We start from the raw sequence: 115,343 nt of genomic DNA on the forward strand, positions 1-115,343 counted from the left end.
TCGTCCGGATTCGCGCCAAGCTGCGCTTCCACCGAACCTCCATGCGTGAAGGGTTCCATAAAAGAGATAACGGGATAACACAAGATTAACGCGTCCGGTTTGCAGCTATGCCGTTCTACCGGATCCTCGCTCTCAACGTCGCCTCCGTCAAAATGCGTGCCTACCGTCGATGCGAGATGCCCGCCGGCCGAAAAGCCTAGCAGCGCTATCCGATCCGGATTAACCCCCCACTCCGCCGCATGCTGCCGAGCGAATCGGACAGCCCTCTGGGCATCCACCATGGGAACCGGATATTGATAAGGTTTGACGCGGTAATGCAAGACTGCCGCCGAGATGCCTATCGAATTCAGCCAATCCGTGATGGGATAAGCCTCATGAGCCGCTCTCCCTCCATAGCCGCCGCCGGGACAAACGATGACGAGACCTTCGCGTTCTTGTTCCGGCACGAGGAACAGCTCCAGCCTCGGGACATCTTCGTCCGACGTCCCTTTCGCCAACGGAGCATCTCCTTCCCATAATCGGTAAAGCATGTCGTTCTACCTTCCCTTCTACCCCTGGATAAATTGATGATCGCAATCGTCCTCGATCATCTCATAGTTGAGCCGCAACCGTCAATTGCTTCGCCGGTTCGACAGCATCAAACCACCAGTGGTATCCGTCCCGCGCCAGCAGCTCGTCGGCTTCGGCCGGTCCGTACGTGCCTGCCGCGTAAGTATGCAGCGGAACGCTATTTTCCTCGTATGCTTCCAGGATCGGTTGCACCCAAGCCCATGAAGCTTCCACTTCGTCCCAATGCGCGAAGTACGTTCCGTCGCCCAAAAGGGCGTCATGGATAAGATTCTCGTATGCTTCGGGAAGATCGCCTTGGCCGGGATCGATGTCGATGCAGATCGGCTTGGAGGCTTCCTTGACGCTTGCGCCCATCGTGTTGAGCTGCAACGAGATGCTTTCGCCGGGGCTCATCTCAATGACGAGCAAATTCGGTTCCGCCGCGCCGTCTTCGGATACCGAGGATTGCTTGAGCGGCTCCTTGAATTCGATGACGATGCGCGTCGACTTCTCCTTGAGACGTTTGCCCGTACGGATATAGAACGGAACGCCGCGCCAGAAGGAATCGTCGATGCTCAGTTTGGCCGCAATGAACGTATCGTTCATCGAGCCTTCCGCGATTCCGGGTTCGGAGGTATAGCCGTTAACCGGCTGACCCTGGAGGTAACCAGCGCCGTATTGGCCGCGCACGATGGACTTGGCGACATCGGCCTTCTGCAGAGGCTCGAGCGCCTCCATGATATGTTTTTTCTTAAAACGCACTACTTCCGCATCGCTTCCGGTTGAAGTGCGGATCGCCGTCATCATAAGCAGCTGCAGCATATGGTTCTGGAACATGTCGCGCAGCGCGCCGACATGGTCGTAATAACCGGCCCGCTCCTCTACGCCAACCGTTTCGTTTGCCGTAATCTGAACGTTGGCGATGCTGCGGTTCGTCCATAACGTCTGGATGATAGGATTGCTTTGCTGTAAAACCTTGAAGCGCTGAAGCATCGGCTTGCCAAGATAATGGTCGATGCGGAAAATCTCCTCTTCCGCAAACGCTTTGCCCAGCATCGCGTTCAGTCCTCTTGCCGTCTGCAGATCGTGGCCGAACGGCTTTTCGATGACGAGACGTTTCCAGCCGTTCGCGGAGCCAAGACCGCTCTCCTGAATATTCTCGGCAATCGTCTCAAAGTATTCCGGTCCGACCGACAGGTAGAACAATCGATTCGGCGCAAGACCCAGCTTTTGTTCGCGGGACTCGATGCGGCTTAGCAGCTTGCCATAATCCTCAAGATTGCCGATGTCCAGCACGCTGTAGCTGAATGCTTGCAAAAACGCCGCCAGTTTGGATTCGTTCACCGACTTGCGCCTGGAGAAATCGCGGATGGATTGTTCGATATTCCCTCTAAATTTGTCGTCCGACCAGTCCCTGCGGCCCAAGCCGATCAGGGCAAATGAGGTTGGCAATTTATCATCAATAAATAAATTAAACAGGGCAGGGTAAATTTTGCGTTTGGCCAAATCGCCGGTTGCCCCGAACAATACGAATGTAGTTGGTTCCATGTTCCTACTCCTCCTAATAAAGGATGATCTATGTTTAGCTTAGCTTTACTATAATACGAAGTTAAGCCATACAAGTAATTAATATATTTCAGAGTAGCTATAAACACAGTGTATACCCGGATCCCACTTCGTTTCCCGGCGTTTCGATCGCGACGTTTAACCGGTTCGATTTTAGGAACATTAAACAGCCCCATCTTGTTTTCAAGAAGAGGGCCGTTTCGATGAAGCCTGGCTATAAACACTCGACTCCTTACGTCTTGCGCATGTACGCGCGCACCGTCAGAGGAGCGAACACGATCACGATGACTGCAGCTCCTGCCAATGAAATGAATAAATGCTGGCCGACGGTGCCAGCCTGGGTTAGTTCCCTCACGGCAGAGATGAGATGGGACACGGGATTCGCGTTAACGAACCACTGCAGCCACTTCGGCATGGTCTCGACCGGAACAAAGGCGTTCGATAAAAACGTCAGAGGGAATAACGCCAGCATGGAGATGCCTTGCACGCTGGAAGCCGTTCTTGCGATGACGCCGAAGAAAGCGAAGATCCAACTGATCGCCCATGCGCAAAAGATGACCAGCACGCCGGCGAGCGCAACCGTCCCAAACCCCGCTTCGGGACGATATCCCATGATATAACCCATGGCGAAGGTCAAAGTCGTAGCGATGGTATAACGCACCGTGTCGGCCAAGAGCGCCCCCGCAAGCGGAGCAATACGGGCGATCGGGAGCGACTTGAACCGGTCGAACACCCCTTTGTCCATATCCTCCCGGAGCTGGACGCCCGTCACGAGGGAGGTCGTAATGACCGTCTGCACGAGAATGCCGGGAATAATGACCGGCAAGTAGCTCTGCACGTCGCCGGAGATGGCGCCGCCGAAGATGTAAGTAAACATCAAGGTAAAAATGATGGGCTGGAGCGTGACGTCGAAGAGCTGCTCCGGCGTCCGTTTGATTTTGAGCAGTCCCCTGTAAGCCATCGTAAGCGAGTTTCGTATCGTCTGGCCAAGACTGGTGTAATTACGCAGCTTCCCGTTGACAGAGGTTCCCGTTGACGTATGGTTCATCCTATTGCCACCTCTTTCTTAGTCGCCCCGGCTTCCTCGGATGTATTCACGATTACTTTATCTTGTCCCGTAATCGTCAGGAACACCTCGTCAAGCGTCGGCTTCTGGACGCTGAACTCCGACAGCGGAATGCCGGCCCCCCGAAGGGCAAGAAGTAGATCCGTCGCAGAATCCGCATTCGCCATTGGCGCCGTAATCGTACCTGCCTCCGCCGTGTTGCCCGCCTTCGTCCCCAATACCTCTTCGATGATACGCTTAGCTTGGGCCAGATTTCCCGGATCCTCGATGTTTAAGTGCAGCGATGAAGTGCCTACCGACGCCTTGAGCTCGTTGACCGTACCTTCGGCTACGACGCGTCCGTGATCGATTACGGCTACCCGATCCGCCAGTTGATCGGCTTCGTCCAAGTATTGCGTTGTAAGCAATACCGTGGAACCCGTCTTTACGAGTCGTCTGATCGTATCCCACATCTGGGATCTCGTTCGCGGGTCCAGTCCTGTCGTCGGCTCATCGAGAAAGATGAGCGGAGGCTGCGAGATCAGGCTGGCCGCCAGGTCCAAGCGGCGCCTCATGCCTCCCGAGAACTCCTTGAGCGGCCGCTTCGCCGCCTCCGACAATCCGAATTCCTCCAGCAAGTCCGCTGCCTTGCGCTTCGCTTCGCCTCGTCCCAAACCTAGCAGCCTAGAGAATATAACAAGATTCTCCGTCGCGCTGAGCGATTCGTCGACCGAGGCGTACTGTCCCGTAACGCCGATCAATTGGCGAACGATCTGAGCTTCTTTGGCTACGTCATGGCCGAAGATACGGGCTGAACCCGAGTCGGGACGAAGCAGCGTTGCCAGCATCCGGATCGTCGTCGTTTTGCCTGCTCCGTTCGGCCCCAGCACCCCATAGATGCTTCCCGCCTTAACTTGGAGATCCACTCCGTCCACAGCCCTGTTATTTCCGAAGGTCTTGACGAGTCCCTTCGCTTCGACCGCCCACTCCTTCGCCATGCCTTTCGTTGTTTTCGAATGTATGACCATCGTATTTCCTCCTATCCTGTACTCTGTTGATTGCTTCCATAAGGGCATCATATCGCGGGAATTTAAACGGAATTTAAACGGCTTCCGACTAAAATATGAAACTCTTTCTTCCTATCGACTTATAAAATTCGCCAAATAGCGGAATGGTAATGAGGTGAATTTATATTAGAAAATAACGCCCATGGGGGATTATAGGAATGGAAATGAATCTGGAAAAAATGCGGGAGCACGCGCACAAGCTTGCTCTGGAGCATGATCCCAGCGGCAAAAGGATTTCTTCAGCAGCGCTGTGGAACCGAATGGAGGAGGATATTCGGGAGCTTCGCGCGTATATCGCCGAATTAAATGACGGAAGCGCGGTCTGCGGGCAACCTGCCGATGAGTGGCTGCTCGACCATTCGGAGTTTCTCGAAGCCGAGCTGGGGGAAATTCGCGAAGCGTTGGCGGAGTATCCGGCCAAACGGCTGCCGACGCTGGGAGAAGGCGCCCGGACCCGGGCTGCTTCTCTTTGCGAATCCTACCTGGCATACGGCGACGGGGTGCTGGACGAAAATATATTCGCCGAATTCCTCGATGCTTACCAGGAGGTGGCCGTCCTTACAGCGGCTGAAGCGTGGTCGCTGCCGCTCTTCCTCAAGATGGAGCTCGTCCGCAAGCTGGCCTCAGTCGTGGAGCCTCTGCAGGAGCGGCGCAACGTCTGCGCCCAGGTGGAAAAAATGCTCGCGGGCATACCCGCTTCCGAGCTGACGCCCGAGAAGTTCAAGGCCGCCCTTGATGCGGAACGTGTGGAGCTTCCTCTCTCCGGCGCTATGATCGTTCATTTGATCAAACATTTGCGGGATCATGCCGAGGACACCGCCCATGTCGGGGAATGGCTTGTCTGCAAGCTGGAGAACCCGCCGGAAGATCTGGACTCCATCCTCTCATATGAATACCGATTGCAAGCCGAATACCAAGTCAGCGCCGGCAATGTCATAAGCAGCTTAAGGAAGCTCTCCCGCTGGGACTTTAGCGAGCTTTTCGAGCGCATCAGCATCATAGAACGCACGCTTCGGACGGAACAAGCCGGGGATTATTCCCGACTGGACAGCGGGAGCCGCCATACGCTGCGCCATCGCGTAGAGCTTCTCGCCCGCCGAATGGCCGTGCCGGAAAATCTGGTTGCGACCGAAGCAGTAAGACTGGCCGACGAGGCTTATTCGATGCAAGCAATGGAGTCATCCGACGATACCGGGTCGATGCAGCTGCCATCCAGACCTTGCTTTGCCGCCTTTTATTTGCTGGATGCTCGCGGCATGCGGCTGCTGCAGGCCGCTCTCAAGCTATGCGGCAAAACCGGCGCTCTGCCGCAGGCCGGCTTCAAACGCCGTGCTTCGGGCTTATATATTCAGCTGCTCGCGTTAGGCACATTAACCGTTCTGGCTGTTTCCCTGGCGGTCACCGTCGGCGGCTTGCAGGCGCCTGCTTCTGCAGGCAGTCTGGCGCTTGCATTCGCGCTGCTGCTGATTCCCGCCAGCGAGTGGGCGGTTACAGCCGTACATTGGCTGATCGAACGCGTCACCAGACCCGATCGTCTGCTTCGCTACGACTTCTCCAAGGGCGTGCCGGAAGATGCTGCCACGATAGTCGTCATTCCCGTCATCTGGAGTCGAGGGGACCATGTTGCCGCAACGCTGGACAGACTGGAGCTGCATTATCTCGCCAATCGGGATCCTCATATCCGCTTCGGCATATTAAGCGATTTCCAGGACGCCGCGGAAGAGAAGCTGCCAGAGGATGACGAGCTGCTTCGCATCGCCCGATCGGGCATCGAGCGGCTCAATGGGAAATATCCGGACACCTCCTTCCATCTCTTCCATCGCAAGCGACAATGGAATCCCTCGGAACGGACATGGATGGGCTGGGAGCGCAAGCGGGGCAAGCTGGAGGAATTCGTCAAGCTGTTGCAAGGCGATCGCCATACCAGCTTCGATACCGTAATCGGCGACGAATCCCAGCTCGGCGAAATCCGATACGTCATTACGCTCGACGGGGATACGAGACTTCCGCTGGAGAGCGCTCGCCGCATGATCGGCGCGATCCACTTGCCTTACAACCGCGCGCGCCTCGATGAGAGCGGCCGGAAGGTCGTCGAGGGTTACGGCGTGCTCCAGCCGCGCATCGGCATGACATACGAGAGCGCGCACAAGTCGAGACTGACGGCGCTGTTTGCATCCGAGCCCGGACTAGATCCTTACGCTTTTGCGGTATCGGACCCTTATCAGGACGCCATCGGGCAAGGCATATTCACGGGCAAAGGCATCTTGGACGTGGATGTCTTTCACCGCGTGCTGGGCGGACGAATTCCGGAAAACGCCGTGCTCAGCCACGATTTGCTGGAAGGCGGCTTCCTTCGCGCGGGTCTGCTGTCGGATATCGAGCTGATCGACGATCACCCGCCAACCTTTCTGGCGCAGCAAAAAAGGTTGCATCGATGGACGCGCGGCGACTGGCAGCTGCTGCCTTGGCTAGCCCACTCGGCGCGCAACGCCCGCGGCGAACGTATTCCGACCGCCTTGTCGCTCATGACGCGCTGGCAGATTGCCGACAATATGCGCCGCAGCTTGCTACAGCCCACGCTGATGGCTATGCTGCTGCTGGCGGGACCGCTGCCCGGCTCTGCCATGGCATGGTATGGCATCGTGCTGCTGACACTGCTGCTTCCGGTGTTCCGCGCGCTGCTGTCCGTCTCGCACTGGATTCGCCGTCCATCCGCTTTATTGCGGTCAGCCGCCCATGCCTGCCTCACTCTTTTGACGCTCCCCTTCCAAAGCGTCATGCTGCTCGACGGCATAATACGAACGCTGTATCGGCTGCTGCTGACCAGACGACGGCTGCTGGAATGGACGAGCCAGGCCGAAGTCGAGCGGATGGCGGACAGCAAAGGAACGCCGCCTCTGTCGGCAATGGCTGGCGGTTACCTGCTGACCGCGCTCATGGCCGCAAGCGTGTTGATGGCGCCGGGGATATCGTCCGCGGCAACGACGATCGGTCTCGTCTTGGCGCTATTGTGGTGCTCCGCTCCGCTCGTCGTGAAATGGCTCGACGGCTCTCCCGAACGCGCGGAGTCCGGCTTCTCGGAAAAACAACGCCAAGAGCTATATAAGCTGGCCAGCGATATTTGGTCCTTTTACGAGGATTTCGTGACGGAGAGAGACAACTGGCTCCCGCCGGACAATGTCCAGATCGAACCGGACCGAGGCATCGCTCACCGGACCTCCCCTACCAATATCGGGATGTACGCATTATGCGCGGTTGCGGCCAGAGACTTCGGCTTTATCGATACGGAAGGGCTTATCGAGCGCTTAGAGCGGACGATCGGGACGATGGAACGCATGGAGAAGTGGGAAGGCCATCTCTACAACTGGTATGATACGGAGTCCCTTGCTCCTCTGCAGCCCGTGTATGTCTCGACGGTGGATTCCGGCAATCTGGTCGCCTCGCTTATAGCGGTTAAGGAAGGTCTGCTGGAATGGATGAGGGCGGACTGGGGCGGCAACGCCGAGGGGACTCGTCAGCAAGAGTCCGGCCGTTACGGGGGCGGACGCTTCGAGGTCGCTTTCGCCGGCGAGTTAGGCTCGCGGGGAGGCTCCGAACTGATGAGCCGCGGCAATCGTTTGCTTGCCCGAATCGACGCTCTGGCGCGGGATACGGACTTCCGTGCGCTTTACGATCCGCGAAGCAATCTGTTCTCGCTCGGCTACCACGTCACCAGACGCGAGCGCGACGAGGTTTTATATGACCTGCTGGCTTCGGAAGCGCGCCAGGCAAGCTTCGTCGCAATCGCCATGGGACAGGTGCCCGTCTCGCATTGGAACGCGCTTGGCAGGACGATGACCAAGGTTTCCGGGAAACCTGCATTACTCTCGTGGTCCGGCACGATGTTCGAATATATGATGCCGTGGCTGCTTATGCGCACCTATCGGAATACCGTCTGGGACAGCACCTACAAGGCCGTTGTCAACCGCCAGATCCAATACGCCAAGGAGCGCCGCGTGCCATTTGGCATATCCGAGTCGGGCTACTTCGCCTTCGATCATCAACTGAATTATCAGTACCGTGCATTCGGCGTGCCGGGACTGGGCTTCAAACGCGGTCTGGAGCAGGATCTCGTCCTGGCGCCGTATGCCACGATTATGGCCCTTCCTTACGCTCCCGCCGAAGGGATGCTTGCGCTGGGCCAAATGGAAAAGCTCGGAGGACGGGGCCAGTACGGTTATTATGAAGCGCTGGACTTTACTCCACGCCGGCTCAAGCAGGACGGCAAACACGCCGTCATTTTGAGCTTTATGGCGCATCATCAAGGCATGAGCATGCTCACCTTGTCGAACCTGCTGCTGCCGCAATCCATGATCGACCGCTTCCATCGGAACAAGGAGGTTCGCGCCGCCGAACTGCTGCTACAGGAACGGATACCGGGCCGTACCAAGCTGATCCGCCATCCCTCCCTGCATCGGCTGCAGGAAGAGCGCGAGACGAAAGAAACGGCGAACGAGCCCGTTCGCGAATTCAAATCGCCGCATACGGCCGCTCCGGAAGCATGCGTATTATCAAACGGACGCTTTAGCACCGTCGTTACGGCAAGCGGCAGCGGATACAGCAGCTATGAAGGTTTGCTCGTATCGCGTTGGAGAGAAGATCCCGTGCGTGATTCATGGGGCACCTTCATCTACATTCGGGATGTCTCGTCAGGAAGCGTGTGGTCCCCCTCCTTCCAGCCTTGCCGCACGGAAATGCGGGATCTCCGCGTCCGGTTCGAGCCGGACAAAGCGACGTTCGAGCAAAGCTTCGACGAGGTGTCCGCCCGTATGGAAATATGCGTATCGCCCGAGAGCGACGCCGAGGTCCGGCGCATTACGCTGACGAACAACGGCAGCGAGCCCAAGCTGCTGGAAGTGACCACCTTCGTGGAGCTCGCCTTGGCGAATCCCATCGCGGACGAGGCCCACACCGCATTCAGCAAGCTGTTCATTCGTACCGCCTATGAGGAGAGCAGCGGCTGTCTCGTTGCCAGCCGCCGCAAAAGAGAGGCCAAGGAACAAGCGTTATGGGCCGCCCACTCCCTCAGCGCGGAAGGAACGACGGTTGGCGGATTGGAGTTCGAAACCGACCGCATGGCGTTTATCGGTCGAGGTTATCAGCTCGAGGAGCCCCAAAGCATTCGGACTCGACTTAAGGCGAAGACGGGCTCCGTCGCCGATCCCGCCTTCGTTATGCGCAGGCGCGTCGGGATCGAGCCGGGGCGACAAGTCGTTCTTTACGCGGTGACCTCCGTGGCTGCGACTAGAGAAGCCGCCTTGGACGGGGCCTCGAGCCTGACGAAGTCTCAAGCGGTGGAGCGTGCCTTCCAGCTTGCCTGGACTCGCAGCCGCATCGAGCTGCGCAGTCTCGGCCTGGAGCTTGCGGACGCCTTTGTCTTCCAGCGGCTGGCCGCCCAAGTGCTTTATACGCCGCCCCTCAGCGGAGAGCGGGCCCAGCGGATCGAGGCTAATGTCAAAGGGCAGCCAGGCCTCTGGGCATTCGGCATCTCTGGCGACAGACCTCTCGTCGCCGCGGAGATCGACAGTCGGAGCCGGATGCCCTTTATTATGAAGCTGCTGGCGGGACATGAATATTTGCGCAGACTCGGCATCCGTTTCGATCTCGCTCTCCTAAACGGATCAGAGGAGGGATACGAGCAGGAACTGCAGGACGCGCTTAGCCGGGCGGTCGAGCATGGCGTAGACCGATTTGGAGCAGGTCATGGCAGCATAGTCGTTCTCCCGGCCAAGCAGCTGTCGGCGGACAATCTGACGCTCATTCTTGCCGTCGCACGATTGACGTTGAAGGCGAACGGACCATCCTTGGCCGTGCAGTTAAAGCTGCTTCGCCGCAGCGGCGAGGCTGGCGAGGGCTCGCGAGGCTTAAAGCGAGCCGCGGAACGCGGCCCTGGCAGGAAAGCTCGCGCTGGCGCAATAACTGCCGATGATCCCGAATCCGCGATGCTCCAGACTCGCGAAGACTTTACGCAGAATCCCGAGGAGTCATCCGGCAGCGTCTCCCTCGACCCGAAGGATGTCTTGTTCTACAACGGCTGGGGCGGATTCGCGCCGGACGGCAAGCAATACAAGCTTTTGATCAAAGGCGGCAATCATCTTCCCGCGCCATGGATCAATGTTCTGTCCAATCCCGGTTTCGGAGCCATCGTATCGGAACTTGGCACGGGTTATACATTCTGGCGCAACAGTCGGGAATGCAAGCTGACTCCGTGGTCCAATGACCCTGTTCTCGACCCCCCCGGCGAGCTCGGCTTCCTGCGGGACGAAGAGTCGGGTCTGGTTTGGACGCTGACGCCTTCAGCGGGTGCGAACGCAGCGTCGTACCTCGTCACGCACGGCCTTGGAAGCACGGCCTTCGAGCATAAACGCGGGGGGATTCTCCATGAGTTCTCGTTATTCGTGCCAATGGAGGATCCCGTCAAAATTATGCGGCTCAAGCTGCGCAACGACTCCGAAACGCCCAGGAAGCTGTCGGTTACGTATTATGCGGAATGGGTGATCGGTGTGCAGCGGCAGAGCAACGCCTCCTTCATTTCCAGCGAATGGGACGAGGAGGCCAAAATCTTGACCGCGCAAAACCGTTATCAGGAAATATTCCGGGAAGCGACACCTTTCCTCGGCATCTTCCCGGAACGGGCGGAAGCCGAAGATCAGGAAGTATCCTGGACATCCGATCAGCTCGGCTTCATCGGCCGCAACGGCAGCGTGCTCCAGCCGGCCGCACTGTCGCGCGCCAGACTTGACAAGCAAACCGGCGTTCATTACGCCAGCTGCGGAGCCATTCAGCGAAAGCTGACCCTGCAGCCTGGCGAGGAAACGGAAGTGATCCTGCTGCTTGGATGCGGCACCTCCCGCAAACACGCCGCCGAGCTCGCGGGACGTTACGCCATCGTCAGCCGTTGCGACGAAGCCTGGCAGGAAACTTCGAGTTACTGGGCGGAGACGCTGGGCCAAATCGTCGTCGACACGCCCTCGCAGGAGACGAACATTCTGCTTAACGGCTGGCTGCTGTATCAATCGCTGGCTTGCCGGATGTGGGCCCGAACGGCCTTCTATCAAGCGGGCGGCGCATTCGGCTTCCGCGACCAACTGCAGGATTCTCTCGCAATCCTCCATACCAGACCGGAGCTGACGAGAAAACAAATTTTGCTCAGCGCCTCCCATCAGTACGAGGAAGGAGACGTACAACACTGGTGGCACGAAGAGACAAGCCGCGGCATCCGCACCTTGTTTTCGGACGATCTGCTCTGGCTTCCGTACACCGTCAGCCGGTACATCGAGCATACGGGGGACGCCGCAATTCTGGATGAGCTTGTCCCTTACATTACAAGCGACACGCTGCGGGAAGGCGAACATGAACGGTACGAGGAGACGATCCGTTCGTCTCATAGCGGTACGCTCTACGAGCATTGCGTCAGAGCCGTCGATAAGGCACTATCGCGAATCGGCGAGCATGGCTTGCCGCACATTGGCGTCGGCGACTGGAACGACGGCATGAATCTCGTCGGTGACGAAGGCCGCGGCGAAAGCGTCTGGCTGGGCTGGTTCCTATGCGAAGTGCTTCGCAGGCTTGAGCCGTTATGCGTGTCGCGCGAAGAGCGGGATCGGGGCGAGAAGTACCTCCTCGAGCGGGACAAGTTGGCGGACGCGATACATGAGCATGGATGGGATGGTCAATGGTACCGAAGAGCGTTCACGGACGGGGGCACCTGGCTCGGCTCGCTTTACAATGAGGAATGCCGAATCGACGCCATCGCGCAGTCCTGGTCCGTCATCTCCGGCGCCGCGCCGGAGGATCGGGCGCTGCAAGCGATGCAATCGTTCGATCGCGAGCTGGTCGACCGCGAGATGTCGGTCGTGCGCCTGCTGACGCCGCCTTTCGATCGGACCGAGCCGAGCCCCGGTTATATCCAGGGATATCCGCCGGGCATCCGCGAGAACGGCGCGCAGTACACGCACGGCGTCATCTGGAGCATCGTCGCCTGGAGCAAGCTGGGCCGCGGCGACAAGGCGTTCGAGCTGTTCCGCATGCTCAATCCCATCAACCATACGCGGACCGACCGGGAGGTTCGGACCTACTACGGCGAGCCATACGTGATGGCGGCGGATGTGTATACGGCCGAGCCGCATCAGGGCCATGCGGGCTGGACCTGGTATACCGGCGCCTCCAGCTGGATGTACCAGAGCGGCATCGAATGGATTCTCGGCGTTCGCAAGTTAGGCGACAAGCTTTACTTAAATCCTTGCGTGCCGTCCGATTGGCCGGGCTTTAAGGTCGCCTACCGATTCGGCGAGACCCGTTATCTGCTGGATTTCAAGCGGGAGCATAACGAAGGCGCACCATTCGATCTGGAGGCAGGCCCCGAAGCCTATATAGAACTGGAAGATCGGGGCGGTGAACATGCCGTTTCGATTAAGCTGACATAGCGACTGCAACAGGAAACAAAGGGCGACTGCAACATGAAACAAAGAGAAACGGCTGCACCGTCCTCTGGCAGAGCTGTCCTCCGGCAGCTCAGGTCGTTCCATTCCGGGCATTCCAAGCCCCAATAAGCTGCAAACTTATAAATGGCTAGCGTTTAACAACCGGCGGTATCAGGATTTGGCAATTGCCACCCTGTGCCGCTTTTTTTCGTCAACGCGTTGCTCAAACTTCCCGTCCCAATGAACAATTCATGCTTGCACCGTTCCTTACAAATTGACTCTTTCGGACATCACAAACCTTATTTTGAGAAAAATGCCCGTTTTCCATTTCTAATGGACTCATAGAGGCTATCTATTAATGTGCAAAGATGAAATAGTGGGCAAGTGTCCGGTAAAAAATGAACAGGAGCAACTGTAAAGGAACTGAAAGGCGTTATTTCGGCAAAAAGCAGCACTTCGCAAATCTAATGGAACTGACAGCTCTTATGATGGTCAAAAGTCCACAGTTTGCCTGGATTTCTCACGAATAACGTCGCAGAGTTCCGTAAGATTTGAATATCACGCCAAACGATCCATATAAAGGCCCCCATTTCCGTTAACAGGCGGGCCATGATTGATTGCAGCACACAATGAATCGACGGCCTCTCATAGAACGTCATTTGCAACTTTCTGCACATTTGTGCATTTATCCCCATTTTCTTTGACAAATGGGGCTTTGTACAGCAAATTGTACGAAAATACACAAATTCTCGCTTCCTATCGTCCTTCGGGAACTCTTTGAATCTATATTTGTGTATAAATGTACAAATGTACGGAAAAATGGCTCTAACTTCATCTTAATTGTGTATTTTCGCTCAATTGTTGTACCGTTTGTTAAAATAGCCAAGGGCGTATGCTAGCACTAGCTCTCCAACACCAGCACTCCAGCAACTCTCCAACACCAGCACTCCAGCATCCAGCTCTCCAGCAACTTCTGCAAACCGTGCCCCTTATCCCAAAAGGATCGGCAACCGTCTCGTCGAATAACCATAGTACGATCATTGATCAAAAGGGGATGGTCTCGTGGAACACATACTGGATAACGTGATGCGGGAAAAGAACGTCGAGCGCTGGAGCAACGCTCCGGGCCACCGATTAGCGATTGGCTTAATCGATAAGGCCGGGACTCGCTACTGGCGCAATGGACAATGGCTGCATGAGCCGGATGCCGCACACGCGGAATCGCTATACGAAATCGGCTCCATAACCAAAACGATGACCGGCCTCCTGCTCGCCATTGGCGAACAGGAAGGCATTTGGAGCGGCGACAACAAACTTTCCGAGCTAGTCCCTGAATTGTCGGGCAGTCCTTTCGCCTCCGCAACGACTTTGCGTCAGCTAGCGACCCATTCGTCGGGCCTGCCGAGAATGCCCGGCAACTTCAGGGCCACGATAAAGGATAATCGGAATCCGTATGCGAGTTACTCGGATCAGCATATAACGGAGGCCGTATTAGCGGAACCTCCGAAGTCCGGCAATCGGCATGCCTATTCCAACTATGGCTTCGGCCTTCTGGGTTGGATTCTGGCCAAACGGTTAAACAGGAGCCTGTCTCATGCCTTCAGCGAACGATTGTTTCAACCGCTAGGCATGTCGAATACGCTGCTCCGTTCCGGCTCGCCTGCCCCGGCTGCGGGAGGACTTGTTCCGGTATACAATGCCAAAGGAATCTCCGTTCCGCATTGGGACTTCCAGGACACGATGGCAGGCGCAGGCGCCGTATGCTCCACCGTGCCGGATATGCTTCATTACCTGAAAACCAACCTGCATCCCGAGAACACACCGTTCCCCGAAGCTATCGCCGAATGCCAAAGGGAACATTATTCGATTTTTGCCAGTAGAGGAATTGGAGTCGGATACAGCTGGATGTTCTACAAAGAGCAGGACGGGTCGACGACGCATTGGCATAACGGAGGCACATATGGCTCCAGCAGCTTCACGGCCTTTAACCGCGACAAAGGCAAAGGGCTCGTCGTCTTGTCTAATCGGGGCTCCGGCGTTTGGAGTCAGATTCCTTTCATTGGCAAGCGCAAACTGAGCGTCGACAAGCTCGCGCGCATGCTGCTGGACGGCTTCTACCGAATGTCGGACTGAGTGGGTCCCCTGAACAAAGCGATGCTAGAGGAAACAATCTCCTCCGTTGGTTCAAAACTTTGCTAAAGCAAAGCATCACGCTAGCCTCTCCCCGGCTAACAACAAAACTGCCCCAAGATCATATTTGACCTCGGGGCAGCCTCTAATCCGGTAGTTTGCTACTGTCGGCATAAAACACATCTGGAATTTCGATTTTTTAGGCTGTTAGACTATCTTATCAAGCATGCTTTACCTAAAGTTGCTCAGCCGTCACCTGTTTCTCTCCACCAAATTAATGCCGATGCCCATAAACAGCACGGTGACTAAAAGCAGCTTCGCTATTGGCAAATACAGCTCAGTCCAACCGAAGTCGTGCATGGAGATGCCAAGCATGGCATCCATGGCATGCGACAGCGGGAATAGTTGCGCAAAGGCTTGAAGGATCGCGTTATCGAATACGCCCGGCGGCATGTATGCTCCGCTGATAAGGGGAATAACCGGGATGATCGATGGATAGATCATGTTGAATTTCTCCGGCGTGCGGGTAATTCCCGTGAACAGCATGGCCATAGCCACGACCGATACGACGTAGAGGAGCGATACGGCCAGCAGCTCGCCATAGCGGTCGCCGATGGCGAATCCGAATCCGAAACGAAGGATCGCAAGCACAAGAACGACCTGAATGAAGCCAATAATCGTGCTGTATGTCAGATGGCCCATGTACATGGCGGTTTTGCTCAGAGGCGAAAGCACCATCCGATCCCAGATGCCCGATGTCTTCTCGGCGTTGATCGCGTTGATCTTGAAGCCGATCGTGAACATGACGACGAACAAGGCGAACGCAAAGGTCAACTGGAGACCCATATTATAGGATTCTACGTTCCCCCCATCAGGAGAGGCGAGCTCCATAGTCAGCGGAGGATTCTCCAGGTAGCGCAAGACGTCTTCGCGAAAGCCGCTCGGGCTGCCGGCAGCCTCCATGGCGGAGCGAATCAGCAGTTCCTCCTTGTAGACGCTCGCCACTTGGCTCTCCAGAAGCTGGACGTTGTAATCGTCCACGGAAGCCAGGATGCGAAAGTCTTCGGCCATTAAGCGAACGGCTGCCGCCGACCGCCCTTCCTGCACATTCTTTCTGACTTCTTCTTCTTCCAACATACGGAACACGAACGCTTCGCTTTCGTTCAATCGGGCAACAAGCAGAGAGGCTTGCTCTTCCGGCATTCCGGCATCGGAGAATACGTCGACCTTCAAGCTGCCTCCGTTGCTCGAGCCGAAGAGGAGGACGGCCAAAACGCTAAGCACGATAAATAACATGAGAACGTAGGGCGAGCGTCTTTCCTTCATCCATTGCGATAACATGACGGCCGACATCAAATCCGCCCCTTTCTCGGAAACATGGCGATTCCGACGATGATAGCCGCTACGGAAAAGATCAACAGCAATGCCGTAGACTTATATAGATCAGGCACAATACCTTGTTGGATCCAGTCCGTGTATGCCGCCAGCGCCATCCCGTTCGGCGTCCATTCGCCGATCCCGCGCATCCAGTCCGGAAGCACGTACACCGGCACGAATCCGCCGCCCAGCGTACCGAACACCATGACGACGATCATCATCAAACCGCTGGCCGAATCCTCTTTCAACCGGAACGTAATCGATGTAAAGATGGTAGCTAAACCCGCCATTCCGATGCAATAAACCGTCAAAAGCGCCGAAACGCCAAACCAGAATGACAGCGATTCGCCAGGGAATAAGTTCAATACAAAGTGGCAAACAAGAAAGGCGATAACAGCCTGTAGCATCGTCATACAGAAGGTAGACATCGCCTTCCCCGCAACATACTGAACGGGCCGTGCTCCTGACAGCAAGATACGCTGGAATACTTGTTCCCTCTTCTCCGTCATCGCCTTGGTCGCCGTCGTCATTGCCATAAACATGGAGAACAGGACGCTCATGGACAGCGTAAAATATTGACTGGACGTAATGACGCGGAAACCTTCTACCTGTTCGATTCCGCCTATTGGCGCAAGGGCTGCGTCGACTCCTCCCGTTGGCACGAAACCGGAAGCCTTCGTAACGGTATCGATAGCCATGGAGAAATTGAGCGAGCGGTAATAATCACCGAGCACGTCGCGAAGAACGTCCAGCTCCATGGAGGTTTCCTCGGCTGTTATCCGAAGCGGTACGGTCTCCTCTTGCCCCAGCAGCATGCCGCCAAGACCCAATTGCGTGTATCCAGCCGGAATCGTCACGATGGCTGTCCATTTTCCGTTCTCAAGCTGACCGAGCGCCGCTGCCGCATCTGTCTCCACGACCTCTGCGATGCCCCGGAACTCCTCGCTGTCCAGCAATCCTCTCAAAAGCAAAACTGGATTCAAGTCATCCGCCGCCGCCGCGAGAGCAGCGATCTCCCCTTCCGTCCTGCCTGATCCGCCCAGCGATTCCTTAAACGCCGCAATTCCGCTCGCTGCATCATCCTCTACCACAAAACCGATCTTCATATGAATGGAAGGCGTCTCGTTGCCGAACCAGTTCGGTAACGCAAAGCTCATCACAAAGATGAGAACAAGAGGCATAAGGATGGCGATCAGTAATTCCTTTCGATCTCGCCAGTAGGTCAGAAAATCTTTCCGAAAAAAAATACCCATCTCTCTTCCCCCTCAATCCCGGAGCTTCCGGCCCGTAAGGTGGAGGAAAACATCCTCCAAGCTCGGAGAGTGGACATGCAAGTTAAGAATCTGCACCTTATGTCGATCCGCCGTTCCCACTACCTCGGACAAAAAATTGGTTTGTTTGGCCACGATCAGCTTTACCCCATCTCCGGTCTCTTCCGCTTGTCTCACCGATTCAAGACTTGTAAGCTCATGGACGAAACCCGGGCTCGGAGCGCTCATCTTTACATAAAGAGTATCCTCACCGGACAGGATGCGTCCCAGTTCATTATGCGTGCCGGATGCGATAATCCGTCCATGGTCCATAATGTAGACGCGGCTGCACAGCTGTTCGACCTCTTCCATATAATGGCTCGTATACAGGACGGTCGTTCCTTTCTCGCGGTTCAAGAGGCGTACCGTATCCAAAATATGATTGCGGGACTGCGGGTCGATGCCCACAGTCGGCTCATCCATAATTACGAGCTTGGGATCGTGCAGCAGCGCCGCCGCAATATTAATGCGTCGTTTCATCCCGCCCGAGAACGTTCGGATCAGTTCCTTTTGGCGCTCGCGGAGACCTACCATCTCCAGCACCTCCTGCATCTTCGTCTCCAGCAGCTTTCCCTTGAGCCCGTAGATTCGGCCAAAAAACTTCAAGTTCTCATAGGCGCTTAACTCCGCGTACAATGCGATCTCCTGAGGCACGACGCCAAGCGTCCGGCGGATCATGGCGGGATTTTTCAGCACGCTTTGTCCGTTCAGACGAACATCGCCGAAGGTCGGCTTCAACAAGGAAGCGATCATCGAGATCATCGTCGATTTGCCCGCTCCGTTCGGCCCAAGCAGCCCGACGGCCTCTCCTTCATCCAGATAAATGCTGGCGCCGTCCACCGCCGTTTTTCCTTTAAACGTTTTGCCAAGCTCCACTGTTTCCAGCATGCGGTTGCCCTCCATTTCGATCCACTAAGTCTTTCTGTATCGCCTTGGTCTAATTGTAATAGAAAAAAGACAGTACGATCACTGTCTTCAGTCATTCATCGGGAAGGCAACCATGACTTCCGTCATTTTATTTGCAGCGACGCTTACACAATGCCATGACGAATCGCATAGATGGCAAGCTGCGTCCGGTCGCGGAGATCCAGCTTGTCCATGATGCCGCTGATATGGTTCTTGACCGTCCCGACGGACAGTCCGAGCTCCTCGGCAATTTCCTTATTGCTCCTGCCTTCGCCAACCAGCCTAGTGATGGCAAGCTCTCTGGGCGTAATCGACGAATCGACCGAAGGCTCCTTCGCGTTGCCGAGCAGCCTTGGGATCAGCTTCGCCGCCACATTTTCTTGGAGCGACAAACCGCCGGACAAGCAGCTGCGGATAGAGCGAACCAATGCCTCCGGCTCCGCATCCTTCAGCATGTAGCCGTGCGCCCCGCTTTTCATCGCTTCAAGCGCGTATTCGTCGTCGTTAAAGGTCGTCAGCATCAGCACCTTGCAGCGAGGCCAGCGGGAACGAATGCTTCGGAGCGCCTCGAGTCCCGACATTTCCGGCATCTGGATATCGAGCACAGCCACATCGAAAGCCTGCTTCTCGCACAGGGCTATCGCTTCCTTCCCGTTTCCCGCCTCCCCTGTTACGATCATCTCGGGATCGGTTTCCATCATCATTTTCAGACCTTGACGCACCATGGCTTGATCCTCGGCTATTAAAATACGTATCACTTTATCTCACCCTCCCTGTCAACCAAACTATAAGTGCCTCTTACAATAAACACTTCCGCGAATGAGGAAACCTCGAGCTGCCCGCCCGTCTCCTTGATTCGTTCGCGCATGCCGCGCAGCCCGAAGCCTTCGAAGAAGGCACCGCCCTGCTTCACGGGATTCGTCACCTCGAAGCGGAATACGCTCCCTCCGCCCGGCGCTTCGAAGCTGATCTTCGCTTCTCTGCCTGCCCCATGCCGCATGGCGTTGGTGAGCGCCTCCTGGAGCGCCCGGTAGATCGCGATGGATTGGGCCGGAACAAGCGGAGCCGTCAAAGCGCCGTCCTTGACCGTAAATTCGATGCGCATCAAGCTTTCGGCCTCCAATTTGCGCAGCAATCGGAGAATCGCGGCCAAACCTCCGCCCTCTTCTTCGTTTAATGTTTTGACGGCGCTTCGCGTTTCCTCCAGGCTTTCTTTGGCCAGCACCTTAAGTTCTGCCAGCATCTCCTTCGATTCGGCTTCCGCAGACAACCGGTGCATCTCGATCTGCATCATAAGCGCCGTCAGCTTATGGCCAACGGAGTCATGGATTTCACGCGCCACTTGCGTACGTTCATCCTGCCGCGCTTCCTCTTCGCTCGTCGCCAGCCTGCGCTTCATCATCCTGTATTCGCTTAACAGCGCCTCGCTTCTCGCCGTTGCTTCGTCGCGCTCCCCAATCATCGTACCAGCGAGATAGGCGACTATGCCGAACGCAATGGCGAACAGAAGCAGAAACATCGGCGGATAACCGGGCTTTCCCAGCAAGGCAGGTGCGACAGCTCCAGCCAGAGAGAACGCCCCGACGATTACGGCATAACCCCCGGGTAACCGATAGGCAGCTTTGCCGGCCAGCAAAGCGAATACTAGAAGCGGGTAAGGATTATGGCCTTGCCCGTCGGATGGCCACAACGCAATGGCTGCAAACACGGCGGCACCGCACAGAAGCGCCGTTAACGCCGCTGGTTTCCTCCGCAATAACGGCGCCGCGAAATAGGCAGCAAGCAGCAGCGCAGAGAACAGCATGCGCCTTGCCAACTCACTCCCATCGGCATTTTCCTGGAGCACTGCCAGCAGTAATGCCGCGGACAAAAAAACAAACCATAACCAAAACGAACGCATTCGCCAAGTCTCCCCTTCATCGAAGTAATGCCGTTACCATGTTCCGTTCCACAAGCATCACCAAATTATACCGAATCGGGTTACGAGCGTCCAACGATCTAGGAATCGTTTTCTCGAATTGAACAGTTTACTTCGAAAACGCCGTCTCTCTTATAGGTCTTTGGATCTATTCAGGATTTGTCGAATTATGCCGAATAATCGCCTATACATAATGAAAGAGGTGGCCATCTTGTCAAAACTGCGCAAGCTGTCGCTGGCTGTGAAATTCACGTTAGTCGTCTGGGTTATGCTGGTGCTTGTGCTCGGGTCGAATCTGTATATTAATCTGGGCGAGCTTGAGAAACAAAGCATCGAAAATGGTGAACTGGAAGCCAAAACGGCAGGGGTGCAATACGCCACGGATCTTCAAATTACGATGTCGAGCATGAACGCGACGCTGAAGTCGCTGTCCGACCTGCTCGCCATTTCGCGGGAAGACCAGTCGGTATCGCGGGAAGAAACGATCGAGCTTCTCCATCAAGTTCTGGAGAGCCGGCCGGAGCTCTTCGCCATTTATACGTTATGGGAGCCGAACGCCTTCGACGGCAGCGATGCCCTCAATCGGAACAAAGCGGCATATGACGATGCAACGGGCAGATTCCTTCCTTACCTTGTCAAGAAGAATGATAGCATTCACTTGGAGCCGCTTGTCGATTATGACAAGCCTGGCACTGGCGATTATTTTTTGATCCCGAAAGCCAGCAAAAAACTGTCGTATATAGAACCGTATACCTATCAGATCGCTGGTGAAGAGGAACAAATTATGTCGATCGTCGAACCTATCCTGGACACCGGCGGGAACTTTGTCGGCATAATCGGCATCGATTTATCGCTGGAGCAGCTTCAAGAAGAAGCGTTGAAATATACTCCAATGGAAGGCTACGTGTCCCTGCTCACGGACAAAGGCATCTATGCCGCCAATCCCAACGATCCGGCATCCGTAATGAAAGGCTACGGGGATAATCCCCAGAAGGCGGCGCTATGGCAGCAAGTGAAGGAAGGTTTGAGCTTAAAGGGATATACGCCGAACTCGAAGGGAGTCGACGTGTTACGCCTATTCGAGCCCATCACGCTGCCAGGCTCCGAGCAAACTTGGTATGCCGTCTCCTCCATCTCGAAGTCCGTCATTATGTCCCACTATTACGAGTCCCGCACGACAGCTCTGGCAACCGCACTGGCGGGCATCCTGGTTTTGGCGCTGATCATGACGATTTTGGTCCGAATGATGGTAACCCGGCCGCTCAAGACATTATCCGGCAAGCTGCTTCTAATGGCGCAGGGCGACCTGACCCAGCGGATGGAGATTAAATCCGGCGACGAGATCGGAGTGATGAGCGGATACTTCAACGATATGACGGAGAAGCTGCGCGACATGTTCCGCTTGGTCTCCGACTTGTCCATGGCTGTAGGAGCGACCTCGCAGCAGTTGACGGCGAGCGCGGAACAGACCAGCCATGCCGCCCAGAACGTAGCCGAATCGATCGGACGAATTGCCGACGGGGCCGTCACGCAAAACGAACACGCCATCGAATCCTCTCGAATTATGGATGAGATGACGATCGCCGCCGAACGCATCGCAGGATCCTCCTCATCCGTCTCGACTTCGGCTGACGATGTAACGGCACAGACGCGGACGGGCAGCGTTGCCTTGCAGGACGCCGTCTCGGAGATGGAAATCGTCGTTCGTTCCTCAGAAGAGACAGAGGCTGCTATCCGGAGACTTGAGGACCGTTCCGTCCAGATTGGCGGCATGATCGACGCCATTACGGCTATCAGCACGCAAACCAATCTGCTCGCCTTAAACGCGGCAATCGAAGCGTCCCGCGTTGGCGAGCATGGTCGAGGCTTCGCCGTCGTCGCCGGCGAAATCCGCAAGCTTGCGGATGGAACCCGCAAGGCCGCGGACGAAGTCACGCAGCTCGTTGCGGCAGTCCGTACCGATACCGATAATGCTTCCAGAATAATGGCCGCAGGAAATGCGAACGTACAAAATAGTCTCGCCAGCATCACGAACAGTCAGCGCCTATTCGGTCGTATTCTGACGGAGATGACTTCCGTCAATGTTCAGATTCAGGAAGTATCGGCGGCGGCGGAAGAACTCTCCGCAAGCACCGGGCAGATCGCGGAAAACATGAACGGTCTTTCCGCGCTCGCCTCCGAAGCTGCAGCGGGTTCGCAAGGCGTTGCCGCCGCATCCGAGGAGCAACTTGCTTCCATGGAAGAAATATCGGCTTCCTCCGCTCAGCTAAGCAATATGGTTGAAGAATTGCTGGAAAGGTTGTCAAAGTTCAAAATTTAACGATTCGTCAGACCAACAAGGCGCCCGAAGCGATGTATTCGCTCGGACGCCTTGTTTATTTTGCATGGGAAAAGTTCGGTTTGCTTATTTACATACATACTGTATGTATGTTAAATTAAAAATATTCTATTGCCAAAGGAGACTAAAAACAATGAGAGTTGCAAGCTTATATCCCGTTTTACTTACAGTAAATGTAGAGGAAACAGCGAAGTTTTACTGCGAACACTTCGGATTCGGAATCGTGTTCGAGTCCGAATGGTACGTCAGCTTGCGAATCGAGGGAACGGGTCCCGCCTTCGAGCTTGCCATTCTCGAGCCTGGTCACGGCACCATCCCGGAAGGTTTCCGCAAGTCGACGCAAGGCCTTATTTTGAATATCGAAGTCGATGATGTAGACCTGGAATACGAGCGTCTCATTCGGCAAGCGGGGCTGCCGGTCGAGCTTGATATTCGGGACGAGACTTTCGGCCAGCGCCACTTTATCACGCGCGACCCCAACGGCGTACTGATCGACATCATTACCAACATTCCTCCAGCCGAGGATTATGCGGATCACTATAAAAATTGATGCTTCGATCCGGGAAGCGCAAAATGATAGTTTTGAATATCCCGCAAGGAGGCTTTCTGACCGATGAGAAGAACGAAAGAGCACTCGCAAGAGACGGCGGACAAGCTGCTGGACATCGCCAGAATACGGTTCACGGAACAAGGCTACTCCAATGCTTCGCTGGAAGAGATCGTCGCCGAAGCAGGCATGACGAGAGGCGCGTTATATCATCATTACGGGAACAAGCTCGGCTTGTTCAAGGCAGTCGTGTCGGCCGTGCAAGCGGAGCTTGGCGAGAAAGTAGAGCGTGAAGCTTCGCGTAGCGATGATCCGCTTGAGCAGCTGATTCTCGGCTGCAAGGCATTCGTGGAGGCGGCTGTTTCTCCTTCCGCCCTGCGCATTCTCCTGCTGGACGGACCAGCCGTGTTAGGGTGGGAAACATGGAGGCGCTTGGACGAAGAGAACGCGATGCGGCATCTTCGCGAGCAGCTCGAAATTCTGCAGGAGAACGGGTATTATTCCGGGCTTTCTCCAGCCGCCATGACCCGCTTCCTGTCCGGAGCGCTTAATGAATCCGCGTTATGGATTGCGGAGCGCCCGAACGAGCCGGAAGCGCTGGAAGAAACGATGGCCGTCATTTTGCACATGCTGAAGCGGCGTTAACCTTACGGAATTTCCGATCGACGACCGGATTTGCCCTTTATGTTAATCCCGACTTTCGTGGACACGATCGATAAGCGATTGCAAATGCTCCAACTGACGAATGCGCGAGATCGCGTCGTACAGATTCCATCTGCTCTCCTCGACCACAAACGCGCGTCCGCGGCGCACTGCCGGAATGCTTAGCCACAGGTCGCTCCTGAGCATCTGCTCCGTTGTTTCGCGAGACGATGAATTCTCCGGCATGGGAATAAACAGGATATCGCCGGCATGTTTGGCGATATCCTGCCGGTCGATCATCAGATAAGCATCTCCGGCAGCAATCAGCGCCTGGATCCCATCGGTAAGGGACGCCTCATCCACGTTATGCAGCAATTCGGATAAACCCAACTTTCCCATGACGAACCATTTGCGTCCGCGATGGCAAATAAATACGGATGCCTTTTCGCCGTTGCTCATTCCCTGCTTCCACGCGAGTCGCGCATCCTCGAGAAGCAGCGAATACCGATCGATAAAGCCGTCCGCTTCCTCCCCTTTTCCCAGCCACTCGCCCAGCCTCCGCAGTCTCTGCAAGAGGGAATCGTAGGAATTGTACACAATTGTAGGAGCGATAGCGCTGATCTCCCCATAGATGCGTTCGTCCATGTTGGACAGAATAATCAAGTCGGGTTCCAATGCCCTTGCTTTGCTCAATCGAAACGGAATTCCTATATCCTCGATTCCTTCCAAGCCGCCGTCCTCTTCCGACAGCCAGGAGGTGCCTAGTTCGTATAGATTGCTCCCCACCGGTCTGACGCCAAGCGCCAATAAATCGCCTAATACTTCTCCGAAATACACAATGCGGCGGGGACTCAGCGGTATACGCACCTCGTGACCGGCATCATCGATAATCTTCTTGCTCCCCCTCATGGATTGCGCATATTGCCTTGGGGCAATTCCCGTGCTCTGGCGAAATCGTCTGCTGAAATAATATTCGTCCTCGAAGCCGACCTTTTTCGCAATTTCCCGAAGAGGGTCTCCCGTCGTCACAAGCAGCGTTTTCGCGTGTTTTATGCGAAGCTGATTTAAGAAATCCAGCGGGGCAGATCCCGTCAGCTGCTTTATCATGGATACATATTGACTTTGCGGCATGCCGGCTTGCCCGGCCAAATGTTTGATGCTTAGAGGCAGCATATAATGCTCTTCCATAAAAGCGATCGAACGTTCCGCAGAAGGAAGCGCTCCTCCACTCGTTATATGCTCCGAGTTATGCTCTAGCAGCATTCCGATCAAGGTCTGGAACATGAGACGACGGTTGAGCCAATCCATCCCCGTGTTCGCGGAAAATCCGGATTCCACGCCGCTATCGGGCTCCTGCCCCTCTTCGGTGGTCAATTGCCGGGTCAATTTGAGCCCGCGAGAATAAGGAAACAGTCTCCAATTATAATGAATCGGCCGCAGCGGCTCGCGAAAGACGCTTTCGGAATCCGCGTCTATCATTTTAAAGGTTATCTCATAGAGAAGGACTTCCTCCCCCGAATAGTTGCTAATGTACCATCTTTGTCGAGGCGGCAAAATGAAGCAGCTCTGCTCCAGCGCCGGGATCAGACCGTCATCCGCATACAAGCTACAGTCGCCGGATGCAACAAGAAGCAGTGTATAAAATGAGCGGCTCCGCTCCTCCGTCACTTGATCCTCGCGAAGCATCCACTGTCGTGCTTCAAGCATATGAAAGAGCAAAGAGCGAAGCCTCTCCCCGTGAGATCTTGCTTGATCCATCCTACGTCCTCCAGACATTGACAATGACAACAAAATTGTTTTCATTGTAGACGATCGAAAGCCGCTTATCAACCCAATGATAAGCGGCTTTGAATCACATTAACGGTTTATTCGGACTTAAGCAGCGCTTTCGGCAATTGCTGGATCAACCATTCCCGCGACAGCGCATCGCTATAGGCTTCCAGCAAACCGAACGTATACACATTGCCCTTTTGGACGGCTTCAAGGCCGCTCCACACCTGGCCTTTCTCCAATTCCTTCAACTCGTTTACGGCTGCGCCATCGACAGGCGTAAGCAGAAAGAGATGATCTCCCGCGTACTCCGGAAGCTTTTCGAAGCTGATCTCGACGAAGCCTTGTCCGGCGTCCAACGCTTCTTGCACGAGAGGCGTGGGCTTTAAGCCGCCTTCCGAGTACAAAATTTGCGACAACCCCGTGTTAGCCATGGCAAACAACCGATTGCCCGGATACATGGTAAATACCGTAGCCGTTTCGTCTTCGCCAATTCCGCCGTCCCTGATCGCCTTCCACATCGCCGCTTCTTGCGTATGGTAGGCTTCCAGCCATTGCTTGGCTTCTTCTTGCTTGCCAAGGAGCTGACCCAGCTTCGTCAGACGTTCGTCCAGCGATCCGAAGGTATCGAAAGTCACGGTAGGCGCAACCTTCGCTATCGTCCCGTATTGGGCTTCATCCGAGTTGCCGAAAATGATTAGATCCGGATCCAGCTCCACGGCCTTCTCCACGTTAAACGGGAACCCGACATCCTGGGCATCCTGGAATTGCTTCTCGCTTAAGGTACCCTCGACGGAGCTCAACATAATGCCTACCGGACTAACGCCAAGCGCAGCCAGATCGCCTGTTGTCTCCCCATGGAAGATTACCCGTTGCGGCTGTGTCGGCACTTCGACCGTATGGCCGGTCCAGTCTTCGTACGATTGCGTAGCGTCTTGCGACGATCCGCCGCTCTCCGGCTTAGCGCTCTCTTGCGACGTTTCGTTTCCCCCTTTATTCGCCTCTTCTACTTGACCCGTTGCGTTGTTATTGTTTTGTCCTCCGCACGCGGACAGCGCTCCGGTCGTAAGCGCGGCCGCCATCAGGATCGTCAACCATTTTCCTGCCTTTTTCATTTTGTTGCCCTCCATCTGTCTTTTCGTCTGTTTAACGGATAATGATAATCATTATCTATTAATGTATCATACGAAAATCCAAATGCACTCTCAATGGACAAATAAAATCAAGCTTGTTTTTTTGTCCATTCATCCATTAAGCAAGATTCGTTCTGCTACTGTCGGCGTAATTCAGTGCAGCTGATCTACTTCGTCAAAACCTCCGCCAATACATCTACCTGCTTCATTGCGAAGATGGGATCGTTGAACAGGAATTGATCGAAGTCGATTCGGTAAACCTTGTCGTTCTTGACGGCGTCGAGACTCTTCCACAGTCCGCTGGCCATTAGCTCATCCACAGCTTCCTTGGCGGTGGCGTCCGATGCCAATACGAGATGATCCCCCGCATATTCCGGGATGGCTTCTTCCGTTATATCCAGGTAAGAAGATTCGTCCTCGATGCCGTTAATGACATCCTCCAGCACCTTCTCCTGCGGCTTTAATCCCCAGTACGAGTATAAAATGTTGCCTCCCATATTGCGATCCCGATAGATCATCATCGCTTTCCCGGCCCGCACGTTCAGAATGGTGAACGTTTCGTCCGATCCGAACTTCTGCGCCACGACTTCTTTGGTGGCCGCGATCTTCGCGTCATACTCCGTAATCCACTGCTCGGCCTCATCTTTTTTGTTCAGCAGTTCGCCCACTAGACGAATATCCTTCACCGGATCTTGATTGGCTTCCAGCACGACGGTCGGCGCGATTTTGCTGAAGCCCTCGTAGCCGCCGCTTGGTTCCAGATAAGCTTCGATAAGAATGATTAAATCCGGCTCCAAATCGGCAATTTTCTCGAGACTGAGCGGAGCGCCCAAATCCACGACGCCGCTCGTATCCATCGCGCTTTCGGAATATTGCAGAATGTAAGTAGCAGCGCCAAGCGGACGAACGCCCAGGGCCAACATATGTCCAAGGTGGTACGCTGTAACGACGCGCTGCGGTTGGCTCGGAATTTCCGTCTCGCCGTATTTATGCTTGTATAACCTGGTCGCGGAAGTCGGCTCTCCTTCCGTACCTGCCGAGCTTGCATTGTTGCTCCCTGCCTGGCACGCGCTAATTAGCAGCGACAAACAAATCATGACCATAGCGGTCATGGACGCCTTTGAACGGTTATTCGAAAACAATGGTATCTCTCCCTCTCTCTGATAATCATTTTCAATTACATTATGATTATAGGAGAGCCGCTTGGACGGAACAATGGAGGATAGTGACGGATTTGATGGATTAAGCTGCATGGCGTCGTCATTAGCCATTGCTTTGCGGGATTGGAGCGGCGAAACTCCAAACTGCTTCTTGAACAATCGGCTGAAATAATACACATCCGCATACCCGACCGATAAGGCAATTTCCTGAAGGCTCAGCTCCGTCGTCATTAAGTATTGCTTGGCTTGCTCCAATCGCATGCCGATCAAGTATTCGTTCGGACTTCTGCCGATCTCTGCCTTGAACAGTCGGTACATATAGCTGGGGCTGCAGCCCAGGAGCTCGGCCAATTGATCCATCGTGACGGCTTCGGCGTAATGCTCGTGGATAAAACGCAAAGCATATGCCACAAGATCGGAGGGACTTCCCTTATCGGTGGCGCCATGCATCTGACCCAGCAGCTCGTGTATGAACTCGTAAAACATGGCTTTCATCTTGATCCGGGCTAACACGCCCGTTTTTTGCCATCCTTCGAACATGCGGCGAGCTTGACTGTGAAGAAGTCCGGGTTCGGGAGGAATCACATGATAGAAGATGCCGAATGACTGCTCCTCCGATGGTTTGATCCCGTTATTCGAAGGTATCGCAAGGCAAGGCAGCACCGACTTGTAATAAATGATATAAAAAGAAAATTCGTGATGGGCAGGCCGGATGTCTACGTTCATCCCTTTGCCTGCATGCATGAGATGATGTTTTTTGAGATAGCATTTGCGTTCGTCTATCCGCACATAAGCGCTGCCGCTCGCCACTAGCAAAAAGATGTTCGCGGGAAGCTTGTAACCGAGCATATCCTGCCCCTCCCACAGCACTTTATGGCGAATATCCGATATGCTAACGGCGGCCTGATTCCATAACGCCATCTGCTCTTCCCAGTTCAATGACCGCACCTCGCCTTTGCATAATGCAAAACTGAGGTTATTATATTCGATAATCATTCTCAATTCAATTATGAGTACGGATTAGAGCTCCGTAATTTCTTGCTTGGCGTCAACAAGCAGCCTCAGCTTCTGCTCCTCGTCAAGCAAGCACCCCAAGTCAATCTCCCACTTTGAAGCCTCTTTATCGAACGAGACGGAATCGATGACGGGCAATCCGTTCTCCCACTTGGTTTTGGCATAATCCAGGCTTGCGATAAGCACGCTCCGCTCCCCTTTGGGCTGCTGTTGCTGCTTCGTTTTCTTCGATAAAGATAACCCGGGATAGGAGTCGGCCTGAGCTCCCAGCTGCACTTGCAGCAGGTTGCCAACTTGGTTTCTGTGCAGATTGCCAACCCACACAGCGGCTCTGAAAGTTTTGTCCGATTCAGGGTCTTCGTTCAAAGGTTCGACGACAAGCACTCCCTGCTCGGAATGAGCTACGGCATAACCCACCAACGTTTCGGACACGGAGCCGCCGCAAGCTGCTGTCAACAACAGTACAACGCCAAGCAGTACGATGCTCATCCAGTTTCTACAATGATTTGGTTTAACCAAATCCGGCACCCCCTCATTTTTTTGTTGCGGTCGTTCTACTACAAAGACGCTGTATTCTCGAAAGTAATGGAATCCTTCTATCCCTTGAGTCCAACTGCCTCCATGCTCCACTTCCACAAACGTTCGGCCGATTCATCGTCTGCCGCTTTGCCCGTCAGGGCTTGAGCTTGTTTCTTGTAGAAATATTCTCCGCTCGCATCCTTCGCCTCCGGACTTAACGCCAGATGCAGCGCCGTCTCCGATCCCTGCTCCGGCGTGAGGAAAAACGGTTTGAGCAAAACATGCACGCTCTTTCCGAACCCCGTCTCTCTGCTTACTCCGATGTTGGTGGCGACCGCGCCGGGATGAAGCGAATTAACCGTCGTCGTCGTACCGACCAACCTCTTCGCGAGCGATCTTGCGAACAGGATATTGGCAAGCTTCGATTGTCCGTAGCCCTTGGCGACATTGAATCCTTTCGTCAGATTGAGATCGTTGAAGTTCAGTCGCCCAGCCTTGTACGCGCCAGACGCCACGACGACGATCCTTCCTTGTTTCGCTTCCTTGATTCTATCCAGCAGAAGCATTGTAAATAAAAAATGTCCCAGATGATTGATTCCGATCATGGATTCGAAGCCGTCCTTCGTCAGCGTCCGCTTTAGACTGACGACGCCCGCATTGTTGACAAGCACGTCCAGCGCGTCGCCGCGGCTGTTAAATTCCGCGGCAAACCTGCGAATATCGGCGAAGGAACCCAGATCGCACAACATAAGCTCCGCCGCATCGCCGCCCGCCGCATCTCGCACTTTCGCCAGAGCTTCCTTGCCTCTTGCCTCGCTGCGGCATACCATCACGACGCGCATCCCCGCCTTGGCAAGCCCGATTGAAGTAGCCAGACCCATCCCCGAATTCGCACCCGTCACCATCGCCAGCTTACGACTCATTCAGGCACCTCCGATTCTCTTAATTTCTATCTATTGTAAGCGTATTGACTTGCAATCCGCAATAATCAAGACTTTACTATCGAAAATATACTTGGTATGATATCGATATGATAAATGTGGTAAACTATCGGAGGTGCGAATATGTTCAAACCAGGGGTAACGGTATGGTACAGTGTCAAGAGCTTGGAGCAAACGATTGATTTTTACAAGGAGAAGCTTGGCTTCGAAGTAAACTTTCATGATCCGGATACCGGCATGGCAATGGTCAATACGAACACGAAGGATTGTATCATTGGCTTCTCGGAGGCAGAAGAGGTCGTCCCTTCCACGTCTTCCACCGTATTCGAGGTTTATGACATCGTACATACCAGAGAGACGCTGGAGCAGCGCGGCGTCCGATTTATCGGCGACACCGAGACGGTGCCAGGCATGGCCAAGCTCGCGACGTTCGTCGATCCGGACGGGCATAATCTGATGTTATCCGAAGAGTTGGAGCCCGCCTGATTACGGAGCAACGTATTCTAGGCCTGGCTCAGGAGCTGTCGGGACAATGGACCGTTCCTTTGCTGCTGGAGGTTGAGCCTAGCGGCGGCAGGTTCACTCCGCTGCAAAATCGGCTGCAGATAACGCCAGCACGGCTTAGCGACAATTTAAAGCGGATGGCGGAGCATGGGCTGCTCAGGCATTTGTCGCCGTTGGAACGACGTCATCCCGCCTTGCCGGAATATGTGTTGACCGAGAAGGGATTACTGCTGCGGGATGCAGCCAAAGCCGTTCAATCCGCCGAAGGGATGCTGGGATACGGTCGACTGTCGGCGAAAGCCTGGAATCTTCCGCTTCTGCTCGCTCTTCATTACGAGCATACGAGGTTCCAGGACATTCGATTCGCTTTGGGCCAGGTCACACCTCGCATGCTGTCGGGAAGGCTGGACGAGCTGCAGCAGATCGGCGCGGTGGACAAGTCCATTGCGGAGCTGCCCCGTCCGGCGTATATTTACTTGCTCCATCAGGATTCGAAGCCGCCCGTCCGTCGTTTGGCAGCCGATCTATCCTCCCTCTTGTAGCGAGTCGCGTCGCGAGCAAAAAAAATGGGAAGCTGTTTCTTACCGCCACTCGACGGCGGGCAGCTTTTTGCGAATACGATGTCCAGCTGCCGCCTTACGGACAAGAGAGACGTTATTTAGTGATTTTTTTAGATTACTAAAATCTAACGGACACAGGCAACGCTATTTGCAACATCCGAGCCGCATTTCGCTCCGTCCCTACCGAATAATGTATTTCTTGTCCGTTAGAATTTTTATTGGCTCAAAAACACTTAAATAGTGTCTCTGATGTCGGTTAGGTATTTCAACGATTCATCTGCTGGTCCGCTTTGTAAGTTTTTAACGACCAAAAAAGTTGCATTGTATCTAACGACGACAAAAAACCGCGGAAGCTCCGCGGTTTTTCTTCTGCAATTTTATTAAAATGTCATTAAGCTCTCAGCGGCTTCAAAGCGCCGCTCCATGCCACGACTTGGTCCAGCATCGCGTTGACATTCGTCAGATGAAGGTCAGCCGGTTTGAAGACGGAGTAGTTTTCGAAGTCTGTAAACAGCGACAGTGTCGGATGAACGCGTACGTCAGCGACCGACAGCTCGCCCAGTATTCCGCGAAGGTGTTCTGCAGCACGCGCTCCGCCAGTGGAGCCATAGCTGACGATGCCCGCAGCTTTGTCATTCCATGCCTCGCGAGCAGAATCCACTGCGTTCTTAAGCGAGCCAGTAATGCTATGATTGTATTCCTGTACGATAAATACAAAGCCGTCCAAGCTGCTCAGCTTGGCATTCCAAGCCGCCAAACCCGGCTCTTCGCCCGTACCTTCGCCCAGGAAAGGAAGATTGTATTCTGCGATGTCCACGATTTCGTAAGAAGCGTCGCCGCGTCCATCCGCTATGCCTTTAACCCATTCTCCAACCTGTGGACTTACACGTCCTTGACGCGTGCTGCCCAGAATAATACCGATATTCAAATTCGACATTTCTTTACCTCCTGAATTTAAGTTAGTTAATAACTATATGATACTTAGTTAGTATAACTCTTTTAGTAGCAAAAGGGAAGTGTGTAATTTAAAATTATCAGATTCCTAAACATGCCAACTGTTCAAGGATTAAAAAGATTGCTGTTCCGATGTTGAACATCCCGTTCATTACAATCCCCTGACTATTTCCGAAGTCGCATAGTCCAGGCCCGGCCCAGTCAATGGATGGCCACACAAAAAAGCCAGCCCACTATCTCGACTGACCCTCATTAATCATAATGTCTTGGTGCATCGCTACAACCGTACCTGCCCGAGAATGTTCCGTACAGCGCAGGGCTAAAAAATCGTTGGCACCATGCCGCCATCCATGCGGATCGTCGAACCCCTGAAGGGGGATGAATACGGACTGCAGAGAAATACTGCAAGCCTGCCGATCTCATGTGGACGTATAAATCGTTGCAGCTCGGAATGGGGCAGGCTGGACGCCATAAATTGCCGCTCCTTTACCGCAAATGTCATGCCCGCCTCCGAATAGAGGCCATTAATGATGCCTTCCACGTTCTCCGAGAGCGTCGGTCCAGGCAAGATACTGTTCACCGTCACCTCTGTTCCTGCCGTCAGCTTCGACAAGCTTCTGGACAGGGACAGAAGCATCGTTTTGGTCATGGCATACTGGGGCATATGGCCTGCCGGCATAACGGCTTCCTCGCTTCCGATGAAGATCAGACGTCCGAAATTGTTATTCACCATTTTCGGCAAATAAAATTTGGACAAGCCGTTCGCCGCCAAAACATTTGTGCGGAAGTACCTCTCCCATACCTCGTCTTCCACGTCAGCGTAGTTCATCATTTCATAAATCCCCATGTTATTGATCAAAATATCCACATGAGGAAAAGCTTCGAACAACCGCTCCCTCTGCCCGATATCGACCAGATCGGCCGCGGCATTGCGCGGATTCGTATCCGGATAACGTTCCTTCAACTCTCGGACGACACCTTCCGCTTTATCCGCGTTCCGACCATTCACGTATATATGCACGCCTTCTTTGGCAAGCTCAAACGCGATTGCTTTCCCGATCCCATTGGTAGATCCCGTGACCAACGCCGTTCTATTTGCCAGCCCCATCTCCATATCACATGTCTCCTTTTCTTTCGGTCTATGTAATAGGTTACCTCGTTCGAGGTGAAGGGTAACTAGCATGATGCGTCAATGTTCTTGCGAAACGCGCCAATATGCCGGCGTAACGCCCTCCCAGCCACGGAAAGCGCGATAGAACGAGTTCTGGTCCTCGTATCCGACCAAGTAGGCGACCTCCTTAATTTCCAGCATATCATCCGCCAAGTAGTAAAGCGCCTGTTCATGCCTGGTCTGCGACAACAGCACATTGAAAGTAGTAGCCTCTTGTGCAAGACGCCGCTGGAGTGTCCGTTCGCTCATGCCCAGTTCCTTGGCGACGGCTTTCATCCCGGGTCTTCCGCTTGAGAGCATACCCTTTATTATATATTTCACCGCATTACTGATGGTGCGGACGGTATTACGCTGATCTAATGCGTGCTCCAGCACAGGAGTCAGGATCTCCAACAACTCTTCGTTATAAGAAAGGAACGGTCGATCCAAGTCGCTCTGGCGAAGAGTCAGACGATCATGCGGTGCACCTGTCCGTATTCTGCAGCCAAAATAAGCTTCCAACGCTTCCACGTCGCCCATGTCTTCTGTAAACTCAACGCTCTTCGCAGTTAAGTGCCAGCCTGTTCCCCGGCGTCCAAGCTCCATCAGGCATGCCAGCGTAATCCCTACCAAGACGGGCGGCCCGCTCTTAATGGCTTGCTGCCATCCAAGCTCGATCCTGCATATATCCCCTTCTTGATGGATAGTCAAGTTTTCGGGAGGACATAGCTGCTTATACTTGGTCATTCGATTTAGGGCATCCCGAAAGTCGCGGGCGTGATAAGTAGCTAAAACGGACGGCGGATACTTCGCCGTCTCGAAGGCTGTTGCCAGCCCAATGATTGCCTGGGCAGTATTGCCGGCAAGCTCCGCAAGCGCCTGCCAAATTGCATAATAATGCGAAACGGACACCTCGGCATCGGTAATTTCGTCCTGCGGAAGTCCCGCTTGCCTGACAATATCCCCAGGCTGTATCCCCAATTGGCGAATGCCTTCCCATAATCCATGCGGCACCTTCACGCGGTCAGAGGTAAACGTCATGTTCCTGGAGCGCCTCCTTTTACAACTGCCTGCTGATGTTTGATTTACGCCTCCTCCACTCCTACTGGCAGTCGCACCTGGAATTTTGTGCGGATGACGTTGCTGTCCGCCGTAATCGCCCCCTGATGCTGCTTCACGATATTGCGCGCGATGAACAGACCGAGCCCCGTGCTGCCCTCATGATAGGTTCGAGCCTTGTCGCTCGTATAGAACATGTCGAAAATATGGGGTATATCCTCCGGCGCAATAAAGTCGCCGTAGTTCGTAATCTCGACGACAGCCTCTTCGCCTTCCAGTCGGCCATGGATGTCGATAAAAAGGCCGCCGCCGCCATAATGGACGGCGTTGCTGATCAAATTCTCGAATACCCGGGCCAGAAGCTCTCCATCGCCTTGAATGACAAGCGAAGGAGCCACATCCATTCTCGCGGTCAATCCGCGGTTCTCCAGCTGTGGATAAAATTCTTCGCTCATCTGATGCAGCAACTCGCTCAGATCCATGGGATTGCGAACGATATCGAGCTTTCCGTAGTTCATGCGCGTCACTTCGAACAATTCATCGATCAGATGCTCCAGACGCTGAGACTTCGAATAGGCAATCATCGCATAATGTTGAATCTGCTCCTGCGGCAAGTCCCCGTTCTTTAAAATAAAATCCAAATAACCGATCACCGAAGTGAGCGGCGTGCGAAGATCATGCGCCAAATTCAATACTAGCTGCTCCTTGCTGCTCTCGGCGGCATCCCCCCGCTCCTGCGCTTCCATCAGCTTCTCTCCCGCCAGATTAATATCCCGCGCGATATCGCCGAATTCATCCGTCGAAGCAATATGGACCTTCGCATCGAACTGCCCAGCCGCAAGTGAACGAATGCCTCCGGATATGTCGTGGAAGTAGCGAGCGTACCGCTTCGTCAGCAAGAAAAAAAACCAGACGGCCAGCGGGATAAAGAAGATCAGGAAAAAGTTGACGTCACCGACCTGTCGGATGAAATACCGGATCTTGGTCGACGGGTCTTCTAACTTGGTCGTATAGTAATAAAGCTGGGAGACTCTGTAGATCGCGAAGGTGATCGCGGCCGCGAATCCCATGCTGAGTCCGAATAACAGCAGCATCCTGATCCTGAAGCTTCGGAATACGTTACCCATGGAATGAATACCCGACTCCCCATATCGTTTTGATCAGCTGGTTCTTGCTGGTATCCTCGCCCAGCTTCTTGCGCAGGGTGCGAATATGCACCATAACGGTATTATTGCCTTCGTAATAAACCTCGCCCCATACATGCCGGAAAATATGCTCCGAGCTGAACACCTTCTTGGGATGGCTGGCCAATAGATGAAGAATGTCGAATTCCTTTGGCGTTAAGTTGACGGGACGTCCGTCCACGACAACCCTTCGTTCGTCTGGATGGATGACGACGCCTCCGGCGCCGACAACGGGCCTTTCGGCAGCGTCGGCCTTGCTGAATTGAAGCGACCTTCTCAAATGTGCGTTTACGCGGGCAACAAGCTCCATGGGGTTAAACGGCTTCGTCATATAATCGTCGGCCCCTTGAACGAGGCCTGTTATTTTATCGAGATCGGAGCTCTTTGCGCTCAGAAAGATGATGGGCATATGATGACGATCCCGAATATGTTTTGTTACCTCATAGCCGTCCAGCTTCGGCATCATAATATCCAAAATCGCCAGATCGATCCGATGCTTGACGACTGCCTCCACGGCAGCCTGTCCATCCGCCGCCTTGATGCAGCTGTATCCTTCCTTCGACAGATGCATCTCCACCAGATCCGCGATCTCCGTGTCGTCGTCCGCGATCAATATCGTAATGGCTTTCAATGACTTGCCCTCCTATGGCTGCAGTTATCCATTTATTGTATCAGATAGTCCCAATCCGCGCAGCCCGCGGCTTCTCCTGAGCTTGGTCTTGCCCCTTGAGCCATCCCCGACATCGAAAATACAGCCTATAAACCAGGTATCCGTTAACGCCTCCGAAGGTGTTTAAAAGTATATCATCCACATCGAAAGAGCCGATGGCAAACGTAACCTGCAGCAGCTCCAGAAACAAACTTAGGACAAACGCATTTTTCGCCGTTGCTGCAAGGGCTCCCCCTCTCCGATTCTTCATCATGCCAAGCAGCATGCCGAACGGGACGAAGATGGCGATATTCCCGAATACGTTCAGGTATCCATGGTTCGTCCCCGCTTCCATCGCACGCTTAATCTCGTGCAAGGGAATAAGATTCCCTTGCCCCATCCGATCCGCGATTCGAAAGGGATCCTGCAAGCTGGCTCGAAGCTGCCCACCCAGGTACATGAGATCAATGCTATAGCCCTTGAATAGGACTATTTTGAAAAGTGCATAGATATAGAAGGCAAAAATCACGTACAGCAAGATGATTCTTAGCTTCATGATTGATAAACTCCTTTCCAAATAAAACGCTATAAGGATAAGGGTATCGGAGAAAATTTAAATAATTGAACGGTTAGTTCTAAAAGTTTTATTAAATTGCCGCCCTTTGGCGATGCAGCGCTTTTCATTCCGAGAAATATAGAGGTTGTTTTCTCCTAAAGCGCCTTCAGCAGTTGCTCTAAGATCCGTGTCGCCTGCTTGCGCGCAACTGCCGGATCTCCAGCTTCGGCAATGCCGGTCGCAGCCTCAGTAATGGCACCGAATAGGATATTCGCCGGCATGTGAACGGGCTGCTTCCGAATTAAGTCAGCTTCCATGAGTTCCTTCAGTAATGTCGTTACTAAACCCATGACGCTGTGTTTCTCCTTTTCTCTCCAGCTTTTCCAACCTAGTATAACCGGCGCTTCCTGCAGCACGTTTACCCGATAAGAGGGCTGCAAACAACCTTCCAAGTAGACCTCCAATGCGGTAAGCGCACGTTCCCATGGGCCGGATACTGCTGCAATCTCCGCTCCTATCTTCTCCACCATTCCGTTCAGCAGCCGATCGACGACTTGCTCGAATACGGCTCGTTTATCCTTAAAATAATAATAAAAAGCTCCTTTCGTCAATTGCTCCAGTTTGACTATCTCATCAATAGAGGTTTTGCCGTATCCATGCTCCGTTATTAAGTTCTCCGCTCGCCGCAACAGGGCGTCTCTGGTCGATTCATTCGCATCTTGCTTAGGGATTCGTCTATTCATAAGTTGATTATAACGTGAAACAGACAGGTTAAAAAGATAAAGTCCTAACAACATACTCTCGGTATGTTCAACATACTGGAAGTATGTTACACTTATTCCGAATTGAATGGAGAGGAGCTCATATGGATGAAAGAAGTACGAGTGGACGCCGGAATTGTCCAATACGAGGAACACGGCAGCGGTCAGCCTATCGTTTTTTTGCACGGCACGTTAAGCAATAAGAACACATGGAGGAAGGTCTCGCCCCTTCTGTCAAACCGATATCGCTGCATAATTCCCAGTCTTCCATTGGGAGGCCACGCCGTTGCCATGAACCCTGATGCGGACCTCATGCCGTATGGCATATCCGTCCTATTGAAACAATTTCTTGAGGCTATCGGACTGGATTCAGCGGTACTTGTAGGGAATGACACCGGCGGAGCCTATGCGCAGCTTTTCGCCGCGACGTATCCCGCTTCCGTATCAAGGCTCGTCCTGTCCAATACCGATGCATTCGAGGTATTCCCGCCTCGAGCGTTCGCCATGCTGCAAGCAGGCGTCCATATACCGGGCTTCACCTGGATGATGAGCCGTCTGTTCCGATACAAGCCGATTCTGACAAGCTCGTTCGTGCTGGGATTGCTCTCCCATTCCTTGACCAAGGAGGAAATTGCGGATTTGTATGTTTCCACCTTCGTGAAGCGCGGCGACATTCGAGCAGACTTTGCTAAAGTAGTGAAGAGCTGGTCGCCGGATTACACGATGCGCGCGGCACAGGAGCTTAAACAATTCGAGAAACCTGTCTTGGTGATATGGGGGGCGGACGATCATAAGCTGTTCCCCGTAGAATTGGGGAAACGTCTGCAAACCGTATTTCCTCACGCTTCCCTGCGAATTGTCGAGAATTCGCTCACTTACATACAAGAGGATCAACCGGAGGTTTTTGCGAAGGAGCTGGATGCGTTTCTACAGCATGCGGAACACCGATGAGGCCGTAATAAAACGGCAGTCCGAATAGATCGCTCATTCGGACTGCCGTTTGTTGTTTTCTACACCTTGATCTTAAGCAAAGCATGCTGCAAATGCTGCGCCATCTCGCTCATCGCTTGCGACGAACGGGTCATCCCCTGCACGGCCTCCAGCTGGGAAGCGGCCAATATCGCCACCTCTTCGGAACGATGGGCGGCCATCGCGGCAATGTCGGCGATCGTATGGGCTGCGGATGCAGCCTCCTCCGTGCTCGCGGACATCTCCTCGGAAGCTGCCGAGAGCTCCTGCGATTCTTCCGCGACGAATTGGAACCGGTCCACAAGGGCCCTCATCGTCTCTTCCGCATCCTGAGACAATCGCACCCCTTCCCGGATCTCGTCATTCCCGGCTGTCATACGCTCCGCAATCGTCGTTGATTCCTCTTGGATGCTAGTCAGGAGCGAAGCGATATCCGCTACCGCCGTACCCGACGAATCCGCCAGCTTGCGGACCTCGGCCGCGACGACCGCGAATCCCCTTCCGTGCTCGCCGGCTCTTGCCGCTTCTATGGACGCGTTTAAGGCCAGCAGCTTCGTCTGTTCGGCGATGTCCCTAATAGATATAAGCGCGTTGACTATGGCATCGGAATGGCTCTCCAGCATATGGACGGAATCATTGGTCCCCCGAGACACGTCCTCGATTCTAGCCATCTGTCCTCTGATGCCGGCGATGGTGGCCAAACCTGCCGAAGCTTTTTCCAGCGCGGAACGCGAGGCATCTGCAACAAGCAGCGACGAGCGGGATACACGCTCAACGCCGGATGTAATATCCTCCATCGAGCGGGATGTCTCCACCGTGCTTACTTGCTGGGCACGAGCGCCATCCTTCATCTGCCCCATCGCTTCATCGATCGTACGATTCATGTCCAGCAGACCGGCGGACTGGTCGGCGAACTGCCCGCTCGTCTCCACAAGCTGCCGGGAAGTCCGATTTGCCTGGGATACGATGTCCCGGAAGATAACGTTCAGCTTGCCGGACATGTCCGCCATCGCGCGATAAGCCGCTCCGATCTCATTTCGGGAACGGAAGTTGCTGCCTTGCAGCAGCTTCTCCGCCTCTGCCAGCCTGCCTGAAGCCATATCCTCTGCAGCCGTGACGATCACCTTAAGCGGACGCAACGCCCGCGACAGCAAAAAGAGAATGGCCAGGATCGCGATTAGCGTCAATATTGCAATCGCTATGAAGACAGGCACGCTGTCCCCGATAACGGAGTCCGCGATTTCCTTAACATCCGCTGCTGCCGTATCGATGCCGATTACGCCGATCACCTCTCCCGCCTCGTTCCTGACGGGAGAATAGGTTGAGATATAATCTCCGTATTCCGGATTGCTTATCATAGGAGATGCTGCAATCTTGCCCTGCTGCAAATTCGCTATTGCGGCGGGAGGTATATCCGTCACCTCTCCGATTGGCGAAGCGAGCTCGGAGCCCTTGGGCTGACCGTCGATTAATATGACGGGGTTGTTCTGTTCGTCAATAACGACGAAATATACATATAAAGCGCCGATCTGGGATCTGTACCGATCCAGCTCGGCCCGAAGCGTCCAATATTGTTCATTCTCCTTCGGCTGCTGCAGGAATTGTTCATACGCAGGCGCATTCATTCCGGCAGCATAACTTTCCGCAAGCTTCATTCCGTAGCTCCGTATGGCCGACTCGCTTGCTTGTTTGGCGTTGCCGATCTGGGTTACAGCGGCGGCCGTCAACAACAACAGCATGATGGCCACGATCGCCGATGCCAACCTTACGACCAATCTCCCTTTTTTTCTGTCTGCAGATTCCATGAGCGCGCATTCTCCTCAATTTCACGTTTGTTAAGATTGCATTTGACAAAGTTCGACCTAAAGACCCTGTTTTCCTGCTAGTTCGCTATACCTAGTCCTGCGAATTTCAGCAACATTATCGTCCTCCTCACCTCAGTGAAAGCACAAATGGGTGAAGATTAAATGAAAGTTTGATTTCTTCATTGATATCGGACAGGAATCGTTTTATAAAGAGAGTAGAGCAATGATTAATTTGCTACTTCATGAAGAGATGAGGAGATGAACGCATGGACGGAACAGTTACTACCAGCGGAGGCAAATGTCCGGTAATGCACGGCGGCGCGACCAGTCATCAATCTAGCGGAACAACGAACAGACATTGGTGGCCGGGACAATTGAATTTGAACATCCTGCACCAGCACGATCGCAAGTCCAACCCGCTAGGCGAGGACTTTGATTATGCCGAGCAATTCAAGAGTCTGGATTTCTACGCGCTTAAGCAGGACCTTCGCGATCTGATGACGGACAGCCAGGATTGGTGGCCCGCCGACTACGGACATTATGGCCCCTTCTTTATCCGCATGGCATGGCACTCCGCAGGTACATATCGTACAGGCGATGGCCGAGGCGGAGCTGGCTCCGGCACACAGCGTTTCGCTCCGCTTAACAGTTGGCCCGACAACGGCAACCTTGATAAAGCACGAAGGCTGTTATGGCCAATCAAACAAAAGTATGGCAACAAAATTTCGTGGGCGGACTTGTTCGCGCTGACCGGCAATGTCGCCATTGAATCCATGGGCGGAAAAACGTTCGGCTTCGGCGGCGGACGTCCCGACGTCTGGCATCCGGAAGAAGACATCTATTGGGGAGCCGAAAAAGAGTGGCTTGGCGATACCCGCTACACGGGCGACCGTGAACTCGAGAACCCGCTCGCCGCGGTACAGATGGGCCTCATTTACGTTAATCCGGAGGGCCCCAACGGCAACCCTGACCCGCTTGCGAGCGCGCGCGATATTCGCGAAACATTTGCGCGGATGGGAATGAACGACGAAGAAACCGTCGCGCTGGTTGCGGGCGGCCATACTTTTGGCAAAGCGCATGGCGCCGGCGATGCGGCGCTAGTGGGACCGGCTCCCGAAGCGGCGCCGCTCGAAGATCAAGGACTGGGATGGATCAGCGCGCATGGAAGCGGCAAAGGCCGCGACACCATTACTAGCGGCGTGGAAGGCGCCTGGACCGCTAATCCGACGCAATGGGACAACGGCTTCTTCGAGTTGTTGTTCGGCTACGAATGGGAGTTGACAAAGAGCCCGGCAGGCGCCCACCAATGGGCGCCGATAGATCCCGCCGAGGAGCATCTGGCACCGGATGCCGAAGACGCCTCCATCCGCGTGAAAACGATGATGACGACGGCGGATATGGCGCTCCGCATGGATCCCGCTTACGAGGCGATCTCGCGCCGCTTCTACGAGAATCCCGAGGAATTCGCGGACACCTTCGCGCGCGCCTGGTTCAAGCTCATGCATCGCGACATGGGTCCTCGCGCCAGATATCTGGGGCCCGAAGTGCCCGACGAGGTGCTGATCTGGCAAGATCCCGTGCCGACTGTCGATTATGTATTAACGGAGGCGGATGCCGCGGAATTAAAAACCTTGATTTTGGATTCCGGCTTGACCGTAGGCGAACTGGTCACGACCGCCTGGGCTTCCGCCAGCACCTACCGCGGTTCGGATATGCGCGGCGGCGCCAATGGCGCTCGCATTCGGTTATCCCCTCAGAAGGATTGGGAGGTCAACCAGCCGCTCCAGCTTGACAAGGTGCTCACGATTCTGCAAGGCATTAAGGACGACTGGGAGAAGGAGGTTAGTCTGGCCGATCTTATCGTGCTGGGAGGCAGCGCAGCCGTCGAGAAGGCAGCGCGAGATGCAGGTTACGATGTATCGGTGCCATTTACTCCCGGAAGGGGCGATGCTTCGCAGGAGGAGACCGACGTCGAAGGCTTCGCCGTGCTGGAGCCCGTATCCGACGGATTCCGCAACTACCAGCAGAAACACTATGCCGTTACGGCGGAAGAATTGCTGCTCGATAAAGCGCAGCTACTGGGCCTGACGGCGCCGGAATTGACCGTTCTCGTTGGCGGCATGCGCGTGCTTGGCACCAACTACGGGGGTACGAGGCATGGCGTGTTCACGGATACCGTAGGCACGCTGACGAACGACTTCTTCGTAAACCTGCTAGACATGAACGTCGCTTGGAAGCCCGTCGGAAGCAACACGTACGAAGGCAGAGACCGTCAGTCGGGCGAGGTAATCCGCACGGCGACTCGGGCCGATCTTGTATTCGGCTCCAATTCCATACTGCGAGCCATAGCCGAATTGTACGCGCAAAACGACAATCGCGAGAAATTTGTACGGGACTTTATTGCCGCTTGGGTAAAAGTGATGAACGCGGATCGTTTCGATCTGGCGCAGTAATACTCAAAGCTAAACGGCTGACTCCAAAGTGTGCGTATGACGTGAGAATATCCACATTTACAAGCGAAAGGACCTCGGTTCCACTTCAAGTGGAGACTGAGGTCCTTTTTCTTGAAGAAAGGCGTTTCCAAAGAGGCGGAAAAAACGCAAATTGGCTTTGGATGGACAGCCCCGCTAGAAAAGGCTGCAAAACCATCCCATAGGCGTTTATAACGACTATGGAGCCTGAAAAGGCGACAAAACCATCCCATAGGCGTTTATAACGACTATGGAGCCCGAAGTGGCTGCAAAACCATCCCATAGGCGTTTATAACGACTATGGAGCTTGAAAAGGCTGCAAAACTATTCCATAGGCGTTTATAACGACTATGGGGCTTGAAAAGGCTGCAAATCCATCCCATAGGCGTTTATAACGACTATGAAATTTTTAAGAGCATCCAACGGACTGCCGCTTTTAAGAATCAGGGAGCGGCCAGCCAAAAAAGTAAAGGCTTGTGACGCTATTTGTTCCAGCATGGAACAAATAGCGTCACAGGCCAAGTTCATTTTCATCCATGGGGGTCGCCGAATGGACATAACAGCAGTTTGAGACAGCCCCTTGTCATACGCTTATTTGTTCCCCGTCTCTCCCGCTTTCGCTACCTTAAAGCGGTGAGCGGCATCCTTCAATTCTGTCGCCATGACATGAAGCGCCTGCGAAGATTGAGATATACTTTCCATCGATGCGATCTGCTCCTCCGTCGAGGCGGAGATCATCTCCGAGCTTTCGGCCGACTGGCCTGCCACGCGCTCCAGCTCCTGCAACGATGCGTAGATTTGCTCCGTGCTGGCGGACATCTCTTCGGCAGAAGCCGAGGCTTCCTGAATTTGCGCAACCACTTCCTGGGTCGCCTCCACGATCCGGGAGAAGGAGTCGCCCGTCTCCTCGATCTCAACCATGCCCTGCCGGAACTGATTGCTTCCCGTCTCTGTCGAGCTAAACGCTGCCGATATGTCGGCCTGGACATCGTTTACGAGCGTATTGATTTGCTCCGCCGAGAGACTTGACATCTCCGCCAGCTTTTTCACCTCCGCCGCCACGACCGCGAAACCTCTTCCCTGTTCTCCAGCTCTCGCCGCTTCGATAGAAGCATTTAACGATAACAGGCTTGTCTGCGAAGCAATTTCGGACATCGTCGTCACAATGCCGCTAATTTCCCTCGAACGTTCGCTTAACACGGCCATAATGCCGGAGATATCGTCTATCGCCCGTCCAGCGGTCGCCATCTTGTCAATGGAGAGATGGATGTGCCGGAATCCTTGCTCCGCCGCTTCCTTGGACCGAACCGACGTTTCGTAAGCCAAGGTTGAAGTATCCGCGATTCGCGCGATGCCAAGCGCCATCTCCTCCATGGCCTTCGAGCTTTGTTCCGTGCTGATGGCTTGCGATTCGATCCCCGTGACAATCCCTTGCGTGGACTCCGCGATTTGCCTGGATGCTTGAGTCGTCTCCGCAATAGAAGTCTGCAGCCCATGTGACGACGAAGAGACGTTGTCCGAGCTTTGAATCACTTGTCTGACCAGCTTGCTTATGGATTGTTTCATCGTATTGAAGTCATCCGCCAATTGCCCGATCTCATCCTTGTTCCGAATGGCAAGCGGCTCCGAGGTTAGATCGCCTCCTGCAACCTTGCGCGCCTCTGCCGCTACTTTTTTGACAGGTCCCGCAATATGGTTGGAAAATAAGATGACCAGGATCGTGCCGACAATGATGCATAATACGAGAGTCGTCAACGTAGAATACAAGATTCGAGTCTGGCCTTCATTGTAATCATGGTAGTAGGACCCCGCGACGATATTCCAGTCCCACTCCGGCATGTTTATGGCGTATGTAATCTTAAGCGCTTCATGACCGTCGCCCCCAAGAGGCCAATCGTAATACGTAAATCCGCCGCCGCTTTGACCTTGCCGAATCACATCCTGTATATAATAGAAGCCGTCCGAGGTTTTTTTGTCCCATAGATTTTCGCCCTCTTGCTTGGGATGCGCGATAAGATCGCCCTTGGAGCTGACGACGTAATAATACCCGTTTTCGCCGAGGTCGATATTTTCGTTAATCGGCCTGGTGCCGTCCTCGTTTCTGCTCCCGAGCATGATGCTTTTCACTTCTTCTTGCGCCTCTTCCAGCGACAATTGTCCGTTCTCCACCATATCATTGAAAGCGGCAATGTTCTGCACCATCAGTTTCACGCTATTCGCCAGATTGTTTCGAATTAATAAATCCGTTTCGGACTTCGCATCCCTATAGGTATCGAATGCAATGATTGAACTTGGAATGAACAGCAGCAGTATGCAGAATAACAACATCTTTTTGCGGATCGTCCAATTAAATTTTGTAACGTAAGCACCACCTGTCTTGCCCATTTGTTCCAGCTCCCCCAGAGATAAATGATGTCGATCAACCCGTCTTTTTATGTATGATCGCCAATATAGTACTATATTCCTATTATTATAAGATAGTTTTCTTTTAATGCGGTGTGACATTTGTCACGAATTTTCAAACGATTAGCAATTAAAATTGACCATATGATTGCCAGATGATAGCGTTAATCATGCAGTTATTCATTCAATATTGCAGGAGGGAATGAACATGTCGGAAATCAAGCTTAAAGTTGAATACGACGAATACGAGGACGGCAAACGAATCGAGACGGAACTGGAAAAGCTCGCGGCAAGTCCCGGGGGCGCGGCCCTCGAAAGTTTGATCATCGGAGACTGGGGACAGGCTTACGAGAACAGCTCCGAAGACATTGTAAAGGCGCTGGTAGAGCACAAGGATCGTTTTCCTGCCTTGCGCAAGCTGTTCATCGGCGATATGAGCTTCGAGGAATGCGAGATTTCGTGGATCGTGCAGAGCGATCTCTCCCCTTTGCTCGGCGCGTTCCCTGAACTGCAATCGCTCAAGATTCAAGGCGGCAATGAGCTGGTCCTGAGCAGCCTGAAGCACGACAAGCTGGAAGAGCTGATTATTATAAGCGGAGGGCTGGGCAAAGAAGTGCTCGACTCCATCGCAAGCGCCCAGCTCCCGAACCTGCGCAAGCTGGAGCTCTATCTCGGCGTCGACGATTACGGCTTCGACGGAGGCTTGGAAGACGTGCTTCCGTTGATCGAGCCCGATAAATTTCCTAAACTGACTTACCTGGGTCTCAAAAACAGCGAAATCCAGGATGAGATCGCGCTGGCTGTCGCCAACGCGCCGATTCTGGACCGGCTCGAAACGCTCGACCTGTCGCTGGGAACCTTGACGGACGAAGGCGCGGAGGCTCTACTCGCCAGCGAGCGGATCAAAGGCTTGAAGGGAATCGACCTGCACTATCATTACATGTCCGATGAGATGGTGAAACGCTGGCAGCAGAGCGGACTGCCCGCAGATGTCAGCGACAGGCAGCAGTCCGACGACGACGAGGATTGGCGTTATCCTTCCATTACAGAGTAAATCGGCGGAGAGGCCGCTCATCGTCATAGGCATGCCGGGCGACAAACGAACCGGCGGCATCGCGCTCGCGCGGGAAAGGCTTGGACTGCCCCCGGCGCTGATTATCCCGTTGGCAGGGCTGCTGGGAGAGCAGCCGCTCGACTTGCGTGGGCTTGCGGAGCTATGGCTAAAGACGCAGCGATCCGAGAACGCTCCGCTGCTGCGTCTGGAATCGCCCGGCGGCAGCTTCGAGATAGAGCGTGCGATTATCGCGCTCGGCGCTCCCGATGGGAGCGCCGGCGAGGAGGATGACTCGCTGCACCCGTTCAGCGGGCGCCAGGACCCGCAGCCCATGAGCGCCGTTGCCGCGCTGCGGCTGAAGGAATCGCACGGCCGGCTGTACCACCCGGCGCAATGGTATCGCGGCTACTGCCGCTTGTTGGCGAGGCTTCGACGGCAAGCGACAGAATTGCATGGAGCGGAATGGCAGAACGATCCCGCAGATATTGCGGCGATGACGGATAAGCGACGGACTCAGGAGCTGCTGGCGGCTGCCGGCATCGCGATACCGAGACCGGTCGTCGGTGACGAGCCCATCTCAGGCTATGAGTCGTTGCGCAACGCGATGCTGAAGGCGCGCATGCACCGCGTCTTTGTAAAACTGGCAAGCGGCTCCGCCGCTTCCGGCGTTATCGCTTACCAGCTCCACCCCGTAACGGGAGCCGAGATCGCCATGACGACGATTGGCATTGAACGTTACAACGCCCGTCCGCCTATCTTTTACAACTCTGGCAAGTTGAAACGATATACGGACTCCGCCGACATTGCCGCTATAATGAACTGGCTCTACCGACATGGCGCTTACGCCGAGCAGTGGATTGCCAAGCGAGGACATGACGGCCGCGCGTTCGACATCCGGCAGCTCGTCGTAGGCGGCAAGCCTTGCCACGCCATCGCTCGCGTCAGCCGGACGCCGATTACGAACCTTCACCTGCGCAGCGAACGAATGTCGCTGGAGGAGGCGGGCTTGGCGGAGCAAGCGATTCGGCGTGTCGGAAGCACTGCGGCGGCCGCGGCGGCCGTCTTTCCCCGCAGCGCGGTCGCGGGTATCGACGTCTTAGTTGCGGAAGGCTCGGACCGTTGCTACGTGGCCGACGTCAATCCGTTCGGCGACCTCCTTTATGGAGCCCTGCACGAGGGTTTGGATCCCTACGAATGGGAGATGCGCGGACTGTTCGGACATCAGGTTAAGCTGGCGCAAAGGATGAATGAAACATGATCACAGATATGAATACCATTGTCGGCACTCACGACATTTTGATGATTACGCTGGACACGCTTCGTTACGATACGGCCGTGCTGGAGGAGAAAAACTGCCCGAATCTGTGCGGCGGCGGCTCCTGGGAGAAACGCCATACGCCCGGCAGCTTTACGTATGCCGCGCATCACGCTTTTTTCGGCGGCTTCCTGCCGACTCCCGCTACGACGGACAAGTCGTCGCATGTCCGACTCTTCCATTCCAGCCGCACCGGGATGAAGACGGATCCCCGAACGTGGCTGTTCGATACCCCGGATATCGTATCGGGACTCGCGGCCGAAGGGTATAAGACGGTATGCATCGGCGGGGTTATTTTTTTTAGCAAAAAAGTGCCGTTGGCCCGCGTGCTGCCCGGTTACTTCCAGCACAGCTACTGGCGCATGAACTTCGGCGTCACCAATCCCAGGTCCACGGAGCATCAAGTGAACCATGCCCTGAGGCTGCTGGACGACACTCCGCTGGACCAGCGGCTGTTTTTGTTTATGAACGTGTCCGCGATTCATGGACCGTCCCATCATTATGTCGAGGGTGCGCGCAGGGATTCCGTCGATACCCAGCGCGCCGCTCTTCGTTACGTGGACGGCGAATTAGGCCGGCTTTTCCAAAGGCTCCGGGAGCGCGGCAATCCCGTCTTCTGCCTCGTCTTCTCCGATCACGGAGAAGCGTTCGGCGAAGACGGCTACCATGGGCACCGCCTTGCGCATGAGACCGTATGGGACGTGCCTTACCGGGAATTCATTTTATAAAGAGGTTGTTCAAAAAGTCCGCTTCCCATTACGAAGGTATGCCTAGAAGCTTACTCGACGTCGAATATGGAATGCAGCCGAACCTTCCGTTTCTCACGTAGCTCCGCTACGCTCCGATACTCAGTTTCTAGCTGCCTCCCATCTTCTCGGTACTGAGAACCGAACTTTTTGAACTTGCACTTAAAACAAGTATATTTCACAAGTTCCGAAAGGAGGAATGCAATATGTCTGGGTCGATCCAGCGTGCTTCGGCGGACCGGCAAACTTTGGGCCGTCCTTACTCCGATTCCGAAGTTGATCAGTGGGCAGAGCGGATCAAGGACAATCCTTACCGCTCCTACCTCTATTCCTATCCGCATAAGATGGCGTACCGCGAGCTCTCCCCCGCCCTTTCCCTGGAAGAGCTGTGGCGGAACGAACCCGCGGAATCGTATTTCCTATATATGCACATTCCGTTCTGCGGCGCCCGCTGCGGGTTCTGCAACCTGTTCACGCTGCCGGACAAACGCGATGACGTCCATATCCGGTACGTGGACGCGCTGGAGCGGCAAGCGCGCCAGTGGTCAAGCATCATCACCGGCAAGCCCTATGCCCGCTTCGCCATTGGCGGAGGCACCCCGACGTTGTTGTCCGCAGAGCTGCTTAGCCGATTATTCCACATTGCCTATGACGTGATGGGGGTGGATAAAAACTCCGTCTCCATTTCGGTAGAAGCGTCGCCGGAGACGATTACGCCGGAGAAGCTGGATGTCCTGAAAGCTGCGGGCGTCGACCGAGTCAGCATGGGCATCCAGAGCTTTGTCGACGCGGAAGCGTCGGCTATCTACCGGCCTCAGCCGCCGAAGGTCGTGCATCAAGCGCTTGCGATGCTGACTTCGTACGATTTTCCCATTCTCAATCTGGACTTGATCTACGGGTTGCCCGGTCAGACGGTGGAGAGCTGGCTGTATTCGCTGGAGGAAGCTCTGCAATACGATCCGGAGGAAATTTTCCTGTATCCCTTGTACACTCGCGATCATACGATCGTAAAACCCGAGCGGATCGAACGGGAGCCCGATCTCCGTTTGGCTTGTTATACGGCTGCCCGGGACGTCCTCTCGAAACGAGGTTATGCGCAATCCTCCATGAGGAGATTCGCCAAAACTTCCGCGGCTTCCACGGTCGGCGGCGGCAAGAAGCTATTGGACTATAGCTGCCAAGAGGAAGGTATGGTCGGACTCGGCTGCGGGGCAAGATCCTACACGCGGGGGGTCCACTACGCCTCCCGTTACGGCGTAAGCCGCAAAGCGACGGAGAGCATCATTGCCGACTATGTAGCCGTCGAGCGGTACGATACGGCGGATTACGGCATTGTCCTGAGCAAGGAGGAGCAGCAGCGCCGTTTCGTGCTTAAGGCGATTCTGCATAGCGAAGGCTTGCGTCCGGCCGACTACGGTGCCCGCTTCGGCACGGATCTGTGGAGCGACCTACCGGAGCTGTCGCTGCTGCCTAGGTCCAGACTCGCCTCCCTGGAGGACGGCTTGCTTCGTTTGACTCAGGAAGGCTTCTCCTATTCCGACTCCATCGGCGACTGGCTCATCTCCGGAGAGATCCGCGAACGAATGGAAAGGTTTGTGGTGTTATGAACGCCGTGCTTTATTACCGCGGCAGCCTCTCCTCTTGCAACTACGACTGCCCGTATTGCCCCTTCGGCAAAACGAAGGACAGCGCCGAGACGCTGGCGAAGGATCGCAGGCAGTTGCGCGTCTTCGTAGATTGGGTACGGGAACAAGGACAAGCCGGCCATCGGCTGTCCATCTTCTTCAACCCTTACGGGGAGGCGCTGATCCACCGCTGGTATCGGGAAGCCATGGTGGAGCTGTCCCATATGCCGCATGTGGCCAAAATCGCCATTCAGACCAACTTGTCCGCGCGGCTCGACTTCGCTCGCGAGCTGAACCCCGGCAAAGCCGCATTTTGGGCGACCTATCATCCCGGCCAAGTATCGGAGGAACGTTTTCTGTCCCAATGCATGCAAGCCCGGGAGCATGGCGTTCCTTTCAGCGTAGGCAGCGTCGGACTTCGCAGCGCTATCCCCGCGATCGCCTCGCTCCGCGCCTTGCTGCCGGAGGACGTCTATCTCTGGGTCAACGCCTACAAGGATCAGCCCGATTATTATGGGGATGAGGACATTGCCGCCTTGCAGGCGATCGATCCCTACTTTGGCATTAACGCGATGGATTACGAAAGCCTGGGCAAAGAGTGCCATGCGGGGAGCAGCGTGTTCTACGTGCAAGGCGCGGGCCTCGTCAAACGCTGCTACAAGGACCGTGGGCTGATCGGCAATCTCTACAAAGACGGCTTGGAAGGACTCTCTGCCAAGCGGGCATGCCGGATGAAGGTGTGCGATTGCTACATCGGGTATATTCATATGCCGCATCTGGAGCTTTCCGGCATCTACGGCGATGGTCTGCTGGAGCGCAATCCCCGTCGTGATGGCGGCAGGCAGGGCAGCCTGCCCGCCGGTGCGAAGGTGTCCGTTTCCGGAGGGGGAATTGTAGGATGAGCGATCAAAGTACGTTCGAGATGTCCAGGAAATACGTCGTGAACGAGAAAACAGCAACGGCTATTGTTAGCCCGAATCATGGCTCGTGCTCTGACGGTAACCGTATTGACCACGCCGTTCGCAGCCAGGACTTGGTTGCGGCAAAGCCCGTCGCTGACCTTTCGCGCCAAGATCTCAGCCCCCGAAGCGGCGGGAGCGAGTACACCGGCACCACCCTGTGGCTCACCGGTTTGTCCGGCGCCGGGAAAAGCACGATCGCGTCCGGCGTCGCGGGGCAGCTTCGAGAACGGGGGCTTCGAGCGGAGTGGCTGGACGGCGACGCGCTACGGCGCGTATTCGGCCAGTCGCTGGGCTTCAGCCGCGAGGACAGGTTCCAGAACATTAGCCGTGCGGTCTACATCGCCGGCATGCTGAACCGGCACGGAGTCAACGTCGTCGTTTCCATGATCACTCCCTATGCGGAGATGCGAGATTATGCACGTTCGGAGCTTCCCCGTTTTGCGGAGATCTACGTGGATTGTCCGCTTGCCGTCTGCGAAGCCAGAGATGTGAAGGGACTATACGGGAAGGCGCGGCGCGGCGAGATTCAAGCGTTCACCGGCATCTCCGACCCGTACGAGGCGCCGACGACGCCCGACCTTGTCCTGCGCACGGCAGAGAACGACGTAGACGACTGCGTTCGATTGGTGATGGAGACGTTTTTCCCCTTAGACGCGGGAGTATGCTCGAGCGGTGATGGAGCTTGAACACATCCTCTCTTGGCGATGAGCGGTTTCGTAATTTTGCGCAACAGGAACGGGGAAACGATGCCGCAACGGACGACGCGTCGGCACGGTACAACGGTAAGTGGGAACCGTGAAGAATTGCTGCGAAAAGGTAATCGTAAGAAGGCTGCGACGTGTTGAGGAGTGCAGTGCGTAGAGGTAATGTAGGTTGAGGTAATAGGTTGAGGTAATAGGTTGAGGTAATAGGTAAGTAAGGGTAGCTAACAGGAGGCGCACTGGCTAACGGACACACAAGACACTATTTCGTCGATTTATCGGGTTTTAGGAATCTAACGGACAACACAGCCACTATTTGCCACTATCGGCGATTTCTCGCTTCATTTTGGCCAAATAGGGTTTCTGGTGTCCGTTAAATTTTTAAAGTGTGTTCATTCCGCATTTTAGTGTTGCTGATGTCCGTTAGCCGCTCGTACTCGTGCTCGTGGCAAGTCTCCGTCTCCCCCTGTCCGCTAGGAGCCTGCTTTATTTCCCGTTTTTATCCAGCAGCTCTTCCAACGCGTCAAGCCGATCGGACCAGAATTCCCTATAGTTCGCGATCCAGGAATCGACCTCTCGAAGCGGCTCCGGACGCAAGTAATAGATTCGCTTCTGCGCTTCATGCCTGATCCCCACCAAAGCGGCATTTTTCAGGATGCCCAGATGTTTGGATACAGCCGGTTGACTGATGGCCAAATGGCCGACCAACTCGTTGACCGATCGTTCTCGTACGCACAGCAGTTCGATCATCGTTCGTCGATTCGGCTCGGCAATGACCTCGAATATGCTCAGCTTAGCGGCTCCCATGAAGCAGCTTGTCCTTATAGATTTCCCTCAGCTCTTTCTGTCTGTCCCAAGGGAACGCCCCGCTTTTGCCTTGCAGCACGAGATCGACTACGTCTAAATGTACATGCCAACCCGACAAGAAATTCGGGAGATCGTCCGTCTTGTAGAATACATGTTTGAGCGTCAACAACGTGCCCTCCCCGCTGCTCTGAAGAGCGAAGCTCAGTTCGGAATCGCCGGACGAATTTTCCTTCCACGTATAGGCCAGCAAATTAGGAGGTTGGTATGTCGTCACCCGCCCCGTCACGACCTCGCCATTTTCCCATTGGAGCTTCACCTTACCGCCTTCGGCGAGTTCCATCGTTGCTTCGGCCGTTAACCATTGCTTAATCATGGCAGGTTCCGTTACCGCCTTCCAAACGTCTTCCGTCGAATGCTTCAAATACCGCTCGAATACGATGACTTTCCCTCCGGGTACATCCGCGACCCGTCCTTCCATTATCATGCCTTATGCCTCCATTCCGGTAATTTGTTTTTTTGCTTCATACAATCGTTTGCGTTGTTTATATATTACCATATAGATATATAACCTTCAAGTTATATTTACTTGTAAAACGAATGAGCTTCGAATAAACAAATGAACAGGTAAAAAGCCGTCACGACGTGACGGCTTTACTTCTATCGTGACGGCTCTACCTCTGCCCGCTCTCCAACTCTACAAATAAGATAGCTCCTGCCTGCTTCGGCCTCGAAAGCAATGACGCCTTCCTCTATCGGCTCCCAATTCCAATCCTGATCCTGTGACTGATCCTCGCCCCTGATCGGCACGGAGGTCCGCACCTGGCAGCGGCCTGTTCGGGCTGCACGGATAACCGCATGCGTAAGCTTACCGTCGCTCCATTCGAGGTCGAGCTCGTAGCCGCCGCGGGCACGGATACCGCCGATCCGTCCGGATGGCCATGCCTTCGGCAGCGCCGGCAGCAGATGCAGCTCACCGGCATGGCTCTGCAGGAGGAGCTCGGCAATACCTGCCGAGGCCCCAAAATTAGCCTCGATGGTCAGCGGATAAAACGTGATTTTCGGATGACGGTGCGCATTAAAGAGGTTAGGGAACGGGTTGCCGAGCAGCTTCGTCAAATAACTATGCGCCGTCTCCGCATCCTCCAGACGCGCGTACAGGCTAATATTCCAAGAATAACACCATCCGATCGTATCTTCGCCTTCGTAGACCCGGCGCCGATCGAGGCTTGCGCGGGCAGCCTTGGCTAATTCCGGCGTGCCGCGCACCGTGATCAAGTTCCCGGGATGCAGCGGGTACAAATGGGCCGTATGGCGATGCCCGGGCTCGGCTTCCTCGAAGTCGCGGTACCATTCCTGCAATTGGCCATGCCGCCCGATTTGGAACGGCAGAAGGCGCTCCAGCGCCTCCTGCAGCGTTACGCGGAAGTCCGCATCGACATTTAAAATGCGGGCGGCTTCCGCGCAGTTCCCGAACAGCTCCCTCATCAGCGCGATATCCATCGTGGAGCTCATGCCGACCGCCGAACGTTGCCCGTCCGGCGCGATAAAGGTGTTCTCCGGCGACGTCGACGGCACGGATACGAGATTGCCTTGACCGTCCTCGACGAGATAGTCGAGGCAGAACAACGCCGCTTCCTTCATGATGGGATAGGCCGTGTCGCGAAGAAACTCCTCATCGCAACCGTAGGCATAATGCTCCCACAAATGCTGGCATAGCCACACGCCGCCCATCGGCCAGAACGCCCAGCTCGCGGAGCCTTGCGACGGGCTTGTATTCCGCCACAAGTCGACGTTATGATGAGAGGCCCAGCCCCTGCATCCGTAGTAGGCCTCGGCCATCCGCGCTCCAGCGACCCGCAGATCGCCGAGCAGATCGAACAGCGGCTCGTGAAATTCCGCGAGATTGCATACCTCGGCCGGCCAATAGTTCATCTGCGTATTAATGTTGACGGTATAGTTGCAAGACCAGGGCGGCTTCGTCATGTTGTTCCAGATGCCCTGCAGCGTCGTCGCCTGCGTGCCTGGACGCGACGAGCTGATCATCAGATAGCGGCCGAACTGGAAAAACAGCTCGGCAAGCCGTTCGTCGGTTTGGCCGCCGCTCACCGCCGCAATACGCTCGTCCGTCGGGATGCCGTCCCGATCCGGCGCGTCAAGCTCCAGCGTCACGCGATCGAAATAGGACGAGAAATCCGCGATATGAAGATTCCGCAGCTCGACATAACCCGCGCTTGCAGCTTTTTGCAGCCATTGATCGCAGCGAGGTCGCGGATCCAGACCGTCCAGAACAGGGTCGCGGTCGAAGCCGTTAAAGCTGGTTGCCGCGGTCAGCAGCAACGTTACCGCATCCGCCCGCTTTACCTCCAGCCTTCCGCCATGCGCCTCGACAACTCCGCCCTCGGGTATGGCCTTAAGATGAATCTGGAACCGGATGCCTTTATCCTCTTCGTAAACGACCGTATCCTCCGTACGTTCTTGCTCGTGATCCAGCAGGCTCGGTGCCGCTCCCGACAGGATAAGGCGGTCCACTCCCGATTTCTCGATGCGATATTGGAGTCTGCTCGTGAGCGACGCCTCAAATCCGATGGCTCCCGGACGGTCGGCTTCCAACCGAACGACCATGACCTGATCCACCGCCGATACGAAAACCTCCCTCGTTATCCGCGCGTCGCCCGACATATATTCCGTCCGGCATACCCCGGTACGAAGATCGAGCTCGCGCCGATACTCTTTTGCCAAGGAGGGATGGCTCATGGTCAGCTCGAGATCGCCCATAGCCTGAAACGCATTCCCTGCAGGCCCCAGCATATGCTCCTCGATAACCGCCTGAGCTTCGCTATACCGCTCCTCGAATATTAGCCTGCGGCTCTCCTCCAAATAACGCAGAGGCTCCTCCCGCTCCGCCCCGCGTTTGGTGCCGGACCACAGCGTCTCCTCGTTGAGCGCGATCGTCTCGCGCTTGACGCCGCCATGGACCATGCCGCCCAAACGTCCGTTACCGACCGGCAGCGCCTCGACCCATTCGTCGGCCGGCTGCCGGTACCACAGCTTCATGGAATTGCCGCCTGTATTGTCTCTCACGGGTTCAGCCCCTTGCCATTATGTGTTTGATGAACCAATCCCGCCTTATGCCTCCGCAATCGAAAAAATCCGGACATCCAGAGCGGCCAGCGGGAGCTTTCCGTTGTGCCGCGTACCTGTTAACAAATCGACATAGAGGTCCGTTCCCAGTTCGACTTCCGTTGCCGCATCGTTGTGATTAAGCAGAAACAAGAAGGTTCTCCCGTCTTTAACCCGGACGGACGCTTCTACGCCGGGCGGCGTATCCAGCAAAGGCCTAATGCCGCGAGTTTCGCATAAATGCGAGATTAATCCGTCCAGCATGGACGGCTCCGGCGAAGTCGCGACATACCAGGCTTCGCCCGACCCGAAGCTGTTGCGCGTAAGCGCAGGGCATCCCTGATAAAAGCTTCGTTCGAATACGGCCATCGTCTCGGCTCCTTCGGCATGCACGACATCGCAAAGCACGCCGCAATTATAGGAGCCTTCCAGTTCGCCAAGCCTTGCGGTCATAACGACGCGGCTCTGCTGATGAGCCATCGGCGCATCGATCTCCTCCACCCATACGCCCAAAAGCTTCCGAAGCTCTCCGGGATAACCTCCCGTCGTAACCAGGTCGGTTTCGTTGACAATGCCGCTAAAGGTTGTCATGACCAGCGTGCCGCCCTGCGCCACGAATTGCTCCAAACGTTCGGCATAACCGGGATGAATTAAATAGAGCACCGGCGCCACGACGATATCGTAAGAGGTCAAATCAGCCTCCACGCCTATCATGGCTACCGGTATATTGCGGCCGTAGAAGGCAGCGTAATACTTTTCGATTTCTTGGACGTAACGCAAATCCACGGTAAGCCCGCTGGAGTGCTCCAGCGCCCACCAGTTGTCCCAATCGAACACAATGGCCGCGCGGGCTTCGGAACGCGCCCCAAGCAGCGTATCGCCCAGCTGTCCCAATTCGCTCCCGATGTCGGCGCATTCCCGAAACACGCGGGTATTCTCGTGTCCGGCATGATCGATCAAGGCTCCATGGAATTTCTCGAAAGCCCCGCGCGAACGCCTCAGCTGGAAATACATAATGGCGTCCGCGCCTCGAGCGACGGCATGATAACTCCATAAACGGTTGACGCCGGGCTGCTTAAGCGAATTGCGGGGGCGCCAGTTCAGTTGCGACGGGCACGATTCCATCAACAGGAACGGATCTCCCCCTTTTAAGCCGCGCATCAAATCATAGCGCATCGCCATCTGGCCCGGGGTCATGTCATCGGCGGGATACATGTCAAGCGCTATGATATCCAGTTCCTTCGCCCACTTGAAATAATCAAGAGGCTTGTACGCGCCGTTGCCTTGGAAATTCGTCGTCACGACCGCATCCGGAATTACGGATTTAATAGCATCCCGCTCCAGCTTGTAGCAGGCCAGAATGGCATCCGAATTAAATCGGTCATAATCGAGCGAGATGCCTTGGAACGCCGTCTCGTCCGAATTTGTTGGACTCAGGTGCTCGCTGAGTCCGCTCGGCAGCACAATCTCGTTCCAGTCGTAGAAGGTATGGCCCCAGAATCTCGTATACCAGGCCCGGTTCAACTCCTCGAGCGTGCCGTAGCGGTCCCGCAGCCATACGCGAAAGGCTTTCTCGCAATTGTCGCAGTAACAGCGCAATCCGTATTCGTTATTAACATGCCACAGCAACAAGGCGGGATGATCCTTGTAACGCTCCGCCAACTTACTCGCCATCCGCTCCGAATAAAGCCGATAGGTCGGACTGTTCGGGCAGGAATTATGCCGGCGGCCGAACTTGCGACGGCGGCCGTCATGCTCGACGAGCAGCACATCGGGGTAACGCGTCGCCATCCATGCGGGATGAGCCGCCGTCGATGTGCCCAGGCACACCTTGATCCCGTTCGCATGGAGCTTATCCATCATCTCGTCCAGCCAATCGAAGCGGTATGTGTTCTCATCCGGCTGATTAAGCGCCCAAGAGAACACGTTGAGCGTCGCGATATCAACGCCCGCGAGCCGGAACAGCCGCATGTCCTCGTCCCGGATTTCATTTGGCCACTGCTCGGGATTGTAGTCTCCGCCATACAATATTTTGGACAGCCTCTCCGTAAACATTAACGGACCGTCCTTTCCGCTTCCAATAGCCTCTTGATCGCCAACACGCTGCGGCGCGGACTGGATAACACGGGTTTGCCGACGCGCTCCGCCAGCTGCGCCTCCATACGCGCCATGGAGCCTTGCGCAAGCACCAGCGCATCGGCCTGTTCCGCGACCTTGACGGCTGTCTCCATCAGAATGCGGTCATGCTCATCGGGCCGTCCGCTGACAAGAGCGTCATAGGCGCCGGCTGCAAGACCGTCGATCAATTGCACGGACTTGCCGCGCTGCTCGGCTTGCTGCCGCAAAAGCCGCATTGTCGGCTGAAGCGTAGTGGGAAGCGTCGCCACAACGCCGATCGTACGATAAGACTCAACCGCTTCTACGGCCATGCTTTCATCGATTTTTACAAGCGGTATGTCGAAGAACGGTCGCGCGTCGCTGGCCACTTCGCCTACAGAAGAGCAAGTATTGAGAATAATGGAAGCGCCCAGATCGGCTCCATGCTGATAATATTGCATAAGACGCCGCTTCACGCCTGGCGTGACTTCTCCCTCTCGCACAACCTCGGCAATCAAGCTGTCATCGATAATGTTGACAAGACGCACGCCGGGCAGCAGCTCATCGAATTGTTTTTTGAGCGGCTCCGCCAGCCCTTGGCCCGTATATACCGCGACTACTGTATCCATTTTCCGGTTCCTCCTTATAGAAAGCGCTGTCTTTCTTTCCATTGTAGTCCCGGAGCAGCCGCATTACAGCGTTCAATCTTAAGGACTTTGCTTTAAATCGCGGACTATCGCGGAATTAACGACTCTCCGTCAGTCCCGGTGCGGCGAAACCTTTTTCGGCATCATCAAGCACCAATACCCAGTCGTTGCCCGGAGCTCTTCCGCCCGGAGGAACGAACTCATGGATTCCCTCGTTGGCCACCTCGCCCAGAAATTCGCTTTCGCCTGATCGCGGATTGTACCACCAGGCAGCCGCCCGCAAACCGGAGAACTGCCCCAGCTGCAAAGTAAAGGGCCGCCCCGAGTAGATATAGGCCATCATATGGCTGCTGCCCAGATTAACGAATAACCGGTCATACCGGTAGCCCGGATCGCCGCAGATGGCGGTCTCATTAGGCATCCGCTCTTCGAACGGCCTGGAGAGAATGAGCTTCTTGAGGTGGACCATCTGCGCCGCGCCGTCATCATCAAGCGCATCGTTCCAGCTTCGCGTGCAGTCGTATGCTCCGACGCCCCGCTCCTCCGTATGGAACTGCATGACCGCATTGTGTCCATAGGTATGACCAAATGCGCCGGCAAAAACGGCCCAATACGCATAACGTCTCACATCGTCCGCCATCCATCTCGGAGCGTCCGGGAAATGCAAGCCGTGCGGAATATCCTCGTAGGACGGTTCGCCGTCAATCGTGGGTTTCGCTGGCATTATGGCCCAATCCGCCTGCACGAAACGCCAATTGTCTTCGCCGATCAAAGTGTCGGGGTTGCTCTCCTCCATCTGCGCATAGCTGCGATGTCCCGATTGAAACATATTGAAGTCGAGCCACTCCTCGTCGTGGAACCACCTCGAAGAGTCCGTTCTGCCGAAGGGATGAAACGTCATCAAGTGATCCGGTGCAGCTTCCCGAATCGCGCTCCCCATCCGAAGCCATACTTGCGTATTGTCGCTGCCTCGAATATCTCCCCCGTTTAGCCAAATTACATTCGGACGGTTCTTATAGCGGTTGCCAAGCCATGTCCCGTAACGTTCAGCCGTCTCGGCATCGGTGGAATAATGCTCCACTACGCTGCCCCACACGGGGACAAGCGCAACATACAGCCCTTCGCGCTCCGCCATGCCGATCACTTCGTCGGCAAAGGACCAGTAGCTGACATACGTTTCCGACTCCTCCGCATCGGGCTGGTTCAGGTCCAACTCCCGAAACGGCACTCTCCCGTAAGCATTTTCGGTAACCAGATCATGCACAAGCATAATCTGGATGACGTTAAAGCCTTTTGTTCTCCGATCGCGGAAATAGGCTAGCGCCTGTTCTCTCGTCGTTCGCTTTAACAGCAGCCATGCCGTATCCCCCAGCCAAAAAAACGGGGTGCCGTCGGCATGCCGCAAATATCGTCCGTTGTCCGTGACCGTCAGTTTCCCATTATTCCAAGGCATTTTGTTTAGCAAGGTTAGTCCTCCCGTATTCGGTTTGCGAGTTATTTGCGAGATGATAGAGATTCGTTCATTTTATAGTGCTGCCGGTATTCGCTCGGCGTAACGCCGCAATACTTTTTGAAAACGCTGAAAAAGTGCCGGACGCTCTCGTACCCCACTTGCTCCGATATACGATGCAAGGAATCTTCCGAATCGCCCAGCATCAGCGTCTTGGCCTTCTTAATCCGAAATAGATGCAAATAATGAATCAGCGTCAGTCCCGTCTCCTTGCGAAAGAGCGAGCTGATGTAATTGGGATGCAAATATACATGCTCGGCAATATGATCGAGCGAAATGTTTTCCTTATAATGCGACTCGATATGCCGAATAATTTTTTTGACGTTTCTGGACATCTGATCGTAATCGACGCCGGGAACATTATGATCCTGATCGGCTTGGCTTGGCGAACCGGCCTCGTCTTCGGCAGCCAGCAGTTCAAGCGATATATTGCTCATGACGTCATAAAGCTCCGCTTTGTTAATGGGCTTCAGCAAATAATCGATCACCTTGCAGCGTATCGCCTGGTGCAGATAGGCTGGGTCATCGTATCCCGTCAGAATGATGAAGCGGTTGCATAACCCTCGCTCGCGAGCTTTTCGAATCAGCTCCAGACCGTTCATCTCCGGCATCTGTATATCCGTAATCAGCAAATCAGGACGGTAGTTCTCCAGCTTCTCAAGGGCATCGAACCCATCATTCGCGCTAACGATCTCGGAGCATGGCGTTTGCCCTTTCTCAATGATATTAATCAGCCCCTTCAGCATAAAGGGCTCGTCATCTACGATCATCAGATTAAGCATGTTCTATCCCTCCCGGATCTCCTATCCACCCCATCATATCATTTCACTGAAAATTCTATCAATCACTCCTATTAATTGACGGCATATAAGCGGACGGGACCGTAGAGACCTCCAGCCGCAAACGCCTTCTCCCAATGCTCCGGCATGGAATCAGGCTGCCAGTAGGACACCTTCGGATTAACGGAGCCTCCAACGTTGCTAGAAGGACGGCCGATTTCGTAATGGGTGCCCAACGTGTTCGTTACCCGAATACGTATATGGTATTCTCCGCGTCCGGCATCCAGCTTGAATCGGTAAGGTCCCCATGCGCGCACGCCAAGCGGGTTGCCGTTAAGCCATACTTCGACCGTGCCCCGCACATGCCCCAGCTCAAGGATCGCGCCATTCTCTTGCTGCCAATCAACCGTAGTCTCGTATTCGACGACGCCGCTGTGATGGGGCAAGCCCAGCGCCGTCCGCCAATCGCCGAGCTCTCCCCGAATCGGCGCCACATCGAATCTGATCGGAGCAATCAGCACATCGGCCTCCGTGCTTGTATCGGTAGGAACAATGCGAAGCGCGGCCATCGTTCCGGCAAGCTGCGGCTCGAACAGAGCGATGTCGCCTTGCAGCGGCACCCACCTTCCCGCTATCCAGCATTGACATTCGCCCGCGCAAGCAATGCGGAGCTCCCTGGCTCCGGCCGGGAGCGGAAAACGAAACCAGATCGGCCTCCCGGGCTGAGCCGCGTCGCGGACAAAAGGCAGCGGACGGGACGCCGGCTCCGCATCCGGCATCAGCCAGCCGACATTCGGCAGCGGATGCGCGCGGCCGGGAAGCCACATCGTCTCCGTCTCGGCAAACTGCAGAACCGCTTCATGGAGAATTTCGGAGTGCTGACCTTGTTCATTTAACCACGAAGGGCCTGTGCAGAACATCTGCCGGGTTCCGTCCGCCCGCTCGATGACGCCGTCCACCATGGCCACGCCTTCGCCCTCCGGCATGACAAGCTCAATCACATTGTCGCCGTCACGCCAATAGGGCGTTAGATCGAGCTCTTCTTGCCCTTGCCGGATATATGGATTAAAATCGCCGTGCTCGCTTACAGGTTGGCCGTTGACATAAAGCGCCACTCGTTCCTTGGCGCAAAAGATGACGCGCACCCGGCTGATGCCAGCGTTATCCGACTCGGTTATCGTATACGATAACCGGGTTTTCGAATGCGGACTGGGCGAATAAATCCATTTGGGCAGCGGGTCTTGCTCTTCCAAGCATAGGGTAACTCCCGCCCTGACGTATCCTTCGGCCAACGCCTCCGCGCACAGCGACAACGAATTGGCTCCGGCTTTCAGCTTCACGGTCGACGTTTGCTCTTCAGGCCCGCCTTTCCATTGCATCTCTTCGCCGTTCGCCCAAAGTGCGATTGCCGCGTTGCTCTCCGTACGGACCCAATACGTACCGTCCTCCGGAGCAACCACATGGGTCCGCGCCCATATCTTATCTCCGGCTTTCGCCATTCCCAAATTCAAAAACTTGCGCGGAATCCGTCCCATTCTGCCCGCCCATGTCCGGAACGATAAGTCTCCCGTCGTATTGCTGTAGACGACCGGCCATACGGCGCCTTCCCGAAAGCGTTCGTCCTTTGACGCTTCCCAATAAGCAGCCTCGCTCCACAAACGTTTCATCCAACCCGAATCATCCAGCTCGCTCCCGTGCCAGCCCGCGGCTTCGCCGTCCGCGTCGCTTTCTTCGCGCGCGACGAGCAATTCGCGTCGCTCGATCGGCGCCAAAGCCGACCGGCCGCTATGCAGATCAAAATCGCCGTAACGGTTATCCAGCGTAGGCACGACCGCTACCTGCCAGTCTTCGAGCTCTGCCGCCGGCTTCTGACTCGCGACTAGCGCGGGAACTTCGGCCGGCTTAGACGGATGATCCAACTCACGCGAGGAATTGGCGGGTGCTTCTCCCGCTTCCGTTTGATCCCATCGGCATACGACAAATGCCGCCGGCCAACTGTCGAACGAAACTTCAAGCTCGATCCAATCGCCTTCTCTCTCGTATAAAAGCTCGGAAACTCGCCCGGTCACCGGATCCCATAGCTGCGGATATCCTGCCGTGCGGAGACGATAACGGGCGCTTCCCGGAGGCGTCGCACGTTCACCCGACGGCTCGTGCATCGGCAGCAGCTCTCCCGCTTCCTGCAGCAGCAAGAACAGGTCAGCGTCCTCCACCCTCCGCATCAACGGCATATCCGGTCCTTTGGCACGCCCCGGCAGCCGGGCTTCCAGAAGCTCTATCGCTTCGCTGGCAGAGCCGACGTACACGGCGCCTTCCAATACCGGTTCTTCATCCCCGCATTGTACGGCGATCACCAAGCCTCCTGCTTCCGTCCATTTCTCTATCTTAGCGCGGGCAGCATCGTCCATAATGGCGGTACCGCACAATAGCAGCGCCGAAAACGTCTCTTCTCCGATTCGCAGCTTGCCGCCGGACAACTCCGCCCTCTCCAACGCCGAATCGTCCGTCACGTCAAAGTCGATGCATGCGGTACGAAGCGCGCCCGGTTTGTTGCGTTCCTTGCGATTCCAGCGCCCCGTCAACGTCCGATACACGTTTTCGATATGTCCGAGCCGCTCATGAGGCATTTTGTTGGCAACGACCATGGGATGCTCAAGCGGGCCTCCGTCGGACAGCGACATCCAGCCGCATGCCGCATGCGAAGGATAATGGACCGCGACGTCGGCGATATGCGTGCCTTGCGTCAACAGCCAGCACGCGCGGCTCACCGTATCGGCAAACACGCCGTAATGCTCATAATACGGCTGCCGCCATCCCGTGTCGGGCGGCGCCCACTCCCACCAGCCCCCGCGCGTGCTGTAGTAGACGGAGTGGGGACTATACAGCGTTACGCCGGCTTGCAGCCAAGGCACCAGCCAGTGCATCGTCTCTTCCAGCGTCCCGCCCCAGCCGCTCGTATGGAACGACTCCAGAAACACGCGCTTGCCCCCGTGCAAATGAACCATCGAAGCATGCGGCTTAATCTCTCCGTCCATGTCGCAGCCGGCTGCATTATACCAGCGATGCGTTCGCATATAGTCCAGGTAAAGCCGCTGCGCCCCATGCAAGTCGACTCGGCGCGCAGGCCCGGCCTGATCGCAGCATTGCAGCATATGATGGCGCTTATGCCACTCGTATTGCAGCTTGAACACCGACTCCTCCGCCAGTTCCGCAGCCAGCTCGTACACGCGCCTGCGAACAAGCTCCGCTCCTTCGACATCCTCGAACAAGGCAGGCAAAGCGGCAATCAGATCCCCGTCATAACGGTCGGCATACAGCTCGGGAAGCCCTTTCGTCCAAAGCGGCATCGAAGGCAGCTCATCCTGAAAGCTGCCGCCGATCGTCCGGCCCAAATCATGAGGGAAACGCCGTTCGAACTCGCCGTAAATCCGGTCATACAACAGCTCTGTCGCTCGCTTGTCAAGCCAGTTAAATCCCTGGCGAACCGTTAAGTAGCGATATCCCCCGATTTCCGCCAGAAGCTCGGCTCCCTCCGGCGGCTCCTCGCCGCAAGCCATTCTGCGAAGCTGGTAGCCGGCCAATTCCGGTTGTTCCGCCACAAGATGCGCCGGCAGGTTTGTTCCGGAGAAGCCGATCTGGTCGTAGAAGAAAAGGCGCATCCCCAGCTTCTCGGCTTCGCGCAAAGCCACCTCGAACATGGACCACCAGCGTTCGCTGAAATAGGGCGGATCGTCGGCTACGCTACCGTATTGAGGTCCCGTCGGCGCAATATTGAGGATGCCGATATTGCGCAAGCCGCCGGCTCGAAATTTTTGCAATTGCCAGCGCACGCGTTCCGCCGTTATTTCTTCCCCGCTCCACCACCAGAACGGCAAGGGACCGAAGTCCGGATCCGGAGAAGCAAAACCCTCTTGCAGTTTTTTGACATTCATGTGAGGTTCCTCCCGAAATTCCAGCATGATGACCGAAGTGGCCGAAATGCTGGAGCATTCCGGCCACTATGTCGTTCATCCGCTTTTAGGTCGTGTCTGAAAACCCGCTCAGGGGCATCTTTCACCGCCTTTCCGCCCCCTGCTTCGTCACTTTTGCTTGACGTACCCCCGGTACGACTTAACAAAAGTTCCTTGCATGGAACGAAAATTCGGCAAAATCTGCTCCCCTCGGAGTATTCAGACACGCCCTAGTGTTTGATCAAAAAGTATGATCAAAAGCGGACCTTTTGTTAGAAGTTTTTCTGATATTCTTTATACTTTGCCGTAGCCCATTCTTCCAGCTTCGCCAGTCCAAGGCTTTCGGCCTTCTCGAGCAACGCTTCGTATGCCGCTTTGGCCTCTTCCTCGGAATTGGCCATATAAATTTTCACTTCTTCGGTCGTAACCATGTTCATGATTTGAGCTTCGATCGTCTGCTCTTCCGAATCCGGCTCCGTAGAGACCAGCCCCAGCGCCGGGTTGAACTCAAGCGCTTCCCTTGCGGCCAGACCCCATTGCGTCGCTTGAGTATCCGGGCTGTAGCGCTGCAGCGCTTCGTTAACGCCGCTGCTTCCGATCAGCCCCCACCATACGACGCCATTTTGCTTTTGAATATCCGTGTTATTGTAGTCATAATTCATAACGGGATATTTTTCGGCTTCGTTCCATTCCCAATCTTCGCCTTCAATACCGTAAAGTCCGAGCTTTTGACCTTCTTCGCTGTACATGTACTGCAGGAACTTAATTGCGGCTTCCGGATTTTTGTTGTTTTTCGTAATGTACATGCCCGCCCAGCCGGATCCGCCCATCGGAATCCCCGCTTTGTCGCTAAGCAGCTTCGTGATTTGCTTCATTTTAAACGGTTTACCAAGCTCCTCTAGTTGAGGGTTGCTTGTTTCGGCTACGCCGCTGCCATGGGCGAAGGCTTGGCCGTTTAATACGTATTGATCGTCTTGCTGCGCATCCTTGAATGTAAAGTTCTCGGCGATCATGTAGCCTTCACGGTACAGACGGTTCATGTAAAGGTAGTAGTCCAGATAGTTTTCGTCTTTCAGGTAATAACGCGCCGCGCCGTCGATGTCGACAAACCCTTTGCTTTTTTTGAGACCGAAGTTGATGCGCAAATTTTGGCCGATTTGATCTTTATCCCATACGAGCGGGACCATATCCGGGTACTTCTCTTTGACCATGGCCAGAATGGCCAGCAGATCGTCCAGGTTGTCCAGCTTCGGATTGCCCAGCTCGGTCATAATATCTTCGCGCACCGTCATGCCGTTTGCGCCTGGAATTGCCTTCGGATTATCCTTCCATTCTTGCTCGGTGGAGAAGGCGTTGCGCACGGTATAGAAATTGCCGTCCGGCATCGTATTGACGCCGATACGTTCTTGACTGATTTCGAAATCGGGCGCATATTTTTTAATCAGCTCGCCGAACGGATAAGAAACTTCGGGGTCCGCCATACGCGTCAGATCGGTAGCCGTGTAGACCAAATCGGGCAAGTCTCCCGATGCGATCAACAGCGGAAGCTGCTTATCGTCGGCAGCAACCTGGATGTTGAGCTTGACGCCGGTTTTCTTTGTAATTTCTTCCGGCACCTTGCCGCTCCAATCCTTAAGCGGCCACCACGACATATTGACGAACAGGTCCAGCTCCACGATTTCTTGTTCAGCGCCTTCTCCGCTGGCGCCGCCGCTTCCGTTGTCCGCCTTTTCGGTACCCGTGTTGACTGGCTTGTTTCCATTGCCGCCGCTATTGCCGCCGGAGCAGGCAGTCAGCATCAACGTCATTGCAAGCGCTATCAAGCTCGTCGATTTAAAAAACTTGCTCATTGATATTGCCTCCTTTTTTATCTCTGCATCGAATTTATGTGAAATCGGAATAAACCTTTATAAGCGGTTGATTCCGTTCTCAACCCATGTCATGCGAGCTCAGCCTAGTTGCTTGCCCTACCCTTTAACCGATCCGATCATAATGCCTTGCACAAAATACTTTTGCAGGAAAGGATAGACGATTAGAATCGGTATAACCGCGATAACCATTGCCGTTACCTGGATCGAGAAGGTTGTCACGCCGGTTATCGCCGCAGCCCGCTCCGCGGAAGCCAGGTCGGACGGAATCATGCCTTGGTTGATGACTTCCATCATACGATAAGTTAACGTTCTTAACGAATCCTTATTGACGAAGTAAGCCGAGTCCATCCAGGAGTTCCACTGACCTACGCCTATAAACAATCCCATTGCCGCAATCAGCGGCTTGGAGACCGGCAATATCATTCTAAAGAAGATGGTCAGATCCGATGCTCCGTCTATGCGTGCCGACTCCTCCATCTCCGCAGGTATTTCCCGGAAAAACGAAACCGCGATAATGAGGAAAAAGATCGTCACGGCGCCTGGAACGATGTAGACCCAGAACGTATTCAGCAAACCCAGGCTGCGCAGTACTACGTAATAGGGGATAAGTCCGCCCGACGTGTACATGGCCACGATAAAAAACGAAAAATAAAATTTCTGAAACACCAGATTGCGATACGACAAACCATAAGCCGTCAGACAGGTAAACAATATCGTGACTGCCGCTCCGATAACCGTCCTAAGCGCCGAGACGCCAAAGGACATGATCCACTTCGGGTCGCTTAAAAACTTCGTGTAATTGTTAAACGTAAAGTCCCTCGGCCAAAAATAAATGCCGCCCAGCGAAGTGTCGAGCCCGTTATTAAACGAAATAATGATCAAATAGTAGAAGGGATACATCGTAACCAGCGAGATGATAACCAGCAAACTGATATTCACCGTATCCACGACGCGGTCTTCGACGGTTCTGCGATGCATATTAAACTCCTCTCCGCCTTCAGAACAAGCTGTTTTTGGTTATTTTTTTGGACAAAAAGTTGCTGCCGAATACGAGAATGATTGCAATAATCGACTGCATCAAATCTATTGCGGTCGCGTAAGCGTATCGTCCTTGAGCCAAGCCCATCTTAAACGCATACGTCTGCAAAATCTCGGAGCGTTCGTTATTCATCGCATTGCCGAGCAAATACGATTGTTCGAAGTTGGAGCCGACAAGACCGCCGCCGAGGAGGCTTCCGACTGCCAGTATAAGCACGACCACGATCGTCCCGCGTATGCCCGGCAGCGTGATGTGCCAGATGCGGCGAAGCCTGCCTGCTCCATCCATCTCGGCCGCGTCATACAGCGACGGATTGAGGCCGCTGATCGCCGCGAGAAAGATGATCGCCCACCAGCCCGCTTCCTTCCACATGGCCGTCGTGACGGCCAGTCCCCAGAAGTAATTCGGACTGGACAGAAACGGGAGCGGCTTGTCGATCAAACCTAATCCCTTCAAGAAATCGTTGACAATCCCGGAGTTCGACGACAAGAAGATAACGAGCAGCCCGGAAACAACAATCCATGAGATAAAGTGCGGAAAGTAGCTGACTGTCTGTGCGAACCGTTTGAAAAAATGAACCCTTACTTCGTTGAACATGATGGCCAACAAGATTGGCATCGGAAAGGTAAAAAACAATTTCAAAAGACTGATTGCCAGCGTATTCGTCACAATGAGCTTAAAATTGTAAGCGCCGACAAATTCCTTGAAATATTTGAGCCCTACCCAATCGCTCGTAAAAATCCCTTTAATGCCGCTTGAGATGGAATAATCCTTGAATGCCATCAATACGCCGAACATCGGCAAGTAATTGAAGACGAAGACGATCAACATCCCCGTTAACACGAATACATGAGCATATTTCTGTTTCACGATTTCACGCCAAATGGATCGTTTTACTGCCGGGAGCTGCCGCGTCTGCTGAGCTGTCTCCATTTTCGTTAGCTGCTCCAACCTATCCTCACTCCTCCCTTTTCCCCGATTCAAGCTGCTGATTGGAGAATATGACTAAATTGTATAGTCGAATGAATACGATGAATAGTGTTCAAAACTTAAAATACAGCGATCATTTTTAAGATATTTGTAAGCGTAATCATTCTCGCAATTGAGAAGTGATTATTTTTAAGAGGATTGCTTAAGAATGAGGATTAAAACGTTTTCATATATTGCGGAACTCTATTACGGCCACAACTGAAGGGGCTGTCCGAGAAGTGGACTTTTAAAGCAAAGCTGGCAATCCGGGAGAACGTCCGTCGCTTCACAAAGAGGCGATTCTCTCGTTTCTTTGGCGTCCCTGCATTCCGTTTGACAACAACCAGGCCGCACGCGATTTGCGTATGGTCAAGGTCAAGCAGAAGGTGTTGGGATCCTTTCGCACGTAGCAGGGGGCGAAGGTCTTTGCCCGCTTGCGGGGCGTGGTCTCCACTTTGATCAAGCAACGCCTTTTCGTTCTTTCTTCGCTATCAAACGTGTATGATAATTCATACACAATTCACCAAATAGGCTGACATCTGGTCAAACGTGTATGAAAATTCATACACAATTCACCAAATAGGCCGGCACCTGGTCAAACGTGTATGAAAATTCATACACAATTCACCAAATAGGCCGGCTCCTGGCCAAACGTGTATGAAATTTCATACACAATCCACCAGACAGGCCGGCTCCTGGCCGAACGTGTATGAAAATTCATACACAATCCACCAGACAGGCCGGCTCCTGGCCAAACGTGTATGATAATTCATACCCAAACTACCAAACAGGCCGGCTCCTGCCCTAACGTGTATGAAAATTCATATACAATCCACCAAACAGGCCGGCTCCTGGCCAAACGTGTATGATAATTCATACACAATCCACCAAACAGGCCGGCTCCTGGCCAAACGTGTATGATAATTCATACACAATCCACCAAACAGGCCGCCATCTGGTCAAACGTGTATGAAAATTCATACAGCTGGACGCCCCGTTTTGGTTGAATGTTAAGTGCCAGGCAACCACCTCGCCACTTTCCTGAAAAAGCAGGTACACAAAAAGTTGGACGGAAGACATTTCGTCTTTCCGCCCAACTTTTTATTTTTGGGACTTATTGACAGCCCCCTTTTCTTAACAATAATGAGCCTGACAGCGTTAATTGCCCGCCGTTACTTCTTGCGCGGAAAACGTATAGCTTCCGGACACCGTCACGAATATCGTATGCTCCGCCTCATCCCTCAGCTTCTTGACGCCTTCAGGCAATGCCGGTTCTTCCCCATGACCGCAGATGTTCCTAGGGGCATAGACGATCCCCCTCGAATTCGGCGGAATCGTGACGCGGAGAGACGGTTGATTGGTCTCGTCCCTCTCCCAGCGCACGCTGGCATAACCCGGGCGCAGCCGTTGCCAGGCTTCCGCCCACTTCATATCCTCCGGCATATAAGGTTTGATCAAGATGGTGTAACGTTCGGTTGCCGTATCAAAACGGTAATCCATGCCGGCCAGACCTTGATACAGCCACTCCTCCAGATGACCCAGCATAAAGTGGTTCTGCGACTTGCCGACCACAGGTCCGTCCCACGCCTCGGTAAGCGTCGTTGCGCCATGTTTGATCTGATAACCGTACCCCGGCTTATCCGTTACTTGGGACATCCGGTAGATGACATCCGATCTGCCGGCCCTGCCAAGCGCTAACAGCACATAACGGTAGCCTACGTCGCCGGCCGTCGTCTGGTAGCCGCGTTCGGCAATTTGCCTCGCGAGCCTCTCGGCCAACATGCCGCGATGCCGCTCCGGGGCAATCCCGATTGCGATCGGCATGGCAAGCGCGGTATCGCTGCCCGTTGCGTAGCTGGCCGTCTCCTCGTCCCAATATTCCCGTTGAAACGCGGATTGGATGGAGGCGGCCAATTGCCCGTACTCCTGAACATCCCCTTGCTCATTCAGCATGGCGGCCATTTTCTGCATAACGACGGACAGACCGTAGAAGATCGCCGTCTCCGCCAATGGAACAGGCGTATTTTGCGAAAATCCAGGTCCTGCCGGACCGATGTCATACCAATCGCCAAGCCCTCCGGTTATGATGTAACCTTCCGACTTTCCGGTCAGATAAGCGATATAACGTTTCATGCCCGCGTAGTGCTTCTCGATCAGACCGATATTGCCATACCGCTGCAGCACTTCCCAGGCGGTCAGAATATAAGTTCCGCCCCAAGCGGTCGCATCGCGGAACAGGCTTAGCGAATCGTCGAACACGACATACTCCGGAGCGGTCGTCGGAACCAGGCCGTCAGGCAATTGGGCATCGGCAATATCCTGCAGCACCTTCTTCAGCATCGCTTCCACGTCGTAGTTGTACATAATCGACGGCCCCATCAAATGAACCTGCTCCAGCCATCCCAGCTTCTCCCGATGCGGGCAGTCGGTAAATACGCTTTTGGTGTTGCTGAGAATCGCCCATTGGATGATGTCATGAATCTCGTTAAGCAACGGATCGGAACATTGAAAGCCTCCTGCGGATTCCAGCTCGGGATACAGCATTTCTCCCGTGATGGCATGCAGCACCGGCAGGGATGACGGGGATGAATCGGCGAAAGCTTCGGGCACCGCTCCTTCAATCATCACGTAACGGAAGCCGGTATAAGAAAACTTGGGACGCCATTCCTCCACGCCATTGCCGCTTAGCGTATAACAAAACTCGCTCGGGGCTCCCGTCCACTTCTGGTTGACCAAGCCCTCCTCCGTCAGCAGCTCCGCGCAAGTCATTACGACTTTCGATCCCGCTGCGCCGCTCACCTTTAGTTTCGGCCAACCCGAGAAATTCCGGCCCAGATCCGCCACGTAAATGCCGGGCTTGGGATTGCTTATACGCTTGGGCTCGAGGATGCGCATCACCTTAACAGGCGGAGCCGCTCCCGCCGCAAGCTTGCCGGCAGGTCCCATAATCTCCAGGGCCGGACTCCACGAAGCGGCACTCTCGTCTTCTCTGCGCGCATCGTACTCCTCGCCGCCATATATACATGTAAAGATTAGCGGACTTTCCCCGGCTTGCCAGCCGCCGTCCGTCCGAATCGTCTCGCTTGTACCGTCGTCATACTCGATGACGATATCCGCCAGACAAGTGGGAGTGCCATAAGAGTCCTTAAACTTAGCATACTTGCCGCCAGGCACATGGTAGAAGCCGTTCCCCAGCTCGATGGTTATCGTATTTCCTCCCGTTTCCAGCATGGACGTGATATCATAAGTCGCATACAGAACGGTTTGGTCGTAGTCCGTCCAGCCGGGATCCAGCTCGCGATCTCCTGCCTTGCGGCCGTTTAACCGAAGCTCGTAGTGGCCGAGCCCGCTAATGTATACCCTCGCGCGCGCAACCTTCCGGGCGACATCGAAGTCACGACGAAAGCGGAACGCTCCCTTCGATGCGGCTGTCGCATCCGGATGCGTAATCCACTTGCCCTGCCAGCTGCCCAGCTGTCCCGTCTCCCACCAGGCTGTCGGGCTTGTATAAAGCGACCTTTGCCCGTCTTCTATCGTCACTCTCCAGTAATAACGCTGCCTGGGCTGCAGAGGACTGCCGTCAAAGCTAATCGCCGTATGAGCGCCTCCGCTGACGAACCCGCTGTCCCAGACATCGGCAGCTCCGCCCTGCAGTCTATCGAAGCTAGAAGCCACCTCGATTCGGTAAGCGCTCTGCCGGAAGCCCGGCGGCAATTGCTCCAGAAAGGACCAGCCCAGCCGGGGATGCCGCTCGTCCAGGCCTAACGGATTGGGCATCCCCTCCGTACGCAAAGCGCCGACCGCGATTGGCGCGGATGTCGCCACCGCGATCGTTCGGAATTCCGGGAAAACGTTGCATGTCGCATCGCCGTCCATAGGCCGCCTGCAAGCGGTGTAAAAATGGTACAATACCCCGTTATGCGTAATAATCGACGGTTTATGGGCGAATACGGAATCGATCTCGTTCCCTTCTCCGACCGTGATTATGGGTTCTGCGTGCTTGCGCCAGTCCAGCAGATTATCCGACAATGCCAGCCCTTCCTGGGCGGCCTTAAAATCAAAGCCGAAATAATACATCGCCCAGCGCGATCCGTCCCGCAGCACGCAGGGATCGCTGGCGAAGCCGCTGTCCCAGGCATCCGCCGTGACCCGGACGACGGGATTGCCGTCATGGCGCGTCCAATGCACGAGATCTTTGGAGGTCGCGAGGCCGATTTGCTCGGTCCAGCGGCCCTCATCTTTGTCCTTGGCGTTGTAGAACAAATAAAACATGCCATCGTGCTCCACCAGACATTCCTTGTATAATCCGCCTCTCTCCCATTCTCCTCCGTCCTCAGGCACAAGAATGGGCTCCTTCAGACGGTGCCAGTTCATCAGGCTTTCGTCTTCGGTCCAGGCAAGCCCGATCTTGGCCGAACCCGCCTCGTAGCCGTCGCCGGGATAGGAGTGATAGGCCAGCCAATACTTTCCGTCCCACTTTTTCAGATGGCCCGGACCGTGCATATCGTTGTCCCTAAGAATCCAGGTGCCCGCTATATTGCGCGAATCCCAGGCATCCCCTTCCTCCTCCCGGGTCAATATGGTCGACAGATGCTCCCAATGAAGCAGATCGTCGCTTGCGGCCAGCGCCGTCTGATAGCCCGTTCCGTCGAAACCGACGTACATCATGTAGAATCGGTCACGGTGCCGGAATACGAAGGGGCAGTCTACCGCCCGGCTGTCGAAGGCTCCGTCCGTTCCGGAGCCTATGAGCACGGGCTTCTTCCATTTGTGCGGGGTCAAACAAGCTGCTATGTTCATCATGAACGACCTGCCTTTCCGAATTTGTCCATAGCCCTCCGCACGACGGGATGCCGATTCGCGCATTGCTCCAGCGTAACGCCGTTCACGGCCGCTTCCCATGCCAGCTTCATGCTCTCGAAGCCGGCGGCCGCGCCGTCCGGATGAGCCAGCATGCCGCCTCCGGCCAAATGCATGACGTCCGCCGTTTTTGCGGCGTTATAGGTTGCGTGCGCCGTACCTGCCCATTGGCCCGAGGAAACGACCGGCATCGCCTTATAGCCGCCAAACAGCGGCTCCGTGCAAGCCTTGATGGACGCCGTGACGGATTCGTTGCTTTCGTAGAACTTCCCGTCAAGGCCGTTGACGTGCAGATGATCCGCGCCCGCGAGACGGCAAAGCTTTTGGTAAGGCGTAAACGACATGCCAAGATGGGGCGAGCGAGTCATCATTCCCCACTGGTTCCGATGACCATGGATGGGCACCTCGCTGTAGCCGTTTAGATGCGCAAGCCCGGGGAGCCCCACGCTCAATATGCTGACCATCACGCAATTGCCCCCCGCGCCGACGACAAGGTCGTGATTGCGGCGAAGCTCATCCCAATCGCCTGTAATATTGAAGGCATACATCAGCTTTTTGCCCGTCGCGTCCGCCGCGCGTTCGATCGCGGCGGTCACGGCCGCAACCTTCTTGTCCAGCGGAGCATATGGCGGATTGGCGTTCAGTTCGTCATCCTTGATGAAGTCCAACCCCGCTCTGGCAAGCTTCTCGACCATGACCGCCAGCTCCTCGGTAGACAAACCGATGCTGGGCTTTACGATGGTGCCGAGAAGGGGACGATCATACACTTGAAGCAGTCGACGCGTCCCTTCAATGCCGAATTTAGGCCCTGCGTAACGTTGGGCGAACTCCTCCGGCAATTGAAGATCGAGCAGCCGCAATCCCGATATTTGCTGCAGTTCGTATAAGTTGCCGGCGATCGCCGACATGAGGTTCGGGATCGACGGGCCGAAATTATGAAGCGGGAAGGAGATGACGACGCGGCCGCGATGATAACGACCGTCGTGACCAGGGGGCGCAACCGTCCCCGGCAAGCTGGGAGCGTCATGGTCCTCCAGCCGTTCGATCCCCTCGACGACGGCCCCGTGCTCCCTCTTCAAAGCATCGCTCTCTCCCGGCACCTTGGTGAAGGTGCCCGTCGACTGTTCGCCCGCAATGATCTCTGCGGCCTGCTCCAGCGGGTACGGCGATTCAACCCAATAAGTAGCGGCAACGCGTTGTGAATCCATACGGCTACACTCCCTTCGTGCTCAATGCCGATGCGCTGCTGTTTCCGCGATCGGCAGATATGGTCAATCGATAAGCGGCTTGCTATACGCTTGCTGTAACGGGAACATGCTCGCTCGTGAACGCGTAGCTGCCGGATCCGACGCGGAACGCCGAACCTTCCTCCTGCACATCCAGCTTGGCAATAACTTCCGGCGATTCGGTAATTTCCTTGCCGTCCAAACGCACTCCGCTGCCCGGAACATGAACGGTCGCCGTCGTATTTGGAGGCACTTGTACGTCAAGCCGAAGTTCTCCGCTTGCCGCCAGTTCCCATTCGACGGAGATGGCGCCGTATAAAGACTCGTATGAAGCCTTGACGCGCGTCAGCCTGCCGCCCGGCCTTGGCCGAATCACGACATGGCTGAACCCCGGTTCGGCCGGATCGGCCTCGATGCCCGCCATGTAACGGAACATCCACTCGCCTACGGAGCCGAGCGAATAATGGTTGAACGAATTCATGGAAGACGTCTGGAACCCGTTTTCCTCCGTCCAGCCGTCCCAGCGCTCCCAGATCGTCGTCGCGCCGTGTTTGATGGAGTACATCCAGGACGGGAACGCCTCCTGGGTCAGCAGCTTGTAGGCAACGTCGAGCTCCCCGGAGTCGCTTAGCGCCGGCAACAGGTAACCTACGCCGAGGAAACCCGTGGACAAGCGGTCGCCCCGCTCCCGGATATTGTCGGTCAGGCGGCGGATCGCTTTATTCTTCAGTTCTTTCGGCAATAATCCGAATTGAAGCGCGAGCACGTATACCGTCTGCGTCTCGCCATGGATGGAGCCGTCCTGCGACACAAAGGCCCGGCAGAACGCCTCCGAGATATCGCGGAACAACGTTTCGTACCGGCGTCGGTCTTCCGTCTTGCCAAGCGCACCGGCAATGTATCCCATCAGCTTCGTACTGTACGCGAAATAAGCGGTCGCCAGCACTTCGTTCGGCGTGTCGGCCTCGATCGACAACCAATCTCCGTAGTTGGCGTAATTCGGCCGAATCAGCTCCACGCTATTATCCTTTAAGTAATCCACCCAGCGCGTCATCGCGCCGTAATGCGTCTCCAGAATGCGGGTATCCCCGTACATCAGGTACAGCGTCCAGGGGATGACGACCCCGGCGTCGCCCCAGCCCGCGTTGTCCGGCGCGAACCAGTTCAGCCTGGTGCTCCACATTTTGTAGCGCATCCAGCCGGCATCGGGAGCCACGTCCGTGAATGCGCCCGACGGCTGCTGGCAGTCGATCATGTCCCACATATATTTCGCGAAGAAACGCGACACGTCCATGTTGTAGGAAGCCGTCCGCGCAAAGATCTGGGCGTCCCCCGTCCAGCCGAGCCGCTCGTCGCGCTGCGGGCAATCCGTCGGCACGGACAGGAAGTTGCCTCGCTGCCCCCAGGTAATATTGGCGTACAGCCGGTTGACCATGTCGTCCGAGGTCTCCAGACTTCCTGTCACCGGCGTGTCGGAATGAATGACCTTCCCCGTTAGGGTCGTCAGATCCGGCTCGCCGGGGTATCCGATCAGCTCCACGTACCGGAAGCCGTGAAACGTAAAGTGCGGCTCGTACCGCTCCTCCCCGCCGCCTTTCAACACGTAATGATCCTTTTGCACGGCCACCCTGAGATTATCCAGGTACAAGGTTCCGTCCGGATTAAGCATTTCCGCGTGGCTCAGCGTAATTTCCGCGCCTCTCGCCCCGGTCGCCCGCAGCTCCGTCCAACCGACCATGTTCTGGCCCATATCGTAAATATAGGAGCCCGACGCCGTGCGGGTCACCGCAACCGGCGTGATGCTCTCCGTTATCCGGATGGGCGGCTCCATCGTCGCCGTCAGATCCCCGTTATAGCCCGAACGGATATCGGGCGCCTCCCAAGAGGACGAATCGAAGCCGGGCAGATCCCATCCTTCCAGCTCCAGCCGGGCATCGTAGCTTTCGCCCATAATCATGTCGGAGTAGCGGATCGGTCCCTCCGCGACCCGCCAGGAGCCGTCCGATAAGACAAGTTGTCTGCTGCCGTCCTCGTATTCGATCGTCGCCTGCAGCAGCAGGAATGGACGCTCGCCGTACACGCGGCTTCCCAGGAAGCCGACGGTTCCGGCATACCAGCCGTCGCCTAGCATAACGCCGAACACGTTCTCCCCCTGCTTCAGGAGCTCCGTAATCTCGTAGGCGTGCACCTGCACGCGCTTGTCGTAATCCGTCCATCCCGGCGCGAAGAGATGTCCCGCCTCTTTGCCGTTAACCTTTAGCCGGAACAGCCCCAGCGCCGTGACGTACACGACGGCGCGCCGGACGGCGGAAGGGACGGAGAAGGTTTGGCGCAGATATGGGGCGGGCTGCAGGTCGTGAGTCGTTCCCGGGCCAAGCCGCGGCTTGCGCCCGATCCACTTCGCCTTCCACTCCCCGCGGGACAGCAGCCCCATCGACCAGTTGGATGGCTCGCTCCATTCGGAAACTTGGCCCCGTGCATCCCAGACCCGGACCTTCCACCAATATTGCCGCTCCGATTGAAGCTCCTGTCCCGCGTAGACGACATGAACGGAGCTGCGGGATTCTACCTTGCCGCTGTCCCAGCAATCGCCTTCGCCGCCGGCGAGCTTGTCGCGCGAAGAAGACACCAGCACTTGATAGGCTGCTTGCCTCGCGCCTCGTTCATGGGACTCTAGCTTCCAAAAAAGGCGGGGAGCCCGGATGTCGATTCCGACGGGATTGACTTCGTATTCCGTTTTGCAAGTTAAGATTCGCATAGGCCTGTTAGCCCTCCTTGTGTGATGAATAGGCGCGCCGGATCGCGGCCGCCCGCGATTCGTCGTTCCAGAACGGCTTGAGCCGAACGGTATATGTCATGCTTTCGGCGGATATCAAATAGGACGGCAGGGTCGGCGCGTAGCCGCAGCTATGGTTGCCGAGTCCCGATTGTCTCCAATCCGCCAGAACTTCGATTTCGTCCAACGGGACAAGGTCGGCATGATGGCTTGTTTCGCCGAGCGCCTTCGTCCCGTATCGGTTGACGCCCAATTGTCCCAGCATTCCCTCCGCGGCTCCCGCCACAAGCAAACCTGCGCCACCGGCTTCGGCGATCGTCGCCCAGCGCACGTCCGCCTTGCTTCCGCTCTCTTGAGGCTTGACATACGGAACGAATTGTTCCGAAACCTTGCCTTCGTAGACGCCTAGCTTGCCGCTCGCCTTGCGGTCGGGGTAACATTCGTGCGGGCCTCTGCCGAACCAGGCGAAACGGTCGAACGACTTCGCCATCGCGAACCGCATGCCCGCTCTGGGCAGCGGCGGCAGATCCTCCTTCAGGGGGATGATCCGGTTCTCCAGTCTTACGTCGCCATTGCCGCCAATCGTATACAGCTGCTCCGTCCGGAACAACATGCGGGCCCCTTTGACGCCCAGCATGGATTCCACTTCGATCCGAACGGCCGAACCGCCTTCGGCGATCTCCGAATCGACGCGGCGAACATAGGCGGTTAATTCGTGATAACCCGCCTCTCGCCACCGCTTCGCCAGATGGACGTCGTTGTCCACCGGCGCGCGCCATAGATGGATGGCGGGACCCTTCGCCAGCAAGGACGTGCCCCCGCATTCCCAGGCTACGATCTCCCCGGCCAGCTTGTCGAAGACCAAGGCGAAGCCGTCTCCGGAAACTGATAGAACGGCATCGTTCTCCGTCAGCGACAATCCGGTCTCCGTCAGCGACAATTCTCTCTCCGTAAGCGACAATTCTCTCTCCGGCTTCGCGTCATTGGCAATCGCCATCTCTGCCCCGGCTGCCATGGCTGCCGCGACTTCCGGGATTTGCATAGCTTCCGTACTTCCGGAACGGGTCAGCGGCACGTCGGCCCATGCGACCTCGTGTCCCGCTTCCGCCCATGCCGCGCGCTCGCGAAGAACGAAGCTGACATGGAGCCAATATTCTCCCCCGCCTGACGCCACGGAGCGATAAGGAATCGCGACGAGCTCCTCGTCCCCCGGTGAAATCCGTAAAGGCGGAAGCTCGCCCTCCTCTATGACGTCGCCGTTGCGATAAACCCGCCAACGAGGCAGGAGATGCTCCAACGTGACCGAATCATAGCGATTGATTATCCGCAATATCCCTGTTTCCGGTTCGGTCGGCCGCACGACGACGGGTTCGATCGCCTTTTTGAATTCCGCTAAAGCCGGCTTGGGTGACCGATCGGGGAACAACAGCCCGTCGATGCAGAAGTGGCCGCTGTGCGGTTCGTCGCCGAAGTCGCCTCCGTACGCGTACCTGAGACTGCCGTCGTCCATCTTGCGGCGAATCGCAAGATCGGACCATTCCCAGATCAGTCCGCCGCAGAGCCGGGGATACCGGTAGACCGCGTCCCAATACTCCTGCTGGTTGCCCAGCGCGTTGCCCATCGCATGACCGAATTCCACCATCAGATACGGGCGCGTATCCTCCTTCTCCCCTTCGGCGATCAACATGTCCACGGAAGGATACATGGAGCTGACGATATCGACGACGGGAGCCTCTCCCGCCCGCTCGTAATGAATAAGGCGCGTGGGATCCGCCGCCCTGGTCCAAGCGGCCATGGCGTCGTGATTGGCGCCGTAACCCGATTCGTTGCCAAGCGACCAGACGATGACGGAAGGATGGTTCTTGTCTCTCTCCACCAGTCGCGCCATTCGGTCCAGGAACGCTTCCCTCCAAGCGTGATCCTCGGCTAGCGTGCTTTCGAACGCGGTTTTCTCGTCGGGATTGTTTATCCAACGGCTGATCTCTCCCAGAAACACGCAGCCGTGCGTCTCCAGATCCGCTTCGTCGATGACGTACAGCCCATAACGATCGCATAGGTCGAGCCAACGTTCGTCGTTGGGATAATGCGAGCAGCGCACGGTATTGATATTGTGCTGCTTCATTAACGCAATGTCCCGGACCATGTCCTCCATCGTCGTCACTTGGCCGAGATCGGGATGGAATTCATTGCGGTTCACCCCGCGAATTATGATGGGGTTTCCGTTGACGAGCACCTTTCCGTCCTTCGCCTCAACGTCGCGGAAGCCGACGGAGAAGCGCTGTACCTCGGTTACTTCGCCCTGTCCATTCTTCAATGTCAGCAGAAGCGTATAGAGAGCCGGCCGCTCCGCCGACCAAAGCTCGGGGGCGGGAACGGGAAGCTCGGTGCTGAGGACGGTTTCTTCGCCCGGCGCCGGATCGGCTGCGGCAATCGCCGCGCTTGCAATGGCATCCATAGACGGCCCCAGGAGCTTCGCTTCAAGAAAGCAAGACGCTGCGCTTCCTTCCGCGCTCCCTTGCGACCGGTTGCGTAACGTGACGGCAAGCTCCAGGGAGCCTTCGCGGTACGAGTCGCGAAGCCTGGTGACCAGCCTGGCGTCGAATAAATGCGTACCCGGCACGGACAATAGATGCACATCCCTGAATATGCCGCTGAGGCGCCACTTGTCCTGATCCTCGAGATAACTGCCCGTCGACCATTGATAGACGCGGACCGCCAGCTTGTTCTCGCCCTTGCGGACAAGCGACGTAATATCGAATTCCATGCGATTGTGGCTGCCTTGGCCGAAGCCGGCCTCTTCTCCGTTTACCCACAGATGGAACGCCGCGTCGACGCCGTCGAAAGCCAGAACGAGACATCGCTCCAGCCATTCGTCTCCCAAAGAGAACGTCGTGACGTAGCAGCCCGTGGGATTCCGCTTCGGAATATACGGGGGATCCACCGGGAACGGATATTTGCTGCTGCTGTACAGGGGCACGCCGTAGCCGTGCAGCTGCCAATTGCTCGGAACCCGCAGCGTCGACCAGTCTTCGCAGCTATACGAAAGCTCGTGAAATCCAGCCGGAGCTTCAACGGGACTTTCCGCGTAATGAAATTTCCAATCGCCGCTCAGGCAGCGATAATAGGGGGAAGCCGAACCATCGTTTTCGAGCGCCGACCGTTCATCCGCGAACGGAACGGCAGCGGCTCTGGGCCGTTCGGTCCCCCGCTGAAGCACGTTTAAATTCTCATAATCGGGCAAGCTTGCGGCCTCCCGTCTTGTTCGTTTCATCGTCTCCCGCCTCCTGACCATTAACCTCTCGTCCCCGATGCCGTTCCCAGTCGCACTCGCTCCAGGAAGTCGTCGCTTCCCACCTGTCCCCCTTTGAGCACCAGCTCCAGCCCGTCGATGGACGGATCATGACAATGGGCTCGGCATAACGGTCCTCCCGGCTCGATCGCAGCTTTGCATTCCAGAGCGTAAATGCCGATCGTCCGCGAGACGTACCCCGACGTATCCCCGCCTGCGATGACGATGCGGGAAATGCCGGCTTCTGCAACGACCTGCCGGCAAATAGCGCCAAGCGCCTCGCCGAGCAGGCGACTGCTTGCCTCCGCGCATTGCCCTTGCGCCGCCAGCGCGTCCCGCAGCGGGCCGATGCCCTCGTCGTGGGGACCCAGCGCCGAATACAGAATGACGCTGCGCCCCTCGGCAAGCCGCACCAGCGTCTGCTTCTTCAGGTTCGCGATCGCGTCCTCCCGGCGTTCGGGACTCAGCAGCTCTTCTCCGGCGACGCGTATGCCGGCATAACCGGAATCTAGCGCATAACGAATCTGCCGCTCGGTAACCGGCGAGCAGCTGCCCGACACGACTAACAGCCTGTCGACCGCGCTCACCGGTTCTACCGCCGGGCCCTCCGCGGGCGCCAGCCCCTCCGCGCGCCAAGCGGATCCCAGCGCGTATTCCACGCCGGAGGAACCCGCTACGAAGAGGCCTTCGCCATCCGCCGCCTTCTCCCAGATGAGCCTGCCCGCCGCGGCCAACCGCTTCTCGTCGAGCACGTCGAAGAGCACGATATCCGGCTCTTCCTCCGACACAAGACCATTGAGACGTATGCGCACGGCCTCATGCTCGCCGTCTTGCGCCGCGATGTCCAGCAGGGAGATGGACAAGTCGGTCTGCTTTCCCAAGTGCAGACGCAGATCCGATTCCGCCATGGGAGTAACGGGATGTCTCTTCATCGTCGGGTGGCGGTCCAGCCGATGCACCTCGCCCCCCGCTCCCGCAAAATGATGCCCGAACACCGTATACCGGCGCAAATAGGGGACGCCGACCAGCAGCGGCACGAACTTGCCTCGCTTGCGGCTATCGAACACGTCGCTGCCGATCTCGATCGCCCGGCCGATGCTGCCCGTGTCCGGGGATGAATCGAACGTGGAGCAAATCTTGTAATGAACGATCGCCGCGTTCGCGGACCTCAGCGTAGCCAAAACGGGACGAAGCTCGCGCTCCATCTCTTCCGGCGGCAAGGAACGGCTTACTCCGGCCACGCCGAAGCAATCCGCGTCCCGGAATTTCCCCTGGAGCAGCTCCGGTTCCGGCGGCTCCAGGAACAAGATCGTGCGCAGGCCCGTGCGGTACAGCGCCTCCAACACGTCCGTCGACCCCGTAAAGTCGTCGCCGTAATAACAAAGCAACCGTTTTACCATACGAATTCGCGATCCAGCCGGCGATAATCGCCCCCGCGCATCGGGGCCCGATCGAAAACTTGCCGCCCGCTGTACAGCGGCTTTTTCGTGCCCTTCGGGGTAATCCCCACCACGTCGTCGCCGCGCCATTCCGCCTCGAACGTTTGGCCGACGGCGTTCTCCAGCGTCTTGCGGAAGCTTAACGGGAAGGTCACCGTAATCCGTTCCCCGGCGGTCGCCTTGCCGAGCGAGAGGAAGTGGCGGTTGACCCAGCTGCTCTCCTCGCTGCCTTTGCCTTTGGCCACGCTCCCCTCCCGCTCGCGGGTGTACTTGATCTTTGTAAAACCGGCCCACTCCGGTATGCGGATCAGAAGCCTTGCGATGTCCGAGCGCACGTCCAGCACGATCTTGCCTTCGTGAGGCAAATGGCTGCTGACGTCAAGCCACTTCGAACCCCGGTTCAGCAAAAAATTGACGCTGACGGTCCCGTTTTTCTCCGTGATCGTGTTGCTCCAACCCATGAACAAGCCGCGCGTGCCCGATCCCAGGCAGCAAATTTGCAAATCGCTCGTATGGCCGCGCCCTTCGTTGACGTCGCATACAAAATCGTTCGGCGCCGAATAACCCGCGAAGGAACCACGGGTGCGCTCCGCCACCTTGTAGAAGGTTGTGTGGGCCTGTATATCGTTCGACTTGTCGTCCGTCTGCTCCACCCAGTCGAGATCCAGCAACTGCGATTCCGCCAGATGGTTGCGCAGAAACCGCTCGACGACGCCCCAATATTCCACGTAACCGCTCTTGGCCAGAGTAATGCCGCAGGCGATCAGGTCCACGAGCGAGCACGTCTCGTGCTCGTAGGCCTGCTCGTGCAGATCGCCCGGCGTCCAGCCGAACGCCGTGCATTTGGTCAGCGCCCAATCGTAGCTTTTCTTGACCCAGGCGATCATCGCCGCGTTGCCGGAGTGCATGCCGAAGCGGGCGATGGCGTCGAGCGTCCCCAAACGGGTATGGAAGTGGCCGCTGCGGTAAGCCAGCGAATCGTTGAAGCTGCCGTCTTTGTTGAAGACGCCGCTCCGCTCCATGATTAGCGCGGTAAAAAACTGGCAGAGCTCGTAAGCGTCTTCATTGCCGGTCAACTCGTGGTACTTCAGCAGCGGCATGACCAGCCTGCCGCAAAATGCCGCGGGGTCCGGCGCCAGTCTCAGCTGCACGCCGTTCGCCGAGGGCCATCCCGTCTCCTTGTATTCGGACGCCGGATAATACCAGACGTCCCGTTCCTTGACGGCGATTCTCTTCAAGGCCGCCACATGGCGATCCGCCGCTTCCTTCACCTTGGGATCTCCAGATTCCATGTACCAGGTCGTCAAGGACAGGATGACGGCGCGCTGGTCGATCAGGTTGGCGTTCGGCTCCCAGTCGCGGGTCGGGTTGATTTGGCGATAGCTCATCCCGTCCTCCTTGAAGAACGACAGCAGATTCTCGCGATACCGCTCCTCGACTTCCTTGCCGAACGTCTCGCCGGACATATGCCTGGCCAGAATCAGGCCGTCGATCATCCTGCCGTGTGAGGACCCGTAGTCCCAATCGCCATGCTGCATATAGGCGGGCTTGTGCATCAAGTCCGCGCTAAAGAACGGGATATAGCCATGATCGCGGTCGGCCAGCCCGATCATCGCGTTGATGGCGTGGGCCGCCCTTTCCTCAAGCATAAGCGTATCCGGAATCTCGCTCATTCGTTGTTGCTCCATTCGATCTTCACTCCTTTTATCGTTATCCTTCGCGCGCGGCGGATCCGCCTAAGGGAGAAACCGTCAGCCTCAAAATATACTTCGTGCCCTCCCCTTCGCGACTCTCGATCAGCAGCCGCGTATGTCCGCCGTAGAACGCGCGAATGCGTTCGCTGACATTGTAAAGCCCGTGACCGGAATTTTCGTTCTGCAGCTCCTCGCGATCCCGTTCGTTGCTCAGCACGCCCCGGATCAGCTCCAGCCGTTCTGCGGGGATGCCGGGACCGTTATCGGCAATCACGATCTGGAGCTCTGCGCCTTCTCTTCGCACGACGATATCGATCTCTCCGCGCTTGCGGCTCTGTCCGATGCCATGCTGGATGCAGTTCTCCACGAGCGGCTGCAGAATAAAGCGGGGACAACGGATATCGTCAATCTCCGTCAGAACCTGGATGGAGAAGCTTAACCGATCCAGCATGCGCAGCTTATGCATGTCCAAATAGTGCTTTACGTTATCGATCTCATGCTGCAGCCTCGTCTCGTTGTCGCCGGAATTCAGCGTGTACCTTAGCAGCCGCCCGAACGTGTAGGTCGCGTCCACGACTTCCTGATCGTTGTTGATTTCGGCGAGCATCCTAATGGATTCCAGCGTGTTGTACAGAAAATGGGGCTTAATCTGCGCTTGCAGCACCAGATAATCCGCTTCTTTCTTCATCAGCTCGGCTTTGTGCACGGTATTTAACAACTCGTCAATTCGCTGGACCAGCGAGTTGTAGGATCGGGTCAACAAATCGATTTCATCATTGGATTTGCCTACTGTGTAGAAGGTCAGGTTGCTCTCGTCTCCCCGTCTCATGTGCTTGGCCAGCCCGAGAATGCGGCGAACGATCGAGGAAGCCGTCGCGTAATAGATGCCCGTCAGCACCGCAAGCGATAGTAACAGGATCAGAGCAAGGACAAGCGTCTTGGTCCGAATATCGACGAACACCTCGTCCATCTGGCTAAAGAAGTAGAACGTCGTGGACAGCTCCGGAATCGTCAGCGAATTCACAAGCGCCCTCTGCTTGCTGGAGTAGGCATAACCTTGATCGTTTTCATCCGCCATGGCAATCAAGCTTGCCGTCAATTCGTCGTCCTGTCCGGCCCCCTCGTTGCTGTATACCGTTGCTCCGCCCTGCATGATCCGCACTTGCATGTTTTGATTGACATCTACCGCCTTAAAGAAATTGCTAATCAACGATTCATTCGTTTTGATCTCCAGCACGGCCAGCGGCTTCGTATAGCTGTTGTTATAGATGCGCTGGTAGTAGCTCAAGCTCGGAAGCTCGGCAATATCGGAGCTTGCGCTCCGCAGCCAGACGCCTTCGTCCACTTTGACCCCTTCCAGCAACGCCAGAGGCTCTTCATTTATCCGATCCAGATCTTCGAGCTCTCCGTCCACGGAGTGGACCTTGGGCAGCGTTTTGTACAACTTAAGAGAAGAGATCCCGTTATCGCGCGATTGCGCGTATATGAATAGCGGACGTATGTCCTTGAGATAGTTGTATACATGCTGCAGCTCCGAACTGTAGTTTCCATTTAAATAATCGATCAGTTGCTGGTTGTTCATGAACAAAGCATGAATGGATTCCACCTGCTTCAGGCTGGACCGGAAGCCGTCGCCGGCTTGCGCCACCAGCTTCTGCTTGCCTTCGGAATATTCGGACATGACGTCCATGTAGAACTGATTGTACAAGTAACCGCCGAAAACGATAATCGGCAACAACACGAGAAGCAGGTAACCTAGCGCCATTTTCTGAACGATCCTCATATTTTTCACTGCAACAGCCTTCTTTCGCATTCGGAGGCTTCGCTTGAAGCGCTTCCATTCTAGTTGCAATTATTATACGAAGGAACTTTGGCGGTAGACAACTTCCCTTTTGCAGCCCGCCCGCCGCGCGCGAGTTCATTTGGTTCCGGCCGCATGCTCCAATTCCGCCTCCATCCTCCTTCTCCTTAGCTGATAGCGGCTGCTTTGGGGGACTTAACTTCATTGTATAGACGAGCGCTTGGCATGAATAGTGATGAAAACTTAGAAACGAGCGAACATTTTTAAGAACTATGTAAGCGCACGCACCGACAAAAAACGGAGGCATCCTGAGATGCCCCCGTTGCCTTATACGGCCCGCGTGGATTGCCTTACGACAAGCTGCGTATCCACCGCTATTTTGTTGCGAATGGTGCTGCCGGTCTCGATTTCCTGCACGAGCGCGTTGACCGCCCATTTGGCCATGCTTTCCTTCTCGACATGCACCGTAGTCAGCTCCGGCGTTACGATCCGCGCTTCCTGGATGTTGTCGAAGCCGATGACGGACACGTCATCCGGGACGCGCAACCCCATTTCCGCAAGCGTCTTGACCGTACTGATGGCGATATAGTCGCATTCGCAAAAAAATGCGCTGGGCATCGGCTTCCCCGCGCTCAGATAATCGTCCAGCTTGTTCTTAAGCGTCTCCTGGGCAACAAGAATGGTCGGCTCCACGGTGAACAGGCAATCCGGGTCCAGCTCGACTCCCCGTTCCCGCATCGCATACGCAAATCCGCGCCTGCGCTCCTCGAAATTATGGATGCGGTCGCTGGACGAGATATAGCCGATATGGCGATGCCCCAGTCCGATCAGATGCGAAGCGGCTTCGTATGCCCCCATCATATTATTAATTTCGACGAAGTGAATGGGCAGCGTCTCGTAGCAGTTATCGACAACGACCATCGGCAAGGCTAATTTGCCCGAGATGTCCGATATCTGCATGCGGTCCAAATTCGTCCCCAGCAAAATAACGCCTTGGCTATTCCCGCTTTCGGCAATCGACGTTATTCCTTCGTCGAGCTTGTCCAGCGAGATCGTGCTGAACATCAGCGAATACCCAAGCGCCCTGCAGCGCTCCTCCGTAAAGTGGATCAATTCCCGAAAGAAAGGCTGCTGGTAATACGAGTCGACCACGAGTCCGGAATTGGCGAACACCAGGAACGTAATTGCTTTGGAGACCGTATCGGCCCCCGATTTCCGGGGTTTGAACTCGTAATTATGCTCATGGGCGATTTGGAGAATGCGTTCGCGCGTCTCAGGCGCCACGCCCGGCTTTCCGCTAAAAGCAAGCGACACCGCTGCTTTGGACACGCCCGCCATTCGAGCGATGTCTTCCATTTTCATCGAGATGCCTCCTACTCTTTCAAATCCTAAACTCTAGTGTACAGTCGAACTAAACATTATGCAATCAACCACACAATTAAACTTAACAATATGTCTAGTTAAATATAAATTTAGTTTTGTTTATATAAATTTCAGTTGACCCTCATCATATTTCATGCTAATTTAGGTGTGACCTTGTTGTCAAAATAGATTTCACATAAAAAAAGCGAAGAAAAGCACAATTAGTTTAGCTAAACAAAATCGTCAATTTAGGAGGACTCTCACTTGAAAAAGCTTAAGCTCGGCTACGCCCCTACACGCCGATTCGTGTTCAGCGCGGAGGATGCTTTCCGGTACAAAGTGATGATTAAGGAAAAGATGGAGAGCTTCGGACTCGATATTGACATCGTGGATCTGGAGGGCATCAACCAAGAGGGATTGTTGTACGACGACCACATTGGCGCGGATCTCATAGTCGATCGGTTCCGTCAGGAAAAAGTGGATGCCGTGTTTTTTCCCCATTGCAATTTCGGCACCGAAGACACGGTCGCGCGGGTGGGCAAAGCGCTCGGAAAGCCCGTTCTGTTGTGGGGGCCCCGCGACGAAGCTCCGCTCGAGGACGGGATGAGGCTGCGGGATACGCAATGCGGGTTGTTTGCAACGGGTAAAGTATTGCGGCGGTTCAACGTTCCGTTTACCTATGTGACTAACAGCAGACTGGACGATCCCGTATTCGAACGCGGATTTACGAATTTTATCGCGGCAGCCAACGTCGTAAGGCAATTCCGCAGCCTGCGAATTTTGCAGATCGGTCCGCGTCCCTCCTCCTTCTGGACGATGATGTGCAACGAAGGAGAGCTGCTGGAGCGGTTCGGCATTGAGCTCCATCCTATTACGATCGTGGATATCCAGCGCGCTGCGAAACGAATCGAAAGCGGCGGCGGCTCCGAGCTCGCCGAAGCCGTGGATTATATCAAAGCCAAGCTGGACTGGTCGGAGGTGACGGAGACGGATGTCAAAAGGATTGCGTCGTTAAAAGTTGCAATGAAACAATACGCCGTTCAGACGGGAAGCACCGCGATCGCGATTCAATGCTGGTCGTCGCTGCAGGATGCCATGGGCATTATGCCTTGTCTGGCCAACGCGATTCTCACCGATGAGCAGATCCCCGTCACTTGCGAGACGGACATTCATGGCGCCATCACCTCGGTCATGACGCAGGCGGCCACGTTGAATCAGCACCCGACCTTTTTCGCCGATCTTACGGTCCGTCACCCGGACAATTCTAACGGCGAGCTGCTGTTCCATTGCGGCAATTTCCCGGTATCCCTGTCAGTCGAGGACAAACCCAAGCTGCGAAAACATTTTCTGTTCGACGATCATTCTCCCGGCACTCACGAAGGCGAAATTAAAGGCGGCGGCATGACGCTTGCCCGCTTCGATGGCGATCACGGAGAATACAGCCTGTTCCTTGGCAAAGCCAAAGGGATACAGGGGCCTTACACGCGCGGTTCTTATGTGTGGGTGGAAGTCAACGATTGGCCTTTATGGGAAGAGAAGCTCGTGAAAGGCCCCTACGTCCACCATGCCGTCGGCATTCATGCGAATGCGATTCCCGCTTTATACGAAGCATGCCAGTACATTCCCGGACTTACGCCCGATCCCGTCGATCCGACGGAAGCGGAGATTAAGGCTTGGCTCCGAGGATCGGGCCTGTAGAAGGAGGATTACGCATGGATATTCAACACCTGCAAATGAAAGCCGTTCAAATCCGAATGGACCTGCTTCGCATGATCCACAAGGCAAAGAGCGGACATACGGGCGGCTCGCTCAGCAATACCGATATTGTTACCGCGCTTTATTATCGCGTCATGAACATCGAACCAAGGCGGCCGAAGGATCCCGACCGCGACCGTTTTATCGCCAGCAAGGGCCATGCCGTCGAATCGTTATGGTGCATTCTCGCCGACCTCGGCTTCTTCCCCAAAGAGGAACTCGATACGTTCGGACAATTCGGAACAAGGTTAATCGGTCACCCCAACAATAAGGTGCCCGGCATCGAGATGAACACGGGAGCGCTGGGGCATGGTCTCGCGATCTCGGTTGGCATGGCGCTTGCGGCCAAGAGGGACAACAAACGTTATCGCGTCTACTGCCTGATGGGCGACGGAGAGCAAGCCGAGGGCTCCGTATGGGAAGCAGCGATGGCCGGCGCGCACTATAAGCTCGACAATTTGATCGGCATCGTCGATCGCAATCGCTTGCAAATAAGCGGCACAACGGAAAACGTCATGGGACTTGACCCGCTGGACGAGAAGTGGGCCGCCTTCGGCTGGAACGTCGTTGCCTTGGACGGCAACGATATGGGCGCGCTCGTAGAGGCGTTGGAAGCCGCGCCTGCCGCTCCCGGCAAACCGACGCTCATACTTGCCAATACCGTTAAAGGCAAAGGAATCTCCTTCGCCGAAAACGTCGCGCATTGGCATCACCATGTACCGAGCGCCGAAGAACTGGAACGGGCTCTGGCCGAATTGTCGGCCGAACAGGCCAGGTTGACGAAGAGAGGAGCTGAGCAACATGGCTAACACGATCGCCAATCGGCAGATCATCTGCGACACCTTGCTCGACATCGCCCAAGAAGATAAAACCGTAATGGTGCTCGCAAGCGACTCCCGGGGCTCCGCGGCTATGGGGCCGTTCGCGGATGCCTATCCGGAGCAATTCGTCGAGGTCGGCATCGCGGAGCAGAACATAGTCGGCATTGCCGCCGGACTTGCCCATAGCGGCAAGAAACCTTTCGTCGCCTCGCCCGCCTGTTTTCTCAGCATGAGAAGCATAGAGCAGATCAAAGTCGACGTCGCCTATTCCGGCACCAACGTCAAGCTTGTCGGCATTAGCGGCGGCATTAGCTACGGCGCGCTTGGCATGTCGCATCATTCGGTGCAGGATCTGGCCGTCATGCGCGCCATCCCGGGCATAACCGTCCTTATGCCGGCGGATCGGCACGAGACCAAACGGATGACGGAAGCGCTCGTCGCCCATGAAGGCGGCGCTTATATCCGAATCGGACGCAATCCCGTCGAGGATGTCTATGCATCCGGGGAATACGAGTTCGAAATCGGCAAAGCCGTTACTCTGTTGGAGGGCTCCGACTTGACTATGATCTCCTCCGGCGAAACGGTAAGGATAGCGCTGGATTCCGCCAACGCCTTGCGGGAGGAGGGAATCTCTTGCCGGGTGCTCAACATGCATACGATCAAACCGCTGGACAACGAGGCTGTTCTGCGGGCCGCTCGCGAGACCGGACGTATAATTACCGTCGAAGAGCATAGCGTCCATGGAGGTCTCGGAGCAGCGGTCGCGGAGCTTGTCGGGCAGCATTGTCCGGTTCCGATCAAAATTATCGGCATTCCCGACGAACCTGCGATCGCGGGCAAAACGGCCGAAGTATTCTCGCATTACGGCATCAGCGTCAAGGGGCTGCGACGATCGGCTTTACAATTGCTGGGGCGGCAGGAGTCATGAGCGAGGCTTATCTATTAACAATCGACCAGAGCACTTCGGGAACGAAAGCGCTCGTCGTATCGGGCAGCGGACAAATTCTGTCCTCCAGTTCGATGCCGCATCAGCAGTATTATCCCTCGCCTGGATGGGTAGAGCATGATGCGGCCGAAATTTACGGAAATGTGCTCTTGTGCGCCGGAGCCGCCATCGACAAGGCGGGGATCGGCTCGGAGCAGCTCTCCGCATTAACCATAACGAATCAGCGGGAGACCGCCCTGATCTGGGATAAAACGACGGGGAAACCCGTCGGACCGGCGATCGTATGGCAATGCCAGCGAACCTTTGAGATGTGCGATAAGCTAAAAGACTCCGGCTTCGAGCCAACCGTTCAAGCCAAATCCGGCTTGTTGCTCGATCCTTATTTCTCGGCAGCCAAATGGCGTTGGATATTGGATCATACCCCCTGCGCGGACGGGAAGCTGGCGAAAGGCGATTGGCTTGCCGGCACAATGGACAGCTGGCTGCTCTGGAAGCTCTCTGGCGGAAGCGTTCACGCTACCGATTATACCAACGCCAGCCGAACCTCTCTGTTTAATATCCATACCTTGCAATGGGATGAAGAGCTCTGCCGCTTATTCGGCATTCCTCGCGAGCTCCTTCCCGAGACAAAGCCTTCCGACATGATATACGGGTATACTCGCGGGGCAACGCCGCTCGTCGACGGCATTCCGATCGCCGGCGTCATCGGCGACTCGCAGGCCGCTTTGTTCGGGCATTTATGCCTCGAAGAAGGATCGGCCAAAGCAACCTACGGCACGGGCACGTCCGTACTGATGAATACCGGCTTCAAACCGTCGGCTTCGAAGCAGGGTTTGGTCCAAGCCATCGCCTGGGGGCAAGGCGGCACGGTAACTTATGCGGCGGAGGCCATCATCCGAACCTCGGGCGACAGCATGAACTGGCTGCGGGATAACCTCGGCTTGTTTCAATCGATTTCCGAGCTTGATGCACTGCTGCTGCAGGCCCCCGATAATGAAGGCGTCTATCTCGTTCCGGCCTTCGTCGGTCTTGGCGCTCCTTATTGGCAGCCGGATGCCCGCGCGGCGATTATAGGGATGAGCCGGGGAACGGGCAAAGCCCATATCGCAAGAGCCGCTCTGGAAAGCATCGCCTATCAAGTCAAAGATGCCATTAACTTGTTGCAGCATGCAACAGCTATCCAACTAAGCGAGCTTAGGGTGGATGGCGGCGCATCAAGCAACGATATCCTCATGCAATTCCAATCGGATCTCTTGCATATTGAAGTCAAACGAGCAGGCGCAGCCGAATTGTCCGCCCTGGGCTCGGCCTATATGGGCGGGCTCGCGGTGGGCATTTGGTCCTCGCTGGATGACTTGCGCCGTATAGCCGGGCAAGGGACGTCCTTCCTTCCCGCCATGGATCCCGCCGACCGGCAACGGCATTATTCCGGCTGGAAAAAGGCCGTGGAATCCGTTATCGGCAGCCAGCTTTGACGAAAAGGAGCATCAACGCAAAATGCGGTGACGCTCCTTTAAGGATCAAAAGGCGTTTTTCCCTCTAATTATAGTTATTATTACTTTATCCCCAGATTAGAGGGTGCTTTTCCCTCTATTTTTTCCGATGCGGTATATGATTGGCCTCTCCTCGCATTTGCTGCTACCTCCGGCCTTTTGAAGATGTGCGACCGCGTTTAGATGAAGTTTTTATCGCCAAATAGAAATCATAAAAAAGCCGACCCCGATTTTCAAATCGAGGTCAGCTTTCTCTATTGCGTCTAGTCGTGCTTAGCTCACCGGCGGAATGCTGCGTTCGGGGTGAAAGGCTCCGATTTCATGGTTTTCCAAGGAGAAAGGGAACTTTCCTCCTTCGTACGCGGATTCGGGGTTAGGACGGCTGACGGGCTCAGGGCCTGAAACGCTAAGAATCCAGGCGGCGTACAACCGGCCAAGCCCTCGCATCAGAGGCGGCAATAGCAGCATTAATACCAAGCCGACTCCGCCGGCAACCCATGAGCGCTGGGCGGAGTTCATCTCCCACCCAAACAGTTCGTCGAATCTCCAATCGCTTGCGAACAAGTTAAAGTCGAACAGTCTCATGCTTACTTCGTAAGCTGCCGGCGAGAGCATGACCGCCAGGGCCGTAACGGGCAGCACGATGGCAAAGGTGAACGCTGTTATGCCGATTGGCAGCTGCAGGATCCCGAACAGAATACCGCGATACGATCTGCCATCCTTCAGGACGGACAGCAGCCATGCCCGCCATCCCTGCTGTTCTCCGGCTGTCGATTCCGACGGAGCCGAGGCTTCGGGATATTCTTTTCCTTGCAGCCAGGCTGTCGCGTATCTCATCTCGCCTAGCATGATTGACCGGCAGAAGACCAGCGTTGCCGCCAGCAAAGGCAATCCGATCAGAAATACCGACAACGGCAGGCTTGCGGATAATCCCGCTACGATGATGACAAATGCCGCGATTCCTTTGGGGAGCGACAGGACAAGCATTTTCCACGCTATTAAGGCGCTGGGTTTTCTCATAATGGCAACCACGCTTTCTCGTTTTGTTGCTCTCATTGTAGCCCTTTTCTCTTAATAGAATCCTCCTCCTAACGAACGGAATGTTTACCGGACTTAGGTCCAGTTTGGGAATCCGAATCGTCGTGCCGTCGCCGATAGCATTTAATTTGCCTTTTCATCTCAGTCTACGCCAGATATTCGCCCATGATCTCTTCGATATCGAATGGGGTAACCCCTCCATCGACCGCGAAGATCGACTCCGCCCGCTCCCTGTCATCCACGATTTCGCCTCTAGCCACCGCATGGAGCCGGAACAGATCATGCAAGTCCGGCTTTCTAAGCCCGCTCATCGCTTGACCCATTAGCGACATCCCACGTTTGTTTCCTTCTACGTTATTGTTGTAGTCCGGGTGTCTCGCAAGAGCAAGGTCGCTCCAGATGATTACACGCTCCGCCAAATCCAGAATGACGGGAATCGCAATTGTCGTATTCGCAGACAAATCGATCTTGTCGACCACCGTAGACGGTTCGAAGATTTCTCCGGAGCCCGGCTTCCTTCGCATCATCCAACCCGCGAAACATTCCGGCAAATCGCAAAACGGCTGCGCGGTGAAAGCTTGCAAAGCAGCGACCACGTACCGTCCGCCGTATTCGACGATCGATGGGATATGGAGATCAATAAATTCGCATGCGCCGCTAGGAGCAGACACGATATCTCCGCTGTGAACGGCCAGATACTTCGAGGAACGCAGGTTCGTGTAGGAGATATGCTCGATATAGTTCCAATTGCGATCATATAAAACGGCAGACAAATCAATATCGACTCGTCCCGTCGGCTGTCCATCCACTACCCCTTCTTTCCACCAGTTAAAGAAGCGAACGGTATCCCCTTTGGGCATCGGGACCCGGCTCCCGCGAACGATCGTACGCAAAGCCTTGCTAGCCGAACGTTGGGAAAACGGTACGAGATACGTGCTTAACCGCTGATCAATGAATGTTTTACCCAGCGGGGGCAGTAAAGAGAAGCGGCGAATCAGTTCATGCTCGCATACGTCTACGATCGACTTGCATACCTCGCCAGGAATCTCGGGCAGCGCGTTAGGGATGACAAACGCTTTGGCTACATTACCTTTCGGGAAAAAAGTTCGCATTCCTTGAAATTCCGTTCGATGTACGAAATGGCACTTCACCTGCAGCAATACCGGCGTCGAGATCTCATGTACGACTTCCTCAAAGGCGAGCAACACGTAATCCGCGTGTTCCGTCATACGCGTGAGTTGATCCAGCCTTCTGGCGAATTCGCCCGGACGTTGCATCATCAGATCGATCAGCGGCCAAACTTGCTTCCATTGGAATGCGAGTTCGACGCTGCCGCCATAAGTTGGGAACGGCTTATGATTACGCAGTATATCAAAGGCTTCATGGCACCGAGAGAAACGGTTCTTATATTCGGAAGGATGCAGAATTTCGCCAAGACGAATCCAGCGTTGCTTAAATCTCAGCATATCTTCCGTAATGGGGTAACATTGTTCCAGCAGGGCGAGCAGCAGCTTTCTTTCCGGGCGCGTGAATTTACGGAATCGGGTTGCTTCGGCCAAGCTTACATCCCCGTCCGACCAAGCGACGGCCAGCCGCAAAACGTCGGTCGCCGTCTTTATGTATCGGCCGATCGCCTTCGGATCCGCTTTGCGATGCTTGAGAAGCGATCCTGCTACAAATGCGGCATTTTCCTTAAATGGAATTTCGGCAGGTAGAATCTCGCTTAACTCCTCCGCTCCGGCCTGTTGGATCGTTTTGTCGATATCCGTTTTGTCAGTCTCGGAAATCGAGCCCTTGGCTTGCATAAGCTGATGAATCAAAACTTGGCATTCTGCCTTCGTTCCCAGATCAATGACTTTAAGGGGGCTCTCCTCTGCTAGCGGTTGCCTGCTCTTACTATCGTACAGGGGAAGATCTAGCGTAAAGTAATGATACAGGGCGTTTAAATACAGGTCCGCCTCGGACTCCTCCATCATTTGCGTGGGAAACCCCGGGTACATCGGCCGATATTCGACATGTGCTCCAACCATCACCTTCAGTTGAACGATTAACTCGTCATAAAAGATGCCAAATGCTTCCGACGGCATTTTGCTCAATTCTCTGATTAAGCGGGGCGAGAAACGATATCCTAGGCTTTCGATATTTTTCGAGGCGGTAGCCAACCACGCCTTGGAGACGGGATCTCCGCTTAGCTGTTCCACCACTACCTTGTTTTTCCGGCGCAAATACATACCATGGATCATCGTTAGCTCACCCCAATTAAAAAATCTTCAGGAAAGCTGCGCCCTAATTCGCCAATTTGAGTTAGAAGGAAGGATCGCAATAGCCTGAAGATCAGAACCCTTGGCCGAAACCTTGAGCCCCGATGAATGCATCATCTCATTTTTCCATGGACCCGAACAGGGTAAATGTATTACGATCCATCCGCTCCACCTCTTTGACGATCAGCTACTCAATGCCTCTATGATGACCTGCTTGTTCCGCTTCGCTCGTATCTTCGCCGAGCACGTTGTTATCTTTTCAACACAATCGAATGAAAGCTTCCGGAATCCCATACCGTACCGGTTCCCCAGCCGTAGAATCCTGCAGTCCCGTGATAGCTGCGGAAGAAATAGCCCTGCAACGCTTCTACCTGCGCCGGATCCACCTGAATGCTGGCAAATGGAATGACTTGAATCGATATCCAGCGATCCGCATGGACGGAGGTGTAGGCCTCCCATGCGCCGCTATAGCCACTGTCCTGCGCGGGTCCGCTGTATTCCAGCTTCAGCCCTCCCGGATTGTTGAAGAATACATAATAGCTGGAAGCGTCCGGCTCCCCCGTGATAAAGGTTTCATTATCATCATCCGCGCCACTGGCCCACCATTCGTTCGGGGCACTATCGCTGGTAATTAAGCCCTCGATGTTGCTGTCCATATTTTCATAGGCGACGTACAAATTCTCATCATCCCATAGCAAGCGGACTTTGGTCTCTACCGGAGCTGGCGTGGTCGAATTGATCGCATAGAAATCTCTGGCCGCCACCGCATCTGCCCATGGTCCTTGCGTGAAGTCTGTGGCGCCAACAATCGCTTCCTTCTCCGCAGTCGTATACACCGCTTCCGCCTGCAAGGACGGCATCTCGGTATATTGCGCTACCATCGCTTCAAACGTGGTTTTGATCGGCTCGATACGCACCTGGATCGCAGCATCTGCAAGGCCCCAAGCCTGATCCAGCGCCGCCTGGGCTGCTTCGGCTATTCCTGCCTGAACGATATATTTGCCGATATACGTATTTGTGCTCGTATTGTAGGCAATCACATCATCATACATGTTCCAGCCTTGCTCGATTAGCGAATAATAGGTACCCATTGCGCCAGCGGCCGGTCCGAATACTTTGGTAATATAGTCAGCCTTAAGCTGTTCGATATTGGCATCCGGATTCCACATGAGCTTCTGGAATAGCCAGAACTGCAACGCATTAATGCCCCAATTCGGGCCATTGGCGTCTACTACGCCTTCCGGGATAACGCCAGTCAAGCCAAGCTGCCGGTAATACTGCATATCAGCCTGCACTTTGGCGGCAATCGGGCGCTCATACTTATCGGACAAGAAGGAACCGTAGTAATTGTACATGACGATATTGGACGTCTTCTCCAGCCACCCGGCAAGCTTGGCTACATAGGCCCGGTTCGGATTGGACAGCTCCGGCGTATTGATCGGCTTCCGGTCATCACCCGAGATCGGGGCCAACACGATAATAATATTGTCTTCCAAGGCTATGCGCGGCGGCACCTCTGTGAAGAAATAAGCAAAGGTCGCAATCTGCACCCCCGGATTCGTCACCTTGACCTGGCGGGCGATTTTGTTCAAAAAGGTGTAAAAGACCGTCGATTTGTAATCTGCTTCATGCGGTTGAATCGTGATGCCATCCTCGGTCACGAACGGCTGGTTACTAAAGCCTGCCTGCTCGAAATAGTGCGTATCATTGATGCCGATGCCCACGACCTCAATCGGATTGTCCTCCAGGAAGGCGGCTACCCGTTCGGCAATAACGCCCGGCACATCAGGATGGTAGAAATTGATTTGCGTCTCATGCCCGACCGGCAGCGGGTCGCCGTTCGCGTCGGTGTTGTAATAATCCGGATGGTCGGCAAAGTAAGCTTCATTGGGCAGCCAGAATGCCAGATTATGCCCGATATTGAACGGCTTGATGCCCATCTTGCTGTGTTCCTGCCAGAGCGGCATATTCTCGAACTCGGCCAGCTTGCTGTTCAGCTTGTTGCGTGCCATCATCTGCTCGGAGCCCGGATCGGAATGGTATTCGCCGCTTGCTCCCAGCCCGGTGAGATGCCAGCCGCGCAGCCCGAACGGCGAGCGTTCGGAATAGTTAAAGGCTCCGATCGTGATTGTCGGCTGCTCTTCATAGACCGTCCCGATGGAAGTCGAACGGGTCCACAGAATGCCAGTATTTTTCTCCAGAAAATCATACACGCCGTTGAGCACGCCGCCTGGCTCCGCAGCCAAAATATACACGTCATTGCCTCGTTGCCTCACTGCAAAGCCGTCGCTGCCCTGCAAAGCTGCCAGGTCAGCCGCAAACAGCTGTGCCAGTTCGGGATAGGAAGCCGGTGTTCCCAAATGGATGCGCACCCGGCTGGCCGGGTCAAGCGGGACTGTTGCCGGGGCTACAGGCTGCAAGTCTTGCGGTCCTGGCAACTGTTGCGTACCCTGTTCACCGTCTCTGGCAACAGGGTCTGCGACAGAACGTCCTGCAGACGATTCTGGCGCTGACGCTTGGCCTTCCAGTTCCGAGCTTAAGGACAAGCTCACATTATCAATCCAGAGCGGATCGGTAATCGCATAGAAATAAACGAGGAAAAAGTTCGAGCCCGTAGCAGCCTGCGGCGTAAAGGTCCATTCCAGCAAGGTCCAATCCTCTGCGATCGGTCGTCCCTCCATTGGCGTGGCTGGTACGAGATCCGACCAGTCGGCGCCATTCTTCTCCATAAAGCTGGCCAACACTTGCTGCCCTGCCGCCTGGCTGCCCTTCACCCAAGCGCGCAATGTGTAGGATTCGCCTAGCTCCAGGCCGAATATGGGCTCCGTCCTTGCATAGGTCCAACCATCCGCCGGAATATTAATTCGCAGCGAAGCGCTGCCCTCATGCTTGACTTCCGTATCCCGCGCTCCTGAAGGGACATTCCAGTGCTCAGGGAGCGTACCGCCTGCCTGGGCGTTCTCGAAGCCGCCATTGGCAATCGCATTCGATACCGGCTCCGGTTCCGGTTCCTGTTGTCCAGACGTTGCTTTCAGCGTTATATCATCCACCCATACCGGGCCATTGTCATCCACGACAAACAGGTAGGCCCACACAAAATCCAACTGATTGCCAGCCTGAGGGGTATACGCCACCTCAATGCGAGACCATTCGTCAGTCAGGTCAAATATATATTGGGGCATCGGAATGGTAGACTGCCAATCTGCCGATATCTCCGTGAACTGTGCGACCACGCGCTGGCCAGTCGGCACACTCGCCTTCACCCAGGCTTCCAGCACGTATCGCTGGCCCGCCTGCAGCTTCAACTGCTGCTCGGTGCGCAGAATCGTATAGGGGGCGCTGAAGTTCATCCGCATCGATTGCTGCCCCGTCCGGGACACTTGGTTATCAATTCCACCGGATGAAATATTCCATCCTGTGCCAGAGCCAAGCTCGAAGGAGCTGTTCTGCAGCAAATTCCGGTCAAGGCGAACGGTTGCCGACAACGCCTTGACGGATTGCCCGCCTACAATTACTTCAATCGGGATGGTATGTACGCCATCTGCCGCATCCGCTTGAACGACTACCTCGCTAGCTACAGACAAGCTCTCGTGCGGGGCAAGCGTTATGTCGCCTCCGAACGAAGCGGTCACATCGCCAACTGTCGGCGACTCCAGGCGAACAACGACTGTTGCTCCACTGTTGTTCATAATAGAGGCTTCGAGCGAGGCGAAGCCGCTCTGTTGCAGATGCAGCTCTTCCTGCCACAGATAAGCACTGACCGGGCTGTCTGCCAAAGTCCCGCGCAGCTTCGGCAAGCGCGCTCCGCTGATCAACTCAACGGTCTGCTGCAACTCTTCGGCAGCCAGCCGCTCAAGGTCGCCTGCATTCGGACGGACTATAATTTCCGCTTGCGGCAGCCCGTTCACGGTAATTTGTTTTTCCTCCTCTGTTGGCGGGTTCGGATTGCCTGGCGTTACCGGCGTCTCAGGGGTCTGCGGGCCTCCTGGCTCTTCTGTCTCTTGCTCGCCGCCTTCTTCCTCTGCTACTTGTTCTCCCTCCGCTCCTTCTTCCGTTAATGCAGCCTCGATTGCGACAAGCACGCGTTCCAGCAACACGATAACCTCTCCCCGCTTCATCTCTTGCGCGGGTCGGAAGCTACCGTCCGGATAACCTTGAATCAACTGGCGGCTGATGACGGCCCCCTCCTCGCTGGTTACCCAGCCTGGAATCCCCTCATAGTCGGAAAAGTCCGCCCAGCTAGCCGCGCCCCCCTCGTTGCTCCCGTCAGCGCCAGCAGCCGACCCGCCGCCTTCACCCTCCTCACCGACCAGCTCCTGTAACAGCCGGGCAATAATTACGACTGCCTCCTGGCGTGTAAGGACACGCTGCGGCCGCATCGTGCCGTCGCCATAGCCACGCAAATAACCGGCAACGACAGCCGTCGCAATATCACCGTACACCCAATTTTCAGGGTTGACATCGGTGAATGGCGCTGCAAGCCCTTCAGCTGGCGGAACCGCCAGCCCGAAGGCACGGTTGATCAGCGCGGCCAGTTGGCCGCGCGTGAGCGACGCATCGGGCCGCAGCGAACCGTCCGGGTATCCTTGCAGCAAGCCGCGCTCCAGCCAGCTGCGCATCGTCGCCTCCGCCCAGTGGCCGCTATCGCCATTTGCAGTTCCCTCTTGCCGGGAAGGATTAAGGGCCCCTTCAGCACCTGCCCCATTGCTCTGGCCATCCTCGCCCGCAGCCCCGAACGCGGCCGATACGGACGATGCCAGCAGGCTGATAATAAGCGCCAGCATGGCAATGGTCCGCAACCCCTGAGGTTTGCTCCGCCTTAATCTTCGCATGAAATTGCCTCCTCATTATTCGCAGTTTCTTGGCCAGGTCCATCGAGTATCCAGCCCATGACCAAAATAAAATTTTGCACATCAAACACATCCGCCACTTGTGGCTCGATTTCCCATAGCCAATCTTGCAGCCGCTGCCAGCTGTCATACCCTTGTTGCCTGTCCCCTGCATCATAGTGACGAAGAATATCCGTCATCGCAAGCCACAACTGCCTATGGTGCTCCAGATGGCGCCAGGACCGAGCCTGGACAGCGGACAAGCTTGCCAGATTTCGTCCGATAATTGGTTTGAATTGCTCCAATTCGGCCATTACGCTCGCATAGCGCTCTAAATTGGCGAGCGGCTTGCCCAGTCCGCCTTCGAGATTGATCTGATCATAAAGCCGGGACAAAGTTTCCAGATAATTCTGACAATAAACCCCGTCTTTTCCGTATGCATGTGCATAGTAATCTTCTGCAAGCGCATCGAATGAGGCCGTGCGGTTCCATAGCGTGCTCCCCATAACCGTCATGGCAAACCCACTCGGGAAGCAGTTGCGCTGCACCTGGCAGCTCATATAGCCATTCAAGCCGAGACTGGCCAATGCCTGAATATCGGCATGCAAAATTTGGGCCAGCTTCATATGGCCGGGATCACGCTGCTGCGCCCACATCAGATGATAGTCGAAGTCGAAGCTTTCGCCGGTGAACCGGTCCTGCCATTGCGCCAAAAAGGCGATATTATCGGCGATGGTGCGCGGCAATTCAATTTGATTTCTGACAAAGGGGGGCAGTTCAGGCAATTCTCCTGCATCTGCGAACGATTGGCGATAGGTGCGTGTAATGGGAGCAAACATGAGCAGAAAGCGCGCCGAATGGGCGAACTGCTCCTGAAGCGGACGCCACAGCAGCTCCTGGTAAATCAGAAACACAATGCGCGTCGCAATGCCCAACTCCGACAGGCGCGCATCCAGCTCATTGAGCAGCAGCACATACCAATCCGAAGGCGTCGTTGCCCTGCAGGCCAGACACTCGCATTGATTATTCATTCCGTCCGACAACCAGACATGCAAATAGTCGATTTCCGGATGGGCAGACGCATAAGCTGCTGCTTCATCGACAAACCGCTGGCGCGCGCGGGCGTTAGAGTAGCAGAGCTCTGTATCAAGCGGCACGCTTTTCCACAGCTTGCGCTCGCCGCCAACTTCAGCAATCATGGCAGCCAGCTCCGCGTCCGCCTCCCCTTGCCACTCGACCTGTTCCCAGCCCAGCCCCGGCAGCCCTAATGCGTTGCAGGTCCAGCCATGTCCGACCGAATGATAGAGCAACCCGCGCTTACGAATCTCTGCTACCGCCTGCTCCATAAAGGCCAGCGTATCCGCGACCTCGATTTTCTTATACCAACGCTCGAAAAATGTGAACGCTTCCCGAAACTGGATAAAGTAACTGTTCAACCCAAGCTTGGGCATCCAGTCGATCATCTCCAGCACATGCTCGATGCTGACAGCGCCCTCGAGGCAAATGCCGCGATGGCGGTACGATGCCTCCTCCTGGATGGCGACTGCGACAGCCGGCCAGACGATGCGGGGCAGATGCTCACCCGTCCGGCCCGGCCGAACCCAGCGGCAGCCCAGCGTATGCAAGTAACGGTATACAGCCATCAATACACTGCGCGGATTCGTGCCGGAGATGACCCCGGAGCCACCGTCTACGTCAATCGCGATGCCATCGGGCTGCTCGGCTGCTGCTGCCGTCCCGCCATCGCCCTGCATTCGGATCGCGATGCCCGGCAGCATGCCTGCCGCAGCCTCCGCTGCTCCAGCATGTACGACCTCGCGCCCGGTCATCGCTGCCAGGCATCTGCCTAGCTCCGCAGCGGCGAAGACAATGGCCTCATCACTGTTTTCTTGGAGGTGCAGTACAATTGCATGGCCCAGCTCCCCGTCTGCGCCTTTTTCGGTACGAATTTCCATATTCGCCTCCTGTCAACGCATTGCAACACCTATTGGGCACCCCACTGGTCCCGGTACTCCTGCGGCGTAATGCGATTCTGTTTTTTGAAAAAGCGGATGAACGCATGTGACGAATTGTAGCCTAATTCAGCCGCAATCGCGTAAACCTTCATATTGCTTTTTTTCAACAATTCCTTGGCTTTGCGGTCCCGGAATTCAATCATATAATCGGACAGGGCATTGCCTGTTATTTGCTTGTACAGCCGTGACAGATAAGAGGGATTCAAGTCCAGAAAGTCCGCGATCTGGATCAGGGAAAGGTTGGTGGAAATATTGCGCTCGACAAAAACATGTATTTTGCCCACAATGTCCCGTGTGCTTCGCTCCTGCTCATTGCGCGTCCACGCCATGATGCGATCTGCCGCTTGCAAGAAGAAGTCGTTCCACTCGCTCCAGGCAACAGCCGCGTCAAAATGGGCGAGCCTGCCCCAGTCTATCTCCCCTGCAAGCTCCCGCTCCAGCTCATACTTGTTAACGAATGACAGGAACAGAAAGGATAGAGCATGATATAGCTCCAGCTTGTGCAGCTGCGACATCTGCTCATTGGTAAATATAGCGGCCAGTTCCGCGTAGAGGGGATAATATTCGGCTTCGTTGCCGTTCTCCAGGTTGTTCATCAGCATCGGCAGCTTGGCTTGCAACTGGTAGTTGCCAGCCCCGTGGCCATGGCCCCCGCTGCCTTCTCGGTCGCCATGCTCTTGCTCGCCGGATTCCGGCCGGCCGTCAGTCAGCAATGTGCCGCGTTGGCCGCCGATGCCGCGCACTAGCAGGAACTTGAGCGCATGAAAGCGATCCGCAAGCTCATGCCAGTCGACAGGCTGGCTGCCGAGCACGAAGGAGATGGAGAGCTTCAGCAGCTTCTCGCATTGCGCCTGAATCATCTCCATTAGCCCGTTGACATGATGGACCGATCTTTCCCATTTGCCGGCTTCCGCACCTAGCGGCTGCAGAATCCAGACCATGCGCGATTGCTCATAGACGATGGAGATCAGTTGCATCGCCTCGCCGAGGAATTCTTCGGCAATATTTTGGACGGCGTAGACGAGCAGGGCTTTGTCCGGCGCTGCCGTCACCTCATTCCAATCGTCCACCCGGCAGATGAGCAGCAGTACAGGCAGCTCCGTGTTGAAGGGGAGCTGGATATGGGCAAAGTGCTCGCGCAGCACCTCTTGCCCAACCTTCTTGCCCTGCAGCAGGAACCATAAGTATTCCTGCTGCAAGGTCGGCAGGGCCAGCCGCATATGCGCTTCGGCCTTGTCGATCAATTGCCGTGCGCCATGCTCCTTGTCCAGTGCCTCGCAGGCTTTGCGGACCGACTGGATAATCGTTTCGTCATCCTCTGTTTTCAGGATGTATTCCAGCCCGCCCAGCGACATGGCGTCCTGGACATACTTGAAGTCGCTATGGCTGGTTAACAGAATGACCTTGCAGCCCGGCCAGTTGGTCCGGATTTGCCGCAGCAGCTCGATCCCGTCCATGCCCGGCATCAGAATATCGGTCATGACGATATCGGTACGATGCCGGCTCATTATCTCCAGCGCCTCCATGCCCGAATAGGCTTTGTAGACCTCCAGCGCCATGTCCGCCTGTTTCTCGAACATCTCGACCAGGCCATCGGTTATAATCGGCAAATCATCAACAATCAGCAAGCGATACATCAGCCTTCACCTCCCTTATCCAGCGCCAGCCGCACGATCGCCTTCAATCCGCCCAGCGCCGACCTTGACAGAAATAATCCGTATTGCGGCCCACACATAATCTGGATGCGCCGGTGAACATTAATAATGCCGGTCGTATCCTCAATCCCTTGCCCGGATACCGCCAGCCGCTGGTTCAACTGCAGCAGCTGCTCATCACTTAATGCCGTGCCGCTATCTTCTACGATGATTGCCAAATCCTGTTCGGAGTAGCTGAAGTGGATCGCCAGCTCTCCCCCATGGACCATAGCTGTCGCGGCATGCTTGTAGACATTCTCTACAATCGGCTGCAGGATCAGGCGCGGTACCAGCTGCTTGGCATATTCGGGGTCCTGCTGTTCGAAGCGAATCTGGATGCGTTCCCCGTAGCATACCTTCTGCAGCTCCACATATGTCCGCGCATGCTTGATTTCCACCTCCAGCGGCACCTGGTCGGAATCGTCGCGTGTAATGAATTGAAAGTAATCGCCCAGATAGCGGCAAAAACGATACGACAGCTCCAGGTCCTCGGATTTGATCAGCCGGCATAACACGAAGAAGCAATTGTACAGAAAATGCGGGTTGATCTGGGACTGCAATCGCTTCAGCTCCGAGCGCTGGCTATAGATCTTTTGCTCATAGTTTTCCTGGATCAGCGTCTTCAGATGAATCGCTGTCTCATTATAGGCATGGTACAAATAACCGAACTCGTCCTGGCGCGGCGCGTGCGCGATCGGCTGGATATCGCCTGCGCGCATCCGCTTGAAGCCCATAATAAGCCCCTTCATCGGCCGATGGATCATTCGATAGATCGACATGGAGAAGAACAGGATAATAAATACCGACAGCACAGACACGCCGATAATCCAGTATTGATACTTATTGATCGGCCCGGACACATGGCTTTCCGGTACATAGCTGGCCAGATAGGTGTGCAAGACTGGCGAGTATTGATAGAAGACCAATTGGTCGCCATTGCCGAGCGGCAGCGTGGTGTGGCCTGCTGTCTCACCAGCCTTGGCCTGGGCCGCCAAATAGGCGCGTAGCTCGGGGAGGAACGGCTGCGCCTCCGTGCTGGCAAGGCTCCAGTCCTTTTCAAGGCTGATCAGCACAGCGTCGCCCTCAGGGATGCTGATCTGCTCGCTCAGCGCTTGCATAAGCCGCTTGACCGATATTTCCACCCCTACGACAAACAACGGCTCGCGCTGGGCAATAGCCGGATATTGCATACTGATGAATATGCGATTGTCCCAATAGATCAACGGGCGGTTAAAGGTGTTCGCACGCAGCTTCAGTGCTTCCAGCTCCGCATTATCGACCTTCGTATCATACTTCGAACTCAGGATGGTTCGCTCCAGCAACGGCACATAGGCACGCACTTCTTCAATATAAATGCTGTTGTACTTGATCAGGCTAATGCGCTGCTGCACAGCCTGGATGGCCTCGACTTTCTCGTAGTCGCTAATAATGTTGCCGTTGGTGCTGAGCGCCATCAGTTCCTTGTCAGCTACATATTCGGGAAGAATGCGCTGGACGCGCTCGATTTCATTCTCCAGCATGCTTAAATAGAAGGCATTGCGGCCGGATATCGACTGCGAGACTTCATTGCGAATGCTTTGAGCGCCTTTATGGTTAATGACCAGCGTAATGACATACAGCGGCATCAGTACGGCAACAAACGTCAGCAATAATTTGACAAATATTGATGAGCGGCTGGTAAACAAATGTGTGAGCGTATTCATGGCGATCCCCCTGCATCCTTAGTTCCCGCCCAAATTATAACGAGGTGCATCGTATAGCGCTGAAACAAGTTTTTTCATGCATAACTTTCTTTGAGCCGCTGCATCGATCGCTTCCTGTATCGCCGTGGGGACGGGGCCCCGTTTTATAGGAGGCGCGGAATCCGTTAGACGCCCCTCCAATCCACGTTATAATTTTAACGCGGATTGGAGGATAACGGCTAGGAAAGTTTGAAAAATCCCATAGTTACAGGCTTTTCAGTTAATCCTCGTTATAATTACGCAGGAATGCAGGCTACATCCAAATAACCTCGGTCTGCTTCTTCTGACACTGTTTATTCGCCTGCAAGGATGGATAATCGCCAAATTCTTATTCTTTGACACTGCCGAGAACAATGCCCTTAATGAAAAACCGTTGCAAGAACGGATATACGAGCAGGATCGGCAAGGAAGCGACGAAAATCTGGGCAGCCGCACTCGTACGATCAGAGATTAGCCGCAGCAATTCGATATCCTCCGAGCTCATGAAGCGCATATCGCGCTTGATCACGATGGTCTGGAGAAAGGTCTGAAGCGGGTAATTCTCCGGGCGGTTCATCAGAATCAGCCCGTCAAACCAGCTGTTCCAATGGCCCACCATCGTGAACAAGCCGACTGTAGCGAGCGCCGGCTTGGATAGCGGCACAATAATTTGCCACAACACCCGGAATTGTCCGGCGCCATCCATGCGCGCCGACTCGTCAAGCTCCTTGGGCAAGCCTCGGTAGAAGTTCAGCAGCAGAATGACATTGAAGACGGCAAGCGCACCAGGTAGCACAAGAGCCCAAATCGTGTCCATCAAGCCCAACTGACGAATGGTCATGTACCATGGCACAAGCCCGCCGCCGAACAAAATTGTGAATACAAAATACCACGCATAGACGGTGCGGAATTGAAAGGCATGGGTTTCCTTGGAAAGCGGATAAGCGGTTATGACGGTGAGGAACAGGCTGAGTGCCGTCCCCAGCAATAGCCGTTCAACAGAGATCAGGAAGGCTGCGCCGTATTCAGGCTTGGATATAATATTCTGGTACGCCGCCACATTGAATTCCACGGGCCATAGCCCTACCTGTCCGGCCGAAGCCGCAGCGCCGGAACTTAGCGACAAGGCCAGCATATGGACAAGCGGCAGCAGGCACAGCAGGGAAAGCATCGCAAGAAACGTATAATTGGCTATAAGAAACAGTTTTCTGCTAATCGTAGTTTGGCCTAACACAACAAAGTCCTCCTCCTCAACGTTTAGAAAATACGATAACCAGCGAATCGATAGGCTAGCGTGTAGGAGATGGCAATTAAGATCAGGGCTACAAACGACTTCAGCAGGCCTACTGCAGTCGCCAGGCCGTATTGCACCTGCTCGAAGCTCAGGCGATACACGAATGTATCAATAATATCGCCACTTTCGTAAACAATCGGGCTATACAAGTTGAATATTTGCTCGAAGCCTGCGTTCAGAATGTTGCCGATGCTGAGTGTAGCGAGAAGCACGATAATCGGCAGCATGCCCGGCAGTGTAATATGCCAGGTCTGCTTCCAGCGCGTTGCCCCGTCGATCTGCGCCGCCTCATACAAGGCCGGGTTGATGCTCGTCAGTGCAGCCAGGTAAACAATGGTGCTGAACCCGAACTCCTTCCACACATCGGAGATGACCAACGTGTATGGAAACCATTCATTGCTGCCCAGGAAGAAGATCGGCTGTATCCCGAACCAGCCCAGCAGTTGGTTGACCAACCCTGAGGAGGGGGACAGCAGGTCGATGAGAATGCCTCCCAGCAATACCCAGGACAGAAAATGCGGCAAATAGATCATCGTCTGCACCGTGCGCTTGAAGCCTTCCTTGCGTACCTCGTTGAGCAGAATAGAAATTGTAATCGGCACAATCAGCCCGGCTATGACTTTCATGATGGCAATAAACAGGGTGTTGTACATAATGCGCTGAATATCCGGATATTGAAACATATAGCTGAAATTATCCCAGCCCACCCAAGGGGAATGAAAAATGCCTTTGGTTGGGATAAATTTCTGGAAGGCTATCGTAATGCCAGCCATTGGTATATAGCTAAAAATGAAGGCCGCGATCACACCTGGCAAAACCAGCACATGCAGCGACCACTCCTTGCGAAACCGTTTAAGCATTCCCATCGTCCGAACTCCTTTAGCCAGAAGAAGGGCGGCTCATACTTGATGCTGCGCACCCTGAACCATCCGTCTTCTCCGGCCTACATTGCTAGTTGCCCACGCTCGTGTACCACGCATTCACTTCTTCTGTCATTGCCGTACCGCCGAGCCGCTGCCATTCTTCCACAAATTTGTCGAACTCATCAATGGATACCTGATTCATGACAATCTTCGTAAAGACCTCATTCATCTTCGCATCAAGCACTGGCAGCTTCTCGGTCATGACTGGACCTGGCGTACCATAGAAGGCGTTGAAGTGGTATCTGTCGGTTTGCAAATAATCATACATAATTGCGAAGGCGCCATTTGGCCCTGAAATCGGATACTCTGCCCACTCCGACACCTCGCCGTCCAAATACTTCATAATTTTGCCGAAGCGATTCGGCGCTTCCAGGCCGGTCAAGGCAGAGCCGTCTTTGGCTTCCACCGCTTTCGGCACGGACTCCCCTAGCATGACATTCTCGATTTGCGAGAATGCGCGCACCGGACTCAGCTTCCAGTAGCTGGCCGCTTCTTCATTCTGAAGGAAATACACTTCGTCCCCTTCCACCGGCACTGTATACGCCTGCACCCATTTGTTCAGCAACTCAATTGCGGCCTCGGGATGCTTCACGTTCTTGGACACGACATAGTACCCGGATACGCCTAGCTCAATCTGCGACAGGGTAGGATCGCCATCAATCGAGGTAATCGGATACGGCCACCAATCTTGCACCAGTTTGCCTTCCTTCACTGCATTATCGAACAACGGGTATGCGCTAAGCCAGAACGGTCCGTAGACAACGCCTACTTTGTTCGCAGCCAGCAATTCATTGGCTTTCACCAAATCCTTAACCGCGAATTCGGTATCCAGATGCCCGTCAACATACATATCCTGCAGTTGCTTGAGCGCTTGCTTCATCTGCGGCTGAATGCTGCCGAATACAAGCTCGCCCGCTTCATTCTCCACCCATTGGTTCGGATACGCATGGTAACTATTAAAGAAGCCTTTAATATCAAAGGTGGCATCATTCAAAAAGTCCTTCGTCAATGGAAGCGCATACGATTTGCCTGTGCCCCCCGGATCTTGGGTCGCGAATGCTTCGGCAATCGCCAGCACATCCTGCATCGTCTGCGGTTCAGGAAGGTTCAACTGCTTCAGCCAATCCCGGCGAATCCATACTTGCGTCGAAGCGCCGTAAGGGCCATTCGTCGCCGGAATCGCCATCAGCTTGCCGCCGATTTTAGCCGAATCCAGCTGAGTACCGCCATCGCCCATAATATAGGCTTTGGTCTCAGGTGTCGCGTGCTGCTCGTACACCTCGGTCAGATCCATAATCATATCGGCTTCGACGAGCTGCTGCAGTTGGGCCATCGTCACTTGCATAAGATCGGCGATATCATTTGAAGAAATGCTCATTTGCAGCTTTTGCTGGTATTGGGTGGCGTCCGCTACCCAAATATTTTTGATGCGAATGCCTAGATCGCGTTCGATAGCATCATAGACCGAATTCTTATCCATGCTCTCCCCGGGCAAAAACTTGATATCTGCCGCACTCTCCCGGAACATGGTCAATTCAATCGGTGTCGTCCGTTCGCCGCCATCTCCCGATGCTTCTGTGTTGTTGCCGTTATTCGTGCCATTGCCTGCAGGTTCATTCTCCTTGTTGCCGCTGTTGCTGCATGCAGCCAAAAACACCAGCACTACAATCATCAGCCATGGCAATATACGCTTGCTGCCCATCGATTAGCCCCCAATTCGTTGATATATTGTGCACTATCCCATTATATAACCGGATATCCGGCAGCCTCTATACACTTGATTTTACTTTCATGGACAGTTCATTACCTGATTTTGCCCTGGAGCTGATGTTGGATTACAACACCGTATAACAACAGTTGACATAAAAGGTATTTTATTCTTTATTATCAACTTTCCATCTTGCTGCTCGGTATCAAGCGCTTGGCCTTCCGGGCAAGCACAATGATGCATTTTCCAGTTGCCGGCTGCCGGCAAGCCCGACAATTCGAGCTCATACACATCATCCAGCGAATGATTGGCAATGGCGACAATCTGTTCATCCTGCGTGCGATAGCCATATACGGCTACATGCGGTGCCTGGCTAACTGCCATCAGCGGCGAGATTGCGGAGCGCCAGGCCAAAAACTGCTGAATGATTGCCCTGCGTTGCGGATTCAACAGGCCATAGGGGTTCTCCTGCCGATAAGGAAGGATCAGCACGCCCTCGTTCGCAATCACCATCCCCGGGAACAAGGCCTCTCCGTCCGGCCTGCAAACCGTCGTCAGCACCGTGGCCGCATCAGCCTCATACTCGACTTCCAAGCAAGGCGCCATGCTCAAGTAAGGGCGCAGAATACCGTGGTCCATGCCGGCGCAATGCCCGTTGTTGCCAATCTGCTCATAGGACTGCAGCTCATGCCAGCGCACACGCTTGGCGCCGCACAGCCGGCCAAGGCCCCGCTCCACCAGCACCTCTACTGCCAATCCATCCAGCAGCACGCAGTTGTTCGCAAACAGGCTGGCAATCTGCTCGTTCGAGATATTGCGCAATACTTGGCCTGCAATCGCGACCGGTTCAGTATTGCCCGGCAGCTGGGTAACAAAACGATTCGCGATGCCATAAGCCGAAAGCAGGCTGCTCCAGAACGTTTCCTGCGGATACAGACCGGCCATCGACGCGTCGCCGCCCGTATGCAGCGTATACGCGGATAACTCGTTCACAAGCACCTGTACGCCCTGCATATTGTGTTGTTGCAGCGGCATCCCCGCCACTGCCTGCAAATAAGGCTTCAGCGGCTTCAGCCACCGCTCGGCCTGCTCAGTCTTATATATGCCATTGCCCGCCATATCCACAATATTGAGCGTGATGCCGCTGCTGCCGAGCAGCAGCGCCGTCTCGAGCTGGTACTGCTGGAAGCGATCCGACTTGGCAAATCGCGTATAAGGCACATTTTCCAGCTCCGGGTACAGTTCAGTCCCTTCCGGCAACAGTGCTGCCGTCAGCATCGATACGGCATGGAAGTGCCAGGCGTAATGCATGCCGCTGGTTTCCATATATGCGGGCAGATGCGGGCGTACAATTACTGCCGGCTCGCCTCCCGGTCCGCTAAGCGCTGCCATCAGCCCGTGCCAATCGCGCGCCTCCGCCGCATGGACAGCCGGGTCGCTCGACATTAGGCCCACCTTCGCCTGCGGCGCCACGTCATGAATTACCTGTTCCAAGAGCGCGGCAAGCTCCACTATCGTGCTGCGGCAGCAATCCAACCATACCTGGCGGTACGGGTGGGGATCGCCAGGCGCCAGCACCCCTGCCAGGAACGACTCGCGCTCCAAGCTGTCCACCCCCGCCCTCTGGGCATAGAGCTGCATATGCGCCTCGCAGAAGCAGCCGCCCCACTCCAGCGGCGCGTGATTATGGAAGCGAAAATCATCCTCCAGCCATAAGGTGCGCGGCCGCAATGCGGCATACTGCCTGTATCGGGCAACGATATAAGCCCGCCATTCTGGACAGAGCGGGCAGACCGCTACCTGTGATTCCGTACCCCTCACATCCACCATCCGCCGAAATGGCTGATCAGGCAGCAATTGGTTGCCTGCCGAGTCATGGATCATCGTGTTCAAGGGATTGATCGATACCGCCACCCCTAGCGCCTCGACCGCGGGCTTCGCCCGCGCGATAGCATCCAGCCACGCTGCCGCCTCCGCTTCCGTCACATGACGCAGGTTCATCGGATCAATGAAAAACATCACCTCATCGATCTGCGCCTCCCGGCAAAATGCCAGCAAATCCTGCAGCCTCTGTTCCTCCAGATGCCCTGGCTTCAACACAAACCGCAATTTATAAGCAAAACTTCCCATATCGCTCCCCCTTCTGCAGGCATGCCTGTTGCCGTTGCATCGCCTTGCAGACAGTATAAGGAACTTAAGTGGCGCAGCTCTATAACCTTCTCTTTACTTTTATCGACAATTGTTTACCTGGCCGTGCGGACCAGCAGACTAGAAAATGCTGCCCAGCCTGCGATACTCCCGCAGCGAGCTTGATCTGATTATGATCACTGTTATTTACACCGCAACCCGTTCAAAGCTATACTTACAAAACGATGTATGGAGGGGATGGAACAGAAAAAATGAGTGCAAGGGAACAACTGGAGAAGAATCAAGTATGGCTCTATGCGATTATTCTCTTGATTGCAGCAGGAGCAGGTTTGATATGGCCGCAAGCAAGCGGTTATTTAGACCGTTCCATCTCGATCGTGCTTGGCATCTTAATGTTCGGCATGTTTACGCAAATACCGTTTCTTCGTCTAAAAGAATCCTTAACGAATCGACAGTTCATTTACGCGCTTTTAATCATGAATTACATAGCCGTTCCCCTCATTGTTTGGGGGTTAACCCGGTTTCTTCCGGTCGACCCGGCCCTTTTATTAGGCGTATTTCTAGTTTTGCTCACACCCTGCATTGATTACGTCATCGTTTTTACACATCTTGGCCGCGGGGACGAAAAACTTATTCTGGTTGCAACGCCATTGCTTTTTGTTTCACAAATGATATTGCTGCCCTTTTACCTTTGGGTATTCATGGGGAATCAAACAGCTGAAGTTGTGAGGGCACAGCCCTTTCTGGAGGCTTTTTTGGGTCTCATCGTTGTCCCTCTGCTCCTTGCTCTTCTAACGCAGCTATGGGCGAAAAGGCAGCCGCGCGGCATCGTATTTCTTGATGCCGCAGCATGGCTGCCGGTTCCTTTTATGGCGCTGACGTTGTTCGTCGTCGTAGCTTCGCAAATCAGCAAACTTTATCAATCTATCGACTTTATTAGCCAAGTCATCCCTGTCTATGTCGCTTATATGATCATTGTCCCACTAGTCGCCCGCTTCGTTGCGCACATCTTCCGGCTGGATGTCGGAGCAGGGAGAGCGCTGATCTTTAGCAGCGGAACACGCAACTCCCTGGTCGTCCTGCCTTTCGCGCTTGCATTGCCCGAACCATTAAACGGGTTAGTATCCGCCGTAATCGTTACTCAAACCATTGTAGAGCTTATAGGGGAACTTATTTACATCCGTGTTGTTCCCAGGAGTCTGCTGAGAGGCAGGCACTAGAGCACCGATTTCGCTGAAAACCTTTCAGCCGCTTCGACCGTATGTTTGAGCAATGCAGCAATAGTGACGGGTCCAACGCCAGCCGGAACGGGAGTTATCGCGGAGGCGTTCTCCAGACAAGCTTCATAATCGACATCTCCGATATTGCCTTTGTTGTAGCCGGCATCGACGACTACGGCTCCCGGCTTGATCCAGTCGCCCTGAACAAAATTCGGCTTGCCGACAGCAGCAACTACGATATCGCCTAAACGTACCAGCCCTGCCAGATTGGCCGTTTTGGAATGACATATGGTCACTGTCGCATTTCTGTTTAGGAGCATAACGGATACCGGTTTCCCAAGGATCGGACTTCTTCCAATTACAACGGCATGTTTTCCTTCAATCGGAATATTGTAGTAATCCAAAATGGCGATGATCGCGGCTGGCGTACACGAAGGAAAATCGGCGAAACCAAAGGCGTTCTGAGCGAATCCTATCGTGGTTACGCCATCTACATCCTTCTCTATTCGGATTGCCTCGAATGCAGCCCTTTCGTCAATATGATGAGGAACGGGATGCTGCAACAAGATGCCATGAACATGGGGATCTTCGTTAAGCTTGTTTATTTCCGCAATCAGCTCTTCTGTCGTGGCAGTCGAAGGAAGTTCAACACGGATGGAGCGTATACCAAGTCTGGCGCATGCATTTCCTTTCATTCGGACATAAGTGGCTGACGACGGATCGTCGCCAACCAAAATGGTTGCCAGACACGGGACAATTTCTTTCTCGGAGAGACGTTTGATTTGTTCGACTAATCCCTCCTTCATAGCGGCCGCAACGCGATTACCGTCCAAGATCAACTTTTCTTCTTTCATTTCATCAGCCCTTTCTGCTCCTGTTCAAACATAAAGAGGCAAGGGGATAATCCCCTTACCTCTGCCCAGGCGTTCGGCCGTATAAAATATGTGCTCCCTCGTGGTACCCCACGTTACGCCAGTCACACATACCCTTCATCTAACCCCATTATAGTCCGAACTTTCAAACAACTTCAAGCATTTTGTTTCCTTTATTGCCGGCCCGTCGGGACCGGCTGCTTTTTAACTATGACTTGCCCAAGCTTTCCATAAGGAGATGCGCTTGCTCCATCGTCTGTTCCACGATGTCTGCTGCCCCGCGTTCTTTGGCTAACCGGAGTCCCTGCCCGGCCCAGAGAGACATAAGCTCCGGATTATTGGCTTTGGAAGCCGCTTGGCGAATTTCTTTCGTCATTGCGTGCTGAATCGGATAGTCGGGGATTCCCCCTTGATAGGTACGCATATCCTTCATGTACTCCGTCAAAATGCCTCGCGCCGCTTTGCCCGAATAGGCGGATGTGACCTCGGTGGCATCTTCGCTGGATGCAAGAATTCTACCTTTGTAGACGGTATGTGCGCCGCTCTCATGGCTTGCCAAAAATGCGGTTCCCATCTGCACGGCGGAAGCTCCCAAAACGAGGCTTGCTACAAGCCCGCGCCCATCCATGATGCCTCCCGATGCGATAATCGGAACCGAAACATGATCCGCGATCTGAGGCACCAAAGCCATAGTACCTATCAGAGCGTCGGTCTTACTCGGCAGAAACGTCCCTCGATGTCCTCCCGCTTCGCTTCCTTGCGCCACAATCGCGTCTACTCCGGCGGATTCCAGCTTAATAGCTTCTTCGACTGTCGTTGCTGTGCCTATGACATGAATCCCATGCTGCTTCATGGCTTCAATGATGTCCTGGGACGGTATGCCGAACGTGAAACTAAACACGGAGACATTTTCTCCCATCACGGCTTGCACTTGCTCTTCGAAAGACTCCGCGTACTCGGGGATTGGCGGATTGGTCACAATACCTGCCTCTATGCGATATTTATCAAGATGACGATTCATTCGAGCAATGGCGTCTGCAGAAGTAGTCGGCTGCGTGGGGACAAACAAGTTGACGCCGAAGGGCCGATCCGTCCTTTGTTTGACCTCCCGAATCGTTTGCCTGATTTGTTCTGGCGACAGGTAACCTGCCCCGATGCTCCCAAGCCCTCCGGCGTTTGATACTGCAGCAACCAGATCCGGGGTCGAGGGACCACCGGCCATTGGCGCTTGCAATATTGGGTATTGAATGGCGAGTCGGCGTGTCAGTTCGGTTTCCATGCTCTTCCTCCCCTACTATTTGCGCCAAAATGTCGTGCAGTCCGCCTTATCGTGGATATTAAACTCGATCATTTTCTCTAATAGGCCGTAGTCAAACGGACGGTTCCACTTAAAGCGAACCAGCTCTTTGGTATGATCGTGTCCAGCTTGTACAATTTCTTCTGCAAAATAGTTCATGCCTGCACGCTCAGGCGCAACAGCCATATGCTGTTTGGACACGCTGAAGCCTATAATAAAAGTGTCGTGATCGGTGAACATCGGCTGATTC

Annotated in this window: 75 protein-coding genes, 1 pseudogene and 1 riboswitch (2 of these 77 cut by a window edge); of the genes and pseudogenes, 21 read left to right on the top strand and 55 right to left on the bottom strand. The window is 55.1% G+C overall.

All coding sequences use genetic code 11. The features are described 5' to 3' along the window. The 4 genes from H7F31_RS24365 to H7F31_RS24380 all read right to left on the bottom strand — a co-directional run. Nucleotides 1–497: the 5' portion of an alpha/beta hydrolase gene (locus H7F31_RS24365; protein WP_261800120.1), read on the bottom strand. The gene continues 289 nt to the left of window position 1, outside the view; 497 of the gene's 786 nt are visible here — the first part of the coding sequence; the start codon lies at nt 495–497; its stop codon lies beyond the left edge, outside the window. A 94-nt stretch (nt 498–591) separates the two neighbouring features. Further along, nucleotides 592–2,097 (bottom strand): glucose-6-phosphate dehydrogenase, encoded by a 1,506-nt coding sequence (gene zwf / locus H7F31_RS24370; protein ID WP_187100890.1) that lies wholly within the window; start codon nt 2,095–2,097, stop codon nt 592–594. Between the two features lie 250 nt (nt 2,098–2,347). Next, nucleotides 2,348–3,163 (bottom strand): ABC transporter permease, encoded by an 816-nt coding sequence (locus H7F31_RS24375; protein WP_187100891.1) that lies wholly within the window; start codon nt 3,161–3,163, stop codon nt 2,348–2,350. Further along, nucleotides 3,160–4,188 carry an ATP-binding cassette domain-containing protein gene (locus tag H7F31_RS24380; RefSeq protein WP_187100892.1) on the bottom strand — a complete coding sequence of 343 codons (1,029 nt, stop codon included), beginning with the start codon at nt 4,186–4,188 and terminating at the stop codon, nt 3,160–3,162. Before H7F31_RS24380 ends, H7F31_RS24375 begins: the two co-directional genes overlap by 4 nt. Nucleotides 4,189–4,385: 197 nt before the next feature. Here H7F31_RS24380 and H7F31_RS24385 point away from each other — a divergent pair, with 197 nt between their 5' ends. Then, nucleotides 4,386–12,692, top strand: a complete 8,307-nt coding sequence (locus H7F31_RS24385; protein ID WP_187100893.1) for a glycoside hydrolase family 94 protein — start codon at nt 4,386–4,388, stop codon at nt 12,690–12,692. A 1,059-nt stretch (nt 12,693–13,751) separates the two neighbouring features. After that, nucleotides 13,752–14,822, top strand: a complete 1,071-nt coding sequence (locus H7F31_RS24390) for a serine hydrolase domain-containing protein (RefSeq protein ID WP_187100894.1) — start codon at nt 13,752–13,754, stop codon at nt 14,820–14,822. A gap of 249 nt (nt 14,823–15,071) precedes the next feature. On the opposite strand, the gene H7F31_RS24395 is transcribed toward H7F31_RS24390, so the two are convergent. The 5 genes from H7F31_RS24395 to H7F31_RS24415 all read right to left on the bottom strand — a co-directional run bounded on the left by H7F31_RS24395 (nt 15,072) and on the right by H7F31_RS24415 (nt 20,312). Then, entirely contained in the window at nt 15,072–16,172 is a 1,101-nt protein-coding gene (locus H7F31_RS24395) for an ABC transporter permease (protein WP_187100895.1), read from the bottom strand. Continuing rightward, entirely contained in the window at nt 16,172–17,449 is a 1,278-nt protein-coding gene (locus H7F31_RS24400) for an ABC transporter permease (RefSeq protein WP_187100896.1), read from the bottom strand. Before H7F31_RS24400 ends, H7F31_RS24395 begins: the two co-directional genes overlap by 1 nt. A 12-nt stretch (nt 17,450–17,461) precedes the next feature. Next, complete coding sequence (locus tag H7F31_RS24405; protein ID WP_187100897.1) at nt 17,462–18,394, bottom strand: ABC transporter ATP-binding protein; 933 nt, start codon at nt 18,392–18,394, stop codon at nt 17,462–17,464. Between the two features lie 143 nt (nt 18,395–18,537). Further along, nucleotides 18,538–19,170: a response regulator gene (locus H7F31_RS24410; RefSeq protein WP_187100898.1), complete on the bottom strand. Its 633-nt coding sequence runs from the start codon at nt 19,168–19,170 to the stop codon at nt 18,538–18,540. Then, entirely contained in the window at nt 19,167–20,312 is a 1,146-nt protein-coding gene (locus H7F31_RS24415; RefSeq protein ID WP_187100899.1) for a sensor histidine kinase, read from the bottom strand. The genes H7F31_RS24410 and H7F31_RS24415 overlap by 4 nt, the downstream gene beginning before the upstream one ends. Nucleotides 20,313–20,541: 229 nt before the next feature. Between H7F31_RS24415 and H7F31_RS24420 the strand changes: the two genes are divergently transcribed. The 3 genes from H7F31_RS24420 (at nt 20,542) to H7F31_RS24430 (ending at nt 23,860) form a co-directional block, all read left to right on the top strand. After that, the gene (locus H7F31_RS24420; RefSeq protein WP_187100900.1) at nt 20,542–22,650 is read left to right on the top strand and encodes a methyl-accepting chemotaxis protein; all 2,109 of its coding nucleotides are present in this window, start codon (nt 20,542–20,544) and stop codon (nt 22,648–22,650) included. A 151-nt stretch (nt 22,651–22,801) separates the two neighbouring features. Continuing rightward, the gene (locus H7F31_RS24425; protein ID WP_187100901.1) at nt 22,802–23,218 is read left to right on the top strand and encodes a VOC family protein; all 417 of its coding nucleotides are present in this window, start codon (nt 22,802–22,804) and stop codon (nt 23,216–23,218) included. A 63-nt stretch (nt 23,219–23,281) separates the two neighbouring features. Next, nucleotides 23,282–23,860 (top strand): TetR/AcrR family transcriptional regulator, encoded by a 579-nt coding sequence (locus tag H7F31_RS24430; RefSeq protein ID WP_187100902.1) that lies wholly within the window; start codon nt 23,282–23,284, stop codon nt 23,858–23,860. A 42-nt stretch (nt 23,861–23,902) separates the two neighbouring features. On the opposite strand, the gene H7F31_RS24435 is transcribed toward H7F31_RS24430, so the two are convergent. From H7F31_RS24435 to H7F31_RS24455, 5 genes are all read right to left on the bottom strand, one after another. After that, nucleotides 23,903–25,615 (bottom strand): AraC family transcriptional regulator, encoded by a 1,713-nt coding sequence (locus tag H7F31_RS24435; RefSeq protein ID WP_187100903.1) that lies wholly within the window; start codon nt 25,613–25,615, stop codon nt 23,903–23,905. A gap of 107 nt (nt 25,616–25,722) precedes the next feature. Beyond that, entirely contained in the window at nt 25,723–26,742 is a 1,020-nt protein-coding gene (locus tag H7F31_RS24440) for an ABC transporter substrate-binding protein (protein ID WP_187100904.1), read from the bottom strand. A 185-nt stretch (nt 26,743–26,927) separates the two neighbouring features. Next, complete coding sequence (locus tag H7F31_RS24445) at nt 26,928–28,859, bottom strand: AraC family transcriptional regulator (RefSeq protein WP_187100905.1); 1,932 nt, start codon at nt 28,857–28,859, stop codon at nt 26,928–26,930. A gap of 81 nt (nt 28,860–28,940) precedes the next feature. Next, a complete protein-coding gene (locus tag H7F31_RS24450; protein ID WP_187100906.1) occupies nt 28,941–29,453 on the bottom strand; it encodes a hypothetical protein in 513 nt (170 codons plus the stop codon). 77 nt (nt 29,454–29,530) lie between these two features. Then, a complete protein-coding gene (locus H7F31_RS24455; RefSeq protein WP_187100907.1) occupies nt 29,531–30,376 on the bottom strand; it encodes an SDR family oxidoreductase in 846 nt (281 codons plus the stop codon). 141 nt (nt 30,377–30,517) lie between these two features. On the opposite strand from H7F31_RS24455, the gene H7F31_RS24460 reads away from it, so the two are divergent. Then, nucleotides 30,518–30,880: a VOC family protein gene (locus tag H7F31_RS24460; RefSeq protein ID WP_187100908.1), complete on the top strand. Its 363-nt coding sequence runs from the start codon at nt 30,518–30,520 to the stop codon at nt 30,878–30,880. Between the two features lie 35 nt (nt 30,881–30,915). After that, the gene (locus H7F31_RS24465; RefSeq protein WP_261800552.1) at nt 30,916–31,440 is read left to right on the top strand and encodes a winged helix-turn-helix transcriptional regulator; all 525 of its coding nucleotides are present in this window, start codon (nt 30,916–30,918) and stop codon (nt 31,438–31,440) included. A 409-nt stretch (nt 31,441–31,849) separates the two neighbouring features. Here H7F31_RS24465 and H7F31_RS24470 read toward each other — a convergent pair whose 3' ends face one another. The 7 genes from H7F31_RS24470 to H7F31_RS24500 all read right to left on the bottom strand — a co-directional run bounded on the left by H7F31_RS24470 (nt 31,850) and on the right by H7F31_RS24500 (nt 37,753). Then, the gene (locus tag H7F31_RS24470) at nt 31,850–32,395 is read right to left on the bottom strand and encodes an NADPH-dependent FMN reductase (RefSeq protein WP_187100910.1); all 546 of its coding nucleotides are present in this window, start codon (nt 32,393–32,395) and stop codon (nt 31,850–31,852) included. Nucleotides 32,396–32,731: 336 nt separating this feature from the next. Continuing rightward, a complete protein-coding gene (locus tag H7F31_RS24475) occupies nt 32,732–33,526 on the bottom strand; it encodes an SDR family NAD(P)-dependent oxidoreductase (protein WP_187100911.1) in 795 nt (264 codons plus the stop codon). Nucleotides 33,527–33,601: 75 nt separating this feature from the next. Beyond that, nucleotides 33,602–34,603: a helix-turn-helix transcriptional regulator gene (locus H7F31_RS24480; protein WP_187100912.1), complete on the bottom strand. Its 1,002-nt coding sequence runs from the start codon at nt 34,601–34,603 to the stop codon at nt 33,602–33,604. Between the two features lie 44 nt (nt 34,604–34,647). After that, nucleotides 34,648–35,748, bottom strand: coding sequence for a HAMP domain-containing sensor histidine kinase (locus H7F31_RS24485; RefSeq protein WP_187100913.1), 1,101 nt, complete (start codon nt 35,746–35,748; stop codon nt 34,648–34,650). Further along, nucleotides 35,741–36,436 carry a response regulator transcription factor gene (locus H7F31_RS24490; RefSeq protein WP_087570163.1) on the bottom strand — a complete coding sequence of 232 codons (696 nt, stop codon included), beginning with the start codon at nt 36,434–36,436 and terminating at the stop codon, nt 35,741–35,743. The genes H7F31_RS24485 and H7F31_RS24490 overlap by 8 nt, the downstream gene beginning before the upstream one ends. A 40-nt stretch (nt 36,437–36,476) precedes the next feature. Further along, nucleotides 36,477–37,010, bottom strand: coding sequence for a VanZ family protein (locus H7F31_RS24495; RefSeq protein WP_187100914.1), 534 nt, complete (start codon nt 37,008–37,010; stop codon nt 36,477–36,479). 155 nt (nt 37,011–37,165) lie between these two features. Then, complete coding sequence (locus H7F31_RS24500; RefSeq protein ID WP_187100915.1) at nt 37,166–37,753, bottom strand: TetR/AcrR family transcriptional regulator; 588 nt, start codon at nt 37,751–37,753, stop codon at nt 37,166–37,168. Between the two features lie 126 nt (nt 37,754–37,879). Here H7F31_RS24500 and H7F31_RS24505 point away from each other — a divergent pair, with 126 nt between their 5' ends. Then, entirely contained in the window at nt 37,880–38,722 is an 843-nt protein-coding gene (locus tag H7F31_RS24505) for an alpha/beta fold hydrolase (protein WP_187100916.1), read from the top strand. A gap of 59 nt (nt 38,723–38,781) precedes the next feature. Here H7F31_RS24505 and H7F31_RS24510 read toward each other — a convergent pair whose 3' ends face one another. After that, complete coding sequence (locus H7F31_RS24510; protein ID WP_187100917.1) at nt 38,782–40,545, bottom strand: methyl-accepting chemotaxis protein; 1,764 nt, start codon at nt 40,543–40,545, stop codon at nt 38,782–38,784. 266 nt (nt 40,546–40,811) lie between these two features. Between H7F31_RS24510 and katG the strand changes: the two genes are divergently transcribed. Then, nucleotides 40,812–42,998, top strand: coding sequence for a catalase/peroxidase HPI (gene katG / locus H7F31_RS24515; protein ID WP_187100918.1), 2,187 nt, complete (start codon nt 40,812–40,814; stop codon nt 42,996–42,998). 609 nt (nt 42,999–43,607) lie between these two features. On the opposite strand, the gene H7F31_RS24520 is transcribed toward katG, so the two are convergent. Further along, nucleotides 43,608–45,401 (bottom strand): methyl-accepting chemotaxis protein, encoded by a 1,794-nt coding sequence (locus H7F31_RS24520; protein WP_187100919.1) that lies wholly within the window; start codon nt 45,399–45,401, stop codon nt 43,608–43,610. A gap of 226 nt (nt 45,402–45,627) precedes the next feature. Between H7F31_RS24520 and H7F31_RS24525 the strand changes: the two genes are divergently transcribed. The 6 genes from H7F31_RS24525 (at nt 45,628) to cysC (ending at nt 51,807) form a co-directional block, all read left to right on the top strand. Continuing rightward, complete coding sequence (locus tag H7F31_RS24525) at nt 45,628–46,473, top strand: STM4015 family protein (RefSeq protein WP_187100920.1); 846 nt, start codon at nt 45,628–45,630, stop codon at nt 46,471–46,473. Further along, entirely contained in the window at nt 46,409–47,731 is a 1,323-nt protein-coding gene (locus H7F31_RS24530) for an STM4014 family protein (protein WP_187100921.1), read from the top strand. The genes H7F31_RS24525 and H7F31_RS24530 overlap by 65 nt, the downstream gene beginning before the upstream one ends. Then, nucleotides 47,731–48,516 (top strand): STM4013/SEN3800 family hydrolase, encoded by a 786-nt coding sequence (locus H7F31_RS24535; RefSeq protein WP_187105512.1) that lies wholly within the window; start codon nt 47,731–47,733, stop codon nt 48,514–48,516. The genes H7F31_RS24530 and H7F31_RS24535 overlap by 1 nt, the downstream gene beginning before the upstream one ends. 224 nt (nt 48,517–48,740) lie before the next feature. Beyond that, a complete protein-coding gene (locus tag H7F31_RS24540) occupies nt 48,741–50,141 on the top strand; it encodes an STM4012 family radical SAM protein (protein ID WP_187100922.1) in 1,401 nt (466 codons plus the stop codon). Continuing rightward, on the top strand, nt 50,138–51,061 hold the full coding sequence (locus tag H7F31_RS24545) for an STM4011 family radical SAM protein (protein WP_187100923.1): 924 nt from the start codon (nt 50,138–50,140) through the stop codon (nt 51,059–51,061). Before H7F31_RS24540 ends, H7F31_RS24545 begins: the two co-directional genes overlap by 4 nt. Continuing rightward, nucleotides 51,058–51,807, top strand: a complete 750-nt coding sequence (gene cysC, locus H7F31_RS24550) for an adenylyl-sulfate kinase (protein WP_261800121.1) — start codon at nt 51,058–51,060, stop codon at nt 51,805–51,807. The genes H7F31_RS24545 and cysC overlap by 4 nt, the downstream gene beginning before the upstream one ends. 501 nt (nt 51,808–52,308) lie before the next feature. Here the strand turns inward: cysC and H7F31_RS24555 are convergent. From H7F31_RS24555 to H7F31_RS24605, 11 genes are all read right to left on the bottom strand, one after another. Further along, complete coding sequence (locus H7F31_RS24555; RefSeq protein WP_187100924.1) at nt 52,309–52,629, bottom strand: ArsR/SmtB family transcription factor; 321 nt, start codon at nt 52,627–52,629, stop codon at nt 52,309–52,311. After that, nucleotides 52,616–53,113, bottom strand: a complete 498-nt coding sequence (locus tag H7F31_RS24560; protein ID WP_187100925.1) for an SRPBCC family protein — start codon at nt 53,111–53,113, stop codon at nt 52,616–52,618. The genes H7F31_RS24555 and H7F31_RS24560 overlap by 14 nt, the downstream gene beginning before the upstream one ends. 173 nt (nt 53,114–53,286) lie before the next feature. Beyond that, a complete protein-coding gene (locus tag H7F31_RS24565) occupies nt 53,287–55,710 on the bottom strand; it encodes a glycoside hydrolase family 95 protein (RefSeq protein ID WP_261800122.1) in 2,424 nt (807 codons plus the stop codon). Between the two features lie 45 nt (nt 55,711–55,755). Continuing rightward, entirely contained in the window at nt 55,756–57,804 is a 2,049-nt protein-coding gene (locus H7F31_RS24570; protein WP_187100926.1) for a beta-galactosidase, read from the bottom strand. Next, nucleotides 57,804–58,475 carry an aspartate/glutamate racemase family protein gene (locus H7F31_RS24575; protein ID WP_187100927.1) on the bottom strand — a complete coding sequence of 224 codons (672 nt, stop codon included), beginning with the start codon at nt 58,473–58,475 and terminating at the stop codon, nt 57,804–57,806. Before H7F31_RS24575 ends, H7F31_RS24570 begins: the two co-directional genes overlap by 1 nt. A gap of 115 nt (nt 58,476–58,590) precedes the next feature. Beyond that, a complete protein-coding gene (locus H7F31_RS24580) occupies nt 58,591–59,958 on the bottom strand; it encodes a glycoside hydrolase family 140 protein (protein WP_222622722.1) in 1,368 nt (455 codons plus the stop codon). A 29-nt stretch (nt 59,959–59,987) separates the two neighbouring features. After that, nucleotides 59,988–60,785 carry a response regulator transcription factor gene (locus tag H7F31_RS24585; RefSeq protein WP_108993261.1) on the bottom strand — a complete coding sequence of 266 codons (798 nt, stop codon included), beginning with the start codon at nt 60,783–60,785 and terminating at the stop codon, nt 59,988–59,990. A gap of 71 nt (nt 60,786–60,856) precedes the next feature. Then, complete coding sequence (locus H7F31_RS24590) at nt 60,857–64,714, bottom strand: hypothetical protein (protein ID WP_187100928.1); 3,858 nt, start codon at nt 64,712–64,714, stop codon at nt 60,857–60,859. A 290-nt stretch (nt 64,715–65,004) separates the two neighbouring features. Then, nucleotides 65,005–66,582 (bottom strand): extracellular solute-binding protein, encoded by a 1,578-nt coding sequence (locus H7F31_RS24595; RefSeq protein ID WP_187100929.1) that lies wholly within the window; start codon nt 66,580–66,582, stop codon nt 65,005–65,007. Between the two features lie 117 nt (nt 66,583–66,699). Next, nucleotides 66,700–67,581, bottom strand: coding sequence for a carbohydrate ABC transporter permease (locus H7F31_RS24600; RefSeq protein WP_187100930.1), 882 nt, complete (start codon nt 67,579–67,581; stop codon nt 66,700–66,702). 19 nt (nt 67,582–67,600) lie between these two features. Then, on the bottom strand, nt 67,601–68,593 hold the full coding sequence (locus tag H7F31_RS24605; protein ID WP_315970519.1) for an ABC transporter permease: 993 nt from the start codon (nt 68,591–68,593) through the stop codon (nt 67,601–67,603). A gap of 314 nt (nt 68,594–68,907) precedes the next feature. Between H7F31_RS24605 and H7F31_RS34610 the strand changes: the two are divergent. Further along, nucleotides 68,908–69,021: pseudogene (locus H7F31_RS34610) on the top strand (transposase); the annotation flags it as partial. A gap of 748 nt (nt 69,022–69,769) precedes the next feature. Here H7F31_RS34610 and H7F31_RS24615 read toward each other — a convergent pair. The 8 genes from H7F31_RS24615 to H7F31_RS24650 all read right to left on the bottom strand — a co-directional run bounded on the left by H7F31_RS24615 (nt 69,770) and on the right by H7F31_RS24650 (nt 87,058). Beyond that, nucleotides 69,770–73,414 (bottom strand): family 78 glycoside hydrolase catalytic domain, encoded by a 3,645-nt coding sequence (locus H7F31_RS24615; RefSeq protein WP_261800123.1) that lies wholly within the window; start codon nt 73,412–73,414, stop codon nt 69,770–69,772. After that, complete coding sequence (locus H7F31_RS24620; protein WP_187100931.1) at nt 73,411–74,679, bottom strand: ribulose-bisphosphate carboxylase large subunit family protein; 1,269 nt, start codon at nt 74,677–74,679, stop codon at nt 73,411–73,413. Before H7F31_RS24620 ends, H7F31_RS24615 begins: the two co-directional genes overlap by 4 nt. A gap of 82 nt (nt 74,680–74,761) precedes the next feature. Continuing rightward, complete coding sequence (locus H7F31_RS24625; protein ID WP_187100932.1) at nt 74,762–77,455, bottom strand: glycoside hydrolase family 78 protein; 2,694 nt, start codon at nt 77,453–77,455, stop codon at nt 74,762–74,764. 7 nt (nt 77,456–77,462) lie between these two features. Further along, nucleotides 77,463–80,744, bottom strand: coding sequence for a glycoside hydrolase family 2 TIM barrel-domain containing protein (locus H7F31_RS24630; RefSeq protein WP_187100933.1), 3,282 nt, complete (start codon nt 80,742–80,744; stop codon nt 77,463–77,465). Nucleotides 80,745–80,764: 20 nt separating this feature from the next. Beyond that, the gene (locus H7F31_RS24635) at nt 80,765–82,162 is read right to left on the bottom strand and encodes a four-carbon acid sugar kinase family protein (RefSeq protein ID WP_187100934.1); all 1,398 of its coding nucleotides are present in this window, start codon (nt 82,160–82,162) and stop codon (nt 80,765–80,767) included. Continuing rightward, a complete protein-coding gene (locus tag H7F31_RS24640) occupies nt 82,156–83,889 on the bottom strand; it encodes a glycoside hydrolase family protein (protein ID WP_261800124.1) in 1,734 nt (577 codons plus the stop codon). Before H7F31_RS24640 ends, H7F31_RS24635 begins: the two co-directional genes overlap by 7 nt. Before the next feature lie 22 nt (nt 83,890–83,911). After that, nucleotides 83,912–85,678: a sensor histidine kinase gene (locus H7F31_RS24645; RefSeq protein WP_261800553.1), complete on the bottom strand. Its 1,767-nt coding sequence runs from the start codon at nt 85,676–85,678 to the stop codon at nt 83,912–83,914. A 345-nt stretch (nt 85,679–86,023) separates the two neighbouring features. Then, nucleotides 86,024–87,058, bottom strand: a complete 1,035-nt coding sequence (locus H7F31_RS24650) for a LacI family DNA-binding transcriptional regulator (RefSeq protein WP_187100936.1) — start codon at nt 87,056–87,058, stop codon at nt 86,024–86,026. Nucleotides 87,059–87,322: 264 nt separating this feature from the next. On the opposite strand from H7F31_RS24650, the gene H7F31_RS24655 reads away from it, so the two are divergent. From H7F31_RS24655 to glpK, 4 genes are read left to right on the top strand one after another with little or no spacing between them, the layout of a single operon-like run. Next, on the top strand, nt 87,323–88,756 hold the full coding sequence (locus H7F31_RS24655; protein ID WP_187100937.1) for an L-fucose/L-arabinose isomerase family protein: 1,434 nt from the start codon (nt 87,323–87,325) through the stop codon (nt 88,754–88,756). Between the two features lie 14 nt (nt 88,757–88,770). Beyond that, a complete protein-coding gene (locus H7F31_RS24660) occupies nt 88,771–89,622 on the top strand; it encodes a transketolase (RefSeq protein ID WP_187100938.1) in 852 nt (283 codons plus the stop codon). Continuing rightward, nucleotides 89,615–90,562 (top strand): transketolase family protein, encoded by a 948-nt coding sequence (locus H7F31_RS24665; RefSeq protein ID WP_187100939.1) that lies wholly within the window; start codon nt 89,615–89,617, stop codon nt 90,560–90,562. The genes H7F31_RS24660 and H7F31_RS24665 overlap by 8 nt, the downstream gene beginning before the upstream one ends. Next, complete coding sequence (gene glpK, locus H7F31_RS24670; protein ID WP_187100940.1) at nt 90,559–92,055, top strand: glycerol kinase GlpK; 1,497 nt, start codon at nt 90,559–90,561, stop codon at nt 92,053–92,055. Before H7F31_RS24665 ends, glpK begins: the two co-directional genes overlap by 4 nt. A 291-nt stretch (nt 92,056–92,346) precedes the next feature. Here glpK and H7F31_RS24675 read toward each other — a convergent pair whose 3' ends face one another. The 10 genes from H7F31_RS24675 to H7F31_RS24720 all read right to left on the bottom strand — a co-directional run bounded on the left by H7F31_RS24675 (nt 92,347) and on the right by H7F31_RS24720 (nt 111,686). Further along, nucleotides 92,347–93,129, bottom strand: coding sequence for a sensor domain-containing protein (locus H7F31_RS24675; RefSeq protein ID WP_187100941.1), 783 nt, complete (start codon nt 93,127–93,129; stop codon nt 92,347–92,349). 128 nt (nt 93,130–93,257) lie between these two features. Next, nucleotides 93,258–95,354 carry a TerD family protein gene (locus H7F31_RS24680; protein WP_187100942.1) on the bottom strand — a complete coding sequence of 699 codons (2,097 nt, stop codon included), beginning with the start codon at nt 95,352–95,354 and terminating at the stop codon, nt 93,258–93,260. 269 nt (nt 95,355–95,623) lie between these two features. After that, nucleotides 95,624–100,204, bottom strand: coding sequence for a DUF4838 domain-containing protein (locus H7F31_RS24685; RefSeq protein ID WP_187100943.1), 4,581 nt, complete (start codon nt 100,202–100,204; stop codon nt 95,624–95,626). Continuing rightward, nucleotides 100,192–102,156, bottom strand: a complete 1,965-nt coding sequence (locus tag H7F31_RS24690) for a DUF4838 domain-containing protein (RefSeq protein ID WP_187100944.1) — start codon at nt 102,154–102,156, stop codon at nt 100,192–100,194. The genes H7F31_RS24685 and H7F31_RS24690 overlap by 13 nt, the downstream gene beginning before the upstream one ends. A 29-nt stretch (nt 102,157–102,185) precedes the next feature. Next, on the bottom strand, nt 102,186–103,853 hold the full coding sequence (locus tag H7F31_RS24695; protein ID WP_087572677.1) for a response regulator transcription factor: 1,668 nt from the start codon (nt 103,851–103,853) through the stop codon (nt 102,186–102,188). Then, nucleotides 103,853–105,613: a sensor histidine kinase gene (locus H7F31_RS24700; RefSeq protein ID WP_187100945.1), complete on the bottom strand. Its 1,761-nt coding sequence runs from the start codon at nt 105,611–105,613 to the stop codon at nt 103,853–103,855. Before H7F31_RS24700 ends, H7F31_RS24695 begins: the two co-directional genes overlap by 1 nt. Nucleotides 105,614–105,980: 367 nt before the next feature. Further along, a complete protein-coding gene (locus H7F31_RS24705) occupies nt 105,981–106,802 on the bottom strand; it encodes a carbohydrate ABC transporter permease (protein ID WP_087572686.1) in 822 nt (273 codons plus the stop codon). An 86-nt stretch (nt 106,803–106,888) separates the two neighbouring features. After that, complete coding sequence (locus tag H7F31_RS24710) at nt 106,889–107,791, bottom strand: ABC transporter permease (RefSeq protein ID WP_087572679.1); 903 nt, start codon at nt 107,789–107,791, stop codon at nt 106,889–106,891. Nucleotides 107,792–107,876: 85 nt separating this feature from the next. After that, nucleotides 107,877–109,550 (bottom strand): extracellular solute-binding protein, encoded by a 1,674-nt coding sequence (locus tag H7F31_RS24715; protein WP_187100946.1) that lies wholly within the window; start codon nt 109,548–109,550, stop codon nt 107,877–107,879. 87 nt (nt 109,551–109,637) lie between these two features. Beyond that, nucleotides 109,638–111,686, bottom strand: coding sequence for a hypothetical protein (locus H7F31_RS24720; protein ID WP_087572681.1), 2,049 nt, complete (start codon nt 111,684–111,686; stop codon nt 109,638–109,640). Nucleotides 111,687–111,955: 269 nt separating this feature from the next. Here H7F31_RS24720 and H7F31_RS24725 point away from each other — a divergent pair, with 269 nt between their 5' ends. Then, entirely contained in the window at nt 111,956–112,924 is a 969-nt protein-coding gene (locus H7F31_RS24725) for an arsenic resistance protein (RefSeq protein ID WP_187100947.1), read from the top strand. Here the strand turns inward: H7F31_RS24725 and H7F31_RS24730 are convergent. The 3 genes from H7F31_RS24730 to H7F31_RS24740 all read right to left on the bottom strand — a co-directional run. Then, nucleotides 112,921–113,778 (bottom strand): bifunctional 5,10-methylenetetrahydrofolate dehydrogenase/5,10-methenyltetrahydrofolate cyclohydrolase, encoded by an 858-nt coding sequence (locus H7F31_RS24730; protein ID WP_187100948.1) that lies wholly within the window; start codon nt 113,776–113,778, stop codon nt 112,921–112,923. The two genes, H7F31_RS24725 and H7F31_RS24730, sit on opposite strands and share 4 nt — an antisense overlap. A gap of 56 nt (nt 113,779–113,834) precedes the next feature. Further along, nucleotides 113,835–113,914, bottom strand: a riboswitch (ZMP/ZTP riboswitch). 90 nt (nt 113,915–114,004) lie between these two features. Beyond that, nucleotides 114,005–115,075: an NAD(P)H-dependent flavin oxidoreductase gene (locus tag H7F31_RS24735; protein WP_187100949.1), complete on the bottom strand. Its 1,071-nt coding sequence runs from the start codon at nt 115,073–115,075 to the stop codon at nt 114,005–114,007. 15 nt (nt 115,076–115,090) lie between these two features. Continuing rightward, a protein-coding gene (locus H7F31_RS24740) for an iron chaperone (protein WP_187100950.1) crosses the window boundary here: on the bottom strand, nt 115,091–115,343 show its 3' portion. The gene runs 119 nt beyond the window's last position; only the last 253 of its 372 coding nucleotides appear in the window; its start codon lies beyond the right edge, outside the window; the stop codon is at nt 115,091–115,093.

It is taken from the genome of Paenibacillus sp. PAMC21692 (assembly GCF_014303795.1).
Lineage (GTDB): Bacteria > Bacillota > Bacilli > Paenibacillales > Paenibacillaceae > Pristimantibacillus > Pristimantibacillus agaridevorans.

Coding starts and splice junctions, on each gene's coding strand:
- H7F31_RS24435 (WP_187100903.1), bottom strand. CDS start 25,615: ATGGATCAAGCAAGATCTCACGGGGAGAGGCTTCGCTCTTTGCTCTTT.
- H7F31_RS24615 (WP_261800123.1), bottom strand. CDS start 73,414: ATGATGAACATAGCAGCTTGTTTGACCCCGCACAAATGGAAGAAGCCC.
- H7F31_RS24725 (WP_187100947.1), top strand. CDS start 111,956: ATGAGTGCAAGGGAACAACTGGAGAAGAATCAAGTATGGCTCTATGCG.
- H7F31_RS24430 (WP_187100902.1), top strand. CDS start 23,282: ATGAGAAGAACGAAAGAGCACTCGCAAGAGACGGCGGACAAGCTGCTG.
- H7F31_RS24735 (WP_187100949.1), bottom strand. CDS start 115,075: ATGGAAACCGAACTGACACGCCGACTCGCCATTCAATACCCAATATTG.
- H7F31_RS24525 (WP_187100920.1), top strand. CDS start 45,628: ATGTCGGAAATCAAGCTTAAAGTTGAATACGACGAATACGAGGACGGC.
- H7F31_RS24375 (WP_187100891.1), bottom strand. CDS start 3,163: ATGAACCATACGTCAACGGGAACCTCTGTCAACGGGAAGCTGCGTAAT.
- cysC (WP_261800121.1), top strand. CDS start 51,058: ATGAGCGATCAAAGTACGTTCGAGATGTCCAGGAAATACGTCGTGAAC.
- H7F31_RS24600 (WP_187100930.1), bottom strand. CDS start 67,581: ATGCATCGCAGAACCGTCGAAGACCGCGTCGTGGATACGGTGAATATC.
- H7F31_RS24495 (WP_187100914.1), bottom strand. CDS start 37,010: ATGAAGCTAAGAATCATCTTGCTGTACGTGATTTTTGCCTTCTATATC.
- H7F31_RS24645 (WP_261800553.1), bottom strand. CDS start 85,678: ATGAGGATCGTTCAGAAAATGGCGCTAGGTTACCTGCTTCTCGTGTTG.
- katG (WP_187100918.1), top strand. CDS start 40,812: ATGGACGGAACAGTTACTACCAGCGGAGGCAAATGTCCGGTAATGCAC.
- H7F31_RS24625 (WP_187100932.1), bottom strand. CDS start 77,455: ATGCGAATCTTAACTTGCAAAACGGAATACGAAGTCAATCCCGTCGGA.
- H7F31_RS24555 (WP_187100924.1), bottom strand. CDS start 52,629: ATGGGAGCCGCTAAGCTGAGCATATTCGAGGTCATTGCCGAGCCGAAT.
- H7F31_RS24500 (WP_187100915.1), bottom strand. CDS start 37,753: ATGAATAGACGAATCCCTAAGCAAGATGCGAATGAATCGACCAGAGAC.
- H7F31_RS24540 (WP_187100922.1), top strand. CDS start 48,741: ATGTCTGGGTCGATCCAGCGTGCTTCGGCGGACCGGCAAACTTTGGGC.
- H7F31_RS24720 (WP_087572681.1), bottom strand. CDS start 111,686: ATGGGAAGTTTTGCTTATAAATTGCGGTTTGTGTTGAAGCCAGGGCAT.
- H7F31_RS24570 (WP_187100926.1), bottom strand. CDS start 57,804: ATGTTTACGGAGAGGCTGTCCAAAATATTGTATGGCGGAGACTACAAT.
- H7F31_RS24545 (WP_187100923.1), top strand. CDS start 50,138: ATGAACGCCGTGCTTTATTACCGCGGCAGCCTCTCCTCTTGCAACTAC.
- H7F31_RS24590 (WP_187100928.1), bottom strand. CDS start 64,714: ATGAATGTCAAAAAACTGCAAGAGGGTTTTGCTTCTCCGGATCCGGAC.
- H7F31_RS24385 (WP_187100893.1), top strand. CDS start 4,386: ATGGAAATGAATCTGGAAAAAATGCGGGAGCACGCGCACAAGCTTGCT.
- H7F31_RS24620 (WP_187100931.1), bottom strand. CDS start 74,679: ATGGATTCACAACGCGTTGCCGCTACTTATTGGGTTGAATCGCCGTAC.
- H7F31_RS24665 (WP_187100939.1), top strand. CDS start 89,615: ATGGCTAACACGATCGCCAATCGGCAGATCATCTGCGACACCTTGCTC.
- H7F31_RS24730 (WP_187100948.1), bottom strand. CDS start 113,778: ATGAAAGAAGAAAAGTTGATCTTGGACGGTAATCGCGTTGCGGCCGCT.
- H7F31_RS24660 (WP_187100938.1), top strand. CDS start 88,771: ATGGATATTCAACACCTGCAAATGAAAGCCGTTCAAATCCGAATGGAC.
- H7F31_RS24695 (WP_087572677.1), bottom strand. CDS start 103,853: ATGTATCGCTTGCTGATTGTTGATGATTTGCCGATTATAACCGATGGC.
- H7F31_RS24380 (WP_187100892.1), bottom strand. CDS start 4,188: ATGGTCATACATTCGAAAACAACGAAAGGCATGGCGAAGGAGTGGGCG.
- H7F31_RS24595 (WP_187100929.1), bottom strand. CDS start 66,582: ATGAGCAAGTTTTTTAAATCGACGAGCTTGATAGCGCTTGCAATGACG.
- H7F31_RS24685 (WP_187100943.1), bottom strand. CDS start 100,204: ATGCGAAGATTAAGGCGGAGCAAACCTCAGGGGTTGCGGACCATTGCC.
- H7F31_RS24690 (WP_187100944.1), bottom strand. CDS start 102,156: ATGGAAATTCGTACCGAAAAAGGCGCAGACGGGGAGCTGGGCCATGCA.
- H7F31_RS24510 (WP_187100917.1), bottom strand. CDS start 40,545: ATGGAATCTGCAGACAGAAAAAAAGGGAGATTGGTCGTAAGGTTGGCA.
- H7F31_RS24520 (WP_187100919.1), bottom strand. CDS start 45,401: ATGGGCAAGACAGGTGGTGCTTACGTTACAAAATTTAATTGGACGATC.
- zwf (WP_187100890.1), bottom strand. CDS start 2,097: ATGGAACCAACTACATTCGTATTGTTCGGGGCAACCGGCGATTTGGCC.
- H7F31_RS24480 (WP_187100912.1), bottom strand. CDS start 34,603: ATGACGTTTACCTCTGACCGCGTGAAGGTGCCGCATGGATTATGGGAA.
- H7F31_RS24585 (WP_108993261.1), bottom strand. CDS start 60,785: ATGCTTAATCTGATGATCGTAGATGACGAGCCCTTTATGCTGAAGGGG.
- H7F31_RS24400 (WP_187100896.1), bottom strand. CDS start 17,449: ATGGGTATTTTTTTTCGGAAAGATTTTCTGACCTACTGGCGAGATCGA.
- H7F31_RS24425 (WP_187100901.1), top strand. CDS start 22,802: ATGAGAGTTGCAAGCTTATATCCCGTTTTACTTACAGTAAATGTAGAG.
- H7F31_RS24715 (WP_187100946.1), bottom strand. CDS start 109,550: ATGGGCAGCAAGCGTATATTGCCATGGCTGATGATTGTAGTGCTGGTG.
- H7F31_RS24705 (WP_087572686.1), bottom strand. CDS start 106,802: ATGCTTTCCCTGCTGTGCCTGCTGCCGCTTGTCCATATGCTGGCCTTG.
- H7F31_RS24640 (WP_261800124.1), bottom strand. CDS start 83,889: ATGGAGCAACAACGAATGAGCGAGATTCCGGATACGCTTATGCTTGAG.
- H7F31_RS24675 (WP_187100941.1), bottom strand. CDS start 93,129: ATGAGAGCAACAAAACGAGAAAGCGTGGTTGCCATTATGAGAAAACCC.
- H7F31_RS24440 (WP_187100904.1), bottom strand. CDS start 26,742: ATGAAAAAGGCAGGAAAATGGTTGACGATCCTGATGGCGGCCGCGCTT.
- H7F31_RS24635 (WP_187100934.1), bottom strand. CDS start 82,162: ATGGTAAAACGGTTGCTTTGTTATTACGGCGACGACTTTACGGGGTCG.
- H7F31_RS24475 (WP_187100911.1), bottom strand. CDS start 33,526: ATGGAGATGGGGCTGGCAAATAGAACGGCGTTGGTCACGGGATCTACC.
- H7F31_RS24470 (WP_187100910.1), bottom strand. CDS start 32,395: ATGTCGAATTTGAATATCGGTATTATTCTGGGCAGCACGCGTCAAGGA.
- H7F31_RS24630 (WP_187100933.1), bottom strand. CDS start 80,744: ATGAAACGAACAAGACGGGAGGCCGCAAGCTTGCCCGATTATGAGAAT.
- H7F31_RS24575 (WP_187100927.1), bottom strand. CDS start 58,475: ATGGATACAGTAGTCGCGGTATATACGGGCCAAGGGCTGGCGGAGCCG.
- H7F31_RS24680 (WP_187100942.1), bottom strand. CDS start 95,354: ATGATCCATGGTATGTATTTGCGCCGGAAAAACAAGGTAGTGGTGGAA.
- H7F31_RS24485 (WP_187100913.1), bottom strand. CDS start 35,748: ATGGGTAACGTATTCCGAAGCTTCAGGATCAGGATGCTGCTGTTATTC.
- glpK (WP_187100940.1), top strand. CDS start 90,559: ATGAGCGAGGCTTATCTATTAACAATCGACCAGAGCACTTCGGGAACG.
- H7F31_RS24505 (WP_187100916.1), top strand. CDS start 37,880: ATGAAAGAAGTACGAGTGGACGCCGGAATTGTCCAATACGAGGAACAC.
- H7F31_RS24560 (WP_187100925.1), bottom strand. CDS start 53,113: ATGATAATGGAAGGACGGGTCGCGGATGTACCCGGAGGGAAAGTCATC.
- H7F31_RS24650 (WP_187100936.1), bottom strand. CDS start 87,058: ATGAAAATGGAAGACATCGCTCGAATGGCGGGCGTGTCCAAAGCAGCG.
- H7F31_RS24700 (WP_187100945.1), bottom strand. CDS start 105,613: ATGAATACGCTCACACATTTGTTTACCAGCCGCTCATCAATATTTGTC.
- H7F31_RS24460 (WP_187100908.1), top strand. CDS start 30,518: ATGTTCAAACCAGGGGTAACGGTATGGTACAGTGTCAAGAGCTTGGAG.
- H7F31_RS24530 (WP_187100921.1), top strand. CDS start 46,409: ATGTCAGCGACAGGCAGCAGTCCGACGACGACGAGGATTGGCGTTATC.
- H7F31_RS24455 (WP_187100907.1), bottom strand. CDS start 30,376: ATGAGTCGTAAGCTGGCGATGGTGACGGGTGCGAATTCGGGGATGGGT.
- H7F31_RS24405 (WP_187100897.1), bottom strand. CDS start 18,394: ATGCTGGAAACAGTGGAGCTTGGCAAAACGTTTAAAGGAAAAACGGCG.
- H7F31_RS24395 (WP_187100895.1), bottom strand. CDS start 16,172: ATGTCGGCCGTCATGTTATCGCAATGGATGAAGGAAAGACGCTCGCCC.
- H7F31_RS24710 (WP_087572679.1), bottom strand. CDS start 107,791: ATGGGAATGCTTAAACGGTTTCGCAAGGAGTGGTCGCTGCATGTGCTG.
- H7F31_RS24415 (WP_187100899.1), bottom strand. CDS start 20,312: ATGCGTTCGTTTTGGTTATGGTTTGTTTTTTTGTCCGCGGCATTACTG.